This window comes from Duganella sp. GW821-FHT01E12, from assembly GCF_059422325.1.
This window is the reverse complement of sequence record NZ_JBWKWR010000003.1, coordinates 127714-243056: the sequence shown is the minus strand read 5'-3', so window position 1 is coordinate 243056 and position 115343 is coordinate 127714. Positions and strand designations below refer to the sequence as shown.

95 protein-coding genes and 1 pseudogene (1 of these 96 running past the window's edge) are annotated in these 115343 nt (G+C 66.3%); 50 read left to right on the top strand and 46 right to left on the bottom strand.

The window, feature by feature from the left end; all coding sequences use genetic code 11:
• Both AC07WS_RS11050 and AC07WS_RS11045 read right to left on the bottom strand, forming a co-directional pair.
• A protein-coding gene (locus tag AC07WS_RS11050) for a nitrate reductase subunit alpha (RefSeq protein ID WP_494729106.1) crosses the window boundary here: on the bottom strand, positions 1-3623 show its 5' portion. 85 nt of this gene lie to the left of the window's left edge; only the first 3623 of its 3708 coding nucleotides appear in the window; the start codon lies at positions 3621-3623; the stop codon falls past the left edge of the window.
• A gap of 170 nt (positions 3624-3793) precedes the next feature.
• The gene (locus AC07WS_RS11045; protein WP_494729105.1) at positions 3794-4240 is read right to left on the bottom strand and encodes a hypothetical protein; all 447 of its coding nucleotides are present in this window, start codon (positions 4238-4240) and stop codon (positions 3794-3796) included.
• A 200-nt stretch (positions 4241-4440) separates the two neighbouring features.
• Between AC07WS_RS11045 and AC07WS_RS11040 the strand changes: the two genes are divergently transcribed.
• Positions 4441-4827, top strand: coding sequence for a hypothetical protein (locus AC07WS_RS11040; protein WP_494729104.1), 387 nt, complete (start codon positions 4441-4443; stop codon positions 4825-4827).
• A gap of 1 nt (position 4828) precedes the next feature.
• Complete coding sequence (locus AC07WS_RS11035) at positions 4829-5047, top strand: DUF3079 domain-containing protein (protein WP_494729103.1); 219 nt, start codon at positions 4829-4831, stop codon at positions 5045-5047.
• 372 nt (positions 5048-5419) lie between these two features.
• Here the strand turns inward: AC07WS_RS11035 and AC07WS_RS11030 are convergent, their stop codons facing one another.
• Genes AC07WS_RS11030 through AC07WS_RS11010 form a run of 5 tightly spaced genes read right to left on the bottom strand, consistent with a single transcriptional unit; the run spans position 5420 to position 10895 of the window.
• Entirely contained in the window at positions 5420-6082 is a 663-nt protein-coding gene (locus AC07WS_RS11030) for a carbonic anhydrase (RefSeq protein WP_494729102.1), read from the bottom strand.
• 9 nt (positions 6083-6091) lie between these two features.
• Positions 6092-6772 carry a Crp/Fnr family transcriptional regulator gene (locus AC07WS_RS11025; RefSeq protein WP_494729101.1) on the bottom strand — a complete coding sequence of 227 codons (681 nt, stop codon included), beginning with the start codon at positions 6770-6772 and terminating at the stop codon, positions 6092-6094.
• Between the two features lie 11 nt (positions 6773-6783).
• Positions 6784-8202, bottom strand: coding sequence for an oxygen-independent coproporphyrinogen III oxidase (hemN, locus tag AC07WS_RS11020; RefSeq protein WP_494729100.1), 1419 nt, complete (start codon positions 8200-8202; stop codon positions 6784-6786).
• 13 nt (positions 8203-8215) lie between these two features.
• Complete coding sequence (locus AC07WS_RS11015) at positions 8216-9601, bottom strand: NarK family nitrate/nitrite MFS transporter (RefSeq protein ID WP_494729099.1); 1386 nt, start codon at positions 9599-9601, stop codon at positions 8216-8218.
• Between the two features lie 25 nt (positions 9602-9626).
• The gene (locus AC07WS_RS11010) at positions 9627-10895 is read right to left on the bottom strand and encodes an MFS transporter (protein WP_494729098.1); all 1269 of its coding nucleotides are present in this window, start codon (positions 10893-10895) and stop codon (positions 9627-9629) included.
• 309 nt (positions 10896-11204) lie between these two features.
• Between AC07WS_RS11010 and AC07WS_RS11005 the strand changes: the two genes are divergently transcribed.
• Together AC07WS_RS11005 and AC07WS_RS11000 are read left to right on the top strand one after the other, a co-directional pair.
• Positions 11205-11669, top strand: coding sequence for a ricin-type beta-trefoil lectin domain protein (locus AC07WS_RS11005; protein ID WP_494729097.1), 465 nt, complete (start codon positions 11205-11207; stop codon positions 11667-11669).
• 37 nt (positions 11670-11706) lie between these two features.
• Positions 11707-12600 carry a S1 family peptidase gene (locus tag AC07WS_RS11000; RefSeq protein WP_494729096.1) on the top strand — a complete coding sequence of 298 codons (894 nt, stop codon included), beginning with the start codon at positions 11707-11709 and terminating at the stop codon, positions 12598-12600.
• Here AC07WS_RS11000 and AC07WS_RS10995 read toward each other — a convergent pair.
• Complete coding sequence (locus AC07WS_RS10995) at positions 12492-12950, bottom strand: RrF2 family transcriptional regulator (protein ID WP_494729095.1); 459 nt, start codon at positions 12948-12950, stop codon at positions 12492-12494. The two genes, AC07WS_RS11000 and AC07WS_RS10995, sit on opposite strands and share 109 nt — an antisense overlap.
• 184 nt (positions 12951-13134) lie before the next feature.
• Here AC07WS_RS10995 and AC07WS_RS10990 point away from each other — a divergent pair, with 184 nt between their 5' ends.
• The 6 genes from AC07WS_RS10990 to AC07WS_RS10965 all read left to right on the top strand — a co-directional run bounded on the left by AC07WS_RS10990 (position 13135) and on the right by AC07WS_RS10965 (position 20766).
• Positions 13135-15405 (top strand): nitric-oxide reductase large subunit, encoded by a 2271-nt coding sequence (locus tag AC07WS_RS10990; protein ID WP_494729094.1) that lies wholly within the window; start codon positions 13135-13137, stop codon positions 15403-15405.
• Between the two features lie 65 nt (positions 15406-15470).
• Positions 15471-15737 carry a DUF2249 domain-containing protein gene (locus AC07WS_RS10985; RefSeq protein ID WP_117011069.1) on the top strand — a complete coding sequence of 89 codons (267 nt, stop codon included), beginning with the start codon at positions 15471-15473 and terminating at the stop codon, positions 15735-15737.
• A 131-nt stretch (positions 15738-15868) separates the two neighbouring features.
• Entirely contained in the window at positions 15869-17287 is a 1419-nt protein-coding gene (gene nirK, locus AC07WS_RS10980) for a copper-containing nitrite reductase (RefSeq protein ID WP_494729093.1), read from the top strand.
• Positions 17284-18090: a formylglycine-generating enzyme family protein gene (locus AC07WS_RS10975; RefSeq protein WP_494729092.1), complete on the top strand. Its 807-nt coding sequence runs from the start codon at positions 17284-17286 to the stop codon at positions 18088-18090. Before nirK ends, AC07WS_RS10975 begins: the two co-directional genes overlap by 4 nt.
• Positions 18087-18665: an SCO family protein gene (locus tag AC07WS_RS10970; RefSeq protein ID WP_494729091.1), complete on the top strand. Its 579-nt coding sequence runs from the start codon at positions 18087-18089 to the stop codon at positions 18663-18665. The genes AC07WS_RS10975 and AC07WS_RS10970 overlap by 4 nt, the downstream gene beginning before the upstream one ends.
• A gap of 73 nt (positions 18666-18738) precedes the next feature.
• The gene (locus AC07WS_RS10965; protein WP_494729090.1) at positions 18739-20766 is read left to right on the top strand and encodes a M13 family metallopeptidase; all 2028 of its coding nucleotides are present in this window, start codon (positions 18739-18741) and stop codon (positions 20764-20766) included.
• A 102-nt stretch (positions 20767-20868) separates the two neighbouring features.
• Here AC07WS_RS10965 and AC07WS_RS10960 read toward each other — a convergent pair whose 3' ends face one another.
• The 3 genes from AC07WS_RS10960 to AC07WS_RS10950 all read right to left on the bottom strand — a co-directional run bounded on the left by AC07WS_RS10960 (position 20869) and on the right by AC07WS_RS10950 (position 22550).
• Positions 20869-21336 carry a DUF4188 domain-containing protein gene (locus AC07WS_RS10960; RefSeq protein ID WP_494729089.1) on the bottom strand — a complete coding sequence of 156 codons (468 nt, stop codon included), beginning with the start codon at positions 21334-21336 and terminating at the stop codon, positions 20869-20871.
• Positions 21337-21381: 45 nt separating this feature from the next.
• Positions 21382-21615, bottom strand: a complete 234-nt coding sequence (locus AC07WS_RS10955) for a DUF6429 family protein (RefSeq protein ID WP_494729088.1) — start codon at positions 21613-21615, stop codon at positions 21382-21384.
• Positions 21616-21695: 80 nt separating this feature from the next.
• Positions 21696-22550 (bottom strand): GNAT family N-acetyltransferase, encoded by an 855-nt coding sequence (locus AC07WS_RS10950; RefSeq protein WP_494729087.1) that lies wholly within the window; start codon positions 22548-22550, stop codon positions 21696-21698.
• Between the two features lie 208 nt (positions 22551-22758).
• Between AC07WS_RS10950 and AC07WS_RS10945 the strand changes: the two are divergent.
• Positions 22759-24975, top strand: a pseudogene (locus AC07WS_RS10945) (ribonucleoside triphosphate reductase).
• A 1-nt stretch (position 24976) separates the two neighbouring features.
• Complete coding sequence (locus tag AC07WS_RS10940; protein WP_494729086.1) at positions 24977-25684, top strand: anaerobic ribonucleoside-triphosphate reductase activating protein; 708 nt, start codon at positions 24977-24979, stop codon at positions 25682-25684.
• Between the two features lie 31 nt (positions 25685-25715).
• Here the strand turns inward: AC07WS_RS10940 and AC07WS_RS10935 are convergent, their stop codons facing one another.
• The 5 genes from AC07WS_RS10935 to ubiU form a co-directional block, all read right to left on the bottom strand.
• Complete coding sequence (locus AC07WS_RS10935) at positions 25716-25997, bottom strand: type II toxin-antitoxin system RelE/ParE family toxin (RefSeq protein ID WP_494729085.1); 282 nt, start codon at positions 25995-25997, stop codon at positions 25716-25718.
• Positions 25987-26241 carry a CopG family ribbon-helix-helix protein gene (locus AC07WS_RS10930; RefSeq protein WP_494729084.1) on the bottom strand — a complete coding sequence of 85 codons (255 nt, stop codon included), beginning with the start codon at positions 26239-26241 and terminating at the stop codon, positions 25987-25989. The genes AC07WS_RS10935 and AC07WS_RS10930 overlap by 11 nt, the downstream gene beginning before the upstream one ends.
• Before the next feature lie 81 nt (positions 26242-26322).
• The gene (gene ubiT, locus AC07WS_RS10925; RefSeq protein ID WP_494729083.1) at positions 26323-26820 is read right to left on the bottom strand and encodes a ubiquinone anaerobic biosynthesis accessory factor UbiT; all 498 of its coding nucleotides are present in this window, start codon (positions 26818-26820) and stop codon (positions 26323-26325) included.
• A complete protein-coding gene (gene ubiV, locus AC07WS_RS10920) occupies positions 26817-27716 on the bottom strand; it encodes a ubiquinone anaerobic biosynthesis protein UbiV (RefSeq protein ID WP_494729512.1) in 900 nt (299 codons plus the stop codon). The genes ubiT and ubiV overlap by 4 nt, the downstream gene beginning before the upstream one ends.
• A 16-nt stretch (positions 27717-27732) precedes the next feature.
• Positions 27733-28770: a ubiquinone anaerobic biosynthesis protein UbiU gene (gene ubiU, locus AC07WS_RS10915; protein ID WP_494729082.1), complete on the bottom strand. Its 1038-nt coding sequence runs from the start codon at positions 28768-28770 to the stop codon at positions 27733-27735.
• Between the two features lie 147 nt (positions 28771-28917).
• Between ubiU and AC07WS_RS10910 the strand changes: the two genes are divergently transcribed.
• Genes AC07WS_RS10910 through AC07WS_RS10890 form a run of 5 tightly spaced genes read left to right on the top strand, consistent with a single transcriptional unit; the run spans position 28918 to position 32133 of the window.
• Positions 28918-29379, top strand: coding sequence for a hemerythrin domain-containing protein (locus AC07WS_RS10910; protein ID WP_494729081.1), 462 nt, complete (start codon positions 28918-28920; stop codon positions 29377-29379).
• Entirely contained in the window at positions 29376-29636 is a 261-nt protein-coding gene (locus AC07WS_RS10905; protein ID WP_494729080.1) for a DUF2249 domain-containing protein, read from the top strand. The genes AC07WS_RS10910 and AC07WS_RS10905 overlap by 4 nt, the downstream gene beginning before the upstream one ends.
• Positions 29633-30967: a permease gene (locus AC07WS_RS10900; RefSeq protein WP_494729079.1), complete on the top strand. Its 1335-nt coding sequence runs from the start codon at positions 29633-29635 to the stop codon at positions 30965-30967. Before AC07WS_RS10905 ends, AC07WS_RS10900 begins: the two co-directional genes overlap by 4 nt.
• Complete coding sequence (locus AC07WS_RS10895) at positions 30964-31893, top strand: PaaX family transcriptional regulator C-terminal domain-containing protein (RefSeq protein ID WP_494729078.1); 930 nt, start codon at positions 30964-30966, stop codon at positions 31891-31893. The genes AC07WS_RS10900 and AC07WS_RS10895 overlap by 4 nt, the downstream gene beginning before the upstream one ends.
• A gap of 24 nt (positions 31894-31917) precedes the next feature.
• Positions 31918-32133, top strand: coding sequence for a hypothetical protein (locus AC07WS_RS10890; RefSeq protein ID WP_494729077.1), 216 nt, complete (start codon positions 31918-31920; stop codon positions 32131-32133).
• A 5-nt stretch (positions 32134-32138) separates the two neighbouring features.
• Here the strand turns inward: AC07WS_RS10890 and AC07WS_RS10885 are convergent, their stop codons facing one another.
• Positions 32139-33305 (bottom strand): 4-hydroxybenzoate 3-monooxygenase, encoded by a 1167-nt coding sequence (locus AC07WS_RS10885; protein ID WP_494729076.1) that lies wholly within the window; start codon positions 33303-33305, stop codon positions 32139-32141.
• A 125-nt stretch (positions 33306-33430) separates the two neighbouring features.
• Between AC07WS_RS10885 and AC07WS_RS10880 the strand changes: the two genes are divergently transcribed.
• Positions 33431-34321, top strand: coding sequence for a helix-turn-helix domain-containing protein (locus AC07WS_RS10880; RefSeq protein ID WP_494729075.1), 891 nt, complete (start codon positions 33431-33433; stop codon positions 34319-34321).
• Between the two features lies 1 nt (position 34322).
• On the opposite strand, the gene AC07WS_RS10875 is transcribed toward AC07WS_RS10880, so the two are convergent.
• Together AC07WS_RS10875 and AC07WS_RS10870 are read right to left on the bottom strand one after the other, a co-directional pair.
• Positions 34323-37205, bottom strand: coding sequence for a diguanylate cyclase (locus tag AC07WS_RS10875; RefSeq protein ID WP_494729074.1), 2883 nt, complete (start codon positions 37203-37205; stop codon positions 34323-34325).
• Between the two features lie 112 nt (positions 37206-37317).
• The gene (locus tag AC07WS_RS10870; RefSeq protein WP_494729073.1) at positions 37318-38091 is read right to left on the bottom strand and encodes an IclR family transcriptional regulator domain-containing protein; all 774 of its coding nucleotides are present in this window, start codon (positions 38089-38091) and stop codon (positions 37318-37320) included.
• A gap of 144 nt (positions 38092-38235) precedes the next feature.
• Here AC07WS_RS10870 and pcaH point away from each other — a divergent pair, with 144 nt between their 5' ends.
• From pcaH to pcaCD, 4 genes are read left to right on the top strand one after another with little or no spacing between them, the layout of a single operon-like run.
• Entirely contained in the window at positions 38236-38928 is a 693-nt protein-coding gene (pcaH, locus tag AC07WS_RS10865; RefSeq protein WP_494729072.1) for a protocatechuate 3,4-dioxygenase subunit beta, read from the top strand.
• Between the two features lie 12 nt (positions 38929-38940).
• Complete coding sequence (locus AC07WS_RS10860; RefSeq protein ID WP_494729071.1) at positions 38941-39474, top strand: peptidase associated/transthyretin-like domain-containing protein; 534 nt, start codon at positions 38941-38943, stop codon at positions 39472-39474.
• Between the two features lie 18 nt (positions 39475-39492).
• Entirely contained in the window at positions 39493-40896 is a 1404-nt protein-coding gene (gene pcaB / locus AC07WS_RS10855) for a 3-carboxy-cis,cis-muconate cycloisomerase (protein WP_494729070.1), read from the top strand.
• Positions 40893-42155, top strand: a complete 1263-nt coding sequence (pcaCD, locus tag AC07WS_RS10850; RefSeq protein WP_494729069.1) for a bifunctional 4-carboxymuconolactone decarboxylase/3-oxoadipate enol-lactonase PcaCD — start codon at positions 40893-40895, stop codon at positions 42153-42155. Before pcaB ends, pcaCD begins: the two co-directional genes overlap by 4 nt.
• Before the next feature lie 5 nt (positions 42156-42160).
• On the opposite strand, the gene AC07WS_RS10845 is transcribed toward pcaCD, so the two are convergent.
• The 3 genes from AC07WS_RS10845 to AC07WS_RS10835 are packed head-to-tail and all read right to left on the bottom strand — an operon-like array spanning position 42161 to position 45353.
• A complete protein-coding gene (locus tag AC07WS_RS10845) occupies positions 42161-43345 on the bottom strand; it encodes an ABC transporter substrate-binding protein (RefSeq protein ID WP_494729068.1) in 1185 nt (394 codons plus the stop codon).
• A 14-nt stretch (positions 43346-43359) separates the two neighbouring features.
• Positions 43360-44325 (bottom strand): PDR/VanB family oxidoreductase, encoded by a 966-nt coding sequence (locus AC07WS_RS10840; protein WP_494729067.1) that lies wholly within the window; start codon positions 44323-44325, stop codon positions 43360-43362.
• Positions 44322-45353, bottom strand: coding sequence for an aromatic ring-hydroxylating dioxygenase subunit alpha (locus tag AC07WS_RS10835; RefSeq protein WP_494729066.1), 1032 nt, complete (start codon positions 45351-45353; stop codon positions 44322-44324). The genes AC07WS_RS10840 and AC07WS_RS10835 overlap by 4 nt, the downstream gene beginning before the upstream one ends.
• 109 nt (positions 45354-45462) lie before the next feature.
• Between AC07WS_RS10835 and AC07WS_RS10830 the strand changes: the two genes are divergently transcribed.
• Positions 45463-45957 carry a MarR family winged helix-turn-helix transcriptional regulator gene (locus tag AC07WS_RS10830; RefSeq protein ID WP_494729065.1) on the top strand — a complete coding sequence of 165 codons (495 nt, stop codon included), beginning with the start codon at positions 45463-45465 and terminating at the stop codon, positions 45955-45957.
• Positions 45958-46005: 48 nt separating this feature from the next.
• The gene (locus AC07WS_RS10825) at positions 46006-46467 is read left to right on the top strand and encodes a cache domain-containing protein (RefSeq protein WP_494729064.1); all 462 of its coding nucleotides are present in this window, start codon (positions 46006-46008) and stop codon (positions 46465-46467) included.
• 9 nt (positions 46468-46476) lie between these two features.
• Here AC07WS_RS10825 and AC07WS_RS10820 read toward each other — a convergent pair whose 3' ends face one another.
• The 7 genes from AC07WS_RS10820 to AC07WS_RS10790 form a co-directional block, all read right to left on the bottom strand.
• Positions 46477-47178: an ABC transporter ATP-binding protein gene (locus AC07WS_RS10820; protein ID WP_494729063.1), complete on the bottom strand. Its 702-nt coding sequence runs from the start codon at positions 47176-47178 to the stop codon at positions 46477-46479.
• Positions 47171-47929, bottom strand: a complete 759-nt coding sequence (locus tag AC07WS_RS10815) for an ABC transporter ATP-binding protein (RefSeq protein WP_494729062.1) — start codon at positions 47927-47929, stop codon at positions 47171-47173. The genes AC07WS_RS10820 and AC07WS_RS10815 overlap by 8 nt, the downstream gene beginning before the upstream one ends.
• The gene (locus AC07WS_RS10810; RefSeq protein WP_494729511.1) at positions 47926-48897 is read right to left on the bottom strand and encodes a branched-chain amino acid ABC transporter permease; all 972 of its coding nucleotides are present in this window, start codon (positions 48895-48897) and stop codon (positions 47926-47928) included. Before AC07WS_RS10810 ends, AC07WS_RS10815 begins: the two co-directional genes overlap by 4 nt.
• A 59-nt stretch (positions 48898-48956) precedes the next feature.
• Positions 48957-49823, bottom strand: coding sequence for a branched-chain amino acid ABC transporter permease (locus tag AC07WS_RS10805; protein ID WP_494729061.1), 867 nt, complete (start codon positions 49821-49823; stop codon positions 48957-48959).
• A gap of 69 nt (positions 49824-49892) precedes the next feature.
• On the bottom strand, positions 49893-51107 hold the full coding sequence (pcaF, locus tag AC07WS_RS10800; protein WP_494729060.1) for a 3-oxoadipyl-CoA thiolase: 1215 nt from the start codon (positions 51105-51107) through the stop codon (positions 49893-49895).
• A gap of 11 nt (positions 51108-51118) precedes the next feature.
• Positions 51119-51763, bottom strand: a complete 645-nt coding sequence (locus AC07WS_RS10795) for a CoA transferase subunit B (RefSeq protein ID WP_494729059.1) — start codon at positions 51761-51763, stop codon at positions 51119-51121.
• On the bottom strand, positions 51760-52425 hold the full coding sequence (locus AC07WS_RS10790) for a 3-oxoacid CoA-transferase subunit A (RefSeq protein WP_494729058.1): 666 nt from the start codon (positions 52423-52425) through the stop codon (positions 51760-51762). Before AC07WS_RS10790 ends, AC07WS_RS10795 begins: the two co-directional genes overlap by 4 nt.
• 135 nt (positions 52426-52560) lie before the next feature.
• On the opposite strand from AC07WS_RS10790, the gene AC07WS_RS10785 reads away from it, so the two are divergent.
• Positions 52561-53400, top strand: coding sequence for an IclR family transcriptional regulator domain-containing protein (locus AC07WS_RS10785; RefSeq protein ID WP_494729057.1), 840 nt, complete (start codon positions 52561-52563; stop codon positions 53398-53400).
• Here the strand turns inward: AC07WS_RS10785 and AC07WS_RS10780 are convergent.
• On the bottom strand, positions 53397-54488 hold the full coding sequence (locus AC07WS_RS10780) for a porin (protein ID WP_494729056.1): 1092 nt from the start codon (positions 54486-54488) through the stop codon (positions 53397-53399). The genes AC07WS_RS10785 and AC07WS_RS10780 overlap by 4 nt on opposite strands.
• A 206-nt stretch (positions 54489-54694) precedes the next feature.
• On the opposite strand from AC07WS_RS10780, the gene AC07WS_RS10775 reads away from it, so the two are divergent.
• Positions 54695-55870 (top strand): ABC transporter substrate-binding protein, encoded by a 1176-nt coding sequence (locus tag AC07WS_RS10775; RefSeq protein ID WP_494729055.1) that lies wholly within the window; start codon positions 54695-54697, stop codon positions 55868-55870.
• 13 nt (positions 55871-55883) lie between these two features.
• Here the strand turns inward: AC07WS_RS10775 and AC07WS_RS10770 are convergent, their stop codons facing one another.
• Together AC07WS_RS10770 and AC07WS_RS10765 are read right to left on the bottom strand one after the other, a co-directional pair.
• Entirely contained in the window at positions 55884-57611 is a 1728-nt protein-coding gene (locus AC07WS_RS10770; RefSeq protein WP_494729054.1) for a tannase/feruloyl esterase family alpha/beta hydrolase, read from the bottom strand.
• An 11-nt stretch (positions 57612-57622) separates the two neighbouring features.
• Entirely contained in the window at positions 57623-58783 is a 1161-nt protein-coding gene (locus AC07WS_RS10765; protein ID WP_494729053.1) for an ABC transporter substrate-binding protein, read from the bottom strand.
• Positions 58784-58911: 128 nt separating this feature from the next.
• Between AC07WS_RS10765 and AC07WS_RS10760 the strand changes: the two genes are divergently transcribed.
• Positions 58912-59403, top strand: a complete 492-nt coding sequence (locus AC07WS_RS10760) for a MarR family winged helix-turn-helix transcriptional regulator (RefSeq protein WP_494729052.1) — start codon at positions 58912-58914, stop codon at positions 59401-59403.
• A 7-nt stretch (positions 59404-59410) separates the two neighbouring features.
• Here AC07WS_RS10760 and AC07WS_RS10755 read toward each other — a convergent pair whose 3' ends face one another.
• Complete coding sequence (locus AC07WS_RS10755; protein WP_494729051.1) at positions 59411-61210, bottom strand: sigma 54-interacting transcriptional regulator; 1800 nt, start codon at positions 61208-61210, stop codon at positions 59411-59413.
• A 290-nt stretch (positions 61211-61500) separates the two neighbouring features.
• Here AC07WS_RS10755 and AC07WS_RS10750 point away from each other — a divergent pair, with 290 nt between their 5' ends.
• The 8 genes from AC07WS_RS10750 to AC07WS_RS10715 are packed head-to-tail and all read left to right on the top strand — an operon-like array spanning position 61501 to position 73835.
• Positions 61501-62970: a benzaldehyde dehydrogenase gene (locus tag AC07WS_RS10750; RefSeq protein WP_494729050.1), complete on the top strand. Its 1470-nt coding sequence runs from the start codon at positions 61501-61503 to the stop codon at positions 62968-62970.
• 18 nt (positions 62971-62988) lie between these two features.
• Positions 62989-63756 carry a coniferyl-alcohol dehydrogenase gene (locus AC07WS_RS10745; protein WP_494729049.1) on the top strand — a complete coding sequence of 256 codons (768 nt, stop codon included), beginning with the start codon at positions 62989-62991 and terminating at the stop codon, positions 63754-63756.
• Positions 63757-63815: 59 nt separating this feature from the next.
• Positions 63816-65519: a DUF1302 domain-containing protein gene (locus AC07WS_RS10740; RefSeq protein ID WP_494729048.1), complete on the top strand. Its 1704-nt coding sequence runs from the start codon at positions 63816-63818 to the stop codon at positions 65517-65519.
• 13 nt (positions 65520-65532) lie between these two features.
• Positions 65533-66888 (top strand): DUF1329 domain-containing protein, encoded by a 1356-nt coding sequence (locus tag AC07WS_RS10735; protein ID WP_494729047.1) that lies wholly within the window; start codon positions 65533-65535, stop codon positions 66886-66888.
• 15 nt (positions 66889-66903) lie between these two features.
• Positions 66904-68019 (top strand): YCF48-related protein, encoded by a 1116-nt coding sequence (locus AC07WS_RS10730; RefSeq protein WP_494729046.1) that lies wholly within the window; start codon positions 66904-66906, stop codon positions 68017-68019.
• 36 nt (positions 68020-68055) lie between these two features.
• Positions 68056-70485, top strand: coding sequence for an efflux RND transporter permease subunit (locus tag AC07WS_RS10725; RefSeq protein WP_494729045.1), 2430 nt, complete (start codon positions 68056-68058; stop codon positions 70483-70485).
• A gap of 4 nt (positions 70486-70489) precedes the next feature.
• Entirely contained in the window at positions 70490-71944 is a 1455-nt protein-coding gene (locus tag AC07WS_RS10720) for a methyl-accepting chemotaxis protein (RefSeq protein WP_494729044.1), read from the top strand.
• Positions 71937-73835 (top strand): carboxylesterase/lipase family protein, encoded by a 1899-nt coding sequence (locus AC07WS_RS10715; RefSeq protein ID WP_494729043.1) that lies wholly within the window; start codon positions 71937-71939, stop codon positions 73833-73835. Before AC07WS_RS10720 ends, AC07WS_RS10715 begins: the two co-directional genes overlap by 8 nt.
• Positions 73836-73858: 23 nt before the next feature.
• Here AC07WS_RS10715 and AC07WS_RS10710 read toward each other — a convergent pair whose 3' ends face one another.
• Positions 73859-74317 carry a MarR family winged helix-turn-helix transcriptional regulator gene (locus AC07WS_RS10710; RefSeq protein WP_494729042.1) on the bottom strand — a complete coding sequence of 153 codons (459 nt, stop codon included), beginning with the start codon at positions 74315-74317 and terminating at the stop codon, positions 73859-73861.
• Positions 74318-74435: 118 nt separating this feature from the next.
• Between AC07WS_RS10710 and AC07WS_RS10705 the strand changes: the two genes are divergently transcribed.
• From AC07WS_RS10705 to AC07WS_RS10695, 3 genes are read left to right on the top strand one after another with little or no spacing between them, the layout of a single operon-like run.
• On the top strand, positions 74436-75269 hold the full coding sequence (locus AC07WS_RS10705; protein WP_486065043.1) for a p-hydroxycinnamoyl CoA hydratase/lyase: 834 nt from the start codon (positions 74436-74438) through the stop codon (positions 75267-75269).
• A gap of 47 nt (positions 75270-75316) precedes the next feature.
• The gene (locus AC07WS_RS10700; RefSeq protein WP_494729041.1) at positions 75317-76771 is read left to right on the top strand and encodes an aldehyde dehydrogenase; all 1455 of its coding nucleotides are present in this window, start codon (positions 75317-75319) and stop codon (positions 76769-76771) included.
• Positions 76772-76785: 14 nt separating this feature from the next.
• The gene (locus tag AC07WS_RS10695; RefSeq protein WP_494729040.1) at positions 76786-78654 is read left to right on the top strand and encodes a feruloyl-CoA synthase; all 1869 of its coding nucleotides are present in this window, start codon (positions 76786-76788) and stop codon (positions 78652-78654) included.
• Positions 78655-78669: 15 nt separating this feature from the next.
• Here AC07WS_RS10695 and AC07WS_RS10690 read toward each other — a convergent pair whose 3' ends face one another.
• Positions 78670-79113: a cache domain-containing protein gene (locus tag AC07WS_RS10690; protein WP_494729039.1), complete on the bottom strand. Its 444-nt coding sequence runs from the start codon at positions 79111-79113 to the stop codon at positions 78670-78672.
• 268 nt (positions 79114-79381) lie between these two features.
• Here AC07WS_RS10690 and AC07WS_RS10685 point away from each other — a divergent pair, with 268 nt between their 5' ends.
• Positions 79382-81412: a glycoside hydrolase family 97 protein gene (locus tag AC07WS_RS10685; RefSeq protein WP_494729038.1), complete on the top strand. Its 2031-nt coding sequence runs from the start codon at positions 79382-79384 to the stop codon at positions 81410-81412.
• 31 nt (positions 81413-81443) lie between these two features.
• The gene (locus tag AC07WS_RS10680) at positions 81444-83867 is read left to right on the top strand and encodes a GH92 family glycosyl hydrolase (protein ID WP_494729037.1); all 2424 of its coding nucleotides are present in this window, start codon (positions 81444-81446) and stop codon (positions 83865-83867) included.
• Between the two features lie 30 nt (positions 83868-83897).
• Here AC07WS_RS10680 and AC07WS_RS10675 read toward each other — a convergent pair whose 3' ends face one another.
• The 8 genes from AC07WS_RS10675 to AC07WS_RS10640 are packed head-to-tail and all read right to left on the bottom strand — an operon-like array spanning position 83898 to position 90567.
• Positions 83898-84347: a GlcG/HbpS family heme-binding protein gene (locus AC07WS_RS10675; RefSeq protein ID WP_494729036.1), complete on the bottom strand. Its 450-nt coding sequence runs from the start codon at positions 84345-84347 to the stop codon at positions 83898-83900.
• A 10-nt stretch (positions 84348-84357) separates the two neighbouring features.
• Positions 84358-85746: an FAD-dependent oxidoreductase gene (locus AC07WS_RS10670; RefSeq protein ID WP_494729035.1), complete on the bottom strand. Its 1389-nt coding sequence runs from the start codon at positions 85744-85746 to the stop codon at positions 84358-84360.
• 12 nt (positions 85747-85758) lie between these two features.
• Positions 85759-86604, bottom strand: coding sequence for a tryptophan 2,3-dioxygenase (locus AC07WS_RS10665; protein ID WP_494729034.1), 846 nt, complete (start codon positions 86602-86604; stop codon positions 85759-85761).
• A 37-nt stretch (positions 86605-86641) separates the two neighbouring features.
• On the bottom strand, positions 86642-86914 hold the full coding sequence (locus AC07WS_RS10660; protein WP_494729033.1) for a MoaD/ThiS family protein: 273 nt from the start codon (positions 86912-86914) through the stop codon (positions 86642-86644).
• Between the two features lie 2 nt (positions 86915-86916).
• On the bottom strand, positions 86917-87378 hold the full coding sequence (locus AC07WS_RS10655) for a M67 family metallopeptidase (RefSeq protein WP_494729032.1): 462 nt from the start codon (positions 87376-87378) through the stop codon (positions 86917-86919).
• A gap of 11 nt (positions 87379-87389) precedes the next feature.
• Entirely contained in the window at positions 87390-88556 is a 1167-nt protein-coding gene (moeB, locus tag AC07WS_RS10650) for a molybdopterin-synthase adenylyltransferase MoeB (protein ID WP_494729031.1), read from the bottom strand.
• Positions 88557-88585: 29 nt separating this feature from the next.
• A complete protein-coding gene (locus tag AC07WS_RS10645) occupies positions 88586-89593 on the bottom strand; it encodes an aminotransferase class I/II-fold pyridoxal phosphate-dependent enzyme (RefSeq protein ID WP_494729030.1) in 1008 nt (335 codons plus the stop codon).
• Positions 89594-89634: 41 nt separating this feature from the next.
• Positions 89635-90567 carry a helix-turn-helix transcriptional regulator gene (locus tag AC07WS_RS10640; RefSeq protein WP_494729029.1) on the bottom strand — a complete coding sequence of 311 codons (933 nt, stop codon included), beginning with the start codon at positions 90565-90567 and terminating at the stop codon, positions 89635-89637.
• Positions 90568-90799: 232 nt separating this feature from the next.
• Here AC07WS_RS10640 and AC07WS_RS10635 point away from each other — a divergent pair, with 232 nt between their 5' ends.
• Genes AC07WS_RS10635 through AC07WS_RS10605 form a run of 7 tightly spaced genes read left to right on the top strand, consistent with a single transcriptional unit; the run spans position 90800 to position 104034 of the window.
• Positions 90800-95461: an AMP-binding protein gene (locus AC07WS_RS10635; protein ID WP_494729028.1), complete on the top strand. Its 4662-nt coding sequence runs from the start codon at positions 90800-90802 to the stop codon at positions 95459-95461.
• Positions 95462-95464: 3 nt separating this feature from the next.
• Positions 95465-97204 (top strand): ABC transporter ATP-binding protein/permease, encoded by a 1740-nt coding sequence (locus AC07WS_RS10630; RefSeq protein WP_494729027.1) that lies wholly within the window; start codon positions 95465-95467, stop codon positions 97202-97204.
• Entirely contained in the window at positions 97197-98957 is a 1761-nt protein-coding gene (locus AC07WS_RS10625; protein ID WP_494729026.1) for an ABC transporter ATP-binding protein, read from the top strand. The genes AC07WS_RS10630 and AC07WS_RS10625 overlap by 8 nt, the downstream gene beginning before the upstream one ends.
• A gap of 12 nt (positions 98958-98969) precedes the next feature.
• Complete coding sequence (locus AC07WS_RS10620) at positions 98970-101180, top strand: TonB-dependent receptor (RefSeq protein ID WP_494729025.1); 2211 nt, start codon at positions 98970-98972, stop codon at positions 101178-101180.
• Positions 101181-101193: 13 nt separating this feature from the next.
• On the top strand, positions 101194-102531 hold the full coding sequence (locus AC07WS_RS10615; protein WP_494729024.1) for an MFS transporter: 1338 nt from the start codon (positions 101194-101196) through the stop codon (positions 102529-102531).
• A 30-nt stretch (positions 102532-102561) separates the two neighbouring features.
• Entirely contained in the window at positions 102562-103134 is a 573-nt protein-coding gene (locus AC07WS_RS10610; RefSeq protein WP_494729023.1) for a TetR/AcrR family transcriptional regulator, read from the top strand.
• Positions 103135-103188: 54 nt separating this feature from the next.
• Positions 103189-104034: an SDR family oxidoreductase gene (locus AC07WS_RS10605; protein WP_494729022.1), complete on the top strand. Its 846-nt coding sequence runs from the start codon at positions 103189-103191 to the stop codon at positions 104032-104034.
• A gap of 28 nt (positions 104035-104062) precedes the next feature.
• Here AC07WS_RS10605 and AC07WS_RS10600 read toward each other — a convergent pair whose 3' ends face one another.
• Positions 104063-104803 (bottom strand): hypothetical protein, encoded by a 741-nt coding sequence (locus AC07WS_RS10600; protein WP_494729021.1) that lies wholly within the window; start codon positions 104801-104803, stop codon positions 104063-104065.
• A 214-nt stretch (positions 104804-105017) separates the two neighbouring features.
• On the opposite strand from AC07WS_RS10600, the gene AC07WS_RS10595 reads away from it, so the two are divergent.
• From AC07WS_RS10595 to AC07WS_RS10585, 3 genes are all read left to right on the top strand, one after another.
• Positions 105018-107714, top strand: a complete 2697-nt coding sequence (locus tag AC07WS_RS10595) for a TonB-dependent receptor (RefSeq protein ID WP_494729020.1) — start codon at positions 105018-105020, stop codon at positions 107712-107714.
• 245 nt (positions 107715-107959) lie between these two features.
• Entirely contained in the window at positions 107960-110287 is a 2328-nt protein-coding gene (locus tag AC07WS_RS10590) for a glycoside hydrolase family 31 protein (protein ID WP_494729019.1), read from the top strand.
• A gap of 171 nt (positions 110288-110458) precedes the next feature.
• The gene (locus AC07WS_RS10585) at positions 110459-112132 is read left to right on the top strand and encodes a sodium:solute symporter family transporter (protein ID WP_494729018.1); all 1674 of its coding nucleotides are present in this window, start codon (positions 110459-110461) and stop codon (positions 112130-112132) included.
• 160 nt (positions 112133-112292) lie between these two features.
• Here AC07WS_RS10585 and AC07WS_RS10580 read toward each other — a convergent pair whose 3' ends face one another.
• Complete coding sequence (locus AC07WS_RS10580) at positions 112293-112811, bottom strand: GNAT family N-acetyltransferase (protein ID WP_494729017.1); 519 nt, start codon at positions 112809-112811, stop codon at positions 112293-112295.
• 134 nt (positions 112812-112945) lie between these two features.
• On the bottom strand, positions 112946-115204 hold the full coding sequence (locus AC07WS_RS10575) for a glycoside hydrolase family 3 C-terminal domain-containing protein (protein ID WP_494729016.1): 2259 nt from the start codon (positions 115202-115204) through the stop codon (positions 112946-112948).
• Between the last annotated feature and the right edge of the window lie 139 nt (positions 115205-115343).

Here is a 115343-nt window from a genome sequence, read left to right as displayed (position 1 = left end):
CGGTTGGAGCCGACCGTGCCGTAGTAGTTGAAGCCCCACGACAGCTGGGCGTAACCACCGATCATATGGGTCGGCTTGGTGACGGCGCGCGTCACCGAGTTGTGGATGCCGCCCCGCTTGCCCGACATCTCCGCGCCAGGCACGTTGATGATCTTTTCCTGTGCGTGGTACATCAAGGTCATCCCCTCCGGCACCCGCTGGCTGACGATGGCGCGGGCGGTCAGCGTGCCGTTGACGTTGAACACCTCGATCCAGTCGTTGTCGACGATGCCGGCCGCCTTGGCGTCGGTCTCCGACAGCCACACGTGCGGGCCGCCGCGCGACAGCGTGAGCATGCGCAGGTTGTCCGAGTAGGTGGAGTGGATACCCCACTTCTGGTGCGGCGTGATGAAGTTCAGCGCGATCTCCTTGTTGCCGTTCGGCTGAGCGCCCAGCATGGCGGCCGTGGTCTTGGTGTTGATCGCCGGCTTGTACACGCACATGCCCTCGCCGAAATCGCGCATCCAGCGGTGATCCTGGTAGAACTGCTGGCGGCCGGTCAGAGTGCGCCAAGGGATCAGTTCGTGCACATTGGTGTAGCAGGCGTTGTAGCTGACCTCTTCCGACTCCAGGCCCGACCAGGTCGGCGAGGAGATGATTTTGCGCGGCTGGGCCTGCACGTCGCGGAAGCGGATGCTGTCGTGCTCGCGCGGCAGCGCCAGGTGGGTGTGGTCGCGTCCGGTGATCTTGGACAGCGCATCCCAGGCCTTGACCGCCACGTGGCCGTTGGTTTCCGGCGCCAGCGACAGGATCATCTCGGCCGCGTCGATGGCGGTGTCCAGGCGCGGCTGGCCGTGGCCGACGCCGGGCTCGGTCACCGTGCGGTTGATGCCGCGCAGGATGTCGACCTCATGGCCGGTCTTCCAGCTGATGCCCTTGCCGCCGTTGCCGATTTTCTCCAGCAGCGGGCCGATCGAGGTGAACTTCTGGTAAATCTTGGTGTAGTCGCGCTCGATCACGGTGAAGTTCGGCATGGTCTTGCCCGGAATCGGCTCGCATTCGCCGGCGCGCCAGTCCTTCGGATCGAACGGTTGGCCCAGTTCGCCCGGGGTGTCGTGCATCAGCGGGGTCAGCACCAGATCCTGCTGGGTGCCGAGGTAGGCGCCGCCGATTTCCTCGAACTTCTTGGCGATGCCCTTGTAGATTTCCCAGTCCGACTTCGACTGCCACAGCGGCTGCACGGCCTCCGACAGCGGATGAATAAACGGGTGCATGTCGGACGTGTTCAGGTCGTCCTTCTCGTACCAGGTGGCGGTCGGCAGCACGATGTCGCCGTACAGGCAGGTGGTGGACATGCGGAAGTCCAGCACCACCAGCAGGTCCAGCTTGCCTTCTGCGGCCGGACGCACCTTGACGTCGCGCGGCTTGATGCAGTGGTCCTCGTCGCTCATCAGCGCGTTCTGCGTGCCCAGCAGGTACTTCAGGAAGTATTCGTGGCCCTTGCCCGAGCTGCCCAGGATGTTGGAGCGCCACACGAACATATTGCGCGGGAAGTTGGCTGGATTGTCCGGATCGTCGCAGGAGAATTCCAGTTTCTTGTCCTTGATCTGGCCGACCGCGTAGTCGACCGCGCTCATGCCGGCGGCGGCCGCGGCACGCGTCACCTCCAGCGGATTGGTCTGCAGCTGCGGCGCCGATGGCAACCAGCCCAGGCGCTCGGCCTTGGCGTTGTAGTCCAGCAGCGTCATCGGTGCGACGTCGGGACCGGCGGTCGGCGAGGCGATTTCCTCGGTGTGCAGCTTTTCATGGCGCCACTGGCTGGTGTGGGCATAGAAGAACGAGGTGCCGTTCATCTGGCGCATCGGGCGGTTCCAGTCCTGGGCGAACGCCAGCGGGGTCCAGCCGGTTTGCGGACGCAGTTTTTCCTGGCCCACATAGTGCGCCCAGCCGCCGCCCGACTGGCCGACGCAGCCGCACATCATCAGCATGTTGATGATGCCGCGATAGGTCATGTCCATGTGGTACCAGTGGTTCAGCGCGGCGCCGACGATGACCATGCTCTTGCCACGGGTCTGGTCGGCGTTCTCGGCGAACTGGCGCGCCACGGTGATCACGTCGGCCGCCTTGACGCCGGTGTGCTTGACTTGCCAGGCCGGCGTGTACGGGACGTCGTCCTCGTAGCTGGTGGCGACGTTGCCGCCGCCCAGGCCACGGTCGATGCCGTAGTTGGCCAAGGTCAGGTCGAACACGGTGGCGACCAGCGCGGTGCTGCCGTCGGCCAGCGTCAGGCGCTTGACCGGGACGTTGCGCATCAGGACGTCGCTGCTGTCCTTGCCGCCGAAGTAAGGGAAGCCGACCGCCAGCACCTCGTCGCTCGAACCGATCAGCGACAGCTGCGGATCGACCGGCGCGTTGTTGCCGCCCTCTTTCATCTCCAGGTTCCACTTGCCGGACTCGCCCCAGCGGAAGCCGATCGAACCGGCAGGCGCGACGATGCGGCCGCTGGCCTCGTCGATGACCAGGGTTTTCCAGTCCGGGTTGTTGGTTTCGTCGAGGTTGTTGGCCAGATGGGAGGCGCGCAGGAAGTACTCGGGCGCCAGCGTGCCGTTCTGTTCCTTGAGCAGCACCAGCATCGGGAAGTCGGTGTACTGCTTGGCGTATTCCTTGAAGTAGGCCGACTGGTGATTGGCGTGGTATTCCTTCAGGATCACATGGCCCATGGCCATCGCCAGCGCGGCGTCGGTGCCCTGCTTGGGCGCCAGCCAGATGTCGCCGAACTTGGCCATCTCGCCGAAGTCGGACGACACCGCCACCGTCTTGGTGCCCTTGTAGCGCACTTCGGTGTAGAAGTGGGCGTCGGGGGTGCGGGTCATCGGCACGTTCGAACCCCACACCATCAGGTAGGTCGAGTTGTACCAGTCGGCCGATTCCGGCACGTCGGTCTGCTCGCCCCACACCTGCGGGCTCGCTGGCGGCAAGTCGCAGTACCAGTCGTAGAAGCTCAGGGCCACGCCGCCGATCAGCGACAAGTAGCGCGTGCCGGCCGCATAGCTGACCATGGACATGGCGGGAATCGGCGAGAAGCCGACGATGCGGTCAGGGCCGTATTTCTTGATCGTCAGCGCGTTGGCGGCGGCGATCATCTCGTTGCTCTCTTCCCAGGTGGCGCGCACGAAGCCGCCCAGGCCGCGCACCGACTTGTACAGCGCGGCGCGTTCGGGATTCTGGCTGATGTAGTCCCAGGCGGTGACCGGGTCCATGGTCTTGCGCGCTTCGCGCCACATTTCCATCAGGCGGCCGCGCACCATCGGGTACTTGACCCGCTGGGCCGAATACACATACCACGAATAGCTGGCGCCGCGCGGGCAGCCGCGCGGCTCGTGGTTGGGCAGGTCGGGACGGGTGCGTGGATAATCGGTTTGTTGCGTTTCCCAGGTGATCAGCCCGTTCTTCACATAGACTTTCCAGCTGCACGAGCCGGTGCAGTTGACGCCGTGCGTGGAGCGCACGATCTTGTCATGCTGCCAGCGTTGGCGATAGGCGTTTTCCCAGGTGCGATCCTCGTGCACGACGGCGCCGTGCCCGTCGGAAAAGGTCGATACCGTTTTATTGAAGAACTTCAGGCGATCCAGAAAGTGACTCATGCTGCCTCCTAACTTGCACCCGGCGGCAACCGGGCATGCGGTCTCATGCAACATGCATGGACTCGACGATGATTGCAGTCTAGGGAAGGCAACGCCTCGTGTGAATCGGCAAGAAGGTGGCTGCGGGGCGTGAGAAGGACTAGGGGTACTAGGCCTAAGTGACTAGTTCATCAAAAGCGGTAACAGTCGCCGCCGGCGCAGGTGGCCAGCAATTCGTGGTAGCTGAGCAGGCGGCCGTGCCCGGCCTCGGCGGCATTGTCGGTGTAGGCCAGCAACGAAGGGGCCGCGCCCTGCCCGCGGCGGCCATAGCGGGCGCCCGCGGCTGCCAGCCAGCGGCCGTCGGCGGCGCGCACGTAGACGCCGCGCACCATGCCCGGCTGCTCCATCGCGCCCAGCTGTGCAAACATGGCATCCAGACTACAGTAGCGCAGCACCAGGCCGCTGTCGTAGCGGATCTGCCCTTCGACGGCACGCGCCGCCGGCGCGTCGCACTGCGCGGCCGATGGCTGCGCCAGCGGCCCGGTATATGCGGGGCCGTAATGTTTCAGCAACAAGGCGGCGGGAATCAGCGCCAGCGCCAGCAGATATGCGGGGCGATCGATCAACCTTCTCATCATGGTCCTTTCAACGCGGCCGCACTACGGGCCACGCTTGCATTATTCGCCGCCGGCCGCGCGCCAGTCCTTAACCTGGGTCATGCAATATCGCCGCCGATCTACGGCAAAGGGACTAGCCGGACTAGTCATTCATGGCAATGGGCAGCTGGACCGGCGCGGGTTATACATACAACCTGGATCACCGACTACTTAGGAATCATATGAACATCGCCACATTTGAAGAATTGCTCGTTGCCGCAGCCCTGCAACCGGAGCCGCAGCGCCTGCTGCTGGCGTTCGCCGTCGCCGAGCGGGAGCCGGACCTGCCGCCCGGCGCGCCGGCCCGCAGCACGCTGGTGCCGGTCATGTGCGTGGACAAGCAGGTGGGCGAGCTTGATACGTTTGCCAATCTTGCCGAGGAAGCCCAGGCCATGGGCCAGCCATGGGATGTGCTGCTGATCACCACCCTGTCCGGCAAGCAGGGCCGCCTGCCCGATCCGCAACAGACCGACGCCGCGCTGAACAAGATGCTGGGCGCCATCCAGCAGGGGCAGATGGAGCGTTTCCTGGCGTTCGACCGCAGCGGCGAACTGATGAGCTACGCCTGACATGGCCAAGATTTTTCCGATACGTCCGGCCAAGCCCGAGCTGATCTGCTGGGGCTGCGATCGCTACTGCCCCGCAGACAACATGATCTGCGGGAACGGCTCGGATCGCACCCAGCATCCGGTGGAGCTGTTCGGCGAAGGCTGGGAGACCTTCGGCCTGAATGCACCGGAAGTACAGCCTGCCGACGAGCCAAAGCAACCACCTGCGGACAAGCCATAGCAACCCGCCGCTGAACTGGGACCGCAGCGTCTGGCATACGAGCCGAAGCAACCGATATACCTGCCCGTCGCGGTTTTTTTGGACCTTGAATTCCACCTAATGGATGCACGCCCAGGTGCCAGGCCGGAGACCTTTATTACGGAACTTGTGCAGCGCTGACCAGCAAAACCACAACGTCCAAGATGGTCTAATCTTCCGTGGGGGACGGTCTAACTCGGTCCCCGAGTTTCCTGCGAAAGGCGAGTTCAGTCTAAAAAATATGGCCTCACGGCGATTCTGAATGCTATTAGTCCGAACTCGCCCCGTTTCAGACAAATTAGACTGACTGTGAAAAATGAGCTCCCCCTGCGGGGTCCAAGCGAACGACAGCGCTCAGGCAGCCATCGCGTCGCGCGCGTTCAGCGGGCAGACCAGCGGCAGGAATTGCTGCCTGCGTGGCGAATAGGCCATCAGCGCGCCGCTCTGCAGGTCGAAGTACCAGCCGTGCAGCTTGAGCTTGCCCTCGTCGACGCGGCGCCGCAGCCACGGATAAGTCAGCAAATTGTCCAGCGATAGCAGGATGCTGGCTTGCTCGCAAGCCTGGTGCTGCTCGGCGCTGCCGCGATGGGCCAGGTCGCGCCGCACGCGCTGCGCCACCGGTTCCGCAATGCGCATCCACTGGCCGACAAAATCGGTCTCGCGCTGCGCCGGACGCGGCGCCAGCAGCGCGCGTATGCCGCCGCAACCGGCGTGCCCGAGCACGATCACCCGCTCCACCTCCAGCTCGCACACCGCGAACTCGATCGCCGAACTCACCCCGGCCGAAGCCGTCGGCGTGCACGGCGGCACCAGGTTGGCGATATTGCGCACGACGAAAATGTCGCCCGGATCGCTGCCGGTCAGCAGCACCGGATCGACCCGCGAATCGCAGCAGCCGATCAGCAGCGTGCGCGGGCGCTGCCCTGTGCGCAAGGTGCCGTACGGGCTGTCGCTGTTGTTGAAATACTGCTGCTGGAAGCGGCCAAAGCCGCTGATGAATTTTTCGATGTCTTCCATGATGGTCCTTCAGGCAGCGCAACGGCGCAGCGCCGGCACGTCGAGCACCTGGACCTTGCGGCCCTTGAAGGTGATCATCTGCTGCGTGCACAGATCGGCCAGGATGCGGGAGAAATGCTCGGGCGTGAGGTTCAGGCGCGAGGCCAGCACGGCCTTGGTGGCGGGCAGCGTCAGTTGTCCGCCGTCCTCCTCGGGCAGCTCCTTGAGCAGGTAGCCGGCCACGCGCTGGGTGCCGGAATGCAGCGAGAACGACTCCATATCGCACATCAGCCCGTGCATGCGCTGGCTCAGGCCGGCCAGCATCTTGCACGCGAACTCGGGGTCGTTGTGGATCTCGCGATAGATCGCCGGCTTGGCCACGTGCAGCAGCAGCGTGTCCTCGGTGGCCTGGGCGGACACGATGTAGGGACTGCCCATGAACATCAGCGCCTCGCCGAAACTCTGGCCGGGGCCGATCAATTCGATCACCTTCTCGCCGCCGGCCAACGAGGTGAACGCCAGCTTGACCTGGCCGTACACCACCTGATGGAAGCCGATGCACGCATCGCCGCGCTGGAAAATGGTGCCGCCGCGTTCCACCCGCACTTCCGTGGTGCCGAGCGCGATGCGCGCCAACTCTTCCGGCCCCATCGAGTTGAACAGCGGCACCCGTGCCAGGAAGGCTTGCACTTTGATCTTGTTCTTTTCCATAGCCGTTAGCCTCAAATGGTTCGCGAATACCGCAGCGGCTGCGGACCTTCGACAGGCGGCGCGTGCAGGTAGCGGTCGAAGGCCATGCAGATATTGCGTATCAACAGGCGACCGCGCATCTTCACGCGCAGGCCTTTGCTGCCGATGCACAGCAAACCTTCGTCCTCCAGGGGTTTCAGGCGTTCCAGCTCGGCGGCGAAATACTCGGCCGCGCTCACGCCTTCCGGCAGCGCCAGCGTGGCGTAGTCCAGCTCGAAATCGCACATCAGCTGGCCGATCACGGCGCGGCGCAGCATGTCGTCCCCGCTCAGCACGATGCCGCGCGCGATCGGCAGTTCGCCCCGGTCCAGCCGCTCGTAGTAGGCCGACAGCACCTTCTCGTTCTGGCTGTAGCTGGCGCCCACCGCGCTGATGGCCGACACGCCCAGCGCCACCATGGGCGCGTCGGCGTGGGTGGAATAGCCCTGGAAATTGCGCTGCAGCTTGCCTTCGCGCTGGCTGCGCGCCAGGTCGTCGTCCGGCAGCGCGAAGTGGTCCATGCCGATGTAGACATAGCCCGCTTCCGTCAGCCGCTCGATGCACAGGCCCAGCATGGCCAGCTTGGTTTCGGCGTCCGGCAGGTCGTCGCTGGCGATGAGGCGCTGCGACTTGAACAGCTGCGGCATGTGGGCGTAGTTGTAGACGGCGATGCGGTCGGGCCGGGCGGCCACGATCTTGTCCAGCGTCGGCCCGAAGCTGGCCACGCTTTGCAGCGGCAGGCCGTAGATCAGGTCCACGCTGATCGAGCGGAAGCCGCAGTCGCGCGCGGCCTGCAGCACTTCCATCGTCTGCTCGTAGGACTGGATGCGGTTGACCGCCTGCTGCACCGCCGGATCGAAGTCCTGGATGCCCAGGCTGACCCGGTTGAAGCCCTGGCGCCGCAAGGTGGCGATGCGCGCCGGCGTGACCGTGCGCGGATCGACCTCGATGGAAAACTCGCCCTCCTCGTCCGGCGCGAAATCGAAATGCCCGCGCAGCGTGGCCAGCAGGTCGCCCATCTGTTCATCGCTGAGGTAGGTCGGCGTGCCGCCGCCGAAGTGCAGCTGGTCCACCCGCCGGTGGCCGGACAACAGCCCGGCCTGCAGGGCGATCTCGCGGTACAGGTAGTCCAGGTACTCGACCGCCTTTTCCTTGTCCTGCGTGATGATCTTGTTGCAGCCGCAGTAGTAGCACAGCGACGCGCAGAACGGGATGTGCACGTACAGCGACATCGGCACGGCCGGATCGACGCTGGCGACGGCGGCGCGGTACTGCTCCGCGCCGAAGCCGCCGCCGAAGCGGTCGGCCGTCGGGTAGGAGGTGTAGCGCGGCCCCATCTGGTTCAACTTGCGCACCAGCGCGGCGTCGAATTCGACGGACGGGGTCAGCGCGATCACTCTGGCGGATGGCATGGTCAGGCTCCGCTCAGCAAGGCATGGCCGCGTTCTTGCGGGCGTAGCACCACCAGGTGATGGCGATGCAGCTGACGTAGAACGCGATGAAGCACCACAGCGCGGCGTCGGGGCCGCCGGTCATGGCGATCGAGGTGCCGTAGCTCTTGGGGATGAAGAAGGCGCCGTAGGCGGCGACCGCCGAGGTGAAGCCCAGCACGGCGGCGCCCTCCTTGTTGGCGTCGACGATGGCTTGCTGCTGCACGGCGGCGGGCTGGCCGGCGGTGGCGCGCTGACGTTCGGTCAGGAAGATCACCGGGATCATGCGGAAGGTCGAGGCGTTGCCGACGCCGGTGCCGGCGAACAGCAGCATGAACATCCAGAAGAAGCCGTTGAAGTTGCCGCCGGTGCCGCCGTGCGGCAGGAAGGTGATCACGCCGAACACGGCCGCGATCATGGCGCCAAAGGTCCAGACGGTGACGCGGGCGCCGCCCAGCTTGTCGGAGATGATGCCGCCGACCACGCGCGCCAGCGCGCCGACCAGAGGGCCGAGGAAGGCGTATTGCAGCGGATTGACATCAGGGAACTGGGTCTTGATCAGCAGCGGGAAGCCGGCCGAGTAGCCGATGAACGAGCCGAAGGTGCCGGTGTAGAGCCAGCACATCAGCCAGTTGTGCTTGCGCTTGAAGATCACGGCCTGGTCGGCGAAGGAAGCCTTGGCCGAGGCCAGGTCGTTCATGCCGAACCACGCCAGCAGGCTGCTGACGACGATGAACGGCACCCAGATGAAGCCAGCGTTCTGCAGCCACATGGTGGTGGTGTGGCCGGCCTTGGTGGCGGTCTGCGCGTCGCCGCCGATGCTGCCGAACACGCTGGCGGTGATCACCAGCGGCACGACGAACTGCACCGCCGACACGCCCAGGTTGCCCAGGCCGGCGTTCATGCCCAGCGCGTAGCCCTTCTGCGCCTTGGGGAAGAAGAAGCTGATGTTGGCCATCGACGAGGCGAAGTTGCCGCCGCCGAAGCCGCACAACAGCGCCAGCACCAGCATGGTCGGGTAGCCGGTGCTGACGTCCTGCACCGCGAAGCCGATGCCGATGGCCGGGATCAGCAGCGAGGCGGTGGAGATGGTGGTCCACTTGCGCCCGCCGAAGATCGGCACCATGAAGGAATAGAAAATCCGCAGCGTGGCGCCGGACAGGCCGGGCAAGGCCGTCAGCCAGAACAGCTGGTTGGTGCTGTACTGGAAGCCGATGGCCGGCAAGTTGACCACCACCACGCTCCACACCATCCACACCGCGAAGGCCAGCGCCAGCGCGGGTATCGAAATCCACAGGTTGCGGTTGGCGGTACTGCTGCCGCCGCTACCCCAGAACGTGGGGCTCTCCGGCTCCCACGTGTTGATCATATATTTGCTCATCATTTTCTCCTTGAATAATTGGGACTCAGGCGGCGGCCGCGCCGGCCAGCGCTGGTGGCGCCGCCGTGGGGCGGAACGAGTAATGCATCCATACCAGCGATACGCAGACGGTGCCGTACAACAGCATGAAGGCGCTCGAACGCACACCGGTCAGGTCCAGCAGCGCGCCGAACATGATCGGCAGCACGAAGCCGCCCAGGCCGCCGGCCAGGCCGACCACGCCGGACACGGCGCCGATGTTGTCGCTGAAGTCGTCGCCGATGAATTTGAAGACCGAGGCCTTGCCGATCGCCATCGCGGTGCCCACGATGAACAGCAGGCCGGTGAACATCCATGGCGACAGCGCCAGTTGCATCTGCAGGTCGCCGTGGGTGGTCTTGACGATCATGGCCGTGGGCGGATACGACAGCAGGAAGAAGCAAACCCAGCACACCCACATCACCCACCAGGTGACCTTGTAGGCGCCGTAGCGGTCGGATATCCAGCCGCCCAGCGCGCGCAGCACGCCGCCAGGCAGCGAGAAGCAGGCGGCCAGCAGCGCGGCAAGGCGCAGGTCGAAGCCGTATTCGCCGACGTAGTATTTGGTCATCCACAGCGCCAGGCCGACGTAGCCGCCGAACACCACCGAGTAATATTGGCAATAGCGCCATACGCGGCGGTCCTTGAGCACCTTGAGCTGCTCGGAGAACGGCACGCTGGCGCCGGTCTGGTGCGAGGGATCGGTGGCCGAGAACATCCAGAACAGCAGCGCCGTGACCAGCATGGCGATGGCGTACACGGTGGGCAGCGCTTGCCAGCCCCAGGCCGTGATGATGGCCGGCGCGACAAACTTGGTCAGCGCCGAGCCGGAATTGCCGGCGCCGAAGATGCCCATCGCCAGGCCGCGCCGCTCGCGCGAGAACCAGCGCGCCACGTAGGGCGTGCCGACCGAGAACGAGCCGCCGGCCAGGCCGATGAACAAGCCCAGCACCAGGAACTGCCAGTAGGCGGTGGCCAGCCCGACCAGGTAGATGGCCGGCACGGTGGACAGCATCAGCAGGAAGAACACGATGCGGCCGCCGTATTTGTCGCACCAGATGCCCAGCGGGACACGCACCAGCGAGCCGCTCAGCACAGGCATGGCGGCCAGCAGGCCGAACTCGGTTTCGTTCAGGCCGAGCATCTTCTTGATGGGGATGCCCAGCACGGCGAACATCATCCAGATCGCGAAGCAGATCGTGAACGACACGGTGCTGCTGACCAGCACCTGAACTGCTTTGTTGTTGGTAGACACTTTCAATCTCCTGACGGACATGGGGATGGCATCAGCGTAAGCGCTGCGGCGCGCGCCGACTATCGGCAGGACGGCTAGCGGCCGGAGGCAATCAGGCTAGCGCCCTAGTCCAAAAGAACTAGGTCTTTCGCGTGGATCTGTCCGCCGTGGCCCCGGGGCGGCATGGGCGCAGGCTTCCAGCGCCGACACCTAGCAAAATAATTCTCTCCAATTGTTGCAATTTTAATATTGTCGTGACTTTGGCAATATTTGGGACTAATGTTATGTAGGCAAGCTCGACATATCTCTTTGCCGCCTGGTTTTTTCTGTTCAACTGAAGGGAGACGAATCATGCAAGCTGGAACATTTGTCATTTTTTTGGGTACTGCGACCAAGACCAATCCCCTATGCCTGGGGCGTGCACAGCGCGCCGATGGCACTTACTACTGCGCCGTGCTGCCCTTCGACCCGGAGTCGTCGGAAACCAGCTGGGTCGTCGCCCCGGTTCCTGGCGCGGAAAAACTCGACGGTTTCTATCTGCAACATCTCGCCAGCGGGCTTAGCCCCCATTTCGCCGATCCCGACGCGATATCGCTCGATACGCTCGACCCCACCAGTTCGGAATTCTTCCTGAGAGCCGATGCGGTGGGAAACGGCTTCGTGGCCATCAACCGCTACGACGACAATCGCGTCATGGATGCGAGCGGCGACCTGCCACGCGCCGGGGCCAAGGTGATCTCACGCGAGTGGAACAAGGGAAATAATCAAAGATGGCGGTTCATCTCCACCATTATGTTCACCGGCATGATGCCGTAGACAAACTCAACTTCGCTCAGGTCGACGGGAGGCAACGATGCATAAGCGATTCACACGCGCTGCTTGCGCCATTGCGATGGCGCTGAGTTGCTGCCTGCCGGCGCTGGCTGTCCCGGAAACCGGGACGCCCGCGCCGGAGGTGGTCGGGGGCAGCACATTCAACAAGAAGTTTTACACTTTTGTGGTGGCGATCCGTGCGGTTCTGAACCATCAACCACTCTGCACCGGCATCGTGGTCGGTGACCGATGGGTACTGACGGCGCAGCACTGCCTGTTCTATAGCGGCGATATGCACGGTACTTCGATACCGATGACTGCGTACTATGTCAGGACCGGCATGATCGAAAACACAGGAGCGCGTTACGAGGTCATAGACCAATACCTGTATCCCGATCACCAGCATGACGTGGCATTGCTTTATCTTGATAGGAAAATCACGTCCGCTAACGTGACGACCGCGGTGGTCAGTCCGGCGCCTGCACCAGAGGCTGGAACCAAATTGACAGCGGTCGGTTGGGGCTTTACCAGCTTCAGCGAGAATCCCGAAAATTTCTCAAGGCAGATGACTAAGCTGGGTATGGTGCTGCTACCCCATTGCTCCAATATGGAACCCTGGCAGGATTTTCTGTGTACGGAAAACACCGAAAAGAAAGGAAAGGGCCTGAGTTTCGCGGACAGCGGCGCTCCTGTGATGTCAGGAACGATGAGCAAGCCCGTCGTGGTCGGATTGCTGTCAAAAGCGAGCCAGGTAGAGATGCAATTTGAGAAGGCGGAAGCCTTCTACAATTGGATGCAACAAGTAATGCAGCAATACCGGAATCCTCACGCCTCGCCAGTTGCCCCCTCCCCACATCCAGACTCAACCACGACCGCGACATCAGGCGGACAGGCCAGGTCGGCCAGCGTGACCGCGTCCAGCGCCGTCAGGTAGGCGCCCACGGCTTGGCCCAGCATGCCCTGCACGCAGCAGCGGCCCGCGTGCACGCAGGTGGCGCGGCGGGCGTCGAAGCAATCGGCCACGTGAAAGTCCGGCTCGCTGGCCCGCACCACCTCGCCGATGCGGATCGCCGCCGCCGGCCGCGCCAGCGTGATGCCGCCGTGCCGCCCGCGCACGGTGCGGATCACCCCGGTCAGGCCCAGCTGATAGACTACCTTGGTCAGGTGGTGCTTGGACATGCCGTGGCGTTCGGCGATTTCGGCGATGGTCACCAGCCGGTCGTGCTGGCCGGCCAGGTAGATCAGCGTGCGCAGGGTGTAGTCGGTAAAGGCGGTCAGGCGCATGGTCAGCTCCAGTGAAGACGGCAGCGCCATTATTCATGCATCCAAAATATTTGTTCATAACCTGGATCAAGAAAAACTGGAATCGAATATACATGTTTAAACGGCGCGCCTAGAATCGGCGCTGTCGATCCGGTTCATGCCGGTTCGCGCACCACTCCATCAAGCCAACTTAAGGAACCATGCCATGCACGCCACACGCAAGCTCTGGACCTGGCTCGCCGTCATCTGCGCCCTCTCCTTCGCCGTACTCGGCTGGGTGGGTGCGGAAATCTACCTGACCGCGCCGCCCATTCCCAAACACATCATCAGCGCGGACGGCAGCATGCTGTTCGACGAAGGCCAGGTCGACCGCGGCCAGCAAGCCTGGCTCTCTGCCGGCGGCCAGCAGCTGGGCACCGTCTGGGGCCACGGCAGCTATGTCGCCCCCGACTGGTCGGCCGACTGGCTGCACCGCGAGGCGCTGGCATTGCGCCAGATCTGGGCCAAGCGCGACTTCGGCGCCAACTTCGACGACCTGAGCAAATCCAACCAGGCGGCGCTGAACGCGCGGCTGAAGGAAGAAATGCGCCGCAACACCTACGATGCGGGCCGCGAGACCATCGTGCTGTCGGCCGACCGCGCCGCCGCCGTGCGCGAAGTGGCGCGCCACTACACCGACCTGTTCGGCGACAACCGCGCGCTGGACCATCTGCGCGAACAATATGCGATGAACGCCAATTCGCTGCCCGATCCGGACGACCTGAAGGCCTTGCCGGCCTTCGTGTTCTGGTCGGCCTGGGCCGCCGGCACCGACCGTCCCGGCGCCACGGACCTGAGCTACACCAGCAACTGGCCGCATGAGCCCCTGATCGACAACCGTCCCAGCGCCGGCGCCGGCATCTGGTCGATCGCCAGCGTCATCCTGATGATAGCCGCCATCGCCGCCATGGTGATGGTCCACTCGGCCGCCAAGGAAGAAGCCGATCCAGTGCCGCCCAAGACCGACCCGCTGTTCAACCTGAAGCCCACGCCATCGATGTTGGCGACCAAAAAATACTTCTTCGTCGTCATCGGCCTGATCCTGGCCCAGGTCGGCATGGGCGTGATCACCGCCCACTACGCGGTCGAAGGCCACAGCTTCTTCGGCTACCCGCTGGCGCAGATCCTGCCGTTCGTGGTCAGCCGCACCATCCACACCCAGTTCGCCGTGCTGTGGATCGCCACCGCCTGGCTGGCCACCGGCCTGTACATCGCGCCGGCCATCTCCGGCCACGAGCCCAAGTTCCAGAAGCTGGGCGTGAACCTGCTGTTCTACGCGCTGCTGTTCATCGTGGTCGGCTCGACCGCCATGGGCTGGCTCGGTTCGCTGCAACACAAGGGCACCGAGTTCGCCTTCTGGATCGGCAACCAGGGCCTGGAATTCACCAGCATGGGCCGCATCTGGCAGATCCTGCTGTTCATCGGCCTGCTCTTCTGGGTCACGCTGCTGGGCCGCGCGCTGTGGCCTGCGCTGGTCAAGAAATCGGAAAGCCGCGGCCTGATCGTCATGGTGTTCCTGGCCGCGCTGTGCATCGGCGGCTTCTACGCCACCTCGCTGACCTGGGGCCAGCACACCCACTACTCGATGATCGAATACTGGCGCTGGTGGCTGGTGCACCTGTGGGTCGAAGGCTTCTTTGAAGTGTTCGCCACCGCCGTCATCGCGCTGCTGTTCACCCGCCTGGGCCTGATCCGCGCCTCGACCGCCAATAGCGCCATCGTGCTGGAGACCATCGTGTTCCTGTTCGGCGGCATCCTGGGCACCCTACACCACCTGTACTTCACCGGCACGCCGACCTTCGTGATCGCCATCGGCGCCATGTTCTCGGCGCTGGAAGTGGTGCCGCTGTCGATGATCGGCGTCGAAGCCTGGCGCAACTACCAGCGCTCGAAGGCCGCGCCTTGGGTTGCCACCTACAAGTGGTCGATCCTGTGCTTCATCGCGGTCGGCTTCTGGAACACCGTCGGCGCCGGCCTGCTGGGCTTCTCGATCAACACCCCGATCGCGCTGTACTACATGCAGGGCCTGAACATGACGGCAGCCCACGGCCACGCCGCGCTGTTCGGCGTGTACGGCATGCTGGGCATCGGCCTGCTGCTGTTCTGCCTGCGCGGCCTGTGCGACCGCATGGCCTGGTCGGACTCGCTGCTCAAGGTTATGTTCTGGTGCCTGAACATCGGCCTGGCGATGATGGTGTTCATCTCGCTGGTGCCCGCCGGCCTGTACCAGGCCTGGGCCAGCGTCAGCACCGGCATGTGGTTCGCCCGTTCGCCTGAGGTCATCCACTCCAAGCTGATGGAGACCCTGGTCTGGATGCGCGTGCCGGGCGACGTGGTGTTCGCCATCGGCACGCTGTTCCTGGCGCTGTTCGCCTGGCGCCTGCTGACCGTTCGCGGCAAGGCCCGCCTGGCGGCCGTCGCCGCCGACCGCGCCTGATCGTGCCCCCACCCCGCTTGGCCAGGCGGGGTAATTCCCAGCATACCAACCCAAGGAGTTTCACCATGTCTCACGATTGTTCCCAGCCGACCATCCCCGACGGCATCTATCCCTTCGACGCCCGTGGCGTGGCCCGCCGCCTGCGCCACGCCGCCATCTTCGGCGCGCTCGACTCGCTCAACCCCGGCGAGATCATGCGCTTCTGTAACGACCACGATCCGCTGCCGCTGCTGGCGCAGATCCAGCACCGCTACGGCCCGCGCGTGCAGGCCGCCTACCTGGCGCGCGAGGCCGGCCACGTGGTCATCGACTTCCTAGTTACTACGCACTAGGCCCTCACTAGTCCCTTTGTCACGTTTCCTCAATTCCATAACCTAGGTCAAAGATTTTTCAGTTTCCTTCCCATAGCATGGGTTCGCACTCAGTCATGGGTGCGACCCACCAACTACAAGGCGACATAAAAATGAAAACGCAATTGAAACTGGTAGCGGCCGGCCTTGCCAGCGCCGTACTCGCCATGAGCCAGGTTGCAGCGGCCACCCCGTCCGAACCCGCTCTGCCGACCATCACCCAAGAACTGCTCGCCCCGCCGCTGCTGCCGCCGCCCATCACCCGCAAGACGCCGGCCAAGGTGGTGGTCAACCTGACCGTCGAGGAAGTCGAGCGCGAAATCGCCCCCGGCACCCGCTACACCTTCTGGACCTTCGGCGGCACCGTGCCCGGCAAGATGATCCGCGTGCGCGAAGGCGACACCGTCGAACTCCACCTGCTCAACCTGCCCGACAACAAGCTGCCCCACAATATCGACCTGCACGCGGTGACCGGCCCGGGCGGCGGCGCCGCGCAAACCCTGATCGCCCCCGGCAACGAAGCCAGCTTCACCTTCAAGGCGCTGGCGTCCGGCCTGTACGTGTACCACTGCGCCACCGCGCCGGTCGGCATGCACGTGGCCAACGGCATGTACGGCATGATCCTGGTCGAACCCAAGGAAGGCATGGCCCCGGTCGACCGCGAATACTACGTGATGCAGGGCGACTTCTACACCAGCGGCGCCTACCGCGCGCCGGGCCTGCAGGGCTTCGACATGCAGAAGGCCATCGACGAGAAACCGACCTACGTGGTCTTCAACGGCGCCGACGGCGCCCTGACCGGCGCCAACGCGCTGACCGCCAAGGCCAACGAGAAGGTGCGCATGTACTTCGGCGTCGGCGGCCCCAACATCACCTCCAGCTTCCACGTGATCGGCGCCATCTTCGACCGCGTCTACACCGAGGGCGGCACCCACTACCAGGAAAACGTGCAAACCACCATGGTGCCCGCCGGCGGCTCGACCATCGTCGAATTCACGCCGCGCGTGCCGGGCAACCTGACGCTGGTCGACCACTCGCTGACGCGCGCCTTCAACAAGGGCGCCATCGGCCTGCTGGCGGTCAGCGGCCCGGATCGGCCTGAAATCTACGGCAAGGGCACCAAGAAGCCGCTGCCCGGCGCCGCCGCCCCCGTGGCCGCCAAGCCCGCCGCCAAACCCGCTCCGGTGGTGGCCGACCGCGCCCAGCAACTGCGCGGCAAGGCCGTCTACGACAGTAACTGCTCGGCCTGCCACCAGCCCGACGGCAAGGGCGTGGCCGGCGTGTTCCCGCCGCTGGCCAATTCCGACTTCTTCCAGCAACGTCCGTATGAAATGGCGCACATCGTGCTCAACGGGCGCAATGGCGAGATCGTCGTCAATGGCGAGCACTACAACGGCGTGATGCCGCCGCAAGACCTCAGCGACGACGACATCGCCGCCGTGATCAACTACGTCGGTGTCGAGCTGAACAAGGGTACGCCTGCGGTCACGCCGGCCCAGGTGCGCGACATGCGCAAATCGCGCCAGCCATGAACGGGCGCGCCGCGATCCGCAGCGCCGTGCTGACGCTGGCCGTGCTGGCCGGCGACGGCATGGCCGGCGAGGCCGGCTACCGCGCCATCGCCGGCGGCACGCTGCGCAGCGTGCTGCCGGCCGACGGCGTGGCGGCGCCCGCGACCGTGGCGCCCTATCTGCTGCGCACCCGGCTGGTGACGAACGGGGAATTTGCCGCCTTCGTGCAACGCACGCCGGAATGGCAGCGCGGGCAAGTGCCCGAGCTGCTGGCCGCGCCCAGCTACCTGTCCGGCTGGCGCGGCGCCACCGATTACGCACCGCTGGCCGCCGACGCGCCGGTGGTGCACGTGGGCTGGTTCGCCGCGCAGGCCTATTGCGCCTCCGAGGGCGGGCGCCTGCCGCGCTGGTACGAATGGGAGTTCGCGGCGGCCGCCGACGACCACCGCGCCGACGCCCGCGACGACCCGGCCTGGCTGGCCCACATCCTGGGCTGGTACGCCGACGCCGGCAAGCAGCCGCCGCACAGCGTGGCCACCGGCACCGCCAATTACTACGGCATCCACGACCTGCACGGGCTGGTGTGGGAATGGGTCGAGGATTTCAGCGGCCTGTTCGTCAATGCCGACAGCCGCGCCAGCGGCGACCAGAAACTGCTCGACTACTGCGGCGGCGCCGCCCTGTCGCTGGCCGACCGCCGCAACTACGCCGTACTGATGCGCCTGGCCCTGCTGTCCGCGATGGACGCGCGGCAGGACGGCGCCAACCTGGGGTTCCGCTGCGTGCGCGAACCCGCCCCTCACGAACAAGGAACTCGACCATGAACCACCTCGCCACCCTGCGCCGCGCCGTCCTGGCCGCCGCGCTGCTGCTCCCCCTGTACGCCTGGCCGGCCGCCGCGCTGCCCGGCAATTCCGTCTACCGCCTCGACGCCACGCTGACCGACGCCGCCGGCCAGCACTTCGCGCTGCGCGACATGGCCGGCACGCCGGTGCTCATCACCATGTTCTACGGCGACTGCCACGCGGCCTGCCCGGTCATCATCGAAACACTCAAGCGCACCGTGGCCGCGCTGGGGCAGGACGGCAAGCGCGTGCGCGTGCTGATGATCAGCCTGGACCCCAAACACGACACGCCGGCCGCGTTGAGCAGCCTGCTGACGATGCACCAGCTCGACCCGGCCCAGTTCCGCCTGGTGGCCGCCGGCAGCGACAGTCAGACCCGCGCGCTGGCGGCCACGCTCAACATCAAGTACCGCGTGCTGGAAAATGGCGAGATCAACCACACCACCCGCATCGCGCTGCTCGACGCCAGCGGCGCCGTGCAGGTCGACACCACCCGGCTCGACGCCGATCCCGATCCGGCGTTCGTCAAGCAAGTGGCCGCGCTGATCAAGTAAAGTTGCTGACAGACGCGGGCTGAGCGGCAGGTATAATCCCGGCCACAGACCAACCCACGTCAAAGGAACCTACGTGAATCGTTCGCTAGTCAGCGCCGCCTGTTGCGCCTTGCTCGCCTTGTCCACCCCGTCGCTGCGCGCCCAACAGGCGTCCGGCATCGATCTGAAATCCCTGGACACGGCTATCCGTCCCCAGGATGATTTCTACGGCTACGTCAACGGCGTCTGGACCCGCAACACCGACATCCCGGCCGACAAGTCGACCTGGGGCACCTACATTGAACTGCGCGAAACCGCGCAAGGCCAGCTGCGCAAGCTGATCGAGGCCACGCTCAAGCACCCCGGCAAGGCGGGCAGCGACGCGCACAAGATCGCCGACCTGTACACCAGCTTCATGAACGACAAGGCGCGCGACGCCGCCGGCTTCAAGCCTCTGCACGCCGACCTGGCCCGCGTGGCCGCCCTCAAGGACAAGAAAGAGCTGCCGGCGCTGCTCGCCTACCTGCAGCGCAGCGGCATCCCGACGCCGTTCTCGGCCCACGTCGCGCCGGACGCGCAGGATCCCGAGCACTACGCCATCAACGTCAGCCAGTCCGGCCTGGGACTGCCCGACCGCGACTACTACCTCAAGGACGACGACGCCAAACTCAAGGCCGTGCGCGCCAAATACCTGACGCATATCGAAACCATGCTGGCCATGAGCGGCGACCAGCAAGCCGCCGCCCACGCCACGCAGATCCTCGACATCGAGACCCGCCTGGCCGCCGCGCAATGGACCCGCGTGCAGATGCGCGACCCGGTCAAATCGTACAACCGCGTCGACTTCGACAAGTTCGCCGCGCTGGCGCCGGCCTTCGACTGGCCAGCCTACTTCAGCGCGGCCGGCCTGGCGCCGAAGGCATCGTCGGCCGTGGTGCGCCAGCCCAGCTTCCTGAGCGGCTTCGCCGACGCCGTGGACAACGTGCCGCTGGAATCGTGGAAAAGCTACTTCAACTGGCGCATCATCGAAAGCTACGCAGCGTATCTGGACAGCGCCACCGTCAAGGAGCGCTTCGCGTTCGAAGGCACGGTGCTGCGCGGCGTGCCGCAAAGCGAACCGCAATGGCAACTGGCGCTGCGCTTTACCGACGGCGCGCTGGGCGACGCGGTGGGCAAGCTGTACGTGCAGATGTACCTGCCGCCCGAGACCAAGCCACGCGTCATGGCCATGTTCAACAACTTCGTCGCCTCGTTCAAGGACGGCATCGACAAGCTGGACTGGATGGGTCCGGAAACCAAGAAGGAAGCGCAGCTCAAGCTGGCGGCCTTGAAGCCGAACATCGCCTACCCGGAAAAATGGCGCGACTACAGCGCCATGAAGACCCAGAAGAACGACCTGATCGCCAACGTGCGCTCGGCGCGCGCATGGAGCCGGGCGCGCAATCTGGACAAGCTGGGCAAGACGGTGGACCGTGAGGAATGGTCGATGACGCCGCAGACCGTGAACGCCAGCTACAACCCGTCGCTGAACGCCATCACCATCCCGGCCGCGATCCTGCAGCCGCCGTTCTTCAACGTGAAGGCCGAGGACGCGGTCAACTACGGCCTGTTGGGCATCACCTTCGGCCACGAGATCAGCCACGCGTTCGACGACTCCGGCAGCCAGTACGACGCCAAAGGCCGCCTGCGCAACTGGTGGACGGTGGAAGACCGCGCCGCGTTCAAGGCCCGCGCAGCCGGGCTGGTCAAGCAATACGGCGCCTACAGCCCGGTACCGGGCTACTTCATCAACGGCGAGCTGACCCTGGGCGAGAACATCGGCGACAACTCCGGTCTGTCGATCACCTACAAGGCGTACCAGCGCTCGCTGGGCGGCAAGCCATCGCCGGTGCTGGACGGCCTGACGGGCGAACAGCGTCTGTACATCGGCTTCGCGATGAAATGGCGCGCCAAGCTGCGTCCCGAAGCGGCGATCGCGCAGATCAAGAGCGACCCGCACTCCCCCGGCGAATTCCGCGCCAAGGGAACGGTGATGAACCAGCCCGGCTTCTACGAAGCGTTCGACATCAAGCCCGGCGACCCGATGTACCTGCCGCCCGAACAGCGCGTCATCATGTGGTAAACAAATTGGGGTCAAGTCTGACATTCGGACACGGCCTCTACTGTAAAGCAGTGTTACAGCAGAGATCGTGTCCGAATGTCAGACTTGACCCCATTGTGCTTTTTAGAAGCCTTTTAAGCGGTCTCTGGCGCTGGAGCGCTTGCCGGTAGCGGGCAGCAGTGTGCCCGCCTTGCCCAGACCGAAGGGCGGCATATTCGCGTACAAGTTCTCGAATGAGCCCGGCGAAATTTTATAGGTCTCATGCCAGATGCCGACATCGCCGGACGTGCCAACGGACTGGTTAAATTCCTTCCAGGCCGGGAAGTGCTCGGCGTCCTTGTTGGTCGCATAGGCGAGCAACTGTTCGGACGAGCGCCAGTATTGAACCATGATGGTCGTTCGGCCTAACCACGATTCGTAGGACAGCAGTCCCGAATCCGGCGTACTCATGAGTTCACGCAGCATCCTTGGCATGGCCAGCACGACCGGCAGCCACTTGTGAATCTTCCAGGGCTTGTTGATCCGCATGCCGATCAGGAAGACCACATAGTCCCCGTCCATTTGCGCCGTCAGCCGTTCGGAACGAATCATCTAAACCCTTTCAGTTGTACGCGGTCAGGGCGGCTTTTGTTCCCGCTACTTTACATCAGCCCCAAAAAGATCATCAAATAGCCGGCTCGATTCCGCCATGCCTTGCTCAGTCAACAGGACCGACTTCGCCATACCAACTGGGTTCGAGATCAAGCCCTTTGCGTGGAGGCGATTCATCACGTCCCAATCAAACGTCTTCCAGGCACGGTTTCCGTCGTGAAGTCCCAGCTGTAACAGGGCCAGCACTGCGTCGTCAATTTTATTCGGATCGAGTGTCATAGTGATCTCCACAAGTTAGCCTGCATTACCGGCATTGTCCAACTTTCTGCTCTCCACATTTTATGTCATTCTTAATTTGGTTAGCCTTTGGCGGACGTACCGTTTGCAAGCACTTCGCTGGCCCGCCCCAGTCCGCTGTTCGGCCCAGCCACCATCCGCCAAGGCGGTTCGCTGGTACAGCCGAGTCCTAACTGTCCGAAGGCCCGGATCGCGCGTTCGCTGGAGGCGAGGACGCCTGCATGGATAGGTACGGTGCTGCCAGGCGCCGCCAACGCTTCTAGCAATGCTTCCGGCCTCTCGACGTGCGGTGCCGCGCACCACGGCCCTATCCACAGCTTATCGCCTCGGCGACGAGCCAGCACGTAACCCTGAATCACGCCATCTTCCTCCAGCACGTGGCAAACGTCCCCATGAAGATGCCAGCGCCGGGTAAGAAAGAAACTCCGATCCGCTCCCCACCAGCGACGATCAAGCTCGCACACCATGGCCAGATCATCGGCGCGCATCAGGCGTACCTGCGGATGATGTTCGCCGCGTACCTCGCCAGCATAGCGCAGCGATGGTTGATCCTTGCAAAAGCCATGACGTTCATAGAGCGGCGCCCCCGCCTTGGTCGCGTCCAGATACACGTTGCGAACGCCCATGCCTCGCAGGTAGGTCAGCAGGGAGTCGACTATCTGGTTGCCTATGCCGCGCCCCCGAAATTCGTGGGCAATAACAATTTGTCCCAGGAAACCGACGTCATGATAGGCCGTAGCAACGCCCATGCCGACCCGCTGTCCATCCCGCTCCGCAATCACGCAACCGGCGGGGTCGTGTGAATAGAACCCCTCGAACTCTTCCAGCGTTTCGCTGTGCCATTTTTCAATCTGAGTCAGCGAAGCGGCGAACTTCAGGTCGCTGGCCTTCATTCGACGCAAAGTCAATGCGCTCATGTTTCTCCTTCAATCAGCTTTTCATCGCTTACATCAAGTGACGCGGCCACGACAGTATCGCGTATCAGTACACGATACAAGTTTATCGATCCACGCTCAGAGGCAATCCATATCAAGGAATTTCAAAATCCCGCTGACTTTGATTGACGGCACCATATCTAGTGCCTAACCTATCGAAACCAACTAGATATGGGATAAGGGAGTAAGCATGCAAGCATTGTTTCATACGCAGATCACCAAACGCGACGGCAGTGAGCAAGTCTTCGCGCTGGAGAAGATCGAAGCCGCGCTGCTCAAGGCCGGCCGCGCCAGCGGCGAGTTCGACGCCCCCGAAGCGAGCTATCTGGCCGACTGCACGCTGTTGCATCTGTCCTCGACGCGCGTCCAGGACCGCCTGTCGGTCGAGCTGATACAAGACACCGTCGAACGCGTCCTCTACGACGCCGGCTACCGCAAAACCCTGCGCAGCTACGTGGTCTACCGCGAGCAGCACGCCAAGCTGCGCCAGGACCGCCACTCGCTGGTCGACGTGGCCGCCTCCATCAATGAATACCTGGACCGCCAGGACTGGCGCGTCAACGCCAACGCCAACCAGGGCTATTCCCTGGGCGGCCTGATCCTCAACGTCTCGGGCAAGGTGATCGCCAACTACTGGCTCAACCACGTCTATCCGCCCGAGGTCGGCCAGGCCCACCGCGAGGCCGACCTGCACATCCACGACCTCGACATGCTGGCCGGCTATTGCGCCGGCTGGTCGCTGCGCACCCTGCTCAACGAGGGCCTGAACGGCGTGCCCGGCAAGGTCGAATCGAGCCCGCCGCGCCACATGTCCAGCGCCATCGGCCAGATCGTCAACTTCCTCGGCACGCTGCAGAACGAGTGGGCCGGCGCGCAGGCGTTCAGCTCCTTCGACACCTACATGGCCCCGTTCATCCGCAAGGACAGCCTGAGCTACGCCGACGTCAAGCAGTACATGCAGGAGCTGATCTACAACCTCAACGTGCCGTCGCGCTGGGGCACCCAGACGCCCTTCACCAACCTGACCTTCGACTGGGTCTGCCCGGAAGACCTGCGCGAGCAGATCCCCCACATCGCCGGCGTGGAAATGCCGTTCGCCTACGGCGACCTGCAGGCCGAGATGGACATGATCAACCAGGCCTACATCGAGATCATGATGGCCGGCGACGCCAAGGGCCGCGCCTTCACCTTCCCCATCCCGACCTACAACATCACCGAGGACTTCGTGTGGGACAGCCCGAACGCCGAGCGTCTGTTCGAGATGACGGCCCGCTACGGCCTGCCCTACTTCCAGAACTTCATCAATTCCGAGCTCAAACCGAACATGATCCGCTCGATGTGCTGCCGCCTGCAGCTGGACCTGCGCGAGCTGCTCAAGCGCGGCAACGGTCTGTTCGGCTCGGCCGAGCAGACCGGCTCGCTGGGCGTGGTGACCATCAACTGCGCCCGCCTGGGCTATCTGCACCGGGGCGACGAGCCCGGCCTGCTGGCCGCGCTGGACCGCCTGCTGGAGCTGGGCCGCGACAGCCTGGAGATCAAGCGCAAGGTGATCCAGCGCCACATGGACAACGGCCTGTTCCCGTACACCAAGCGCTACCTGGGCACGCTGCGCAACCACTTCTCCACGCTGGGCGTGAACGGCATCAACGAGATGGTGCGCAACTTCGATGCTAGCGGCGAGCACGACATCACCAGCGAGTGGGGCCGCGCGCTGGCGCTGCGCCTGCTGGACCACGTGCGCGCGCGCATGGTCGAGTTCCAGGCCGAGACCGGCCACATGTACAACCTGGAGGCCACCCCGGCCGAGGGCACGACCTACCGCTTCGCCAAGGAGGACCGCAAGCGCTATCCGGCCATCCGCCAGGCGGGCACGGCGGAGATGCCCTACTACACCAACTCGTCGCAGCTGCCGGTCGGCTACACGGACGATCCGTTCGAGGCGCTGGAGCAGCAGGACGCGCTGCAGCGCAAGTACACCGGCGGCACCGTGCTGCACCTGTACATGACCGAGGCGCTGTCGAGCGCGGATGCCTGCCGCTCGCTGGTGCGGCGTGCACTGAGCCGCTTCGGCCTGCCGTACATCACCGTCACGCCGACGTTCTCGATCTGCCCCAAGCATGGCTACCTGAACGGCAGCCACCCGTTCTGCCCCAAGTGCGACGCCGAGCTGCTGGCGCGCAAACAAGCCGCCACCGCCTGATCTTTTCAACCCAACCAAGGAAACGACATGAACAATCTGCCACAAGCCACCATCGCCGAACTCGACAACGCCGAACGCCAGCCGTGCGAAATCTGGACCCGCGTGATGGGCTACCACCGTCCGCTGGCCTCGTTCAACATCGGCAAGCAGGGGGAATTCCACGAGCGTAAATTCTTCAGCGAAGCCGTCGCCAGCGCAGGCCGCTGACATGGGCCGCGCCACGCTCAAGGTGGGCGGCTACACGCCGTTCAGCGCCACCGAATATCCCGGCCTGCTGTCGGCCGTGATCTTCGTGCAGGGTTGCCCGTGGCGCTGCGGCTATTGCCACAATCCGCACCTGCAGCCGCGCACCGGCGACAGTCCGCTGCCGTGGGAGGGCATCCTGTCCACGCTGCAGCGGCGCGTGGGCTTGCTCGACGCGGTGGTGTTCTGCGGCGGCGAGGCCACCATGGACCCGGCGTTGGGCGAGGCCATCGCCGACGTGCGCGCGCTGGGCTTCCGCATCGGCCTGGAGACGGCCGGCATCTATCCCGACCGGCTGGCCAGCGTGCTGCCGTTGGTCGATTGGGTGGGGCTGGACGTCAAGGCGCCGTTCTCGCTGTATCCCGTGGTGACGGGCGTGTCCGGCAGCGGCGATCCGGTGCGGACCAGCATCGCGGCCGTGCAGGCCAGCGGGGTCGAATATGAGTGCCGCACCACCGTGCATCCGGCGCAGCTGCCGCCCACGCAGCTGGTGGCGCTGGCGCGGGCCTTGTCGGCGCTCGGTGTCGGACATTATGTGCTGCAGGAGTTCCGCGCTACCGGCTGCCAGGACCAGGCGTTGTTGACCAGCGCGGTCGCCGGCTATCCGGGGGAGGAGCTGCTGGAACGTATCAAGCCGCTGTTCCCCCGCTTCAGCGTGCGCCGCAGCCACTAGGCCGCTACGCCACCCTGGCCTGGCATTCGGTTCAAAGCCGCCGGGGCCAGCGCCGGGCCACATGTTGCACCCGCAGGATTTCCACTACGTCCTCACGTACTCTGTACGGAATAATATAGTTGGGGTGAATGACCAACTCGCGCGTACCAGCCACTCGACCGGGCCGCCCCATGTTGGGGAACTCAGTCAGGCTGTTTGTTTTCGTCTGTATTTCCAGCACAAACGATTTTGCCCGCTCGGCGTTATCCTGCTCAATGTACTCCACGATGGCAACGAGGTTGGCCAGCGCAGTTTTGGTCCACTTAACCGCCATATTTTCCGAAAAAGGAATTTACTTCGCTAGCACTCGCGAACTCTCCGCGATCCGCCTCCGCAATACCCTCCTCTATGTCCTGGATTTGCCAGGACTCGGCCTTGAGGTAATGACGGAGCGCGTCCACGGTGATCGCGCTCTTGCCTCGGCCGGTTGCCTGAATCAGCTTATCAAGCTGACCGGCCAGGTCTGCCGGGAGGCGGACAGTCATTGCCTTGTCACTGCTTGGTTTCTTGATTTTCATCGGAATAACGTGAACATGTAAGACGTAATCGGTGTACGTATTATAGTCACAAAGTCAATGCAGCAACCGACGCGATCCGGACTAGGCCCGCGTACGCCGGCCTGGCAGGCTGTCGAACAGCCGGGTCAGGGCTTGCTTGCCCAGTTCCGTCATCGGCAACGCGATCGCGTCCATCGTGTTCTTGACCAGCAATCCCAGCTCCGTATCGCCCTGCATCGACAAACGGCGCGAGAAGAACAGCGTGTCCGGGTCCTGCTCGCGGCGGGCCAACGCGATGAAATCGCGGGTGCAGGCGCCGATGTCCAGGTCCGGCACGCCTTCCGCGCGCAGCGGCGCGAAGCCCTGGTCGCGCCAGGTGAAATCGAACGACACGCCGGCGTCGCTGACGCTCACGCGCATGTGCTTGCCGCGCAGGCTGGCGCGCACGTCGTCCGGCAGGTGCGGACGCAACACCAGGTTCAGCGCCGCCACGCACAGCATCGCGCCCGGATAGGCCGGCAGCAGCCGGCCGAACGCCGCCAGCGGCGCCGGCAGGGGCTGCGCGCCGCCTTGCCGCGGATTGGTTACGGTATTGATCATGCTGCGTTCTCCATGCGATATTCAAGTCCGGGTTTGCCGTACCAGTAGCCGTTGCAGGCCGCGGCCGGCAGCAGCGCCTCCATGGCCTGCGCGCTCGGCGCGGCTTGCGAGGCGCCGCCGCGCGCGGCGTCGAAGGCCGCGATAATCTGCGGCATGTGCTGCGATTGCGGACTCAGGCGCGCGACGTCGACGCCCATCGCGCTCATCTCGTCCATTTCGCCGATCAGGTTGTACACCAGCGCGGACTGGCTCTGGATGCCGTTCAGCACCAGGAACTCCTGCTTCTCGCGGGTGCGCATCATCAGGCCGTCGGGATGGTCGATGCAGCTGAAGCGGCAATCGTCCTTGGGCAGATTGCGGTTGCGCGCCGTGAAGCAGCGCGCCGAGAACGCCAGCGGCATGCGGCCGAACGCGAACACCTCGGTCTCCATGCCGGCCGGACGCCCGTTCTGCATGTGGCCCAGGCCGGTGCGCCCCATCTCCAGCGGCATCACCCAGCGCCGCGCGCCCAACTCGTGCATCAGCGACAAGGTTGGCGGGTTGTAAATGTTGAGGTGCGGCCCGGCGATAAAGCCGCCCTGCCCAGACAGCAGCTGCACCGCGCCCATGTCGTTGGCCTCGACCTGGTAGTGGCCGTTGGCGGCCAGCCGGCGCTGCGCCGTGAAGTCGGCGCTGGACTCGATCAGCGCCAGCGAGGACAGCACCACCTCCTTGCCACGCTCTGCCAGCATGGCGGCCACGGCCAGCCAGTCGGCGGCGCGCAGCTCGTGGCGGCGCGAGCACACCGTCTCGCCGAGGTAGACGATATCGACCGGCGTGTCGGCGATCTGTTCGTAAAATTCCATCACTTGGGCGCGCGGCCAGTAGTAGAGCAACGGCCCCAGGGCTAGTTTCATCATGGTGACTCCCGTTTCATTTCCACGAGCGGTGGTAGGCGCCCAGCGTGTGCTGCTGCCCTTCCGCCAAGGTGTTCAGTTCCGACATCCAGCCCGGCTTGACCGAGTAGCGCGCGGCGTTGGCCAGGCACTGGTCGAGCGCTTCGCGCCACACGCGCGTGACCTGCGCCACGTAGGCCGGGCTGCGCTGGCGCCCTTCGATCTTGACCGCGCGCACACCCATCTCCAGCAGCTGCGGCAGCAGTTCCAGCGTGTTCAGACTGGTCGGCTCCTCGACCGCGTAATAGGTCTCGTCGTCGACCTCGAAGCGGCCCTTGCACAGTGTGGGATAGCTGGCGTTCTCGGTCGGCGTGTAGCGGTCGATCATCACGCCGTTCAGGCGCGACTCCAGGCCGTTGGCGTTCTGCTGCCAGCGCACCGCCTTGGCCGGCGAGCACACGCCGTGGGTGTTGGGCGATTCGCCCGTCACGTAGGACGACAGCGCGCAGCGCCCCTCGACCATCACGCACAGGCTGCCGAAACCGAACACCTCGATCTCGACCTCCGTGTTCTTGACGACATGCTCCACCTGGGACAGCGATAGCACGCGAGGCAGCACCGCGCGGGCGATGCCGAAATTCTTGTGGTAGAAGTTGATGGCCTCGGCGTTGGTGGCCGAGCCCTGCACCGACAGGTGCAGGCGCAGCGACGGATGGTGGTCGCAGGCGTAGCGCATCAGGCCGGGGTCGGCCAGGATCACGGCGTCGACGCCGGCCGCGGCGGCGCGGTCGATGGCGGTGCGCCACAAGTCGGTGGCGTCGGGCTGCGGATACGTGTTCAGCGCCAGCAGCACCTTGCAGCCGCGCTCGTGCGCGTAGGCGATGCCGGTGGCGATGGCGGCGTCGTCGAAATTGAGGCCGGCGAAGTTGCGCGCGTTGGTGGCGTCGCGGAATCCCAGGTAGACGCAGTCGGCGCCCAGGTCGACCGCCGACTTGAGCGCCGGCAGGCTGCCGGCTGGGCACACCAGCTCGATGGGCCGCGTGGGGGTGGAAACGGAAGAGTCGGTTCGATTCATGTGATGTAACGGCACGGGTAATTGATCATGGCCAAACGGCGAACGAACTGTATCCCGCCGTCAACCCGGAAATCCTTGATGTGAATCAAAGAAATTCAGCTTGCTCGAATGGGACAATGCTTCACAGCACATAACCAAGGACTCGAGATGCACAAGATCGCCACCTATCTGGATCGTGAACACCGCCGCTGCGACGAGCAGTACGCCGTGGCCGAAGCGGCCATCGCCCGCAAGGACTGGAACATGGCAGCGGACGATTTCGCCGCCTTCCTGCAGATGTTCGACCGCCATCTGGACAAGGAAGAGCGCGTCCTGTTCCCGCGCCTGGACCGCGCCATGGGCAACGCCTACGGCCCGACCGCCGTCATGCGCGCCGAGCACGGCCACCTGCGCGAGACGCTGCAGGACATGCGCGCCGCCATCGCCCGCCGCGACGGCGAGGACTTTTTCGACAACGCCGACACGCTGCGCGTGCTGATGCACCAGCACAACCTGAAAGAGGAAGGCATCCTGTACCCGCACGCCGACCGCGCGTTGGCGGACCAGGCCGACGCCATCATCGCCAGCATGGATAGCCTGGCGCTGGCCGAAGCCGGGAGTCCGGCATGAGCGCCGCGCTGGAGCAGCAAGGCAGCTCGCGCCTGCTGGACGTGGGCGGCATGGAGCCGCCGGAGCCGATGGTGCGCATCCTCGACGCGCTCGACACGCTGGGACCGGACGAACGCCTGCGCGTGCTGATCGACCGCAATCCGATCCCGCTGTACCGCGTGCTGCAGCGCTACGGCTACGACTACCGCACCACGCAGCTGGAAGACCTGCGCTTCGAAGTGCTGATCTGGCTCGTGCCGGACGCGCCCTCCGCATGAAACCCGCCGACGCCCCGCGCCACGCGCTGTCGTTCGACGACAATCCACCGTTGTCGCTGCCGCTGCGCTACTTCCTCAGCGCCCCGCTGTTCGCGGCGCTGGCGGCGGCGCTGCTGGCGTGGCAGGGACAGGACGCGCTGTTGAGCCGCTGGTCGCCGCACACCTTGGCGCTGACGCACCTGATGGTGCTCGGCTGCCTGAGCATGACGATGATCGGTGCGCTGATGCAGATGCTGCCGGTGGTGGCCGGGATCACCGTGCCGCGCGCCGGCGCGGTCGGCGCCACGGTGCACGCGGGCCTGTGCCTGGGCACCCTGCTGCTGGCCGCGGCCTTCTGGCTGGAGCAAACCTGGTTGTTTCGCGGCGCGATGGCGCTGCTGTTGTCCGCGCTGCTGCTGTTCCTGGGCGCCTGCACGGTCGGCATGTGGCGCCAGCACGCGCCCGGCTCGGGCGCGGTGATGGCCGGCATCCGCCTCGCGCTGGCCGCGTTGACCGTGACCATGGTGCTGGGCGGCCTGCTGGCGGGCGCCTTCGCCTGGCCCGGCGCCACCGGCTGGCCGCTGGCGCGCCTGACCGACCTGCACGCCATGTGGGGCTTGCAGGGGTGGGTCGGCCTGCTGGTGATCGCCATCGCCTTCCAGGTGGTGCCGATGTTCATGGTGACGCCGCCGTATCCCGCGCTGCTCACCGGCGGCTACACCACCGTCATGTTCCTGCTGCTGACGGCGGCCTCGCTGTCGAGCGGCCTGCAAGGGCCGGCCCGCGTCTTCCACGATGCCTGCGCCACGCTGCTGGGCATGGGCTACGGCGTCTTCGGCGCCTGCACGCTGTACCTGCTGGCACGCCGCACGCGCCCGAGCGCCGATCCCACCACGCTGTACTGGCGCGCCGCGATGGTCTGCCTGTTGGCCGCGCTGGCGGTGTGGCTGTGGCCCGCCGGCCAGGCCTCCAACGTGCGCCCGCTGCTGCTGGGCGTATTGCTGGTGGCCGGCGTCGCGCAATCGGCCATCCACGGCATGCTGTACAAGATCGTGCCCTTCCTGACCTGGTATCACCTGCGCGAGGAAGCGCCCGGCCCCGGACACAAACTCCCCGGCATCAACAAGATCATTCCCGAGTCCCGCGCCAAATGGCAGTTCTGGACCCAGGTGGCGGCCCTGCTGTTGCTGGTGGCCGCCTGCTTCCGCCCCGACCTGCTGGCCCGGCCGGCCGCCGCCCTGATGTGCGCGGCCTGCCTCTGGCTCTGGTACAACCTGGCCACGGCGGCGCGCCTGTACTGGCGGCTGCGTCCCGCGTCCGGCACACCCCTATCCGTTACGGCACCAACATGAGCACCGAAAGCTATCTCGAAGACTGCCTGCAGCAAGCCAGGCCGCGCCTGAACACCATGCTGGTATTGATGTTCAGCGAAGCCCAGTTATTCGGGCAAAAGAGCCAATGGCTGGCCAGCGCCATCACCCTGATGCAGCCGCTGGGCTTCCAGGAAAGGGCGATCCGCACTGCGCTGTTCCGGCTGACCGAACACCAGGCCATCCGCGTGGAACGCCATGGCCGCCGCAGCCTGTGCATGCTGGCCCCGGCCACGGCGGCCGCCGTGCGCGCCGCGCGCCACCGGCTCGACATCCCGCCGGCGCGCAGCTTCGCCGAGGACTGGACCATCCTGGTCAACAGCGGCGGCATCAGCGCGGCGCGCTACACCGCCGCGCGCAAACGCCTGCTGGCACTGGACTACTGCCCGCTGGCGCACAATCTGCTGGCAAGGCCGGCGTCATACTGCGCTGGCATCGACGGCTCGGCCACGTCGGAAGACCACGGTCTGGCCTCGTTCGACGTCAGCGGCGCGCAACTGGCGGCGGCGATGCGCCAGCCGCTGTTCGGCCGCAGCGAATGGGATCTGGACGCGGCCGACGAGCTGTACCGCGAATTCCAGCAGCGCTTCCAACCCTTGCGCAAACTGCTCGACCAGCACGGCGCCATCAGCGACGCGCAGGCCTTCGCGATACGCCTGCTGGTGAGCCACGGCTACCAGCACTGCCGCCGCGCCGACCCACTGCTGCCGCAGGAACTGCTGCCGGCAACGTGGCCGGCGATGGCGGCCTACCAGACCTACGTGGCGCTGTACTGCCGCTGCGCCGGCCAGGCGCGCCGTCATGTCCAGACGGTGACCGCCGCCGCAGCAGCGGCGACCAGCCCGGCCCCCGGCGTCGCGCGGATACGCCGCCCGCTACTCACATCCGGCCATCTGCTTACGGCGTAAAGCCCAAACATTCAGGAGAAAACCATGGAATCCATCATCGAGACCTTCTACAACGGTCCCACCTTGAGCGTCACCATCAGCCGCGAAGGCAGCCGCATACACCGCCTGATCGACGACATCTGCCAGCCGCTGCGCGCCAACAAGACCGTGGTGCGGCGCGACCCGATGGTCGAAGCGTTGTTCGGCGCGGCCATTCCACGCCGGCCCGCCGTGGCGGCGGCAAGCGGCAGGAAGCGCTGACGCGGTCAGAACGCGCCGACGTAGTTTTCCGCCAGTGCGGTCGACATCGCGCGTGAGCTGACCACGCATTCCAGTTCCGCGCGCTGCACCTCGCGCTGGAACGGCGTGGCGTCGGCGAAGGTGTGCAGCAGGCTGGTCATCCACCACGAGAAGTACTCGGCACGCCAGATGCGCTTCAACGCGGCTTGCGTGTAGCCTTGCAGGCGGTCGTCGCGTCCTTGACGGTAGAACTGCTCCAGCCCTTGCGCCAGCAGGTTCACGTCAGATACCGCCAGGTTCATGCCCTTGGCGCCCGTTGGCGGCACGATGTGCGCCGCATCGCCAGCAAGGAACAGGCGTCCCGCCTGCATCGGCGTCGAGACGAAGCTGCGCATGCCGATGATCCCTTTCTGGAAGATGCGGCCCTCGTTGACGCGCCAGCCGTCGTCGTTCTCCAGCCGCGCATGCAGCTCGGCCCAGATGCGGTCGTCCGACCAGTTGTCGACATGGTCGGCGGGATCGCACTGGAAGTACAGCCGCTGCACCGTCGGCGTGCGCGTGCTGACCAGCGCGAAGCCGCGGTCGTGCCGCGCGTAGATCAGTTCATCGGACGACGGCGCCGATTCCACCAGGATGCCGAACCACCCGAAACCGTAGTTGCGGGTGAAGTCTTCGCGCCCCTGCGCCGGCATGGCCGGCCGCGTCACGCCGTGGTAGCCGTCGCAGCCGATGACGAAATCGGCTTCGATGCGGGCCGCCTCGCCGCCATGCACAAAACTGACCGACGGCGTGGTGGTGTCGACGCCATGCAGCTCCACGCCGCCGACTTCGAACAGCAGCTGTCCCTGCGCGGCCAGCCGTGCCGCCACCAGATCCTTGATCACCTCATGCTGCGGATAGACGGTGATAGCCTTGCCGGTCAGTTCCGTCAGGTCGATGCGGTGGCGTCGGCCGCCGAAGGCCAGCTCTATTCCATGGTGCAGCGCGCCCTCGGCCTTCATGCGGGCGCCCACGCCGGCGTTGGTGAGGATGTCCATCGTGCCCTGTTCCAGCACGCCGGCGCGGATGGTGGCCTCGATGTCGGCGCGGCTTCGCGACTCCAGCACGACCGATTCGATGCCGCTCAGATGCAGCAGATGGGATAGCAGCAGGCCCGCTGGGCCGGCGCCGATAATGGCTACCTGGGTACGCATGATGTCTCCGTTATGGTGTTAGTGTGCCGCCATCGTAGCGCCAGGCCGCCGCAAAAAAAATGGATGAAACGGCATAAAACTTGTACTATTTCGACACCCATCCACTTCCATCGGCGCCCGCCTCCATGACACGCAACGCGAAACCGCCACCGCCCGACGTCCCGCAGTTCGCCCTGTACGGCGAGCAAACACGGGTAGAAAACGCCGAATTCGTGCATATCGAGCTGATAGAAACCCGCAGCCGGGTGCACCACTGGCACATCGAAAAGCATACCCACGCCGGCCTGTTTCAGGTACTTTTCCTCTACGGCGGCGAAGTGCGCGCCAGCGTCGACGGCGCCGTCTGGGAGTGCCGCGCGCCGGCCGTCATCACGCTGCACCCGTCGGTGGTGCACGGCTTCGACTTCTCCGCCGAGGCGCATGGCTATGTGCTGACGGTGGACCAGAACGTGGTATTCGCGGTGGCGGAGAACCACGGCGACCTGTATTCATCGTTGTTCGTCGAACCGCTGGCGATCGACCTGTCCGGCCAGCCGGAGCTGCGCGCGCGTCTGGAATCGCTGCTGCAAAACCTGCTGACGGAAGCGGCCTGGCCGCAATACGGCCACACGCTGATGCTGGAATGGCTGGCGCGCAGCGCCTTGCTGCTGCTGGTGCGCCTGCAAGCGGAGCGGCGCCTGGCAGACCAATCGGGCCGCAGCGACTTCGAGTTGTTCAGCCGCTTCCGCGCCGAGGTGGAGCGGCGCTACAAGGAACAATGGCAAATCGGCCAGTACGCCGAAGCGCTAAGGGCCACGCCGACGCGGCTCAATCGCCTGTGCCTCAAGCTGTCCGGAAAATCGGCGTTCGACATCACGCAGGACCGGTTGATGCTGGAAGCCTGCCGCAAGCTGACCTATCTGCCGTCCAGCATCGCCAGCATCGCCTACGAGCTGGGGTTCCAGGACCCGGCCTACTTCAGCCGCCTGTTCAAGAAACGCATGGGCCGGACGCCGAAGGAGTTCCGCGCCGGTTGATTCAAGCTTCGCCGCCGTCGAACACCACGCGGTTGCGGCCCTGCGCCTTGGCGCGGTACAACGCCTCGTCGGCGCGGCCGATCAGCTCCAACGGCGCCAGCGGACTGGCCGGATCGAACTCCTTCACGCCGAAACTGGCGGTGACATCGATGGCCTGCCCACCATCTATCGGCACCGGCGCCGCCTCGATCACGCGGCGCAGGCGCTCAAGCTGCGCCGTGCCGCGCACCCGGTCCAGCTCCGGCAACAGCAGCAGGAACTCCTCGCCGCCATAGCGTCCCACCAGATCGCTGGAGCGCACGGCGCCGCCCAGGCGTGCCACCACCTCGCGCAGCACACAGTCGCCGGCCAGGTGGCCGTAGGAGTCGTTGATGCGCTTGAAATGATCCAGATCCAGCAACACCAGCAGGAAGGGACGCCGCAACTCGCTGGAGCGCAGCACTTCCTGTTCAAGGTATTCCATCATCGCCGCGCGGTTCCATGCCTTGGTCAGGCCGTCCTGCATGGCGCGCAGGCGCAGCGCGTCCTGAGACTTTTCCAGCTCCCGCGTGCGCTCACTCACCAGTTCCCGCACCAGTTTCTCCATGCGCGCTGTCCTGCGGGTCAGCGCCCGTATGCGGTAGCGGTGGAAGGCGACAACCGCGCCGGCCATGGCTAACGCGCACAGCACGTAGAACGCCGTGGTCCGCCACCACGGTGGAGTGATGGTGAAGCCGATTTCGCGCAAAGCGGGCGTGGCTCCCGTCTCCACGTCCGTCACGCCGAACCGCAGGCGGTAGCGTCCAGGCGCCAGCGAGGCGTAGCGGATATCGGGCGATGTCGACTGCGACCATCCCTGCTCCAGCCCTTCCAGCCGGTAGCGGAAGCGCAGGCCGCTGCGGTGCTGGTACGTCAGGCTGGCCAGGCTGAAGTTGAGGGCTTCGTCGCTCCAATCCAAGGACGCTCCGTCCCGCAAGCCGATCCGCCGGCCGCCGCGCATGACGTTTTCCAGCATCGCATCCACCGCCGGCAGCGGGAACAGGCGCTCCGGGTGCAGGATGTGCGAGACGCCGTTGCTGGTGGCGATCCACATCGAGCCGTCGGCGTCCTCGTAAAATCCCCGCCCGTTCACGTCGGCCCAGACCAGTCCATCGTCCTGGTCCAGGTGCCGCGACTGCTCGCCGTTGCGCACCATGACGCCGGCGTCGGTGCCTATCCACAGCCATCCGCGCCGGTCCAGATGCAGCGCCATGCCGGTAAGTCCATGCAAGCTCGCCGCCGGCTGCAGCTCCATCCCATGCTTGCCTACCTTCGCCCGCCATATGCCGGTGCCCGAGCTGCCGATCCAGAACACACCGTCGGAGGCGCAGGCGATCGTCGTGAAAGCGTCGGTGCCGTCGGCCTCCAGCAGCTTGTGGCGCTCCCACCGCCGACCGTCATAATGCAGCATCAGATGCTCGCTGAGGAACCACAAGTCGCCGTTGGCGCTTTGGCAGCTGCCGTTGATGGATTCATCGGTCAAATCAGCCACGGCGGACAGGCCCGGCGCCGGGCGGGGTTGACCACCCAACTCCGGATGCTCAAGCAGATACAAGCCGTTGCCGGTGCCTATCCACAGCGCGCCGCTGCGGTCCACGCGCAGATGCAGGATGGGCGGCAGCGTCGCCACCTGGACCTCGGTTCCGGTGGCGGGATCGTGGCGAAACAGCAGGCCAAGGTAGGTTCCCGCCCACAGCTGCCCGCTGCGGTCCACCGCCTGGTCCGCCCACTGGTGATCGGCATGCGCGGCGATCGGACGCAGCGCGCCCTGTTCCAATAAGGCAGGCCCGGATCGCGAACCCACGTGCATGCGTCCCTGGCCATCGCGCGCGAACGACAGGACGACGTCATCCTGCAGGCCCTGGGCAGAGCTCCAGTTTTCCCACTGGCCGTAGCCTCGCCACTGCACCAGGCCACGGCCGCGCGTGCCCAGCCAAAGGCCACCGTCGCGGTCCACCAGCATGGCCGTGACTCCGCCCGCGCTTTGCAAGCCGTTACGTGGGCCGAACTGTTCCCAGCGGCCGTCGCGCCAGCGCGCCAGCCCGGTGTCGATATTGGTAAGCACCGCCTGCGCGCCATCTGTACCCAGCGCCGACAACTGGGAAGCCTTGTGTATCATGTCACCCGGCGGCGCGCGGTCGGCGAACCGCGCAGCGCCGGGCGCCAAGGCGATGAGCCGATGTTCGCTCCGGCTCCAGAGCGTGCCGTCGGCGGCTGGCAGTAGCGCCCACCAGTCGTCGAGAGGTACGCCCTCCGCCTCGCCCCATACCGTGACGCCGGCGCCTGTGACGCGGCACAGCGATCCGCCGCAACCCAGCCAGAGGCCACCGCCGTCCATGCTGACGCTGGTGATCTTTCCCAGTTTGGGCTGGCCCTTGATCTGCTGCTCCGAAAAATACGGTTCGATGACCGAGCCACCCGGTTTGTCCGTGAGCCGGTACAGGTGCTGGGCACTGGCGAACAGCAATGCGCCGTCGCGCCCCTGCGCGATCATCTGTCCGGGCCAGATCGACAAGTGTTTGCCCTGGTACTGCTGCGGCACCAGGCGTTCGCCCACCAGCCGGTACAGGCCTTCGCTGGTTCCCACCCACAGCTGGTCGCCTTGCGTGAGCAGCCCTGTGATCCCGGTTTGCAGCAGTCCCTGGTCCCGCCCGTAGCGCTCGAACCGCGCGCCGTTATAGCGGAACAGGCCATTTTCCGTCCCGAGCCAAAGGTGGCCCGAACGGTCCTGCGCCAACGCCATCACGCTCAGGTTCCCCAGCCCGTCCTGCTGGGTGAAGTACCGCAGCGGCAATTGCTGCGCGCGCGCCGCGCCCGCGCACAGCACGCAGGCCGCCAGCAGGAGGACCAGCGTCCGCGCCAGCATACGGGGAATCCGGAGGTTCACTATCATTTCGCTACAAGTTGGCTCTATCGAGGATGCTAACCAAGCCAGTATTGCCGATCTGCAATGACGACGCAACCGCAAGCGCACCGCTTTACAACAGCGCGTTCAGCTCCACCTGCATCTTGATCAGCGCCGGCAGGCAGCGCTCCACCATCTGCTCGCGCGGCATGCGCCCGGCATGGACGCTGATGTTCATCGCCGCCACCACCTCGCCGCGGAAGTTCTTGAGCGGGACGGCGATGGTGCGCAGGCCCAGCTCCAGCTCCTGGTCCACCAGCGCGTAGCCCTGCGCGCGGGCGCGCGCGATCTCCAGCGCCAGGCGCTCCTTGCTGACGATGGTGTGCTCGGTGATGCGCTCGGGCTGCGCGCGTTCCAGGAAAGCGTCGATCTGCGGCTGCGGCAGGTGCGCCAGCAGCACGCGGCCGTTGGCGGTGCAGTAGGCCGGCACGCGCGTGCCCGGCTGCAGCGTGACCGACACCAGCTGCCCTGCGCTGACGGCGGCCACGCACACCAGCTGGTCGTGATCGAGCACGCCGGCCGATGCCGCCTCGCCCAGCGCGTAGGCCAGCCGGTACAGCAAGGGCTGGACGATGCGCGGCAGCCGCGCCGAATGCAGGTACGATTGCCCCAGCCGCAGCACCATCGGCGTGAGCGCGAACAGCTTGTTCTCGTGCCGCATATAGCCAAGGTGGGTCAGCGTGATCAGGTAGCGGCGCGCGGCGGCGCGCGTCAGGCCGGTGCGCTCGGCCACCTCGGCGATGCTCAAGCGGCTGCGTTCCTGATCGAAGGCGGCGATCACCAGCAGGCCTTTTTCAAGGCCGGCCACCATGTCGCGCGCGGCGGGTGCGTCGTGTTCAACGGTCATAAGCGAGAAAATTGGCGATTTGTGCGAGTATCGCACAAAATGGGCGCATAGCGAATTCCACCCGACGGCGGCGTATTGTGGCGCCACGGCGCTTTCCCTAACATGGTCGCCACACAAACCATAACAACCGACAGGAGGCCCGTCTTGAGATTCGATGCCATTCCGTCCGGCGTCTACCCGGAACTGATCTACCCTTCGTACAAGTCCACGCTCAAGCGCGGCCCCGCCCAGCCGCTGCTGCGCATCCGCGCCGACCAGCCGGTGACGGACAACCTGATTCCCTCGCCGCGCATCCTGCTGCCCAACGATATGGACCTGACCGCGCACGGCGCCGGCGCGCCGCTGGGCGAGAAGATCGTCGTCACCGGCCGCGTGGTCGACGAAGACGGCAAGCCTGTACGCAATTCGCTGCTGGAGGTCTGGCAGTGCAACGCGGCGGGCCGCTACTGGCACAAGAAGGACCAGCACGACGCGCCGCTCGATCCCAACTTCTACGGTATCGGCAAGATGATGACCGACGACGATGGCCGCTACCGCTTCGTCACCATCAAGCCCGGCCCCTACCCTTGGGGTAATCACGACAAGGCCTGGCGCCCGGCGCACATCCACTTCTCCTTGTTCGGCAATGTGTACGCGCAGCGCCTGGTCACGCAGATGTACTTCCCCAACGATCCGCTGTTCGCTTACGACCCTATCTTCCAGAGCATCCCGGACCTGGCCGCGCGCCAGCGCCTGATTTCCCGTTTCAGCCTGGAGTACACCGACAGCGACAAGATGCTGGGCTATGAATTCGATATCGTGCTGCGCGGCCGCGACGCCACGCCGATGGGCATTTAAAGGAGCTACCGCATGAATCACATCGACACTTCGATCACCACCTCGCAAACCATCGGCCCATTTTCGCACGCAGCCTGGCAGTGGGCGGTAGACGCCAGCGCCGCCGGCACGCTGGAAACCACCGCGGCCACCATCACCATCAACGGCACGATCTACGACGGCGACGGCACGCCGATCAACGACGCGCAGATCGAAGCCTGGCAGCCGGAATCGGCCGGCGCAGAAGCGGCCCAGGCGCTGCCTGGCTTCCGTCGTGTGCCCAGCGGAGAAAAAGGAGAATTCAGCCTGCGGCTGTCGCAATGCGCGGCACCGGTGGACGGCGCGCCGGCGACCTTCGTCACCGTGTTCGCGCGCGGCCTGGTCAAGCACCAGTTCACCGCCGTGTTCCTGGACGACGACAGCGGCCTGGCGCAATCGGCGATACTGCGGCAGGTGCCGGCCGAACGCCGCCCCACCCTGGTCGCCCGCAAGACCGCGCCGGGGGTCTATCATTGGGACATCTGGATGCAGTCCGACAAAGAGACCGCATTCTTCGACTATGTCTGACCTGCCAGCGGAGTTCAATTGAGCGCATCCATCTTCGACAGTTTCCTCACCACGCCGGACATGATCGCCGTCTTCGACGACGCGGCGATCGTGCAGGCCATGCTGCGCTTCGAGCAGGCGCTGGCCGAGGCGCAGGCCAGGCAAGGTATGCTGCCGGCGCAAACGGCGCGCGCCATCGCCGGCGTGTGCAACGCGCAGCTGTACGACATCCCTGCCATCGTCAGCGCCGGGCGCCGCGCCGGCAGCCTGGCAATTCCTCTGGTGCGCGAGCTGACGCGAACCGTGGCGCTATACGACGCCGAAGCGGCCGCCCGCGTCCACTGGGGCAGCACCAGCCAGGACGTGATCGACACCGCCATGGTGCTGACCACGCGCGATGCCCTGCAGCTGCTGGACGACGGCCTGCACGACCTGACCGGCCATCTGCTGCAGCTGGCCGACCGGCATGTGGCCACGCCCGTGCTGGCGCGCACGCTGATGCAGCCGGCGCAGGTGAGCAGTTTCGGATTCAAGGTGGCCGGCTGGCTCGCGCCGCTGGTGCGGGCCCGCACGCGTCTGCGCGAATGCGCCGCCCGCGCGCTGCAGCTGCAACTGGGCGGCGCGGTCGGCACCTTGTCCGTGATGGGCGAGCATGGCGCGGCGGTGACGGCACTGGTGGCGGCGGACTTGGGCCTGAAGGTGGCGGATGCGGCCTGGCACACGCAGCGCGACGAGTGGGTGCGCCTGGGATTGGAAGTGGCGGTCCTTACCGGAAGCCTGGGCAAGATCGCCACCGATATCAGCCTGATGGCGCAAGGAGAAATCGCCGAACTGGCCGAGCCCTCCGGCAATGGACGCGGCGGTTCTTCCGCCATGCCGCACAAGCGCAATCCGGTATCGGCCATGATTGCGCTGGCCGCCGCCACCCGCACGCCGCAGCACGCCGCCGCGCTGCTGGCCGCCATGGGACAGCAGCATGAACGTGGCCTGGGCAATTGGCAGGCCGAACTCGCCGAGTGGCCCACGCTGTTCCTCAGCGCGCACGGCGCGGTGCAGGCGCTCAACGACGCCTTCGCCGGCCTGCAAGTCGATCCGGCGCGCATGCTGCGCAATATCGACGCCTTGCAAGGGCTGGTGTTCGCCGAGGCGGCATCGGCCTGGCTGGCCGCCAGCATCGGCCGCCCGGCGGCCCACAGCCTGCTGGAAGCCATGAGCGCCGAGGCGCTGGCCAGCGGACGCAATCTGGCCGACGTGCTGACCGATGTGGTGCGCGCCGACCAGCAACTACGCAAGCAGGTCGACCCGGCCGCGCTGGCGCCGCTGTTCGATCCCGCCGCCGCAACGCTGCCGGCCCGGCGCCTGGCGCAGCATCAGCTGCAAAGCCTGCGTGTACAGATCGCGACACTGAACTCCACCCCATTCCATCACAGGACGCCCGCATGAGCTTCGACCCCATCGACCACGACTTCGAACGTGGTCTGAACAACCGCCGCGCCATCCTCGGCGACGCCTGGGTGGACAAATCCCTCGCCAACGCCAACAGCTTCAACGCCGAGTTCCAGAACATGATCACGCGCTTTGCGTGGAACGATATCTGGGGCCGCCCAGGCCTGGATCAGAAGACCCGGCGCGCCATGGTCCTCGCCACCACCATCGCGCTGGGACGCTGGGAGGAATTCGAGCTGCACGTGCGCGCCGCGCTGCTGGGCGACGCGGCCAACCGCCTGTCGCCGGACGAATTGAAGGAAGTGCTGATGCAGTCGGCGATCTACGCCGGCGTCCCCGCGGCCAACACCGCCTTCGTGCACGCGATGGCGATCCTGCGCGAAGTCGGGCCGCAGATCGGCTACGCGCTGGAGCCGATGGCGCCGGCCGCCGCCAGCCATCCCGGCATCGGCCGCGAGGGCCGCAGCGCCGGCCATCCCTCGCTGCATTACACGGTGCGCGAACCACGCAGCGGCAAGGCGCCGCGCCACACGGTGGTGCTGAGCCACGCCCTCGGTTGCGACCTGACGATGTGGGACAGCCTGGCCAACCAGTTGGCCGCCGACTACCGCGTGATCGCCTACGACCATCGCGGCCACGGCGCCTCGTCCGCCCCTGAAGGCCTGTACACCATGGCCGACCTGGCCGACGATGCCGCCGCCCTGCTGCGCGAACTCGATACCGGCCCGGTAGTCTGGATAGGCTTGTCGATGGGCGGCATGGCCGGCCAGGAGCTGGCGCTGCGGCACCCAACGCTGGTGCGCGCACTGGTGCTGGGCAACACCACTTCCCGCTATCCCGAAGCGGCGCGCGAGGCATGGCAGCAACGCATCGCCACCGTGCGCGAACAAGGCATCGCCGTGATCGCGGACGCGGTGATGGGCCGCTACTTCCACGACGCCTTCCGCGCCGAACACGCAGCCACGGTGGCTCGCTTCCGCCGCCGCCTGCTCAGCACAGACAGCACCGGCTACATCGGCTGCTGCAACGCGGTAGGCACCGTGGACACGACCGAGCGGCTGGGCGCCATCGCCGTCCCCACGCTGCTGATCGCCGGTGAGCTGGACCAGGGTACGCCGGTCGCCATGTCGCAGATCGTGCAGCAAGCCATACCCGGCGCGGCGCTGGTCGTGCTGCCGGAGGCGTCGCACCTGGGCGCGGTGGAACAGCCGGCGCTGTTCGCGGCGGCTGTCACGGGCTTCCTCGCCGGTTTGTAGGCGCGCTACACGCCCGGATCGCGCACCTTGTCGGTCTGGTCAAACTCGATGTTGAAGTAGGATCCCGCGCTGGCTTCGGCCTTGCGGATGTAGACCGTCTGCACGATGTCGCGCGTGGCGGCGTCGATGCTGACCGGGCCACGCACGCTGGTCCACGCCATGCCCTTCATCGCTGCCAGCAGCTTGTCGCCGTCGCTGTCGCCGTTGGTCTGTTTGAGCGCCTGGTACAGCAGGTGCATGCCGTCGTAGGCGCCGACCGAGTGGAAGTTGGGCCGCATGCCCGGATTGGCCTTGCCGAAGGCTTCCACGTATGCTTTGTTCTCCGCCGACGGATGCGCCGCCGAATAATGGTGGCTGCTGACCACACCGGCGGCGGCCTGGCCGATGCCGGCCATCAGGTCGTCGTCCAGCACATCGCCGGTGCAGATCAGCCGTATGCCGGCGGCGGCCAGCCCGCGCTCGGTGAACTGCTTGAGCACCGCAGCGCCCTCGCCCGACGGCACGAACACAAACAGCGCATCCGGCTTCAAGTCCCGCACGCGCGCCAGGAACGGTGCGTAGTCCGGGTTGCGCAGCGGTGCGCGCAGGCTGTCGGCCACCTTGCCGCCGCCTTCGAGCAAGCCTTTGACGAATACCTTTTCCGCATCCAACCCCGGTCCATAATCGCTGACCAGCGTCACCGCGTTCCTGATCTTGTTCTTGGATGCCCACTGCGCCATCGGCGCCGTCACCTGCGCCAGCGTGAAACCGGTGCGCACGATGTACGGGGAGCGCTGCGGCACCGCCGACGCGGCGGCGGCCATCACGATCATCGGCACCTTGGCCTGGGTGGCGACCGGTGCGGCGGCAAAGGCCAACGGCGTGAGGCCGAAGCCGGCCAGCACCTGCGCCTTGTCGCGCGAGACCAGTTCCTGCGCCAGGCGTTTGGTCACGTCCGGGGCCACGCCGCCGTCGTCCTTGAGGATGATCTCGATCGGGCGGCCAGCCACGCTGACGCCGTTCTGCCGCATGTACAGCTTGACCGCCGCCTCGATCTGGCGGCCGGTGGAGGCGAACGGCCCGGACATCGGCACGATCAGACCGACCTTCAGCGGCTCGGCGGCGCGCGCGAACGCGGGCAGCGCGCCCGCGGACAAGGCGGCGGCGCCCAACAGCAGGTGGCGGCGTTGGTGGTTGATACGGTCTGGCATGGTGTCTCCTTTTTTTATAGGTCCAACAACAGCGTGGGGGTCTTGGAACGGGAACAGCAAGGGGTGAACTGGTCGTTGGCGGCCTGCTCCGACTCTTCGAGGTACAGATCGCGGTGGTCCGGCACACCGGCCAGCACGCGCGTGAGGCAGGTGCCGCACACACCCTGCTCGCAGGAGGCGGGAATGAACACGCCGGCGTCGTTCAACACGCGCAGCACGGTGCTGCCGGCCGGGATGGCATACACCTTGCCGCTGGAGGCCAGCTTCACCTCGAACGGCTGGTCGCCGCCCGCTGCCGGCACGGCGGAGGCGCCGAAGTATTCGAGGTGAAGCTGGTCCTGCGGCCAGTCCTGCGCTTGGGCCGTGGCCTTCACGTAGTCGATGAATCCGGCCGGGCCGCACAGGTAGATGTGGGTCTTGCGGTCCAGTTGCGCCAGCAGCGCGGACAGGTCCAGCTTTTGCGCGGCGTCGCCGCTGTCGTAGTGGAAGTGTACCTGCGCCGCAAACGGCGCGGCGGCGATGCGTTCGCGGAATGCGGCGCGTTCGGGCGAGCGTACGCAGTAGTGCATCTGGAACGCCGCGCCACGGGCCGACAGCGCTTCGGCCATCGCCAGGATGGGCGTGACACCGATGCCGCCCGCCAGAAGCAGGCTTTGTTCGGCATCGACCAGCGGAAAGTGATTCTTCGGTGCGCTGATCTGCAGCGTGGCGCCGGCCTGCACGTCGCTGTGCATGGCCTGCGAACCGCCGCGCGACGAAGGATCGCGCAACACGCCGATCAGGTAGCGGTGGCGCTCGTGCGGCGGATTGCACAGCGAGTACTGCCGCACCAGGCCAGGGCCGACATGAACGTCGATATGTGCGCCGGCCGTGAAAGCCGGCAGCTCGGCGCCGTCGGCGCTGACCAGTTCATAGCTGCAGATATCTTCGGCCTCCGCATGCCGGCGCCCCACCCGAACTTGCAGCAAGCCCGCGCTCATGCGCCTTGCTCCTTCTCCATCCACTGGTCCAGCACGCGGCGCGACTGCACGCCGCCGGCGTCGATATTCAGCATCAGCAGCTTGCGCTCCGGATGCCGCAGGATGTTGGCCTGCTGGAGCTCCAGCATCTCGCGGTCCTCGCCGAAGATCTTGCCCTGGCCGGTGCGGATGGTATCGGTCAGCTCCTTGTCGTCTGGCTTGAAGTTGCGGGCCATGCCCCAGAAGTACCAATGCGAAGTCTCGGTTTCCGGCGTGATGAAATCGACCACGATGCTGGACGCCTTGTGCTCCGGCGCCGCGTCGTAGCCGCCCTTGCCCGCGTGGGCGACGCCCACCTCGATCATCACATGGCTCGGCGGCGTGAAGCGGCATATCTGCCAGCGGTCCACCGGCACGTCGTCCGCCAGGCCATTGCCGCGCAAAGCGGCGCGCCAGAACGGCGGCGCCATGATGTTCTCCATGTACCGGCTGGTGATCACCTGCTCCCCCTCGACCTTGGTGTTGACCGGTGCCTCGTCGATCTCCTTCTGGCCGATGCTCGACGCATGCACATACGTTTCGTGCGTGAGGTCCATCAGGTTGTCGATCATCAGGCGGTATTCGCAGTTGATGTGATACAGGCCGCCACCGTAGGCCCAAGCCGGATTGTCCGCCCATTCCAGATGATGGATCAAGCTTGGATCGGCCAGTTCACGGTCGCCGGTCCAGACCCAGATAAAGCCGTAGCGCTCCTCCACCGGATAGCTGCGGATGCACGGGAAGCCGCGCACGCGCTGGCCCGGCATGCTGATCACCTTTCCGTCGCAGCCCATCTCCAGACCGTGGTAGCCGCACACCAGCTGGCCGTCGCGCACAAAGCCCAGCGACAGCGGCGCTCCGCGGTGCGGGCAGAAGTCCTCGACCGCCGCGACCTTGCCTTCGGCGCCGCGATAGAACACGATCTTCTCGCCGCAGATCTGGCGCCCCAGCGGTTTGGATTCGATTTCGTCCGGGGTACAAGCCACATACCAGGTATTTTTTGGGTACATCGCATCTCCTTTTTTTGGTTATCATTCAGTGCACTGAATGTTGTAAAGTATAGTCCGTAAACCGGCGATGTAAACAGCCCGGACGAATTCTTTTTGCAGAGACCACGCCATGCCAAAGACAGAGAGTCAATTGACCAGCCTATTCGAACATCCAGGCCACTTGCTGCGGCGCGCGCAGCAAATCTCGGTATCGATTTTTTACGACGAAATGGGCAGCGAACTGACGCCGGTGCAGTACGCAATGCTGCGCAATCTGGAAAGCCACGCTGGCATCGACCAGGTGTCGCTGTCGGCCATCAGCGGCATCGACACCTCGACCGGCGCCACCGTCTGCGCGCGTCTGGAGGAAAAAGGCCTGCTGACGCGCACCGTCATTCCAACCAACCGCCGCCAGCGCGCCCTCACCATCACCGGCGCCGGCGAGCAGCTGCTGAGCGATTTGATCCCCGGTTCGCAGCGGTTGCGGCGCCGCTTGCTGGCGCCATTAACCAGCGCGGAACAGCTACAATTCATGGCGCTGTTGACCAAGCTTGTGCAGGAAAACAACGAGCAAAGCCGGGCGCCGCTTACCGATGGCGCGCCGGCCGTACGCGCTGTAAGCTGATGCTGGCATTTCGCAAGTGCCTTAATTAAAACAGACAGGAGACCTTCAATGAATCGCTACGCTATCGCCGGACTGACCGTCATGCTGCTTGCCCCTTCCCTGCCCGTGCTGGCGCAAACCGCCGGCAAGGCCGACGCCATCGCGCTGGTGGACAAGGCCGTGGCCAACATCCAGAAAAAAGGCATAGAACAGGCGTGCAAGGACTTCGCCGATCCGAAGGGCGGCTTTATGCAGGGCGACTTGTACGTGTTCGTCCAGGATGCACAAATGATGATGGTCTGCCACGCGGCCACGCCCAAGATGAACGGCAAGGACATGTCGCAGCTGAAGGACGCCAACGGCAAGAAGTTCGTGCAGGAGATGCGGGATATCGCCCAATCGAAGAAGCCCGGCTGGGTCGATTACGTCTGGGTCAATCCCGTCACCAAGGCGCTGGAGGACAAGACCTCCTACATTCGCCAGGCCGACGATAAGTACACCGTCGGCGCCGGCATCTACAAACCCAAATAAGCCGATAGCTCAGGCCACGGCGACCAGGCGATCCAGCTTGTCGCCGTCGGCCAGCAGGCTGGCGCTGTCCGAGTCGTGCACGATGCGGCCACGATCGAGCACGATGGCGCGCTGCGTCAGCGACAACGCCAGCCGCGCATGCTGTTCCACCACGATCACCGACATCCCCTCATCCTTCACCAGCCGCCGTATCACCCGCACCAGTTCCTGCACGATGATGGGCGCCAGGCCCTCCATCGGCTCGTCCAGCAGCAGGATGCGCGGATTGGTCATCAGCGCGCGCGCTATCGCCACCATCTGCTGCTCGCCGCCGGACAGCTGGTTGCCCATGTTGGCGCGGCGTTCCGCCAGACGCGGGAATATCTCGTAGACCTTCTGCAGGTTCCAGCGGCCGGGCCGCGCCACCACGGTCAGATGCTCCTCCACCGTCAGCGACGGGAACATATGCCGTTCCTGCGGCACCCAGCCCAGGCCCGCGCGCGAGCGCCGGTGCGTGGGCATGCGCGCGATGTCGCTGCCGGCCCAGCGGATGCCGCCGCCGTGCAGCCGCGTCAATCCCATCAACGTCACCAGCAGGCTGGTTTTGCCGACGCCATTGCGGCCCAACAGCGCCAGGCTGTCGCCTTCATTCAGCGTGAACGACACATCTTCCAGCACGATGGACTCGCCGTAACCGGCGGTGACTTTATCGAGCACCAGCAATTCAGCCATGTTCGGCCTCCCCCAGATAGACTTCCTTGACGCGCGGGTCGGCCGCGATCTCCGCCGGCGTGCCCTCGGTCAGCACCTTGCCGCCCACCAGCACCGTGATGCGGTCGGCGAAGCGGAACACCAGTCCCATATCGTGTTCGATGAACAGCACCGTCACATCGCGTGGCAGCTGCGCCAGCACTTCGAACAGCTCCTTGCTCTCCGCCTGCGGAATGCCGGCCGCCGGTTCGTCCAGCAGCAGAATGCGCGGCTTGGTCGCCAGCGCCAGTGCGATTTCCACCAGCCGCTGCTTACCGTAAGCCATGCTGCGCGTGACGCTGTTGGCCTGGTCGGTGAGCTTGAGCGTGGCCAGCAAGGCCATCGCCTCATCGATCACGTCGGCGTGTTTGGCGACCGTCTTGTACCACACCGACTGCAGGCCGCGCCGCTCGCACACCGCCAGCGCCACCGATTCCAGCACCGTCATGCCGGCGAACAGGGTGTTGAGCTGGAAGGTGCGCGTCATGCCGCGCCGCACACGCTGGTGCTGCGGAAGGTGCGTGATGTCCTCGCCGCCCATATACACCTTGCCGCTGCTGGGCATAAAGCCGCCCGTCAGCAGGTTGATGAAGGTGGTCTTGCCGGCGCCATTGGGTCCGATCAGCGCATGGCGCGCGCCCGGCTCGAAGGTCAGGCTTACGTCGCTGTTGGCGACGAACGGCCCCCAGCGCTTGGTCAAGCCTTCCGTGCGCAGTGTGATGTCCTGGCTCATGCCTGCTCCTTCCGTTTGAAACGCGACGCCAATTTCTCCAGGCCGCCCAGGATGCCGCCGCGCGCGAACAGCACGATCACCATCAACAGCAGGCCGATATAAAACTGCCAGTAGGCCGGATTGAGGCCCGCGATGTAGTCCTGCGCCAGCATGAAGACGGCGGCGCCGATCAAAGCGCCATACAACCGGCCGGTCCCTCCCAGCACCAGCATGATCAGCAGCTCGGCCGAACGCGGGAAGCCCAGCGAATCGAGGCCGACGAACTGCGTGGTCTGCGCCAGCAGCGCGCCGGCCAGGCCGGCCACCGTCGCGGCCAGCGTGAACACGGCCACCAGGCGGCGGTTGACGTCCACGCCCAGCGCCGGCATGCGCCGCACGCCTTCGCGGATGCCGACCAGGCTCAGACCGAACGGCGACTTCACCACCCGGCGCAGCACCACGAACACGATGAACAGCACGGCGAAGCTGTAGCAGTAGGCCACGTTGCCGTTCAAATCGAATTCGAAGGCGCCGAACAGCTTACCGACCACCATGCCGGACAAGCCGTCCACGCCGCCGGTGAGGAAGGAAGCCTTGTTGGCCGCCTCGAACAGCATCAGGCCTATGCCCAGCGTGACCATCAGGCGCGTCAAGTCCTGGCCGCGCACCACCAGGAAAGAGACGATAAATCCGAACAGCCCCGCCACCACGGCGCCGGCCAGCAGGCCACTGAATGGTTCGCTCCAGCCGTGCATCGACAGCAGCCCGGCGGTGTAGGCGCCCAGTCCGAAGAAGGCCGCGTGGCCCAGCGAGACGATGCCGGCATAGCCCAGCATCAGGTCGAGCGACAATGCGAACAGGCCGACGATCATGATCTGGCTGATCAACACCAGATAACCGGGGAAGGCGAAATACGCGGCCACCGGCAGCAGCCAGAAGGCGATTTCCAGCGGCGACCAGCGGTCATGCGGCAAACGGAGTCGGCTCATGCTCTGCACCTTGTTGACGGCGGCGGGCGCCGGTTTGACTTCGACTTCGGCGAAGGCGTTCATGCTTTCCTCCTGATCAGGCCAGCGGGGAACAGGATCAGCAGCACCACCATCAAGCCGTAGATGACGAAGGCCCCGACCTGCGGCACGTAGTATTTTCCGGCCACGTCGAACACGCCAAGGATCACGGCCGCCAGCAACGGCCCCTTGATGGTGCCGGCGCCGCCCACCGCGACCACAAGCAGGAAGTAGACCATGTATTTGATCGGGAAGGTCGGATCGAGGCCCAGCACGTCGATGCCCAAGCCGCCGCCCAGGCCCGCCAGGCCGGAGCCCAGCGCGAAGGTCAGGCTGAACACAAGTCCCACGTTGATGCCCAAGCCTGCGGATGCGGTCTGGTTGTCCACCGAGGCCCGAATCTGCGCGCCGAAGCGGGTACGCTCGATCAGCAGGCCCAGTGCCACCGTGACCAGCACCACCACGCCGATCAGGAACAGACGATAGGCGCCCACCTCAAGACCGAACAGCGGCACCTGGCCGCGCAGCCAGTCCGGCAGCGTCACCGGCTGCTGCGAAGGGCCGAACAGCCAGGTCGCACCGGCCACCGACATGAAAGTCAGGCCGATCGAAAACAACACCTGGTCCAGATGGCTGGCGCGGTACAGCCGGCGGTACAGCAGCCGCTCCAGCACCAGCCCCGCTGCGGCGGAGGCCAGGAAGGCCAGCGGCAGCGAGGCCAGGAACGGCACGCCGAGCCGCGACAGCACCGTCACGCTGACGTAACCGCCCAACATGGCAAAGGCGCCGTGGGCCAGGTTTATGAAGTTCATCATACCCATCGTGACCGACAGGCCGACACTGATGAGGAAAAGCAGGCTGCCGTAGGCGACGCCGTCGAACAGCACACCGGCGAAATTGGCTAGCATATCCGTCTCCTCGTTTGAATTGTTTTATACATTTTTTGTCTCCACTACTTCTCTACAAACCACATTGAATCACACTCTTTCGATGATCATCGCAATGCCCTGCCCCACGCCGATGCACATCGTGCACAGCGCATACCGGCCGCCGCTGCGATGCAGCTGGTAAGTCGCCGTGGCGACCAGGCGCGCACCGCTCATGCCCAGCGGATGGCCCAGCGCGATGGCGCCGCCGTTGGGATTGACGCGCGCGTCGTCGTCGCGCAGGCCTAGCTGGCGCAGCACGGCCAATCCCTGCGCGGCGAAGGCTTCATTCAGTTCGATCACGTCCATCTGCTCCAGCGTCAGGCCGGTCTGGCGCAGCAGTTTTTGCACGGCCGGCACCGGGCCTATGCCCATCACACGCGGCGCCACGCCGGCCGTCGCCATGCCGACGATGCGCGCCAACCGCTTCAGGCCGTGGCGTCCGACCGCTTCGCCGCTGGCGATCAGCAGCGCGCAGGCGCCGTCATTGATGCCGGAGGCGTTGCCGGCGGTGACGCTGCCTTCGGGGCGCACCACGCCTTTTAGCTTGGCCAGCGCTTCGATGGTGGTGGCGCGCGGATGTTCGTCCTGCTTGAACAGCAGCGGCTCCGCGTCCGCCGCACGGCGGCTCTGTCGCAGCGCCACCGGCACGATCTCGCGCTCGAAGATGCCTTCGGCGATGGCGATCGCGGTCTTGTTCTGGCTCGTCAGCGCAAACGCATCCTGGTCGGCGCGGCTGATGCCATAATCCTGGGCGACGTTTTCCGCCGTCTCCGGCATGGTCTCCACGCCGTAGGCTTCCTTCAGCGCCTTGTTGATGAAGCGCCAGCCCATGGTGGTGTCCTGCAGCGAGGCGTTGCGGCTGAACGCCGCGTCGGCCTTGCCCATGACGAAGGGCGCGCGCGTCATCGACTCCACGCCGCCGGCGATCATCAGGCAGGCGTCGCCGGCCTGGATGGCACGGGCAGCAGTGCCGATGGCGTCCATGCCCGAGCCGCACAGGCGGTTGACCGTGGAACCCGGAACGTCCTGCGGCAGCCCGGCCAGCAGCGCCGACATGCGCGCCACGTTGCGATTGTCCTCGCCGGCCTGGTTGGCGCAGCCGTAGATCACGTCGTCCACCTGGTCCCACTGCACGCCCGGATTGCGGCGCATCAGTTCACGCAGCGGCACGGCGCCCAGGTCGTCGGCGCGCACGTCCTTCAGGGCGCCGCCGTAGCGGCCGATCGGGGTGCGCACCGCATCGCAGATATATGCTTCGTTCATGTCGTCCTCTCTTATTTCGACCGCAGCAAAGGCGCGCCGGTGGCGGCCTGCAGCTCTTCAAAACTCAAACCCGGCGCCATCTCGCGCACGGCCAGGCCTTCCGGCGTCACGTCCAGCACGGCCAGGTCGGTGTAGATGCGGTTGACGCAGGCCACCCCGGTCAGCGGATAGCTGCACTGGCTGACGATCTTGCTGTCGCCGTTCTTGGTCTGGTGCTCCATCATCACGAACACCTGCTTGGCGCCTATCGCCAGGTCCATGGCGCCGCCGACGGCCGGTATCGCATCCGGCGCGCCGGTGTGCCAGTTGGCCAGGTCGCCGTTGGCCGCCACCTGGAAGGCGCCCAGCACGCAGACGTCCAGATGCCCGCCGCGCATCATGGCGAAGGAATCGCCGTGATGGAAATAGGCGCCGCCCGTCAGCAACGTGACCGGCTGCTTGCCGGCGTTGATCAGGTCTTCGTCCTCCTCGCCCGGCGCCGGCGCGGGGCCCATGCCGAGCAGACCGTTCTCGCTGTGCAGGAAGACTTCGCGTTCGGCCGGCAGATGGTCGGCCACCTTGGTCGGCAGGCCGATGCCCAGGTTGACGTAGGCGCCTTCGGGAATGTCCTGCGCCACGCGGGCGGCCATCTGGTCACGGGTGTATTTGCTGGTCATGCCGATTCCTTCACTACGCGCTGGACAAAAATGCCGGGGGTGACGATTACTTCGGGATCTAGCTCGCCCAGCGCCACCACATGCTGCACCTGCGCGATGGTGGTCTTGGCGGCCATCGCCATGATGGGACCGAAGTTGCGCGCGGTCTTACGGTACACCAGGTTGCCCCAACGGTCGCCGCGCAGCGCCTTGATCAGCGCGAAGTCGGCGTGGATGGGCGACTCCAGCACGTAGTGGCGGCCGTCGATCAGGCGCGTCTCCTTGCCCTCGGCCAGCAGCGTGCCGTAGCCGGTGGGCGAGAAAAAGCCGCCGATGCCGGCGCCGGCTGCGCGTATGCGTTCGGCCAGGTTGCCCTGCGGGGTCAGTTCCAGTTCGATCTCGCCGGCGCGGTATAGCGCATCGAAGTGATGGGAGTCGGTCTGACGCGGGAAGGAGCAGATGATCTTGCGCACCCGCCTGGCCTTGAGCAGAGCGGCCAGCCCGGTTTCGCCGTTGCCGGCGTTGTTGTTGACGATGGTGAGCTCGCGCGCGCCCTGCGCGATCAGCGCGTCGATCAGCGCGGACGGCATGCCGGCGTTGCCGAAGCCGCCGATCATGACCGTCGCGCCGTCGTGGATGTCGGCCACGGCGTGCTCCAGTGATGCAAATGTTTTGTCGATCATATGCCTGCCTTTTCGTTTCGATGTGCGATAATCGAACTAATGATTGATTACCGCACACTCAGTGTAGCAACGTAAACGCAGCACGGTCAACAAAAAAACACCTATCGAACGAGCCGCCTGCATTAAAATCACGCCATGTCCAAGACCACCAAACCCAAAACCCGCGTCGCCGAGGCCGAGCCGGAGCGCGAACCCACCATCTCCGAGCAGATCGACGCGCTGACCGATCCCAGTTTCATGACCTCGCTGGCGCGCGGCCTGGCCGTGGTGCGCGCCTTCAGCGATTCGCGCAAGCCGCAGACCATCGCCAACATCAGCCAGAAAACCGGCATTCCGCGCGCGGCAGTGCGGCGCTGCCTGCACACGCTGCGCGAGCTGGGATATGTGGATGCGGAGTTGAACAATTTTTCGCTGCGTCCCAAGGTGCTCACGCTGGGCTACTCCTACCTGTCGTCGACGCCGTTGACGGTGTCGGCCCAGCCCTACCTGAACAACATCAGCCGCGCCCTGAACGAATCGAGTTCGCTGGCGGTGCTGGACGACGACGAAGTGCTTTACGTGGCGCGTGCCGCCACGTCGCGTGTGATGTCGGTGGCACTGAACACCGGCAGCCGCCTGCCCGCTTACTGCACCTCGCTGGGCCGCGTGATGCTGGCGCACCTGCCGCCGGCGGAGCTGGACCAGTACCTGGCCCGCACCGCGCTCAAGCCGATGACGGAAAACACGGTGGTCAACCAGAAGCGCCTGCGCGAGATCCTGGCCGGTGTGCGCCAGGCCGGCTACGCCATCAACGACGAGGAACTGGAGCTGGGCTTGCGCTCCATCGCCGTACCGGTGCGCGGTGCTTCCGGCACGGTGCTGGCGGCGCTCAACGTGGGCGCGCAGGCTTCGCGCGTCAGCGTCAAGCAGTTGGAAAAAGAGTTCCTGCCCGTGCTGCTGCGCGGAGCCCAGGAACTCTCGATACTGCTGCCTTAGAAGCTGTGGCGCAGGCCGGCCATCACGCCGTTCTGCGTCAAGCCCGCACCCACCGTGCCGCCGGCATCCAGCGCCACGGCCGACGTGCCGGAGTTCTTCATGCGGCCCAAGGCGCCATACACGGCGGTGCGCTTGGACAGGTAGTAGGTCAAGCGGGCCACCACCATGTCGACGTCGGAGCTGCTGTTCTTGGTGTCGCGGCGCGCCACCTGCACATCCAGCGTGGACAGCGGCGTGACCGGATAACTCACGCCCAGGAAGTACAGGTCCGACTCGGTCAGGCCGGTGGCGGCGCGCGTGGTGCGGTCGACGATGCCGGCGCCGATCTTGGCCGCACCCACCTTGGCATAGCCGTTGACGGTGATGCGCTTGTCGCTGTTGTCGCTGCTGGTCAAACCACCAGCCGCACCGACATTGCCGTACATGATGTCGTAGGAGGTATTCAGGCCGTATTCCGGAGTCTCGTAGCCAAACAGGCCGGTGATCTGGCGGCAGGCCTTGGAATTGCCGGCCACCTCCCCGGGGCAGCCCGTCGCTGCGGGGCCGCCGGCGGCCGACGCATCGCGCCCGGTGCTGTAGGTGGCGCCGACCACGAAGTTGTTGAAGTTACCCAGGTAGCCGATGGCGTTGTCGCTGCGGGCGTTCGGCAGATACGGATCGATGCTGCCGATCGCGAACAGGTTCGGGCCCAGCACGTCGGCCTTGAGTCCCGCGATATAGGTCATGTTGATCTGGCGGCCCAGCGTCACCGTGCCGAACGCCCCCTTCAATCCCACCGACGCCTGGCGGCCAAACAGGCGATTGCCCTGCCCCATAGTGCCGGTATCCATCGACAGCCCCATCTCCAGCGTGAACACCGCCTGCAGGCCGTCGCCCAGGTCCTCGCTGCCCCGGAAGCCCAGGCGCGACGGGAAGGAACCCGTCAGCGAAGGCATCTTGGTGATGCTGGCGCCGGCGGCGTTAACGTTGGTGGTATAAACCAGCCCAGTATCTACAAGGCCGTACACCGTGACGCTGCTTTGCGCCATGGCGCCGGATGCGCTGACCCCAGCCAGCAGCGCCGCAGCGCATCGGATTGCGTTCTTCATTCCAGTCTCCTGTTATCTGACAGTCGTTATTTTTAAGATGTGCGATAATCGAACAATAGGTTGTTAATCGCACATAGATTGGATACTATGCAGTAAGCGCTGCGCTGTCAACAAACGCCGCGTGGCAGAATTGAGCCCGTCGCTGCAGCCATGCGCGGCACCGGGCCATTCTTCATAGAGAAAACAGAACCACACTGGAGACCAGCATGACGATCAAAAAATTTGTAGCAATTGCGACACTCGCCACCACCGCATGGTCCGCGGCCTCGCTGGCGCAAGCGCAGGACACCATCAAGGTCGGCGTCATCGCCGCCTTCTCCGGCCCCTTCGCCGATTACGGCAAGCAGATGGAAGGCGGCATCAAGGCGTGGATGGCGCAGAACGGCGCCACCGTCGCCGGAAAGAAGATCGAAATCATCTACAAGGACACCACCGGCCCTTCGCCCGAAATCGCCAAGCGGCTGGCGCAGGAGCTGGTGGTGCGCGACAAGGTGGACTTCCTGGCCGGCTTCGGCCTGACGCCGGAAGCGCTGGCGGTGGCCCCCATCGCCGAGCAGGCGAAGAAGCCGATGATCATCATGAACGCCGCCACCTCGGTCATCACCACCAAGTCCAACTACATCGCGCGCTTTTCGATGACGCTGCCGCAGGTATCCGCGCCGATGGCCACATGGGCGGCGAAGAACAACATCAAGAAGGTGGTGACGCTGGTAGCGGACTACGGCCCCGGCATCGACGCCGAAACGGCGTTCAAGACTGAACTGGTCAAAGGCGGCGGCACGGTGACGGAAGCGATCCGCGTCCCGCTGCGCAATCCGGAATTCGCGCCCTACATCCAGCGCATCAAGGACGCCAAGCCGGACGCGGTGTTCATCTTCGTTCCGGCCGGCGAACAAAGCATCGCCTTCATGAAAGGCTACCGCGAACGCGGCCTGGCCGCGGCGGGCGTGAAGGTCATCGCCACCGGCGACCTGACCGACGACCACGTGATGCCGGCCATGGGCGACGCAACGCAAGGCGTGATCACTACCTTCCACTATTCGGCCGCGCACAAGTCGCCGGAGAACGCCGCCTTCCTGAAAAGCTTTGCGGCGGCCAACCCCGGCGCGGGGCGTCCGAACTTCATGGCCGTGGCGGCGTATGACGGCATGGCGGCGATCTACGAGGTCTCGCGCAAATTGAACGGCAAGATCGACGGCGACCAGGCCATGGCCATCCTGAAAACCATACAGCTCAACAGCCCGCGCGGCCCGATCAGCATCGATCCGCAAACCCGCGACATCGTGCAGACGGTCTACGTGCGCAAGGTCGAAAAGGTCGGCAGCGAATTCTACAACGTCGAATTCGACCAGTTCTCCAACCAAAAGGACCCAGGCAAATAAGCCGTCCACCCTTTTATTTGCAGCTGAAGTTGACGGCGTCCTCGATGCTGCCGGTGCCGTTGTACTTCGCCACCTGCGGGTAGGGGCACAGCGGCCGGGTGCGCGTGGCGGACCAAGATGCCGGCACGTCGGCATTGGCGCCGCCGGCGTTGCCCGGTCCACGCGCGCTGGCCACCACGCGCTCCGGCGCCTGCCCCTTCTCCACCCAGTTCACCAATGGCGTCAGCATGTCGAATTGGTCGGTGGCCGGGCCGCCGGAACAATGGTTCATGCCAGGTACGCGGTAGAAGCGCGCGAAGGCGGATGCGTCGCCGCCGTTCGCGGTGCGCAGATTGTCGTACCATGCGGTGGTGTCGTCGCTGGAGAAGATAGGATCGCTGGTGCCGTGGTACAGCATCATCTTGGCGCCACGGTTCTTCACGGTGCTGTAGTCGCTCAGGTGCGGCGGCAGCATGAAGGACATCGCGCTTTCCGTGTAAGTGCCGTCGGTCGCCGCGACCTGCGCCAGCAGCGTGTCGATGTTGGACGTCAGCGCGAATGTGGCACCGTTGAAGGTCGCAGGGTTCACCGGTGGCACCTTCCAGATCATCGCCACCGCGCCGGAATCCAGCTGCAATGGACTGAAGAACTTCCAGAAGGCCCAATTGCCGGTACCCAGGCCCGAGTCGAACGGGAAGCTCGAATAGAACTTGGTCTTGCTGCTCGTGACAGCGCCCGCGAACAGCTGCCCGATCGACGTCTTCTGGGCAACACTGAGACAGGTGCCGTCGCGGCCTTGCGCGCCGCAGGACGGCACGTCGCGATCCAGGTTGAAGGCGGCCTGGCAGGCGCCGGTGTCCTGCACCAGACCATCCTTGGCGCCGTCGAGCGCATCGCACTTGTCCAGCACCGCGTTCGATACCAGCGCGCGTTCGGCAGCAGTGAAGCCGGTCGACAGGTCGCCGGGCGTGCGCGCCAGCGCCGCGTATGTCTGGCCGCCGGCAATGTTGGCGATGGCCGCCAGCGGCAGGCGGAAACCCGGATCGCCGACCAGATAGCCGTCGAACTGCTCGCCGTAGCGCGCCGCCGCCACCATCGTGTGACGGCCGCCATTGGAGCAGCCGCCGAAGTAGGAGCGGTCGGGCCCTTTGCCGTACGCGGTCTGGATCACGCTCTTCGCCATCGGCGCCAGCTTGCCCGAGGCCTGGTAGCCGTAATCCAGCCGCGCCTGCGGATCGAGCCCGAACAGCGGCGTCGCCGCGCCGTGGCCTGCGTCGGAGCTGATCACGGCGAAGCCCTGGTTCAGCGCATTGTCCAACTGTCCGCCGCCGCCCACATCGCCGGTCGCCGTGACGACAGAACCATCAAGGCCGCCGTTGGCCTGATAGAAGAAGCGGCCGTTCCAGTCCACCGGCAGCCGCATCTCGAAGCCGATCGCGTAGCTTTGGCCATCGACCGGACCTGTGCGCTGGAACATCGAGCCCTTCACCAGGCAGTGCGCCGGCACTGGTTTGCCGGCCACCGTCAGCACGCCGGCGGCCACGGAGACGGCGCTGGCGATGGTCGTGTTGGGATAAGAGATGCGGCTGGCCAGGTCGGTACAGGAACCCAGCTTGCCGGCGGTCGCCGCGGCCAACTGCGGCAGCGCCACAGCGCCACTGCTACCGCTATTGCTATCGCCGCCGCAGGCGTTCAACGCCACAACGGACAGGCAAAGCGCCGCCAGCGGCGCGCCCTTCAAGACACGTCGTTCGATCTTCATAGGGTATCTCCTTAGTTGGGGCTGACGTCACGCAGCGTTGCGATCGGCTCGTTCACCAGTTTGCCGTTGACCTTCTTCACTTCACGGATGTACATGTTCTGCACGATGTCGCGGGTGGCGGGGTCGATGCTGATCGGCCCACGCGGGCTGTCGCGCTTCATCCCGGCCAGCACCTGCATGGCCTTGTCGCCGGTGACGGTGCCGCCAAGTTTGCGGACAGTTTCGTAGATCATGCCCATGGTGTCGTAAGCCGCCACGGTGACGAAGGTGGCAGGCGGCCGGTTCGGATTGGCTTGCGCGTAGGCTTTCAGGAAGCCCTTGTTGACGTCATTGTCCAGCGTGGGCGCGTAGTTCAGCACCGTCACCGCGCCCAGCGCGCGGTCTCCCAGCGCTTCCAGCGTCGGGGTTTCGCTGGTCATGTCGCCTACGCCGAGGAACTTGATGCCCGCCTTGTCCAGCCCCTTGTCGCTGAAGGCTTTCAGCAGGCCGATGCCGTCCTCCACGCCGGGCGCGAAGAAGAACAGCGCATCCGGTTTTTCATCCTTGATGCGCTGGATGAAGGGAGAATAATCCGGATTGGCCAGCGGCGCGCGCGCCGAACCCACCACCTTGCCGCCGCCGGCGCTGAACTCCTTGGTGAAGCGCGCCTCCGCATCCAGCCCGGTGCTGTAGTCGCTGACCAGCGTGTAGACCTTGCCGATCTTGTTCTTCGCCGTCCAGGCGCCGAACGGCCCGGTCATCTGGTGCATCGTCATACTGGTGCGCAGCATGTACGGCGACTTGGAGGTGATGCCGTTGGTGACGGCGTTCATTACAATCATCGGCATCTTGGCCTGGGTGGCGATGGGCGCCACCGCCATGGCGCTCGGCGTCAGCGAAAAGCCGATCAGGAAGCTCACATGTTCCCGCGTGATCAGCTCCTGCGCCGCCCGTTTGGACTGGTCGACATTGGTGCCGCCGTCGTCGCGGTAGATGATTTCGATCTTCCGGCCGGCCACCTGGTCGCCATACTGCTGCATATAGGTCTTGATGCCGTCCTCGAACGGCTTGCCGGTGTTGGCGAACGGCCCGGTGAGCGCGGCGATGACGCCGACGCGGATCGGTTCCTGGGCCTGAACGCCGCCTGCTGCTAATGCGGTGAACAGTACGGCGGTAAGTACGCTGCGTTTCATCGTGTCTCCTCGATGGATGGTGTTGAGATAATTAGTTATGTTTTATAATGATTATAGACTATACGCATTTTCGGGACATTGCAAGCATCAGGATGGCCCGGACAGCGCTTCTTTGCTAGAATCCGGACATGACAACCCAGCCCAAGAAAAAGAAGATTGAACTCATCGATGCCGTCCAGGAGGCGGCCGAGCAGCCGCTGGACCAGAGCACCCTGCAGGCACTGGTGGGCTATAACTGCCGTCGCGCCTACATCAACATCCTGCCGCTGTTCGAGAAGCGGATGGCGAAGTACGAGTTGCGGCCGGTGGATTTCAGCGTACTGAGTCTGCTCAAGGCGAATCCCAACATCAACCAGAAGCGGTTGTCGGATGCGGTGAACGTATCACCGCCCAACCTCGCCATCCTGCTCGACAGGCTGCAGGACCGGGGGTTGCTGCTGCGCCAGCGTAGCCCGCTGGACCGGCGCTCGCAGACGTTGGCGCTCACGCCGGCGGGCCTGGCCATGTGCACCAAGGCGGAAAAGACCGCCAGCGAACTGGAAACGGATGCGACGTCGGCGCTGACCGACGCCGAGCGCGCGCAGCTCATCAAGCTGCTGCAGAAAATCTACCTGGACTGACCGCGCGTCAGCCCCGCTGGAGCTTCTTCATGCGGTAGGAAAGCTGCGGCCGCGTGAGCCCCAGCATGCGGGCCGCCGCCGACAGGTTGCCGTCCGCGCGCTTGACCGCCGCCAGTATCAGCGTACTTTCCAGATTATCCAGCGACCAGTCCTGGCCCTGGTCCGAGGCTTGCCGCAGCATGTCGGGCAGTACGTCCAGCAAGGCGCCCGATGGCGCCGCCGGCGCTTCATGGCTGGTCAGGCGCCCGGTCTGGGCCAGCGAAAAGTATGAAGTCTGCGACTCCTCGCCGCTGGTGAACAGATGCGGCAAATCGATAGGCCCGTCCTCGTCGGCATAGATCACGCCCCGCTCCACCAGGTTTTGCAGCTCGCGGATATTCCCCGGGAAGTGGTAGTTAAGCAGCGCATCGACCGCGCGCGCCGTGAAGCCGGTCACGCGGCGCTGGTGCTTTTGCCCGTAGTGGCGCATGAAGTAGCCCATCAGCAGCGGGATGTCGTCGCGCCGGTCGCGCAGCGGCGGCAGGCGGATGGGGAACACGTTCAGGCGGAAGAACAGGTCTTCGCGGAAGCGCCCCTGCCGGATCTCCTCGCGCAAATCGACATTGGTGGCCGCCACCAGCCGCACGTCCACCTTCACGCTGCGCACGCCCCCTACCCGCTCGATCTCGCCCTCCTGCAGGGCGCGCAGCAGCTTCCCCTGCGCCACCAGGCTAAGCGTGCCTATCTCGTCGAGGAACAGCGTGCCGCCGGAGGCGCGCTCGAAGCGGCCGGGCCGCGACTGGCTGGCGCCGGTGAAGGCGCCGCGCTCCACGCCAAACAGTTCGGATTCGATCAGCGTCTCGGGAATCGCCGCGCAGTTCACCGCCACGAAGGGCTGCTCCTTGCGGGCGCCGATCTGGTGCAGCATGTACGCGAACAGCTCCTTGCCCACGCCCGATTCGCCGGTGAACAGCACCGTGGCGGCGGTCGGCGCCACGCGCTTGAGCATGTGGCAGGCCGCGTTGAAGGCCGACGACACGCCCACCATTTCCTTCTCGCCGTATGCGCGTCCGTCGTCGCCGGGCAGCGGCGCCGCCTGCTGGTGCTGGCCCGGCCCGCCGTAGGCCGTGGTGCTGACGAACGATTCAGCGTTCAGGAAGCGCAGGTCTTCTTCCACGTTGTCCCATTCGTCGGCCGGCTTGCCGATCAGACGGCAGTGCTTGTGGCCCATCGACGTGCATTCGATTTCGCGGTAGATGGTCAATCGTCCGATCATCGCGCTGGTGTAGCCGATGGCGTAGCCGGTCTGCATCCAGCAGGCCGGCTCGGTGCCGATGCCGAAATCGGCCGCGTGCACCTCGGCCTCGCTGGAGTGGTGCCACAGGAATTCGCCATGGTAGGTGCCGCGTTCGAAGTCGAATTCGAAATGCAGCGGCTCGACCTTGACCGCCCCCTCAAGCGAATGCATGCGCGGCCCGGCGGCGAACAGTGAACCCGGCTCCGCGTCCGGCCAGCGTTCGCGCAGCAGCTGCGCGTCGCGCGCGCCGGCCGAATAGCCCACCCGCGTGAGCAGCCCGCGCGTGCGTTCCGGGCCTATGCTCTCCAGCAGTTCGCGCCGCAGCGCGCCGAGCGACGTCAGATGCAGCAGCTGCATCCGCTGGCCGTTGAGCCAGATGCGGCCATCGCCGGGCGAGAAGTGCAGGCTTTGCGTCAGGTCGTCCAGGGTTGGCGCGGCGCCGGCCTTCAGGTGCTGGCTGTCTCCGTGCTGCAGCATCTTGCCGCTGACGCGTGACATCTCTGCCAGCGATACGCGAGGGGGTTTGCTCATGTCTCCACTTTCATCGTCTTTTACCAAATCATACATCGGCAGTTCTCCCATTTGATCATTTCATCAATCGCCGGCGCCTCTTCTTTTTTGCTGCACTGCGCTGCGCGAGGCCTGTGCGCACAGGCGCTACGCCCAGCACGGGCGTCGCATGGTGCGCCGCAATAGCGACACCGTGCAACGAGCTGGCACACAACTTGTAATAGCTAAGGCAAGAGCGGCAAGCAGACCTTCATGCAACTAGCGTGCAAGGAGGCTGACTTCCCCACCACCCATCATTCAAAGGAGACAGCATGACCAACGCGAATGCGCTTTTACGTCCATCGATCTGGCAAGGCCGCATCTTCACCGGCGACTGGATCGCGGCCCACGGCGGCGTCCACACCTTCACCGAACCCGCAACGGGCGAACAACTGGGCCGCATCGGCCTGGCCGACGCCGACGACGTGGCCCGTTCCGCCACGCTGGCCCGCGCCGCGCAAGCCGCGTGGGCCGCCAGCGACTACAAAGAACGCGCAGCCATCTTCCGCCGGGCGGCGGCCGTCATCGCCGAACACCACGACGAACTGGCGACGTGGATCGTTCGCGAAACGGGCGCCATCCGCCCCAAGGCCGACCTGGAACTGCGCGAAGCCAGCGCCCACCTGCAGGAAGCCGCCTCCATGCTCACCCAGCCCAAGGGCCAGCTGCTGGCCTCCGCCAGCGGCCAGATGAGCATCGCCCGGCGCATGCCGCACGGCGTGGTCGGCGTGATCTCGCCGTTCAACTTCCCGCTGATCCTGTCGATCCGCTCGATCGCACCGGCGCTGGCCACCGGGAACGCCGTGGTCCACAAGCCGGATCTGCAAACTCCGGTCAGCGGCGGCGTGCTGATCGCCCGCATCTTCGAGGAGGCCGGCCTGCCCAAAGGCGTGCTGCACGTGCTGCCCGGCGCCGCCGAAGCGGGACAGGCGATGTGCAGCCATCCCGACATCGCCATGATCGCCTTCACCGGTTCGACCGCCGTGGGCCGCAGCGTCGGCGAACTGGCCGGCCGCAACCTGAAGAAGATGTCGCTGGAACTGGGCGGTAAGAACTCGCTGATCATCCTCGACGACGCCGACCCCGACATCGCCGCCGCCAACGTGGCCTGGGGCGCCTACCTGCACCAGGGCCAGATCTGCATGGCCTCGGGCCGCATCCTGCTCCAGCGCGGCATCGCCGCCGCCGTCATCGAACGCCTGGTGGCAAAGGCCGGCCAGCTACCGGTGGGCGATCCGATGAGCGGCAAGGTGGCGCTTGGGCCGCTGATCAACGCCCGGCAGGTGCAGCGCGTACACGCCATCGTGCAGGACAGCGTGGCGGCAGGCGCCACCCTACTGGCCGGCGGCACCTACGAAAACCAGTTCTACCAGCCCACCGTGCTGACCGGCGTGCGCCCCGGCATGCGCTGCTTCGAGGAAGAGCTGTTCGGCCCCGTGGCCTCGGTCACCGTATTCGACACCGACCAGGAAGCCATCGCGTTGGCCTCCGCCACCACCGGCAGCCTGGCGTTGGGCGTGATCACGCCGACGCTGGCGCGCGCCATGTTCATCGTCGACCGCGTACCGGCCGGCCACGCCCACATCAACGATCAGACGGTGCTGGCCGAAGCGCACGCGCCGTTCGGCGGCGGCGGCACCTCGGGCAACGGCGGCCGCCACGGCGGCAGCGCCGACTGGGACGAGTTCACCCAATGGCAGTGGCTCACGGTGAAGACCGAAGCGCCGCGCTATCCCTTCTAACGACAACAAGGAGACCATATGAAGTTACGTAACAAGACCATCGTCGTCACCGGCGCCGCATCCGGCATCGGCGCCGAAGTGGCGCGCCTGGCGCGCTTCGAAGGCGCCACCGTGATCGGCATGGACCGCACCGAGCCAGGCCTGACGCTGGACGGCTTTATCTCCGTCGACCTGGGCCAGACCGCCAGCATCGACGCCGCCGTCGCCCAGCTGCCGCGGCGTGTGGATGCGCTGTGCAATATCGCCGGCGTACCCGGCACCGCCGATCCTGCGCTGCTGGCGCGGGTCAATTACCTCGGCCTGCGCCACCTGACCGAGGCCGTGCTGCCGCGCATGCCGGCCGGCGGCTCCATCGTCAACGTCGCCTCCATCCTGGGCGCGGAATGGGCGGAGCGGCTGGACCTGCACAAGCAGCTTGCCGCCGTACGGGGCTTCACCGAAGGCCGGGCATGGCTGGACGCGCATCCTGTGCCGGCCGACACCTGCTACCAGTACTTCAAGGAGGCGCTGATCGTCTGGAGCTACGTCCAATCGCAGAAATGGTTCATGCAGCATTCGGTGCGCATGAACTGCGTGGCGCCAGGCCCGGTCTTCACGCCCATCCTGGGCGACTTCGTCTCCATGCTGGGCGAGGAGCGCGTGCAGCGTGACGCCCACCGCATGAAGCGCCCCGCCTACGCCGACGAAGTGGCAGCCGTTATCGCTTTCCTGTGCAGCGACGAATCGCGCTGGATCAGCGGCATCAACCTGCCCGTGGATGGAGGACTGGCTTCGACCTTTATCTGATGTAGTCATCCGCCCGGCCGCGCGTGAGCGGCCATAAAACTAAAACGAGGAGACAAACCATGCAAGCGAACAAACGCCTGAGTCCAACCCTGTTGGCATTGGCCGTGGCGGCCGCGCTGCCGGCCGCCCACGCATACGAGTTCGAGACCGCCAATCCCGAACTCAAGATCAGCTGGAACAACACCTTCAAGTACAGCGGCGCCTATCGCCTCAAGGACGCCGACGCGCGCCTGCTGGCGGGCGGCTATCCATCGTCCGGCCCCGCCGACTTCACCGGCTATAACATCGACGACGGCAACCAGAACTTCCGCCGCAAGGGCATCGTCTCCAGCCGCATCGACTGGCTGTCCGAGTTCGACGCCGGCACCCGCAACCTGGGCATGCGCATCAGCGCCGCCGCCTGGTACGACGCATCCTACAACCGCAGCAACGACAACGCCTCCTACTCCAGCAACGCCGCCACGCTGACCGGCAAGGCCGGCAACGAGTTCGCCGACGGCACCCGCTTGCTCCACGGCCGCAACGCCGAGCTGCTGGACGCTTTCGTCTTCGCCAAGGGATCGCTGGGCGAGCTGCCGGGCACCGTGCGCGTGGGCCGCCACACGCTGCAATACGGCGAGAGCCTGTTCTTCGGTGCCAACGGCATCGCCAACGCGCAGGGACCGGTCGACCTGGTCAAGCTGCTCAGCGTTCCGGGCGCGCAGTTCAAGGAGATCCTGCGGCCGGTCAACCAGGTTTCGGGCCAGCTGCAGGTGCTGCCCAACGTGTCGATCGGCGGCTACTACCAGTTCGAATGGCGTCCAACGCAGATTCCCGGCGTCGGCAGCTACCTCAGTTCCTACGACGCGGCGGGTGCCGGCAGCAGCGCCTTCCTTGTCGCGCCGACCAACAGCGGAGCGCCGGCCTTCTACACCCAGCCGGACATGAAGGCCAAGAACTCCGGCCAGGGCGGCCTGCAAGTCAAGTTCTCGCCGGCCGGCTCGGACGTCGAATACGGCTTCTACGCCGCGCGCTACCACGACAAGACGCCCTACTTCTACCTGGGCTTCGCGCCCGGCTTCCCGCCCGGCGCGCCATCCACCGTGCGGGCCGTGTACGCGGAAGGCATCCGCACCTTTGGCGCCAGCGCCAGCACCGTGCTGCTGGGCGCGAACGTGGCGGCCGAGGTTTCGGTACGCCGCAACACGCCGTTGGTCAGCGATCCAACTCCCAACTTCCTGTCGCGCGCCGGCACCGGCGTCTTTGCCGACAACAGCGGAAATCCGGCCTACGCCGTCGGCAATACGGCCCACGTCAACCTGTCGGCGATCTATGTGATGCCAACCAATCCGTTCTTCCAGGGCGCCTCGCTCTTGGGCGAGTTGGCGTGGAACCGCGCCACCAGCGTCACCTGGCAAGGCTCGCTCGATCCCAACACCACGCGCGACGCCACCTCGGCGCGCGTGATCTTCGAGCCGGCCTACTACCAGGTGATCGACGGCCTGGACCTGTCGATCCCCGTCGGCGTCGGCTACAACATCGACGGCCGCTCGCGCGCCGTATTCAACTTCAACGGCGGCAGCTCGCACGGCGGCGACTTCAATATCGGCGTCAACGCCACCTACCACCAGGATTGGAAGTTCGGCATCAGCTACGTGCGCTTCCTCGGCGGCACCGGCATCTTCCTGAAGAATAATCCGGCCACCAACACGCCCATCCTGAGCTTCGCCCAGTCGCTGGCAGACCGCGATTACATCTCGTTCAACATCAAACGCGCATTCTAAGGAAAAAACTATAATGAAGACGACCCTGACTTTCGCCGCCGCGCTGGCGCTGGCCTTCGCCCTGCCGCACGCCGGCGCCGCCGTCACCGCCGACGAAGCGGCCAAGCTGCACTCCACCCTGACCCCGCTGGGCGCCGAAAAGGCCGGCAACAAGGACGGCACGATCCCGGCCTGGGACGGCGTCTACGCCAAGGTGCCGGCCGGCTTCAAGCCCGGCGACTTCCGCGCCGATCCCTTCGCCGCCGAGAAGCCGACGCTGGCCATCACTGGCAAGAACGTCGACCAGTACGCGGCCAAGCTGTCCGCCGCCACCGTGGCGTTGCTGAAGAAGTATCCAACCTACCGCATCGACATCTACCCGACCCACCGCACCGGCGGCGCGCCGGCCTGGGTGTATGAGAACACCTTCAAGAACGCCACCCGCGCCAAGTCCATCGACGGCGGTTTCGGCGTGGAAGGCGCGTTCGGCGGCATCCCGTTCCCGATTCCGAAGACCGGCTACGAAGCCATGATGAACCACCGCCTGGCGTGGACCGGCGAGACCACCGTGTTCCCGCTGCGGACCACCATCGTCACGCCGGACGGCAAGCGCGCCACCGCCACCGAGGCCGAACAGACCATCATGCGGCCCTACTACTTCAAGGACGGCAGCCTGGAAAAATTCGACGGCATCTACCAGTTCGGCCGTTTGATCACGCGCGCGCCGGCGTCCAAGGCCGGCGAAGGCATCCTGGTCCACGACGGCATCAGCGACGCGCAGCCGCGCGCGATCTGGCAGTACCTGGTGGGCCAGCGCCGGGTGCGGCGCGCACCGTCGGTCTCCTACGACACGCCGGACTCGGTCACTTCCGGCATCGGCCTGTTCGACGAAGCGTTCATGCTGTTCGGCCCCATCGACCACCACGAGTTAAAACTGGTCGGCAAGAAGGAGATGTACATCCCGTACAACAACAACCGTGCCGCAGCCGCCAAGATCAGCGACCTGGTTGGCCCGCAGTTCCTCAATCCCGATCTGGTGCGGTGGGAGCTGCATCGCGTGTGGGAAGTGGAAGCGAGCCTCATGCCGGGCAAGCGCCACGTCGTCACCAAACGCCGCTACTACCTGGACGAAGACACCTGGCAGATCATCATGGTTGATGGCTATGACGCACAGGGCCAGATCTGGCGCGGCAATTACACACTGACGCTGCTGGCGCCGGACGTACCGGCCGTGGTGGGCAACGTCATGTGGGGCACGTACAACGTGCAGACCGGCGCCTATCTGCTGAACGAGGCGTCCAACGACCTCGCCACGCAGTACAAGACCATCGCGCGGCTGCCGGCCAGCTATTTCGGCCCCGAGGAACTGGCCAACCAGGGCTCGCGCTAAGTGAAGGGGCGTTCGATGAACATTCTGAATCCAAGCACGGCCCGCCGCACGGCGCTGGCGGCGTTGCTTGCCTCGACGTGCGCACTGGTGCCGGCAGCCCACGCCGATGGCGCCACCGGAGCGGCAACAGCTCCTCTGGCGCTGACGCAGCCGGCCCTGGTCACGCCCAAGGCGCTGAACGCGGCCATGCTGTCCATCGCCGCCGCCGGCCAGCGGCTGGTGGCGGCCGGTGAACGCGGCATCATCCTGTATTCGGACGATGCCGGCGTCACCTGGCGCCAGGCCAGCGTTCCGGTCGGCGTCAGCTTGACGGCATTGCAGTTCATCGACTCCAAACAAGGATGGGCGGTCGGCCATCAAGGCGTAGTGCTGCACAGCGCCGACGGCGGCACCACATGGAGCAAGCAGCTGGACGGCATCCAGGCCGCCGCGCTGGCGCTGCGGGCGGCGGCCGAGGTCACCGGGCCGGAACAGGCACGCGCGCTGGCAGACGCCCAGCATCTGGTGGACGACGGCCCGGACAAGCCCTTCCTCGACCTGTACTTCGACAGCCCGCGCAACGGCTACGTGCTGGGCGCCTACAGCCTGCTGTTCAAGACCGGCGACGGCGGCGCGACCTGGCAGCCGTGGGAGCGGCATGTCGCCAACCCCAAGGGCCTGCACCTGTACGGCATGCGCGGCGCCGGCGGCGCGCTTTATCTGGTTGGCGAACAAGGGCTGCTGCTGCGCTCCACCGACCAGGGAGCCAGCTTCAGCGCGCTCGCCACGCCGTACAAAGGCAGCTATTTCGGACTGCTGGCTGCACGCGGCGGCACGCTGCTGGCCTACGGCTTGCGCGGCAACGCCTACTGGTCCGGCGACCAGGGCGCCAGCTGGAGCAAGGTCGAAACCGGCATCCAGGCTTCGCTGGCCGGCGGCGCCGAGCTGGCCGACGGCACGCTGGTGCTGGTCAGCCAAGGCGGCGACGTGCTGCTCAGCCGCGACCAGGGCCGCAGCTTCGCCACGCAAGCCGGTGGCGCGCTGCCGCCCGCCCTGCCGCTGGCCGCCGTCGCGCAGGCACGCGACGGCGCACTGGTCGTGGCCGGGCTGCGCGGCCTGCGCCGGGTCGCGCCGCCGGCAGCGGCGCGCTAACGCCCTTCCCCTACATACGAATATGGCTGGAACATCATGCACACAGATCAAGACTTAGAACAACAGCCGGTGGTAAAGCGGCTACAGGATTTCGACACCGGCTCGGGCAACCTGGGCGAACGCGCGCTGTTCAACCACCGGCCGCTGGTCATTCTGCTTTGCCTGCTGGCGACCATCCTGCTGGGTTACCAGGCCACGCGCATCAAGCTCAATGCCAGCTTCGAGAAGATGATCCCCAGCGCCCATCCCTACGTGGTGAACTACCTGGCCAACAAGGCCGACCTGAATGGACTGGGCAACTCGGTGCGCATCGCCGTCGAAGCGGGCGGCGGCACCATCTACGACCGCGCCTACCTCGACACCCTGCAACGCCTGAACGATGAACTGTTCCTGCTGCCGGGCGTGGACCGCCCCTTTATGAAATCGCTGTGGACGCCCAGCACGCGCTGGGCCGCCGTCACCGAGGAAGGCCTGGACGGCGGCACCGTCATCCCCGACGGCTACGACGGCTCCTCCGCCAGCCTGGCGCAGTTGCGCGCCAACGTCGCCCGCTCCGGCGAGATAGGCCAGCTGGTGGCGGCGGATTTCAAGTCCAGCATCGTCTTCGTACCGCTGCTGGATCAGAATCCGCAGACCGGCCAGGCGCTCGACTACGGCGCGCTGTCGGAACGGCTGGAACAGATCCGCGCCAAGTACCAGAAGGAAGGCGTGCGCATACACATCACCGGTTTCGCCAAGATCGTCGGTGACCTGATCGAAGGCCTGCAGCAGGTGCTGATGTTCTTCCTGCTGGCGATCGCCATCGCCGGCGGGGTGCTGTTCTGGTACACGCGCTGCTGGCGCAGCACCACGCTGGTGGTGGTCTGCTCGCTGGTGGCGGTGCTGTGGCAGTGCGGTCTGCTGGCGACACTGCATTACGAGCTCGATCCCTATTCGGTGCTGGTGCCCTTCCTGGTGTTCGCAATCGGCATGAGCCACGGCGCCCAGAAGATGAACGGCATCATGCAGGATGTGGGGCGCGGCACGCACCGCGTGGTGGCGGCACGCTACACCTTCCGCAGGCTGTTCGCCGCCGGACTCACCGCGCTGCTGTGCGACGCGGTCGGCTTCGCGGTGCTGGTCAGCATCCGCATCAAGGTGATCCAGGATCTCGCCATCATCGCCAGCATCGGCGTGGCGGTGCTGATCTTCACCAACCTGGTGCTGCTGCCGGTGCTGCTGTCCTACACCGGCGTGAGCGCCAAAGCCGCCGCGCGCAGCCTGCAGGCCGACAGCGCCGGCGACGGCGCGCAACCATGGCTGTGGACCTTCCTCGACCGCTTCACCCAGCGCCGCTGGGCCGCCACCACGGTGGCCGCCAGCGTGCTGCTGGGCGGCCTGGGCTACCTGTACAGCCTTAACCTGAAGGTGGGCGACCTCGATCCCGGCGCGCCGGAACTGCGCGCCGATTCCCGCTACAACCGCGACAACGGCTTCATGGTCGCCAACTACGCGGCCAGCTCCGACATCCTGGTGGTGATGATCAGGACCGCGCCCGACCAGTGCACCCGTTACGCCACGCTGGCCAGCGTGGACACGCTGGCGTGGCAGCTGGAGCAGCTGCCCGGCGTAGACTCGACCAACTCGATGGCCGCGCTGAGCAAACTCGCCACCACCGGCTACAACGAAGGCAACTTCAAATGGTATGACCTGATCCCCAACGCCGGCGCGCTGGGCGCGGTGCAGACACGCGCGCCTCGCGAGCTGTTCAACCAGAGCTGTTCGCTGCTGTCGCTGTACGTCTACCTGAAGGACCACAAGGCCGCCACGCTCACCCGCGTGATCGACGCGGTCGAAGCCTACGCCGCCGCCAACAACACGCCGGAGGTGCAGTTCCAGCTGGCCGCCGGCAGCGCCGGCATCGAAGCCGCCACCAACATCGTCGTCAAGCAGGCCATGCACGACATGCTGTTCTGGGTCTACGGCGCGGTGATCCTGCTGTGCTACGCCACCTTCCGCAACTGGCGCGCCGTGGTGGTGGCCATCCTGCCGCTGGTGCTCACGTCCATCCTGTGCGAGGTGCTGATGGTGGTGCTGGGCATGGGCGTCAAGGTCGCCACACTGCCGGTGATCGCGCTCGGCGTGGGCATCGGCGTGGACTACGCGCTGTATGTGCTCAGCGTGATGCTGACCCGCATGCGCGCTGGCGATAGCCTGTCCGACGCCTACCTGCACGCGCTGCGCTTCACCGGCCGCGTGGTGATCCTGACCGGCGTAACGCTGGCCGTGGCGGTGGCCACGTGGCTATTCTCGCCGATCAAATTCCAGGCCGACATGGGCATCCTGCTGGCCTTCATGTTCCTTTGGAATATGGTGGGCGCGCTGGTACTGGTGCCGGCGCTGGCGCACTTCCTGATGCCGGGGAAAACCCCGCGCCACGCAGCAGCAACGCCGGTGCGGGAACGCGCCGTGGCAGGAAGCCACTGACGCCATGAATATCTCCGACATGAGCATCGGTGCCCGCCTGCGATTGGGCTTTGGCCTGATCCTGGCGCTGCTGGCCACCGTCATCGCGCTTGGATTGGGCAATATGGCGCAGATGCGCCAGCGCACCGACCAGATAACCCAGGTCGGCAACGTCAAGACCCGGCTCGCCACGCAAATGCGCGACACGGTGTACGAACGCATGATCGCGCTGCGTAACATGGCGCTGATCGGTTCCCTGTCCTACCTGCAGCCGGAGGCGCTGCGCATCCAGGACCAGGCCAAACGTTATGCCGCCGCCGAACACCAGCTGCGCCAATTGCTCGCCACCTCCGAGGAAACCGCGCTGCTGGCGCAAATCGGCCAGCAAAATGCGGCGGCCCAGACGCCCATCGCACAGGCCATCGAACTGGCGATGGGCAGCGAGTCCGACCAGATCTACCAGTTGCTGGTGGACCGGCTGCTGCCGGTCCAGACGCGCCGCCAGCTGGGCGGCGAGCCTGCGTACGCCGTCAGCATCGCCGGCCGCACCGCCGCCGGCGACCTGGCCGGCGACGTCACGCTGCGAAGCGGCGACGCCGGCAGCCTCCTGTACGCGATGCACACCATGCGCACCGACCTGTCCAATATGGTCGGCAAGGTACGTCGCGGCACCGACCGGATCGCCGGAGCGGCCGTCGCCATCGCCGGCGGCCATCAGCACCTCGCCGCGCGCAGCACCGGCCAGCGCGCCTCCTTGCGCGCCACTGCGGGCTGCATGGAACAGCTGGCGGACGCCGTCCGCGACAACGCCGGCCACGCACAGCGAGCCACCGAAATGGCGGCCAACGCCAGCACGGTGGCACGCGATGGCGGCAAGGTGGCGGCGGAAGTGATCCGGACGATGGACTCCATCACCGGCTCCGCCCATCGCATCGGCGAAATCATCGGCGTCATCGACGGCATCGCGTTCCAGACCAATATCCTGGCGCTGAACGCGGCGGTGGAAGCGGCACGCGCCGGCGAACAGGGACGAGGCTTCGCGGTCGTCGCCGGCGAGGTGCGCAACCTGGCCCACCGCTCCGCCACCGCCGCGCGCGAAATCCGCACCTTGATCGGCCACTCGGTGACGCAGGTCGAAGCCGGCAACCGGCTGGTAGCCCGCGCCGGGGCAACCATGAACGAAGTGGTCGACAGTGTGCGGCAGGTCAGCATCATCATCGGCCACATCGCCACCGTCAGCGTCCAGCAGCAGGCCGGCATCGAACAGGCCGGCGCCGCATTGCAGGCGATGGAACAGGCCACGCAACAGAACGCGGACCTGGTCGAACAAACCACCGAAGCCGCCGCCGGCATGCGCCAACAGGCCGCGGAGCTGGCGCGCCTGGTGCACGCCTTCAAACTGGACGATCCGGCAGCTCATCCTGCGCCGTCCCTTCCGCAGCCGACACGTTCACACCACGAGGAGCCACAACATGCCTGACATCCTGCTATTTGCCGCAATCGCGGCGGCGCTGGCCGCCGCCCTGCTCTGGCGCCGCCGCGTCACGGCAGCGGCACGCGCCGAAGCCGGACCCGCAGTCGCCGTGATGCCTGCCCCTGAATCCCTGCGCCACACCGCCTTGGGCCACGTGGTGGGCCTGGAGGACCGCCACCAGACCCACGCCTGGCTGGGCATCCCTTTCGCCCAGCCGCCCCTTGGTCCCTTGCGCTGGAAGGCGCCGCGCCCACCGCAAGCCTGGGATGGCGTACGCGAAGCGCTGGCCTTCGGACGCCCGGCGCTGCAACTGGGCGGCCCCACGCTGGAACTGCCGCCGGCGGTATGGGGCCAGGTGGCCGGCTCCGAGGACTGTCTGACGCTGAACGTGTTCGCGCCGCGGTTGACGCCCGAACAAGCGCGCAACGCCGCACTGCCGGTGATGTTCTGGATCCACGGCGGCGCCAACACCGCCGGCACCTCCGCCACCTACACCACGCTGCGCAACCTGGCCGGCCAGGATCAAGTGATCGTGGTGTCGGCCAACTACCGCCTCGGCATCCTCGGCTGGTTCAGCCTCGAAGAGCTGGCGCAGGACGACGACGAACCCGCCGACCGCTCCGGCAATTTCGGCACACTGGACCTGGTCGCGGCGCTGCAATGGGTGCGCGAGCACATCGCGGCTTTCGGCGGCGATCCCGATAACGTCACGGTGTTCGGCGAATCGGCCGGTGGCCTGAATGCATACACGCTGCTGGCCAGCCCCCTGGCCAAGGGTCTGTTCCACCGCGCCATCCTGCAGTCGCCGCTGGCGGTCAGCTACTCGCCGGCGCAGGCCCGCAACTACACGGACGACACCCAGCCCGGCCACGCCCTCAGCTCGCGCGAGCTGCTGTGTCTATGGCTGCAGCGCGATGGCCGCGCCGCAGACCGCGCCGCCGCCAAGGCCCTGATTGCATCCATGCCGGACGCCGACATCGCCGCTTACGTGCGCGGCCTGCCCGCCGCCGCGCTACTGGCGCCCATCACGCCCGGTGCGCTCAGCTTCTACGACGCGCCCTGCGTGATCCAGGACGGCCACGTGCTGCCGGCCATGCCGCTGGCCGAAGTATTCGCCGACCGCGCCCGCTACAACGCGGTGCCGGTCATCATCGGCACCAACCGCGACGAATACAAGCTGTTCATGTCGAACAATCCCGACTACGTGCGCATGCTGTTCGGCAGCATCCCGCTGATGCGCGACCGCGCCCGCTACCAGCGCCACGCCGCCTACATGTCCGCGCTGTGGCAGGCCGCCGGCGCGCTGGAACCGGCCGACGCCATGTTGGCGTCGGGCCACCGCGACGTCTGGACCTACCGTTTCGACTGGGATGAACAACCCGCCGTGCCTTTCATAGCGCCACGCGTGCTGCTGGGCGCCGCGCACGTGCTGGACGTAGCCTTCGTATTCCGCGATCTCGATGGAGAGTTCGATCCGTTCCGTTCCTTCACCGCCGCCAACCTGCCCGGCCGCAAAGAAGTCTCCGACGCCATGGCCGGCTACTGGACCCACTTCGCCCGCCACGGCGAACCGGCCAGCGGCCCGGCCGGCGCGTTGCCGGCGTGGCAGCGCTGGAGCGCCGACGCCGGCGCTCCGCGCCTGATGGTGTTCGACACCAGCGCCGATGGCGGCACCCGCATGGTGGTCCACGAAAACAGCCTGGCCAAGCTGAAGGCCGCGCTGGAACGCGATCCGGCGCTGCGCGGCGATCCGCGCGAACGCTGCGAACTGTATGGCCGCATGTTCCTGTGGTCGATCTTCGGCGGTTACGAAACCCCGCACGCGCTGGAGGCCTACGCCCGTGTCCACGGCTACACCGGCCCAACCGGCCAGCTGCGGCCCAGCTACTGGCCGTGAACATGGGGCCAGGCCGGTGGCATTTACAGCACGATGGCGCTCAATGAACGCAGCAGCAGCCGCAGTTGCGCATGCAGCTCGCCGCGCTGGTCCGGCCCCAGTTCGGCCAGCATGGCGCGCTCCAGTTCCGCCACCGCGGCATCGCCCTGGCGCAGCAAGGCGCTGCCCTCGGCGCTCAGGCGCAGATGGATTATGCGGCCATGATTGGCGTCGGCCTGGCGCACGATCCAGCCGCGCGCCTCCATCGCCTTGACCATCTCGTTGGCCGACTGCGGCGAGATCATCGAGCGCTCGGCCAGCTGCGCGTTCGACAGCTGCTGCTGCGTGTCCAGCACCGACAGCGCCGTGTACTGGGCCGCCGTCATGCCCAGCACTCCAAGGCTGTCGCGCAGGCGCCGGCTCAACACATGGTCGATGCGGCCGATCAGGTAGGCGATGCCGCTGGGTTTATCGTGCGCGGCGGCGGGTGCTTGTTTTTTCATCGTGATCCGGAAGTTCAAAAAAGCGTTCGAAAAGCGCTTGCATTACAGGCCAAGCAGCATATATTATAAGACACGTATCAGGCAACCTGATATTAACCTAACATAGAGTGAGACCAAAATGAGCCAATACGACAAGCGCTGGACCACCGTCAAAGTAGACATCACCGGCGGCATCGCCTGGGTGACGCTGAACCGCCCGGAAAAGCGCAACGCCATGAGCCCCACGCTGAACCGCGAAATGATCGACGTGCTGGAGACGCTGGAGCAGGATCCGGAAGCCGAAGTGCTGGTGCTGACCGGCGCCGGCGACAGCTGGACCGCCGGCATGGACCTGAAGGAGTACTTCCGCGAGAACGACGGCAAGCCGGAGATCTACCAGGAGAAGCTGCGCCGCGACTGCTCGCAGTGGCAGTGGAAGCTGCTGCGCATGTACAGCAAGCCGACCATCGCCATGGTCAACGGCTGGTGCTTCGGCGGCGCGTTCTCGCCGCTGGTGGCCTGCGACCTGGCCATCTCCGCCGACGAAGCCGTGTACGGCCTGTCGGAGATCAACTGGGGCATCCCGCCCGGTAACCTGGTGAGCAAGGCGGTCGCCGACACCATGGGCCACCGTCAGGCGCTACACTACATCATGACTGGCGACACCTTCACCGGCAAGGAAGCGGCGGCCATGGGCCTGGTGAACAAGAGCGTGCCGCTGGCGCAGCTGCGCGAAGCCACCATCGAACTGGCCGAGAAGCTGCTGGCCAAGTCGCCGACGGTGCTGCGCATCGCCAAGAACGGTTTCAAGCGCTGCCGCGAACTGACCTGGGAGCAGAACGAGGACTACCTGTACGCCAAAGTCGATCAGTCCAACTACCGCGACCCGGAGAAAGGCCGCGCCCAGGGCCTCAAGCAGTTCCTGGACGATAAGACCATCAAACCAGGCCTGCAGACCTACAAGCGCGCATAAGACGCGCAACGCAGCCCGACGCCACAAAACAACACAGGAGATACGCCATGCTTGAAGCCCGTTTGCTGATCGGAGGCCTGGACCAGGCCTCATCCACCGGCGCCACCTACCAGCGCCTCAACCCGGCCACCGGCGACACCGCCTCGGTGGCCGCCGCCGCCACGCTGGACGACGCCGACGCCGCCGTCGCCGCCGCGCAGGCGGCCTTCCCCGGCTGGTCCGCCACCGCGCCCAACGAACGCCGCCGCCTGCTGCTCAAGGCGGCCGACTGCCTGCAGGCGCGCGCCCCCGAGTTCATCGCGGCCGGCGTGGCCGAAGCGGGCGGCGTGGCCGGCTGGTACGGCTTCAATGTGATGTTGGCCTCCTCCATGCTGCGCGAGGCGGCCTCGCTCACCACCCAGATCGCCGGCGAGGTGATTCCGTCCGACGTGCCGGGCCTGATGGCCATGGGCATGCGCCAGGCCTGCGGCGTGGTGCTCGGCATCGCGCCGTGGAACGCGCCGGTGATCCTCGGCACGCGCGCCATCGCCACGCCTCTGGCGTGCGGCAACACGGTGGTGCTCAAGTCGTCCGAGATCTGCCCCGCCGTGCACCGCCTGATCGGCAAGGTGTTCGAGGACGCCGGCTTCCCTGCCGGCGTGGTCAACGTGATCAGCAACGCGCCGCAGGACGCCGCCGCCGTGGTGGCGCGCCTGATCGCCCATCCGGCCGTCAAGCGCATCAACTTCACCGGCTCCACCAAGGTGGGCCGCATCATCGCCCAGCAGGCGGCCCAGCATCTGAAGCCGGTGGTGCTGGAATTGGGCGGCAAGAATCCGCTGCTGGTGCTGGACGACGCCGACCTCGATGAGGCGGTGCAGGCGGCGGCCTTCGGCTCCTTCTTCAACCAGGGCCAGATCTGCATGTCCACCGACCGCATCATCGTCGACAACAAGGTGGCCGACGCCTTCGTCGAAAAACTGCGCGTCAAGACAGCAGGCCTGCGCGCCGGCAAACCTGGCGCGGAAGGCGCGGTGTTGGGCGGCATGGTCGACGCCTCGGCCGCCGGCCGCGTGGCCGGCATGATCGCCGACGCCGAAGCCAAGGGCGCGAAGCTGGTCTGCGGCAGCGCGGATCGCGACGGCAACGTGCTGCAGCCGGCCATCATCGACCACATCGCGCCGGACATGGCGGTGTACCAGGAAGAGTCGTTCGGCCCCATCGTCGGCATCATCCGGGTCGACGGCGACGAGGCGGCGCTGGCCGAGGCCAACGCCAGCGAATACGGCCTGTCCGCCGCCATCTTCAGCCGCGACATCGGCCGCGCCATGGCGCTGGCGCGCCGCGTCGAATCGGGCATCTGCCACATCAACAGCTCCACCGTGGCCGACGAGGCGCAGATGCCGTTCGGCGGCGTCAAGGCCAGCGGTTACGGGCGTTTCGGCGGCAAGGCCGGCATCGCCGAATTCACCGATCTGCGCTGGATCACCATCCAGAGTGGCCACCGCCACTACCCGGTGTGATGGGGGAGCACGCAATGACGCAGCTCCCCACCACCGCCACGGCGCTGGACCTGTCGCGCTATCGCCCGGTGCGCGTCGGCAGCGCGCCGGTGCGGGTCGAGGCGGGCGCCGACGGCGCCTGGCGCCTGGCGTCCCAGGAAGCGCTGGGTCCCTACCCCGACCGCATCACCGATTGCCTGGTGCGCGGCGCCGAACACCATCCCGAACGCACGCTGGCCGCGCAGCGCGGTGCCGACGGCGCCTGGCAGCGCATCAGCTACCGCGAGATGCTGGAACGGGCGCGCGCGGTCGGCCAGGCGCTGCTCGACCGCGGCCTGTCGGCCGAACGGCCGCTGATGATCCTGTCCGGGAACGACCTGCAGCACCTGCAGCTGGCGCTGGGCGCGCTGTACGCCGGCATACCGTATTGCCCGGTGTCGCCCGCCGCCTCCGGCCCCAACGCCGACTTCACCAAGCTGACCCACTTCGTGCGCCACCTGACGCCCGGCATGGTGTACACCTCCGACGCCGGCGCCTGCGCGGCGGCACTGGCGGCCACGGTGCCGGATGACGTGGAGATCGTCACCAGCAGGGGCGACGCCGGCCGCGCCAGCACGCCGCTGGCGCAGCTGCTGGCGACCGCGCCGCGCACGGTGGACGCGGCCAACGCCGCCATCGGCCCGCACAGCATCGCCAAGTTCCTGTTCACCTCCGGCTCGACCAGGCTGCCCAAGGCCGTCACCACCACCCAGCGCATGTTGTGCGCCAACCAGCAGATGCTGCTGCAAAGCTTCCCGGCCTTCGGCGACAAGCCACCGGTGCTGCTGGACTGGCTGCCGTGGAGCCACACCTTCGGCGGCAGCCATAACGTCGGCATCGCGCTGTACAACGGCGGCAGCTACTACATCGACGACGGCAAGCCCACCGCGCGCGACTTCGCCGCCACGGTGCGCAACCTGAAGGAGATCGCGCCGACGGTGTTCTTCAACGTGCCCAAGGGCTGGGAGCTGCTCACCGCCGCGCTGGAGCAAGACCCGGAGCTGTGCCGCCACTTCTTCTCGCAGATGGAGCTGTTTTTCTTCGCCGGCGCCGGCCTGTCGCAGGCGGCGTGGGACGCGCTGGAGCGGGTCAGCGAAAACCGCTACGGCCAGCGCATCCGCATCATGGCCGGCCTGGGCATGACGGAGACCGCGCCGTCGTGCACCTTCACCACCGGCCCGGTGATGATGGCCGGCTATGTCGGGCTGCCGGCGCCGGCCTGCGAGGTCAAGCTGGTGCAGGTGGACGGCAAGTACGAGGCGCGCTTCCGCGGCCCGCACGTCATGCCCGGCTACTGGCGCGCGCAGCAGGCCACCGCCGACGCGTTCGACGAGGAAGGCTACTACCGCAGCGGCGACGCGGTGCGCTTTGTGGACCCGGCGCGGCCGGAACTGGGCTTGATGTTCGACGGCCGCATCGCCGAGGACTTTAAACTGAGCAGCGGCACCTTCGTCAGCGTGGGACCGCTGCGGGCACGGGTCATCAGCACCGGCGCGCCCTACATCCAGGACGTGGTGGTGGCCGGCATCGACCGCGACGCCATAGGTTTGCTGGTGTTCCCGCGCATGGACCAGTGCCAGCGGCTGTCCGGGCTGGGCGAGGACGCCGATGCCGCCGCCATCCTGTCCAGCGCCCCGGTGCGGCGCCGCTTCCAGCAGTTGCTGGCGCAGTTGAACGCCGTGGCTACCGGCTCGGCCTCGCGCGTCGAACGCCTGCTGCTGCTGGAGGAAGCGCCGTCGGTGACGGCCGGCGAGCAGACCGACAAGGGCTCGATCAACCAGCGCGTGGTGCTGGAGCGCCGCGCCGCGCTGGTCGCGGCCCTGTACGCGGGCGCCGATCCGTCGGTGCTGGTCGCCCCGGCCTGAGCGCGCCCGGCAAGGCTATTTGCCCTTGTAGATGCCGGCTTCGAGGATGATGTCGCCCTGCTTGACGAAGTAGGTCGACTTCTTCTCGATCTCGCCGGTGTTCGGGTTGTTGTAGCGGTAGTCCACCCAGCCCTTGCCTTTGGCCTTGGCCTGGTCGATGATCTCCTTGCGGAACAGCTTGCCGTCCGCGTCGGGCAGCACCACCATGTTCTTGCCGACCAGCTTGGGGTTGGTGGGATGGGCCAGCTGGGTGCCGTCCAGCGCCCGCACCGTCAGGTAGGTGGTGTCGTTGATGAACTCGGGGTTCTTGTTGTTGACTTCCTTGATCAGGGCGTCCTTGCCGTTCTTCTGCAAATAGGCGGCGCCCTTGTCCACCATGGCGACGGCGGCGGCGGACGTGTCGGCGGCCAGCGCCGGCACGGAGCTTAGCGCGGTGGCTGCCAGCAACACCGCTAGCATGGTATTTTTCATAATCTTGCCCAGTCTCCGAAATTAGTCGATCGCCGCTGCATTGGCGGCAACCCAACTATAGCAGTTCGATGCCCTCCGCCGGAGGCCGCCAGGCTACGTGATTTCCCTTATTGGAACGGGCTGCGGGGTTGCGTAACAGCCGCTTGTTTAGTGAAACAAAGGAAACTGGGCCTGCTCCGGCGCCTCGCCCTGCCCCTGCCGCGCCCGGCGTGATTAAATCTGAAACTTCGCCAAACTGATCGTCAGGAACCGCCGTATGCACACCTCCACCGTTCTGCTGCTCGCGCTGGCCGCGCCGCTCGCCTGCGCCACCGACCTGAGCGTGCGCTCGCCCGACGGCGCCGTCGTCGTCACCGTCAGCGACAACCGCGCCCATCCCAGCTACCGGGTCAGCTATCGCGGCAAGGACATCATCAACAATTCCCGCCTGGGCCTGGTGTTCAAGGACCAGCCGTCCTTCGGCGACGGCTACCATATCGTCGCCAGCGCGCCGGCCGCCGCCGACACCGAATGGACCCAGCCGTGGGGCGAGCGCAAGCTGGTGCGCGACAAGCACAACGAGCTGCGGGTCGATTTCGCCGCCAGGGACGCCGCGGCCGGCCGCTACACCGTGCGCTTCCGCGTGTTCGACGACGGCATCGGCTTCCGCTACGAGTCGCCGAAGCAGGCCGGCATGGAGCAGGCGGAGATCGTCGACGAGTCCACCGAATTCGCCCTGCCCGACGTCGACGCCACCCGCGCCTGGTGGATCCCGGCGCGCGCCTGGCGCAGCCTGGAATACCTGTACCGCAGCACCCCGCTGCGCGAGGCGGCGCACGTCGAGACGCCGTTCACGATGCGCCTGGCCTCGGGCGTCCACCTGAGCATCCACGAGGCCGCGCTGACCGACTACGCCTCGATGACGCTGGCCCAGCAGCGCGACGGCGTCTTCAAGGCCGACCTGACGCCGTGGTACGACGGCGTCAAGGTCAAGACCCACGGCGAGTTCAAGTCGCCCTGGCGCACCGTGCAGATATCGCCCGACGCGCCCGGCCTGCTCAACTCCGACCTGATCCTCAACCTGAACGAGCCGAACAAGCTGGGCGACGTCTCCTGGGTCAAGCCGGGCAAGTACATCGGCATCTGGTGGGCCATGCACCTGTGGCAGAAGACCTGGTCGTCCGGCCCCAAGCACGGCGCCACCACCGAGGAGACCAAGCGCTACATGGACTTCGCCGCCAAGTACGGCTTCTCCGGCGTGCTAGTCGAGGGCTGGAACGTGGGCTGGGACGGCGAATGGCCGGACAACGGCGACCTGTTCAAGTTCACCCAGCCCTATCCCGACTTCGACATGAACGCGGTGGCCGCCTACGCCAAAAAGACCGGCGTGCAGCTGATCGGCCACCACGAGACCTCAGGCGCGGTCAGCCACTACGCCAGCCAGATGGACGCCGCCTACGACTACTACCGCGACCACGGCGTGACCCAGGTCAAGACCGGCTACGTGGCCGACAACGCCCGGATCAAGCGCATCGACGCGCAGGGCCGCGTGCGCTACGAATGGCACGACGGCCAGTACATGGTCGGCGAATACCTGCGCTCGGTCGAGCAGGCGGCCAAGCGCCACATCAGCATCGACACCCACGAGCCGGTCAAGGACACCGGCCTGCGCCGCACCTACCCGAACTGGATCACCCGCGAAGGCGCGCGCGGCCAGGAGTACAACGCCTGGGGCTTCCCGCCCAATCCGCCCGAGCACACCGCCATCCTGCCGTTCACGCGCATGCTGTCCGGGCCGTTCGACTACACGCCGGGCATCTTCAACCTGAAGCCGAACGGCGAGCAGTCCGAGAACCGCGTGCGCTCGACGCTGGCCAAGGAACTGGCGCTGTACGTGGTACTGTACAGCCCGATCCAGATGGCGGCCGACCTGCCGGAAAACTACGAGGCGCGGCGCGACGCCTTCCAGTTCATCGTCGACGTGCCCACCGACTGGGAGCAGAGCCGCGCCATCGCCGGCGAGGTCGGCCAGTACGTGGCGATGGCGCGCCAGCAGCGCGGCGGCGCCGACTGGTTCCTCGGCACGCTCAGCAACGAGAAGGCGCGCTCGCTCGACCTCAAGCTGGACTTCCTGGCGCCGCACAAGCGCTACCAGGCGCAGATCTACCGCGACGGCGCCAAGGCGGACTGGGAGACCAACCCCTACGACATCGTCATCGAACAGCGCGAGGTCGGCCGCGACGACGTGCTGCCGCTGTGGCTGGCGCCGGGCGGCGGCGCGGCGGTGCGCTTCAAGGCGCTCGACTGACCACACATAACAATATTTTTTGGAGACACGCATGAAAAAACAGTTTTACGGCATCCTCGCCGGCGCGGCCTTGTGCCTGTGCGCCCAGGCCATCGCGGCGGCCACGCCCGCGCCGGTCAACACCTTCATCGGCACCCAGGACGACGGCAACACCTTCCCCGGCGCGTCGGCGCCGTTCGGCATGCTGCAGGTGAGCCCGATCGGCGAGCACTACGCCGGCTGGCACTACACCGATCCCAAGATCCGCGGCTTCGGCCACTTCTTCCTGTCCGGCGCAGGCTGCTGGGAACAGGGCGGCCAACTGTCGGTGCTGCCGGTCACCGGCAGCATCGGCCCCGGCGGCGCCTTCGACACCGCCAAGCCCGGCAGCTTCGACCACAAGCGCTACGCCGCCGACTACACCCACGACGGCGAGGTGGGCGACGCCGGCTACTTCAAGGTCAGGCTGACCAGCTACGGCGGCATCACCGCCGAAACCACCGCGCTGACCCGTGCCGCCGCCGAGCGCTACACCTTCGCGCCAGGCACGGCGCAGGGCCACATCCTGGTCAACCTGGGCCAGGCCAACGAGCGCCACTCGGTGGTCGGCAGCAGCCTGCGCGTGGTCGACGACCACAGCGTGGAAGGCAAGATCGTCACCCGCAGCTTCTGCGGCGGCGCGCAGTACGCCACCTGGTTCCGCATGGAGTTCGACCGTCCCTTCAGCGCGCACGGCGTCTGGAACGAGAACGGCGGCACGCCCGGCTCGCGCCAGCCCAGCCTGCAGGGCGACAGCCGCCCACACGGCGCCTGGTTCACCTTCGACGTCAAGGACAAGCAGGCGGTGACGGCCATCAGCGCCATCTCGCACGTGGACGCCGACGGCGCGCGCCGCAACCTGCGCGCCGACGCCTACGCGCAAGGCGCGCCGCGCAGCTTCGACAGCATGCGCGAACAGGCGCAGCAGGCGTGGCAGCAGGAACTCAAGTCGGTCGATATCGAGGGCGCCGACCAGAACCAGCGCACCGTGTTCTACACCGCGCTGTACCACGCCCTGCTGCAACCGCTGACCGGCAACGACATCGACGGCCGCTACCGCGGCTATGACGACCGCATCCACTCGGCCGGCGCCGCCACCTACTACGAATTCTTCTCGCTGTGGGACACCTACCGCGCGCAGAACCAGCTGATCGCCCTGCTGCGCCCCGAGCGCGCGCGCGACATCGCCGATTCGGTGCTGAAGATCCGCGAGCAAGGCGGCTGGCTGCCGCGCTGGGGCTACGCCAACTTCGAATCGAACGTGATGACCGGCGACCCGGTCACGCCCTTCCTGGTCGACCTGTGGCGCTACGGCGCGCTCAAGGGCCGCGAGCAGCAAGCCTACGCGGCGCTGCGCGAAAACGCCTTCGGCGTGCCGCCGTTCGGCAGCCGCAGCGAAGGCCGCGCCGGCAACCCCAGCTATCTGAGCAAGGGCTATGTGCAGTACGACCTGTCGTTCCGCGCCAAGGGCATGGACGTCGATCCGCACCACGGCGGCTCGGCCACGATGGAATACGCGCAGGCCGACGGCGCGCTGGCCTTCATGGCCGAGGCGCTGGGCAAGAAGGCCGACGCCGCGCTGCTGCGCCAGCGCGCCGGCAACTGGCGCAACGTGTGGGACAGCACGGCGCAGGACCAGCAACTGGGCTTCCAGGGCTTCCCGCGCGCCAAGACCGCCGACGGCCAGTGGTACACCGAGCTCGATGGCAGCTACACGCCGCGCGCCGAGCACGGCTTCCACGAGGGCACGGCCTGGCAATACCAGTGGCTGGTGCAGCAGGACGTGGGCGGCATGGTCAAGGCCATGGGCGGACGCGAGCAGACCGCGCGCCGGCTCGACGCCTTCTTCGCCTACGACGCGCTGCGCGCCGATCCCTACCAGGCGGTGCGCAAGGAATGGGTGATGGGCGCATACAACTACTACAACCAGTTCCGCTACAACCCGAACAACGAGCCGGACCTGCACGCGCCGTGGATGTACACGCTGGTCGGCCAGCCGTGGAAGACCAGCGCCGTGCTGCGCGCCGCCGAAACCCTGTTCAGCAACGCGCCCAACGGCGTCACCGGCAACGACGACCTGGGCACGATGTCGGCCTGGTATGTGTTCAGCGCGCTGGGCATCTATCCGTCCACGCCGGGCAGCGGCCGCTTCCTGCTGCATGAGCCGAAGTTCGCCAAGGCGCAGATCGACCTGGGCAACGGCCGCCAGCTGCGGATCGAAAAAGATGCGCCGGCTACGGCGGCGGCCGGCGAGCCGGTCTTCATCCAGCAACTGAGCTGGAACGCCAAGCCGCACGACAAGGTCTGGCTGGACTGGGAACAATTGCAGCGCGGCGGCCAGCTGCGCATGCAACTGTCGGCCGACCCGGCCGCCCAGCACTGGGGCAGCAGCCCGGCCAGCGTGCCGCCGGAACCTGGCGCCGGCGCGCCGCAATAAGCGCGGCGCTATAACGCCTGGCCCTCGCGGTCAGGCGCGCGCCCGCTCCTTGGCCACCCAGGCGAGGAAGGCTCCCAGCGCCAGCTCGGCCAGCTCGCCGTCTTCGGCCGAACTGGCGCCGGAGACGCCGATGCCGCCCAGCACCGCGTCGTCCAGCACAATCGGCACCCCGCCCTCCAGCGGACTGACGTGGGCGTTGCCCAGCATGCGCAAGCCGCTGCCGCCGGCCGTGATCATGTCCTCGAAAAATTTCGAGGGGCGCTTGAAGTTGACCGCCGTCCTGGCCTTCTCCAACGCAAAGCCCAGGCTGCCGTAGTTGGCATGCTCCATCCTGTGCACCAGCACGATCTGCGCGGCGCTGTCGAGCACCGTCACCACCAGTCTCAGGCCACGTTCGCGGGCCGCGCTTTCCGCCGCCGCCGCGATGTGCTGCGCGGCGGCCAGCGTGACGGGTTGGCCGTAATTCAAAGTCTTGCTCATCTGCTGCATCCTATGTGGAGAGGTTGAACGTCGCCGGCATGCGGGGGATGCGCTCCCGCAGATGCTCGGCGACCCAGGTCAGGTCGATTTCCTCGAAGCTGCGGCGGCCCTGCGTCGCCTGGCGCAGCAGGTCGGCCTGCAGCTTGCCGCGCTCCAGCGCGACCAGGTAGGGCATGCGGCTGAACGTCACCATGCGGTAGCGCGAGACGAAACGCTCGGGATAGCGCCGCTCCAGCCAGCTGGACAACTGCCGCTCCAGCACGTACTCCGCGCTGCTCACGCGCTGGCTCATCTCGGTGTAGTTTTCCAGCGCCATGGTCTGGATCGCGCCGGCGTTGGGCCGGCACTCGGCCTGGTAGGCGGCCAGCGCGGCGGGCAGCGATGCGCCCTCCAGCAGATGCCTGGTCAGCGCGACCGCGTCCTCCAGCGCGCAGTTCATGCCCTGGCCGTGGAACGGCACCATCGGATGCGCCGCATCGCCCAGCAGCACGACGTTGCCGAATCCATGCCACTGCTGCAGCGACAGGGTGCCCAGCTTGCCGACCGGATGGGTGTCGTAGTCGTTGACGAAATTGGGCATCAGCGCGTGCAGCTCGGGGAACGCCGCCGCGAACCAGCGCTGCGCGTCGGCGGCCTTGCCCAGCGCGGCGAAGTTCGGCGTGTCGGGCTGATCGCTTTGCAGATGCAGGAACAGCGTGGCCGTGAAGCTGCCGTCGATGTTCGGCAGCGCGATGCACATGTGTCCGCCGCGCGGCCAGATGTGCAGCGCGTCGCAGTTCAGGCGGAAGCCGCCAGCCTCCGCCGCCGGAATTTCCAGTTCCTTGTAGCCGTGTTCCTGGAACTCGCAGGTCTGCCCCAGGTCGACCTGCTTGCCCAGCGCCTTGCGCACGGCCGAGTCGGCGCCGTCCGCGCCCACCAGCAACTGGTAGTCCAGCGCTTCGCCGCCCTGCTCCAGCGTGATGCGGCGCATGGCGAAATCGATGTCGGCCACCGCCGCGTCGAAGCGCAGGCGCGCGCCGGCCCGCTCGGCCGCGTCCAGCAGCAGCCCGTTCAGCCGGGCGCGTTGCAGCGACCAGATCGCCTCGCTGTCGGACAGGCCGTAGGCGTGGAATTCGCTCGGCTTTCCGGGCGCATGCACTTGCCGGCCGCGCATCGGCAGCGCGATCGCCATCACCTGTTCCTCCAGCCCGGCCTGGCGCAGCGCGTAGCGGCCGCGTTCGGCCAGCGCCAGGTTGATCGAGCGGCCGGCGGCGCCGGTGCTGCGGCGCGGATCACCCATGCGCTCCAGCACCTGCACCGCGTAGCCGCGTTGCGCCAGCAGGCAGGCCAGCAAGCTGCCGGCCAGACCCGCTCCCGCTATCGTGACGGAGACGCCACGCGTTCCTTGATCATCACTCATGATGCCTGCTCCTTAGAGGGTGCTGCGTATGCGCCATAAATCGGGAAAGAGCACAAAGTCCATGGTCTTGGCCAGGTAGGACACGCCGGCACTGCCGCCGGTGCCGCCCCGGCGGCCGATGATGCGGTCGACCGTGGTCATGTGCCGGAAGCGCCACTGGCGGAAGCTGTCCTCCAGGTCGACTAGCTGCTCGCCCAGGTCGTGCAGGTCGGCGTGGTCCTCCGGTGCGCGGTAGATCGTCATCCACGCCGACTCGACCGACTCGTCGGGCCGGGTCGCCTGCTGGTCCGCCACCGACAGCAGGCGCGCCGGGTTGATGTCGAAGCCGCGCGCGGCCAGCAGGCGGACCACCTCGTCGTAGATCGACGGCGCGGCCAGGCGCTGGCGCAGGATCTGCAGCGAGGCCGGGCAATGCGCATGGCTCTCCATCATGCCCCGGTTCTTATTCCCGAGCAGGAATTCGATTTCCCTGAACTGGCAGGACTGGTAGCCCGACGAGGAACCCAGATAGGGCCGCATCGCCAGGAAATCCTGCGGCTCCAGCGTGGCCAGCACGCCCCAGGAATTGACCATGTGGTCGACGATGCGCCGGCTGCGCGCCAGCAGCCGGCTGGCCTTGGAGATGCGGCGCGCGCGTATCAGCTGGCCGGCCTGGGTCAGCTCGTGCAACAGTAGTTTCATCCACAACTCCGCACTCTGGTGCTGGATGATGAAGAGCATTTCGTCGGGCACGGGCGACAGCGTTTCCTGCCCGCCCAAAATCGTCCGCAGATTCAGGTAGTCGCCATACTTCATGGCGTGCGGCGGTGGGCTGGGCGCCTCGGCCGCGGGTCGATGCGCGAAGGGACATTCTTGCATGGTGAACCTCGTTGGATGTCGATGAAGGGAGCGTCGCTCAGCCGCCGGCGACCGCCGGCAGGATGGTGATCGCGTCGCCGGACTTGACGGGCGAGGCCAGTCCCTGCTGGAAGCGGATGTCGTCGTCGTTGAGGTAGATGTTCACAAAGCGGTGCAGCTGGCCGCCCTGCATCAGGCGGTTCTGCATGCCGGGATATTTGCGTTCCAGTGCGTGTATCACTTCCTGGATCGAGGTACCGCTGACGACGACCGTTTTCTGGTCTTCGGTCAGCGTGCGCATGATGGTGGGGAGATGGACTTGTACGGACATGATTAACCTTCAACGTATGGGGTGAACAATGCGATGGGGGTGACGGCGCCGTCCGCGCCGAGCACGGCGACCGGCTCCTCGCAGACGCGGCCGTCGATGATGCGGTAGCTGCGCAGCGGCGGCTGGAAGCGCGGATCGGTGCCGACGATCAGGTGGTGGACCTCGGGATAGGCGGCCGCGTGCGCGATGTCGCTGCGGCTGGGATAGGCGGCCGAACGGGTGTGCGAGTGGTAGAACACCAGCGGCACCTCGCCCGCCGCGTCCATGCCGCGCCAGGCCGCCAGCTGCTCCAGCGGCGCGAATTCGAAATAGTCCTCGGATTGCGCCATGTTGCGCATCGGGATCAGGCGGTACGGCGGGCGCGCCTCGGGCTTGCTGGCGACGATCCCGCAGCACTCCAGCGGGTGGCAGGCTTCGGCGTGTGCCAGGATCGCGGTGGCGATCCCGCTAGGCAGGGTCAACATGGGCGGCTCCGTCAATACAGGCTCTGGCCGGGATCGACCGCGCGTATCCAGGCCAGGATGCCGCCGTCCAGATTGCGCGCGCCCATGAAGCCGGCCTGGCGCATGGCGCGCACCACGTCGCGCGAGCGGGTGCCGCCCTTGCAGTAGACGACGAACTGGCCCGACTTGTCGAGCCCGTCCATGCCCTCGTCCAGCATGCGCCGCTTAGGGATCAGCTGCGCGCCTTCGATGCGGCAGATCTCCCATTCGTTCGGCTCGCGCACGTCGATCAGGGTCAAGGGCTGGCCGCCCAGCAGCACCTCCCGCAGCGCGTGCGGATCGATGCCGGGCACGTCCAGCTCGGCAAGCACGGCCGCCCGGTGGCCGCAGAACGCCGGGTAGTCGATCAGCGCGGTGATCGGCTGGCGATCCGGCGCGCGGCGCAGCGGCAGGAAGCGGTAAGTCATCTCCAGCGCGTCGTACACCGCCAGCCGGCCCAGCAGCGAGGTGCCGCAACCGGTGATCAGCTTGATCGCCTCGGTCGCCATGATGGAGGCGATGGCCGCGCACAGCACGCCCAGCACGCCGCCCTCGGCGCAGGACGGCGCCAGTTCCGGCGGCGGCGGCTCCGGATACAGGTCGCGGTAGTTGCGTCCCAGGTCGCCGGGCGCGTTTTCCCAGAACACGCTGGCCTGGCCTTCGAAACGGTAGATCGAGCCCCATACATAGGGCTTGTCGGCCAGGACGCAGGCGTCGTTGACCAGGTAGCGGGTGGCGAAGTTGTCCGTGCCGTCGACCACCAGGTCGTACTGGGCGACCAGCTCCAGCGCGTTCTCGCTGGTCAGGCCCTGTTCGTGCAGGCGCACTTCCACGTGCGGGTTCAGGTCCTGTATGGCGCGCCTGGCGCTGGCGGTCTTCGCCTCGCCGACCGAGCTCACGCGGTGGATGACCTGGCGCTGCAGATTGCTGACGTCGACCACGTCGAAGTCGGCGATGCCCAGCACGCCGACGCCCGCCGCCGCCAGGTACAGCAGCGCGGGCGAGCCCAGCCCGCCGGCGCCGATCACCAGCACCCGGGCCGCCTTCAGCCGTTGTTGGCCGCGCAGTCCGATCTCGGGCAAGAGAATGTGGCGGCTGTAGCGCGTCATTTCGGACTGGTCCAGCGCCAGTCCTTCCGTGACGAGAGGAGGTAGTTTCATCGTGCGGTTTCCTATCGAGGTTTAAGAATTCAGGCGCCGACGGCGTCGGCGAACAGCGTCGATTCCAGCGCCGCCTGCAGGGCGTCCATCTCTTCGTGCAGGCCTATCGTCACGCGCACCCAGTCCGGCGCTTCCGGCCAGCTGCGGCCGATGTGGATGTTGTGGCGCTGCGCCAGCTCGCGCGCCAGCTGGTTGCCGTCGCGGCCGATCTGCAACATCATGCAATTGGCCTCGGAAGCGGTGTAGGCGATGCCGCGCCGGTCCAGCCAGGCCATGAAGGCCTCGCGCACGCGGCGGGTGCTGGCCTTGCGCTCGGCCAGCGCGTCGTTTTGCTTCAGGCTGGCCAGCGCGGCCGCCGCGCCCGGCACCGAGATGTCGTGCGGCGGCACCGTATGGATCAGCGACAGCGAGGCCGGCTGGGCGATCGCGTAGCCCACCCGCAAGCCGGCCATGCCGTGGATCTTGGAAAACGTGCGGGTGACGATCAGGCTGGCGTCGCCGGCCACCTGGTCGATCAGCGACGGCTGGTCGCAGAATTCCAGGTAGGCCTCGTCCAGCAGCAGCGTGGTCAGCGGATTTTTCTTGCGCAGCAGCTGGAGCAAGTCCCGCTGCGGCGTCACGCTGCCGGTCGGATTGTTGGGGTTGGCCACGTAGATCAAGCCGCCGGCCGGCGCCGCCGCGCACATCGCCTCGACGTCGTGGGCGCCATCGGCGCGCAGCGGCACCTTGCGCACCGCTCGCCCGGCCAGGCGCGCCGCCTGCTCGCACACCGCGTAGCCGGGGCTGGCCACCACCAGCGGCGCCGTGGCCGAGGTGAACGCCAGCGTCGCATAATGCAGCACCCGGTTCGAGCCCGGATACAGCGACACCCAGGCCAGCGGCACCCCGTGCCAGGCGGCGATTTCCTCGCGCAACTGCTCGGCCAGCACGAACTGGTAGCGGCCGGCCTGGCCCACCGCCAGGCGGGCCGCGCTGGCGGCCTCCGGCAGCAAGCCGAAGGGCGATTCGTTAAAATTCAACAGCACATCGCGTGACATGGTGACTTCCTTTACTTAGGTTGGGTAACTATCCGCCCGCTTCAGCACCGCACGGCCTTGGGCGGCTTGCCGAAGTAGCGCGTAAACGCCGCGCTGAAATTGCTCGGATGCTGGTAGCCGACCTGGTAGGCCGCCTGCGCAACCTGCTGTCCCCGCTCCAGCAATTCCAGCGCCCGCTGCATCCGCAATTCCAGCAGCCGTTGTCCGGGGCTCACGCCATAGGCCTTGCGGAAGGCATCCTTGAGCTTGTATTCGCTCAAGCCGGTCTGCGCGCACAACGACGCCATGCTCAACAGCTGGTCGAGATTGGCACGCATGAACGTGTCGAGCCCGGCCAGCCTGTCCATCTCTTCCGATCGCAACTGCCCCGACTGGCGCGTCGACGGCGTCAGCAGGCGCAACTGCTCGGCCAGCAGACTCAGCGCCTGAATCCGCAAGCCCAGATCGTTTTGCTGCCCCAGCAAACGCGCGTCGGACAAGGCGCGCAAATGCATGCTGGCCGCCGTGGCGCCGAAACTGAGCTGGCTGGTGCCTTCGCTGCGCGCCAGCGCGGGACGCAACAGACGCCAGCCCAGTTCCGGTCCCACATAGCGCAGCAAGGCGCTTTCGCTCACGATCAGGCGCAACTGGCGCACCGGGCGCTGGCCCGGATGGCAGCGCTCGCCGCGCCCCTTCAGGTACGACGACACCGTCGTGTAGCCGGCGCGGAAGTACAAATTGTCTCCGCTCCGGTCGCGAAATTCCGAGTCGCCCTCCAGGCCAAACGTCAGCACCAGGTTGCGCTCGCTCCCTTCGTATTCGCAGGCTTGCATCTGATCCTGGCCGCTCCGCACGCTGGAACTGACGACGGAAAAGCCCGCTTCACAATCGAAACGCCTGACTTCGTTTGCCGGCAGCTGGCCTGCTTCGATCACCCAGGCCGACTTCGATACCTCGCCCGCGCTGGCGGTATCGGGCGCTAACAACGTACGCATCGTTGGAAATCCTCCGGTTGCATTAGAGAAAAGACAATCCAAATTGATAACGTTAGACGCAGCCTAACGAAAAGTCGCTGCGCTGCGCATAGCCTTCCGCGATTCGCATACGAAATCATCCGGATTGAATACGTAATAGTAATGACACTCATTCTCATTTTCATTTATATTTACAAAATGTGCAATATATGCAACTTTACTCCGCTTTTTCACCGTGTATAAGGGTCGCAGCATGGTTCATACAAGCCTGCAGTTTGCGGATAAAACCGTCGCGCCAAACTGCCTTCCGTTGACGGGAATACGGCTGCGCCTGGGCGCCGCCGGGGACGACCTGCAGCCCTTGCAGGACGCTTTGCGCCGCCGCGCCGCCATCCTCGGCGCCCAGGTGATGGTGGCGCCGGATCAAGTCCAGCCGGGCGCCCTGCTGGCCACCCTGGCCGACGCCAGCGGCGCCAGCGCGCAGCTGTGCCTGCGCGCCTGGCCCCGGCCGGCGGCGGGCGGAGCCGCCCTGCTGGAAGCGGCCAGCGGCATGACGGCCTGGCACCAGCGCGCTGCGGGCCTATACCTGCCGCTGGGCATCGACTACCTGGCTACGCTGGGGGCTTCACTGGCGCTGGGTGCCGGCGTGGCGACACTGCTTTCGCTGCGCAAGCACGCCGGCCACGCAGGCCTGAACCTTAACCTAGCTGAATGCGCGCTGTTTGCGATGAATCAATATTTATCAATGGACAACTCCGGGCAGATTGCGCTAGGCCGCGGCGCCGAGGACGACCGCAGTCCGCCGTTTGCCAGCGGCGACGGCGTCCGCTTCGAGCTGGAAGCCTTGAGCGCGGAAAGCTGGCGCGCGTTCTGGCAGGCGGCCGGGGCCACGCCCGACGACATCCGGCGCGGCTGGGCGCCGTTCATGCAGCGCTACACGCAGGCCAGGGCGTTTTTGCCGGCCGGCTTGTTCGGCTGCGCCGCAACGCAGCCGTTCGCGGCCCTGCAAGCCATGGCGGCGGACGCCGGCGCCACCGTGTGCGCGCTGCGCCACGCCGCCACGGCGGGCGACGATCCCGCCTGCGCGCACTGGATGCACGGCGGCCCGTGGCAGTTCGTGCCGGCCGGCGCGGCCTCCCCCGCCATCGCCACCGTCGCGGCCGAACGCTGCGGCGGCACGCCGGAACGGCCGCTGGCCGGCATGAGCGTGCTGGAATCGTGCCGCCTGATCCAGGGGCCGCTGGCCGCCCATCTGCTGCAGCGGCTGGGCGCCGATATCGTCAAGGTCGAGATGCCGGGCGGCGACCCGATGCGCGCGCTGCCTCCGCTGGCGGGCAATATCTCCGCCCATTTCGCCGCCATCAACCGCGGCAAGACCAGCGTCGAGCTCGACCTCAAGACGGCCGACGGCCGCCAGCGCCTGCTGGACCTGGCCGCCAGCGCGGACGTATTCCTGCACAACTGGGCGCCGGGCCGGGCCGCGCAACTGGGCTTGACCGGCGCCGACCTGGCGCGCACCTGCCCGTCGCTGATCTACGCCAGCGCCTCCGGCACCGGGCAGTCGCCGCTGCCGGACGATCCGGTCGGCACCGACTTCATGATCCAGGCCCACAGCGGCGTGGCCAGCCTGCTGCGCACCGGCGCCGGCCAGCCGCAGTCCGGCACGCTGTTGACCATCATCGACGTGCTTGGCGGCGCGGCGGCGGCGGAAGGCGTCATCGCCGCCCTGTATGCGCGCGCCAGCCGGGGCCAGGTGCTGCATCTGGACTCGGCCATGGCGGGCGCGGCCGGCCTGCTGGTGGCGGCGCAGGCGGCCCGTCCCGCGTGGCGCGGCTGCAGCGACGCCGGCGCCGTCAACCGACTGCTGTCGCTGCCAAGCGCCTACGCCACCAGCGACGGCTGGCTGATGATCGACCGCATCGCCGACCAGGACGCCGCCAGCTACGCCAGGCGCCTGGCCGCGCAGGCGCCGGACGCCGGTTTCGCCGACGCGTTCGCGCACGCGCTCACAGCCCGCACCAGCGCCGCCAACCGGCAGGAGCTGCGCCGGCACGGCATCCAGGCCGAAGCCATCGCAACGAGCGCAGCCGAGGTCATCGGCCACGCCCAGTTCGCCGGTCTGGCGCGCGTGCAGCATGGTTTATTGCAGTTCCAAAATCCCTGGACCATCGCGTCCAGTCCCATCACCTCACTCCTCTATTCCGCCATGACTAACCACTACATCACGCCGTCCGCCCCCGCCAACAGCGCCTCGCCACTTGTGGCCACCGACCTGGTCGACGCCAAACAGAGGCAGGCCTGGGCCAGCGCCGGCATCTACCAGAACCTGGACCTGTACGCCGCGTTCCAGCAGCACTGCAAGGCGCGGCCGCAGGCCGTCGCCGTGTGCGACCAGGACGAAAGCCTGAGCTACGCCGCCCTGCAGGCGCGCAGCCTGAGCCTGGCCACCGCGCTGGCCCGCCTGAACGTGGGCGCCGGCGACGTGGTGGCGGTCAATCTGCCCAACGGCTGGCGCGGCTGCGCGGCCGACATGGCCGCCGCCGCGCTGGGCGCCATCGTGCTGCCGTTCCCGCTGGGACGCAAAGCCCACGAGAGCCGTTTGATCCTCAAGAAATCCGGCGCCAAGGTCCTGATCTGCCAACGCCAGGTCGGCGACAGCGACTACGCCGCGCTGATCGACGGCATCCGCGCCGACCTGCCCGCGCTGCAGGCGGTGCTGGTGCACGGCGAGCAGTACGGCGACTGGGGCGACCTCGACGCCTGCTGGCAGCTGCCCGCCCACGACTACCGCGCCGGCGCCATAGACCCGAACGGCGCGGCCCGCCTGATCGCCTCGTCCGGCTCCGAGTCCGAGCCCAAGCTGGTCGCCTATTCGCACAACAGCCTGCTTGGCGGCCAGGCCAACTACCTCACCAGCCTGGGCGCGCGGCCGGCCGACATGCGCGCGCTGTTCTGCGTGCCGCTGGCGTCGCCCTTCGGTTCGCTGGGCACGTCGTGCGCGCTGGCGGCCTTCGGCGGCACGCTGATCAATTGCGAACGCTTCCAGCCCGAACAGGTGCTGCAACTGGCGGCGCAGCGCGAAGTCACCCACCTGTTCGCCGGTCCCAACATGGTGGACATGCTGTTGAATTGCCCGCTGCTGCAAGCGGATCAGTCCTTCCGCCTGCCCGCGCTCAAGGCCATCGTCAGCGGCGGCTCGGCGCTCAGCGCGGAGACGGCGCGGCGCGTGCGCGCCCAGCTCGGCTGCGCGCTGATCCAATCCTACGGCTCGGCCGACGGCGTCGCCTGCCACACCGCGCTGGAGGACGACATCGACACCACCGTCCACACCGTCGGCATCCCCGACAGCAGCGTGGTGACGGTGCGCATCGTGGACGAACAGGGCCAGACGCTGCCGCAGGGACGGGAAGGCGAGATCTGGGCGCGCGGCCCGATGACGCCGATGTGCTACTTCGGCGCGCCGGAGCTGGACCGCCGCTACCGCACCGCGGACGGCTGGGTGAAAACCGGCGACCGTGGCAGCCTGGACGACCAGGGCCGCCTGCGCATCGTGGGCCGCCGCGCGGACACGGTGGTGCGCGCCGGCATCAAGCTGAACCTGCCCGAGATCGAGAACCTGCTGCACGGCCACGCGGCCATCGCCGACGCCGTCCTGCTGCCGATGGCCACCTCGGCCGACCTGCGCCTGCACGCCTGCCTGGTGCTGCGCGGCGGCGCCAGCGCGCCGGACATGACGGCGCTGAACCACTATCTGCTCAACGACCTGGGGCTGGAACGATATAAATCGTTGGACTCCATCAGCTACCACGAGCAGTTCCCCATCGCCCCGTCCGGCAAGGTGGACAAGTCCGCCCTGCTCAAGCAGCTGCAGGACGCGCCCACGGCCAGCCCGGCGGGCGAATTGTCGGCCCAGGGCATCCTCGAGATTCTGACCGGCGTCGAACGCGCCGGGGTGCTGCGCGCCGCCATCCAGCTGGGCGTGTTCGACCTGCTGGCGGCCGGACCCAAGAGCGCCTCGCAGCTGGCGCGGGAATGCGGCGCCAACGCGCGCGGCATGCGGGTGCTGCTGGACGCGCTGGCCGGGCTGAAATTGCTGGCCGCCGCCTCGCCCGCCATCGACTACGCGCTGACGCCGCAATCGCAGCGCTTCCTGCTGCGCGATTCGGCCTACTACGTGGGCGGCCTGTCGCAGGTCTACACCGACGACCTGATGTGGGAAACCTTCCGCGACTTCAAGGCCGCCGTGGTGGCCGGCCGCAGCGTGCTGCCGTCCAGCCTGGAGACGGCCAACCATCCGTACTGGGAACAGTACGCGGCCGGCATCCAGAACACCAGCCGCACCACGGCCGCCCGCGTGGCCGGCCTGCTGCGCGACTGGCGCCCCGGCGAGAAACAACTCGCCATCCTCGACCTGGCGTGCAGCAGCGGCATCTACGGCTTCACCGTGGCGCTGCAGTTCGACAACGCCAGCGTGTGCGGCGTCGACTGGCCGGCGTCCCGCTCGAAGTTCGAGCAGCAGGCGCAGGAGTTCGGCCTGGCGCAGCGCTCGCGCTTCGTCGCCGCCGACCTGTTCGAACTATCGCTGCCGGAACGCTACGACCTGGTCATCATGAGCCAGATCCTGCACCACTTCGACGCCGACCATTGCCGCGAACTGCTGGCCCGCGCCCGCAACTGCCTCAAGCCCGGCGGCCGGCTGGTGCTGTGCGACTTCATGCTGAGCGAAGCCGCACCGCACACCGAGACCATGCAGCGCTTGTTCGGCGCGCAGATGCTGGGCCTGACCAACGCCGGCGAGTGCTATCGGGCCGACTTCCTGCAGGGCATGCTGCGCGAGCAAGGCTTCCAGGCGCCGCAGCTGCGGGCGCTCAAGGGCCTGCCCGTGCATTGCATCCTGGCCGACCTGGAGAAATAGACCATGAACCTCCCCTTGTGGCGCCTGGCCCGGCGCTTCCTCGCCGCCATCCTCGCCTGCATCGGCAGCAACCTGCTGGTGACGGCGAGCTACGTGGCCCAGGCGCTGTGCTTGGCGCTGGTGGTGCGCGCCCTGTACCAGCGCGAGCCCGACTGGCAGACCTGGCTGGCCGCCTACGCCGTGCTGGCCCTGGTGCGCACGCTGCTGATGTGGCTCAGCGAGCGCGCCGCGCAACGGGCCGCCGCGACGGTCAAGTTCCGCCTGCGCGCCGAGCTGCTCGAACCGGCGCTGCGGGCGCCGGCCGGCGTCAACGAGGCGGAGCTGCAAAACACGCTGATCAACGGCGTGCAGGCGCTGGAGACGTACTACAGCCGCTACATCCCGGCGCTGTTCGGCGCGCTGCTCGGCTGCGGCGCGATCATCGCGTACCTGGCCTGGCTGGACCCGGCGTCGGCGCTGGTGCTGGCAGTGTGCGCGCTGGCGCTGCCCGTGTCGGACAGGCTGTGGCTGCGCTGGCGCCGCCCGCAGGCCACCGGCCTGTTCGGCAGCATGGGGCGTTTCGCCGCCTATCTGCAGGACAGCCTGCAGGGCGTGGAAACGCTGAAGGCCTGCGGCGCCAGCGCCGCACGGCGCCGCGTGCTGGTCGACCATGCGCGCGCGCTGCGCCAGCAGGCGATGTCGGTGCTGTACCTGGTGCTGATGCGCAACGGCTTGACCGGCTTGTTCGGCCTGGGCGCGATCGCGCTGGTGCTGGGCATGAACGTGGTGCGCAGCGTGAACGGCAGCCTTGGACTGGAAAGCCTGCTCGTCATCCTGTTCCTGGCGCGTGAAAGCTTCCGTCCGCTCGACAGCCTGGACAAGGGCTTCCACACCGCCTGGGGCGCCGCCAGCGCGATCAAGCCGGTCGGCGCGTTGCTGGACGCGCAGAATTCGCCGCCAGCGCAATGGCAGCCGCAATCGCAGCCGCTGCCGGTGAAGGCGCCCGCCTCCTACGCGCTGCGCTTCGAGGACGTGCATTTCAGCTGGCCCGGCAACGCCGAGTCGGCCGTGAGCGACATCAGCTTCACCATCGGCGAGCGGGAATTCGTCGCCGTGGTCGGCGCCTCGGGCGCGGGCAAGTCGACGCTGGCCGCGCTGGCGCTCGGCTTCGCGGCGCCGCTGCGGGGCCAGATCACGCTGGGCGACCAGCCGATGAGCCGCCACTCGCAGGAACAATGGCGCGCGCACTTCAGCGCGGTGCTGCAGGACAGCACGCTCTTCGCCGGCACCATCACCGCCAACCTGCTGATGGCCGATCCGCAGGCCAGCATCGAGGCCATGCACGAAGCGACCCGCCTGGCCGGCCTGCACGACGAGATCCTGCGCATGCCGGAAGGCTACGCGACCGAGGTCGGCGAGCGCGGCAACGCGCTGTCAGGCGGACAGCGCCAACGCCTGGCGCTGGCGCGGGCCTGGCTGAAGGACGCGCCCATCCTGGTGCTCGACGAAGCCACCGCTCACGTCGACGCGGCCAGCGAACAAGCGATCGCCGCGGCCATCGCCCGCTGTGCCGGGCGGCGCAGCCTGCTGGTCATCGCCCACCGCCTCGACACGCTGCAACGCGCCGACCGCATCCTGGTGATGGAGCGCGGCCGCATCGTCGAACAAGGCACCCACCAGCAACTGATGGCGCGGAACGCGGCCTACGCGCGCCTGTACGCCGCCCAGCAAACCACCGAAACGACAGGAGCCGATCATGGATGAGGTCTTGGGCATCTCCCCGCAATTGCGCCACGGCGGCCGGCCCGCATGGCGCGAACGCATCGCCGCCTACGTGGCGCTGGTGCAGCTGGCGCGCACGCAAGGCCGCCTGCTCGGCCTGACGCTGTGCGCCAGCGTGCTGTCCCAGGCCGGCATCATCGGCAGCCTGGCGCTGGGCGCGTGGCTGACCGGACTTGCCTGCGCCGGCCAGGCGCCCGATCCCGCCTGGCTGGCGGCGCTGGCGGCCACGGTGCTGGCCGGCGCGCTGGCGCGCTGGTGGCAGGCCGACGTCTCGCACCGGCTGGCGTTCGCGCTGATCGAGACGCTGCAGGTCGGCATCTACGCCGGCCTGGAACGGGCCGCGCCGCTGCCCGGCACCCGCAGCGGCGACCTGGCCAGCATCGCCACCCAGGACGCGCAGACGATGGAACACTTCTTCGCCCACTTCCTCGGCGACCTGCTGGCCGCCGTGCTGCTGCCGCTGTTCGCGCTGGTGCTGCTGACGTGGATCGATCCGCTGCTGGCATTGGCCTGGCTGCCGCTGCTGCCCTTGCTGGCCTCGGTGCCGCTGTGGCTGGGCTGGCGCGCCGAAGTCCAGGGGCGGCAGTTGATGGCGGTGCAGTCCCGCCTCAACGCCGACGTGGCCGAGGGTTTGCAGGGCCGGAAGGAATTCGCAGTGTTCGGGCAGGAGGACCGCTGGCTGCACAAGCTGGCGACCAATATGCAGGGCTTGCAGACTGCGCAAAGAAAGTACGCGGCCCGCGCCGGCCTTGAACAGGCGGCCATCGAATTGCTGCAGGCTGGCGCGGTGGTGCTGGTGGCCTTGGCTGCCGGACATCTGGTGCTCAACCTCGCCGTACCGCCCGCCCTGCTGCCGCTGGTGCTGGTGCTGGCGGCGACGGCGGCGGTGCCGCTGGCCGAGCTGGCCCAAAGCGCGCGCAAGCTGGGCGAACTAAAGGCCGCCGCGCAGCGCATCCTGCATGTGCTGCAACTGCCCGAGCGCATACCGGACAAGGGCCATGCCGTGCCGCACGACGCGACGCTGAACTTTCGCCAGGTGGGGTTCGGCTATGCGGAGCGCCAGGTCCTGCAAGGCATCGATTTCCAGTTGCGGCCGGGAGAGATCGTCGCCCTGGTCGGCGCCTCCGGCGTCGGCAAGAGCACCTGCGGCAAGTTGATGCTGCGTTTCTTCGACGTGCAGGCCGGACAGATCTGCATCGGCGACACGGATATCCGCGACCTGTCGCTGGCCGCGCTGCGCCAGACGGTGGCCTTTGTGCCGCAGGACGTGTATCTGTTCGAGGACAGCGTGGCCAACAACATCCGCCTCGCCCGTCCCGACGCCAGCATGGCCGACGTCGAACGGGTCGCCCGCATGGCGCAGGCGCACGACTTCATCAGCCGTCTGCCGCAGGGGTACGACACGCCCTGCGGCGTGCGTGCCAGCCGCCTGTCGGGCGGCCAGGCGCAGCGCATCGCCATCGCGCGCGCCTTGCTGCAGCAGGCGCCCATCCTGGTGCTGGACGAAGCCACGTCCCACATCGACACCGTGGGCGAACTGGCCTTGCACAAGGCGCTCGACACCCTGCGCGCCGGGCACGGCGTTTTGCTGATCGCGCACCGGCCGTCCACGATACGCCAGGCCGACCGCATTCTCGTGCTGGAGCACGGACGTATCGTCGAACAAGGCAGCCACGCTGAATTGCTGGCGCGCCAGGGCGCATACGCGCGCCTGCTTTCCAATGAATCCACATAAGGACTAAACCGTATGAGTGTAGAAAGTTGGCAGCATCCGTTGTCGTCCCGTAGTCCGTTTCGCCTGGCCGGTCCTTGCCTCTTCGGCATCGGCCTGGCCATGATCCAGCCAGCAAGGGCCGACGACCCGCCGCCAGCATCAAACGCTCAACCCACGCAACTGGAAACCATCCGCGTCAGCGCCGCGCGGCCTGGCGATGCCGATTACTCGGCGCCGTCCAGTAAGCAAGTCCTCACAGGCGAAGAGCTGGCCTGGCGCATCAGCGCCGGCCAGAGCAACGCCAGCCTGGCGCGCAGCGTACCCAATCTCAGCTTCGTCGATCTGGGCGCGACCTACAGCAATGTGTTCACCATACGCGGCGTGGGTTCCTTCATGCCGCTATCGAGCGACGACAGCTCGGTCGTGGTGTACGTGAACGATGTGCCGCGCGCCGCAACCGGCGCCGCCCCCAGCCTGCTGGATGTGGAACGGGTCGACGTTCTGCGCGGGCCGCAGGGCACGCAGTTCGGCCGCAACACGCAGGGCGGCGCGATCCAGATCATCCCCAACGCGCCGCAGTTCCGGCGCAGCCTCGGCACCGCGCTGGAGGTGGGCGAGCACGGGCACGTGTCCACCGACGTGGTGGCGAACACGCCGCTGTCGGACAAGCTGGCCGTGCGCCTGGCGCTGCGCTATGCCGACCAGGACGGCCGGATACCGAACCTGTCGACCGGCGCGAACGACGGCGCGGTGCGCGTGGGTGCGGCACGCGCATCGCTGTTGTGGGGACTGGACGCGCAGACGCTGGTGAGCGCGATGGTCTTCCAGGACCAGACACGCAGCAGCGCGCCGCGCTTCGTCTGGCGCGAAAACCCCGCCTACGCGCAAGTCGCGCAGGACACGCCGACGCTCGGTCAATGGCGCGACAGCGGCGCCAGCGTGCGGCTGGAGCGCGATTTCCCGCAAATGAAACTGACGGCGATCGCCAGCTACCAGGACGCCGACAACCGCCAAGTCTTCGACCTGAGCGACGCGCTGATCGGCGCCGCGACGACGCACCGTCCGCAAGCCTGGTTCAACGTGCCGGGCGCCGACATGAGCGCGATGAACCTGCACGAACGCACCTACCTGCAGGAGCTGCGCCTGGGAGCACCTGAAGGCAGCGCGTTGCAGTGGACCGCCGGCTTGAACCACTTCCGCTCCGACTTCGACAACACCACCGTGGCGCGGGCGTCGCCGGCGGCCTTCAGTTTCGTCAGCACGCAGAACGGCAGGCAGTACAACCGCACGCGCAGCGGCAGCACCGCGCTGTTCGGCGAGGCGAACGTGCCGCTGTCCGATTACGTGAGCGGCATCGCCGGCCTGCGCTACACGTCCGAGCACAAAAGCGCGAGCTATCTGTTCGACGGTAACGGCAATCCGATGGTCGTGCCGTACTTCGACGGCAAGGCGGAACTGGACTCCCGGCTGGTGACCGGACGACTGGGACTGTCACACGACGACCGCGCCGGAACGCTGTTCTACGCCACGGCGGCGCGCGGGGCTTCCGCCGCCGGCTACTCCGCGCTGTCCACCAGCAGCCCGCGCGGCAAGCTGGAGCCGGCCTTCCCCGAATCGAGCAACTGGACCTACGAGGCGGGCTTCAAATCCCGTGCGCTGGCGGCCGGCCTGGGCGTGCGCGCGGCGGTGTTCTACAACGACGTGAGGAACGGCCACCTGGTCGTGTTCGATCCCACGCAGGCTCTGCTGCGCCCGGTCTCGCTCGACTACCGCAGCCAGGGCGCGGAGCTGGAACTGGAAGCCCAGCCCAGCCCGCGCCTGCACCTGCGCGCCGGCCTGGGCTACACCGACGGCAAGCTGGCCCACGTGCCGCCGCAACATCTGTCGGGTGCCAGGAGCGGCGCGCCGTTGCCCAACGTGCCCAAGTACAGCATCGACCTGGAAGCCAGCCACACCGCCGACGCCCGCCTGTTCGGCCGCGCCGGCCAGCTCAAGACCAACGTCGGCTGGCAATTCGTGGCCCGGCGCAGCGCCGACATCAAGCAGAGCTTCGACCTGCCCGGCTACGCCCTGCTGAACGCCCGCCTGAGCTGGCAGCACCGCGACTGGAACCTCTATACCTACGCCAACAACCTGGCCAACCGGGCCTACGCCATGACCGGACAAGCCTGGTCGGCCGGCGTCAACTCAGTCCGTCCGGGCCAGGGGCGCGAGCTCGGTCTCGGCGTGATCAAACAATTTTAAGGAAGGAACCGCCATGCTTGGCATCATTACAGACAACGCCGTCAAGGCGCCGCCCGCGCGTCCGGTCAGTACCTGGCCCATTCTCGGCGCGATCGTCGTGATCTATTTGGCGCTGGGCGCCATCATGGGCTTCGTGCAGGGCCTGGGGCCGGTCCTGCGCAGCCAGGGGCTCTCCCTGAGCGACATGCGCGGACTGTTCCTGGTCCTGATTCCCTTCGGCCTGGCCTTCCTGTGGGCGCCGTGGGTGGACCGCCTGCGCTGGCCGTGGCTGCGGCATCGCAGCGGCTGGATGCTGAGCATGCAAACGCTGGCGCTGTTGGCCATCGTCGCCATGGCCGGCATGCCCATGCCCACCGCCGGCACGTCCTGGTGGCCGACGCTGATCCTGGCCTGCATCGCCACGGCGGCCGTGGCCACCACCGATTTGGCGGTCGACGCCTTCTGCGTCGAGCACGTCACCCCCGCACACCGGGCGCGCGCGGCGGCGGCCAAGATGGGCGGCATCTCCGTCGGCGTCTTCGTGGGCGGCGGCGTCATCGTCGGCGAGTACGCGCGCCTGCAATGGCAAGGCAGCCTGCTGTGCATCGCCGCGATCCTGGCGCTGGCCTGCGTGCCGGTGCGCGGCCTGTCGGCGCGCGAGCCCGCCGGCCGAACGGCACCTCGGCAGGCCGGCGTGACCGGGGTGGCCCGTCCGTCCCGAGCGGCCGGTGGAATCGGCGTCGTCGGTGCAGCCGGTACGGCCGGTGTCGCCAGCGTGGCCGCCGCCTCCAGCTTGCGCGCCGCCTTGCGCGACCGCGTCCTGCGGCAGCGGCTGCTGCGCGTGACGCTGGCCACCTGCAGCCTGCTGGCACTGTTCAGTTTCAATCGCCTGCTGTTGACGGACATGGGCGTGCCGCTGAGGCGCATCGCGTGGCTGCTGGGCACCATCACGCCGCTGGCGAACGCCATGGCCTGCCTGCTCACGCCCTGGCTGTGCCGGCGCTGGGCGCTGCGTGTGGTGGCCTGGTGGGCGGCCGGGTTCGGCGTCTGCGCGACCTTGCTGCTGGCCGCCGCGTATTGGCGCGGGCTGCACGACCTGGCCATCGCGGCGGCGATCGGCACCAGCGCCATCGCCGCCGCGCTGTATGTGGTGCTGGCCAGCCTGATCCTGGGCTGGGCCGACCAACGCCGCGCCGCCACCGACTACGCGCTCCTGTACGGACTGGGCCGCCTGTTCGCCACCATCACGCTGATGCTGATGCCGGCCTGGATCGCCCATATCGGCTGGGTGCGCTTCCTGATGGCGGATGCCGGCGTGTTCCTCGTCGCGCTGACGCTGCTGCTGCGCTTGCCATCGAAAGAAGAAAAATAAGCGAATTTAAATTCGAGTATAATCGCATCCATGAAACCAAAGGATGCCAAGAAGATCGAAGCCATCGCCGCCGCCGTGTACCGGCTCGCGGCGCGGCGCGGGCTTGCGGCCATCACCCTGGCGGACATCGCGCGCGAAGCCGGCGTGGGCACCAGCACGCTCTACGTCTACTACCCGTCGCGCGAGGAGTTGCTGGACGACGTGTATCAAAAAGCCAAGACCGCGACCTTCCTGCGCTACGGCCGCAACGACGATCCGGGCGCCTCGCTGAAGGCCAGGATACGGCAGATCTGGGCCAACCTGGTCGACAACCGCATTGAAAACAGCGACCAGGTGGCTTTCCTGGAACAGTACTTCCACTCGGATTTCATCACCGAGCCAAGCCGGGCGCTGAGCCAGAACCTGTCGGCGCCATTTTACGAACTGCTCGCGGGCGGCCAGCGCAGCGAGCAGCTGAAGCCGGTCCCGGTGGTCTTGCTGGCGGCAACAATTATGGGCCTGGCGAAGGAAACCGCGATGCTGGTCGCCAGCGGCCGCATGGCCAACGACGAGCACACGCGCGCACATGGCTTCCAGCTCTGCTGGGATGCCATACGGGCCTGAGGTCCGTTTTTTTTGAACTTTAACCGAATATTTATTCGCTCAAGGAGAAATACGATGCAAAGCCCTGCCCCAAGCAAAACCGTTCTGATCACCGGCTGCTCCAGCGGCATCGGCCGCGCCACCGCACTGCGCTTCGCCCGCGCCGGCTGGCAAGTGGCGGCCACGATGCGCGACACCGGCAACGCCGGCGAACTGGCCACGCTGCCCAATGTCATGGTCCACGCGCTCGACGTCACCGACCAGCAATCGGCCGCGGCGGCGGTCGATGCGACGCTGGCGCGCTTCGGCCGCATCGACGTGCTGGTCAACAACGCCGGCTTCGGCCTGTTCGGCCCGTTCGAGACGGCCAGCGACGCGGTCATCGAACGCCAGTTCGACACCAACGTCTTCGGCGTCTTCAACCTGGTGCGCGCCGTGCTGCCGGCCCTGCGCGCGCAAGGCGACGGCGTCATCATCAACGTGGCATCGATCGGCGGCCTGACCACGCTGCCGTTCAATTCGATTTATCACGCGACCAAGTATGCCGTGGTCGGCTACACCGAAGGGCTCAACCATGAGCTGGCGCAGTTCGGCGTCCGCGCCAAATACGTGGCGCCGGGCGGCGTCGCCACCGACTTCGCCGGCCGTTCGCTGGCCGTCACCTTCGACAACGACCAGCATCCGTACGCGGACAGCGTGGCCAGGGCGGTCGCGGCCTGGGGCGCGCGGCGCGGCGGCCATTCCACGCCCGAGCAGGTGGCCGAAACCATCCTGACCGCCGCGACCGACGGCAGCCGCCAGGTGCGCTACCTGTCCGGCACCGACGCCGAGGCCTTGCTGGCCGCGCGCGCGAACCTGGACGATGCCGGCTATCTGGACCTGATGCAGCAAACCTTCGGCCTGGCGCCCGCCCAGCCGTAACGGCGCTGACGACACGGCTCTCGCATGCCTACTGCTGTGGGCATGTGCTGTAGCCGTGGTCGTCCTGGAAAACGCAGCTCTTTTGCACGTACTTCGTATCGACCAGGTTCAGGATGCGCGTGGTTCTGCCGTCGATCTTCGAGGCCTGCTCGACCAGCACCGTCTTGCCGCCGGCCTTGGCATCCACCGCGTACAGGCCGTAGGAAGCCCAGTCCGCAAAGGACAGCTTGAAGCCCCCTTTCGGTTCCGACAGCATCACAAAAAACACGGAGGACTGGTTGGCCGACAAGCTCTGGCAATAATAGCGGTCGGAGATGATGTAGTCCTTCACGCCATCGCCGTTCAGGTCGAGGCGCCCGGCCGTCAGCGCCTGCCCCACCGACTTCCTGCCGTAGCCATGCTGCTTGAAGCATGCGGACTCGGCGTCCGGGCCGTTGGCGTCCTGGCATGCGGACTTGGCGCCGAGCTGCATCGACGCTATGCGGCCGGAACAATAGTTCAGCGCTTCGGCAAGCTCCGTCCCGGTCTTCGGCCATTGCCTGAGTTGGGCCAACATGGACTGCGCCACCGGCTCGGAAACATAGTCCGCCTCATTGGGTTTGACCGGCCGCACCTTGTCTTGTTCCCGGTTGGCGCCGCTGGCCAGCGGCTCCAGGTTCGCGATCCGGATATCTTCCGCGGCGACCTGCGGTGTGCCCGGCGTACACGCGAGCAGCAGCAAGGAGCTTGCAAGGCCCAGGAAAATGGCAGGAGTGCCGTACTGTGTCATTCGAAGTTTCCTGTCTTGAATAGTCGGCGCACGCTCGCGGCGCCTGTTTTGTGGCAAAAAAGAGATTTAGTAAACAGTTAACCAAAATAACATTGTTTTTCTTTTGGCAAAATTGCCCCCTCTATGTGAAACTAATGTTTCCTTGCAACTGAGAACCAGTTGCCGGGGCTGAGCCGTCAATAACGACCGCCTTTACAAATGAGAGAGCATACAAATGAAGTTAGAAGAAAAGCAAGTAGTCCTTTCCGTCCGCCTCGCGTTGAGCGCGTTGGCCGGTGCCACGCTGTTGGCGAGCACCGCGCATGCGCAAATCGCGACCAGCGGCAACAACAACGCTGAGCCGACCAAGGTCATCGTCACCGGTTCCAACATCGCCCGCATCGCCGGCGAAGGTGCAACCCCAGTGGCCATCGTCAGCCGCGCCCAGATCGACCGCAGCGGCGCCACCACCGTGGTCGAGCTGCTCAGCAAGCTGCCATCGATCGGCGTTCAGCTTGACGGCAACAGCAAGAGCTCCTTCGCCGGCGGCGCCGCCTCCGTCGGACTGCGCGGCCTCGACCCCAAATACACCCTGATCCTGCTCAATGGCCGCCGCCTGGCCAACTACGGCTTTGCCGACGGCGCGGAAAACAGCTTCGTCGACCTGAACACCCTGCCGCTGGCGGCACTGGAATCGGTCGAGATCCTGCGCGACGGCGCCTCCGCCATCTACGGTTCGGATGCGGTGGCCGGCGTAATCAACTTCAAGACCCGCAACAACTACCAGGGCCTGGAAGTGGCGGGCAAGCTGGGCGCCAACGTCAAGGGCGACGGCTCGACCGGCAACATCAGCGCGACCAAGGGCTGGGGCGACATCGACCAGGACGGCTACAACGTCCTGATGTCGCTCGACGCGCTCAAACGCAACTCCCTGCGCAGCAGCAAGCACTCGGCAGTGGCCGTGCCCGACTACCGCAAATACGGCGGCACCGACAAACGTCCAACCACCGCGTTCCAGGGCTGGGTGCGCGACTACGACAACGGCGAACCGGGCTACGCCATTCCAGGCTGCCAGGGATCGGTCGGCATCGCCGACACCGGCGACCAGGTCTGCTTTACCAACCCCGACAGCATACTGACGCCCTCCATTTCCCGCATCGGCGTCTCGACCATCGTCACCAAGCGCCTGGGCGGCGGCGACGAGTTGTTTGCCGAGCTGGGTTTGAATCGCAACAAATCGACCTACCAACAGGGCTATCCGCGCTTCAGCAGCCAGTTCCTGGCGCCGACCGACGGCACCACCAATCCCGGCGTGCTGGGTCTGCCCGGCCCGACCGACTCCACCAACGGTTTCACGCCGGGCGACCGCCTGCAGGTGTTCCACGACATTACCGAAGTGGGCCACAGCGTCCAGACCATCACCAACACCACCGCGCGCGTGGTCGCCGGCTGGCGCGGCCAGGTACACGGCTGGGACAGCGAATTCGCCGTCAACCTGAACCAGAGCAAGCTGGATGACGACACCACCAACGGCGTGCTGAAGGATGTATCGAACAACCTGCTGGGCAAAGGCATCATGGGCACCGGCGGTTACAACCCGTTCAATCCGGCCAATTCGCTCAGCCTGGTGCAGTCGATGATGCACACCATCCATCACGCCGCCACCTCGCGTCTGGGCACGGCCGAATGGAAGATGAGCACGCCTGAACTGTTCAAGCTGCAGGACCGTCCGGTCGGCTTCGCATGGGGCGCACAGGCCAGCCATGAATCGATCGACGATATCCCGGATTCGCAAACGCTGGCGGGCAACATCGTCGACTATGGCACCACCGGCAGCGTGGCGTCGCGCAATCTGTACTCGGTCTACGGCGAACTGGCGGTACCGCTGATGGCCAACCTGGAAGCGCAAGTTGCCGCACGCGCCGACCATTACAGCGACTTCGGCAACTCCTACAACCCCAAGCTGGCGCTGGCGTGGCGTCCGACCGAGAAGATCCTGGTCCGTGGTTCGGCCACCACTTCGTTCAAGGCGCCTACCCTGCCGGAAATCGGCGCCACCACCACCGCCTACGCCACCGTGGCCGACTGGGCCCGCTGCGGCCCGCTGGGCTACGTGGGCGCACAGTGCTCCTACGGCCCGCGCCAGTACCTGAAAGGCAATCCGGATCTGAAGCCTGAAAAGGCCAAGAACTATTCGGCCGGCATCGTACTGCAGCCGACGAAGGAACTGGTGATGTCGCTCGACTGGTACGGCATCGATCAGCGCGACACGATTCAAGCGCTGGACGCGCAATACGTGCTGGACCACGAAGACAGCATTCCCGGCTACGCCGCGCTGGTCGGCCGCGACCCGCGCAATCTGGAACTGGAAAAGAAACATCCAGGCTTGAACAAGGGTCGTATCAACAACATCACCACGCCCTACAGCAACGTCGGCAAGACCAAGATTTCCGGTTTCGACCTGGACCTGAAATACGACCTGCTGCTGGGCGCGTACGGCAAGCTGCGCTTCAACGAGACGCTCAACCGCACGCTGAAGTTCGACCAGAGCATCACGCCGAACGATGCGCCGGTCAGCCGCCTGGACAGCGTCTATCACCCACGCTGGGCCAATTCCTTCAGCACCTCGTACGAGTACGGCATCCACTTGGCGACGCTGACGGCACGCACCGCCGCCGACACGCTCAACATCGACGATCCTACACACGTCCAGGACCCGGCCGTCACCAACGCGCGCATCCCTTCGTACACCGTATGGGATCTGAACTACAGCGTGAAGGCCAGCCCCAAGCTGACCGTGAACGTCGGCGTCAACAACGTGTTCGACAAGGCCCTGGTGTATGCCAACACGCCTAACGTGAACGAGCGCGTGCAGTCCCTGAACGATGTCGTCGGCCGTTATGTCTACGTGAACGCCCGTTACACCTTCTGATGTAGCACGCTGATGTAGCAGGCAGTTCCACCGGATCGGCGCCGCGCCACGCGCGCCGGCGATCCGCGTCCCCCATCAAAAACCCCTTCCGTTCCGGCGTTGCGTCGCACGCGCCGCGCAGCCTCCCCGGCTGTGAAATCATTCACCGCCTCGGTGATTTTCGTAATTGCGGTCCCTGGCTGACTCTGCAATCATTGAGCGCCCAAAATGCGGGCATCAAAAGAATATCTAAGGAGAACAACACCATGCGATCACCGATACTGGCCTTGCTGTTCCTGGCCTCGGCTGCTGCGACGGCCCAGGCCGCGCCTATCGCCACGCTCGACCGCAACGGCGCCTGGGTCTCGGTCGAGGCCTATGGACCGAACGTGGTCCGCATCACGCTGGCCGCCGACAAGGCCGAGACGCTCAAAGGCGCCGGCTACGGCATCCTGGCCAGCGGCATCGACAACGCCGCCTTCCGCCACAGCGGCGGCAAGGATGGCGACACCTTCAGCTCGCCCGCACTGAGCCTGCATGTGGCGCCGGCGCCCGCGCCCCACGTGCCGAGCATGAGCGAAAAGTATTTTGCCTCGACACTCGCCCCCGTCGCGCTGCAGGTGAAAAACGCCAAAGGCGAAGTGGTGCTCGACATGACCGGCTGGGACCTGGCGCCGCAGACCGTCAACACCGAGAAGACCTACCAAGCCAGCGCCTCGTTCAGCGCGCCGGCGGACGAGCACTACTACGGCATGGGCCAGAACCAGGAATCGATGGGCCCGCTGGACCTGCGCGGCCGCGTCATCGACTGCAAGCACTGGTACGACGCGCCGGCTGGCGAGACGGTGTGCGTGCCGTTCATGGTGTCGTCCAAGGGCTACGGCATCGTCTGGGACAACCCGTCCGCGACGCGCTTCATCGGCGGCATCAATGGCCGCACGACGTTCCAGTCCAGCGTGGGCGAGCGCGTCAGCTTCTTCGTCATCACCGGCGCCACGCCGGAAGAACTGTATTCCGGCTATGCGCGCGTGACCGGCCGGACGCCGATCCCGCCCAAGGCCGCCTTCGGCCTGATCCAGTCCAAGGCGCGCTACGAGAGCCAGCAGGAAGTGCTGCGCGTGGCCAACACCTACCGCCAGAAGAAGTACCCGCTCGACATCATGGTGGTGGACTGGTTCTACTGGACCCGCATGGGCCAGCTGGACATCGACCCGGCGCAGTTCCCCGACCCGGACGCCATGAACAAGGAGCTGCACGCGCTGGGCATGCAGTCCATCATTTCGTTCTGGCCGCGCTTCGAGAGCTCGGGCCGCTACTTCAACGAGCTCGATACCAAGGGCTACTTCCTCAAGGACAAGGACGGCAAGACCGTCGATGGCCTGCCGTCGCGCTCCGACCGCACCGGCGCGCTGATCGACTCGACCAACCCGGCGGCCAGCAAATGGTACTGGGAGCATGCACGCGACAACGTACTGTCGCATGGCTTCGACTACCCATGGCTGGATGAGACCGAACCCGACCTGGTACCGGACGGCTACTTCTATGCGATCGGCTCCGGCGACCGCTACCACAACGTCTACCCGCTGCTGCACGTCGAAGGCTTTGCCGCGAACATGCGTGCGTGGAAGCCGAACAAGCGCGCGCTGATCCTGTCGCGCGCCGCCTACCTCGGCTCGCAGCGCACCGGCGCTCTGTTCTGGTCGTCCGACATCCACCCCTCGTGGGAAGCGCTGACGCGCCAGATCCCGACCGGCCTGAACATGACCGCCTCCGGCATCGCCTACTGGGGCAACGACATTGGCGGCTGGCAGTGGCTGCCGCAGTCCACCAAGGCCACCAAGGCGCCGCTGCTCGATCCGGCCGGCGCCGCCGACACCGTCGGCCAGAACCACGACTATCCGGAACTGTTCACGCGCTGGTTCCAGTACGGCACCTTCCTGCCGACCTTGCGCGTGCACGGCGACCGCAAGCACACGGAACTGTGGGAATTCGGCAGCCAGGCCGAAGCCATCCTGGCCCGCTACGACCGCCTGCGCTACCAGCTGCTGCCCTATCTCTACAGCCAGGCCAAGGCCACCTACGACAGCGGCGCGCCCTTCATGCGGCCCTTGTGGATGGACTTCCCGAACGACCCGCAGGTGGCCGACATCGGCACGCAATACATGTTCGGGCCGGCGTTCCTGGTCGCGCCCGTGACCGAGCAGGGCCAGACGCAGAAGGACGTCTACCTGCCGGCCGGCAGCGACTGGTACAACTTCTGGACCAACGAAAAGCTGGCGGGCGGCCGCTGGGTCAAGGTGGCGGCGCCGATCGACCAGATCCCCGTGTTCGTGCGGGCCGGCGCCATCGTGCCGCTGGGCGTGGAGATACAGTCGACCGCCACCCGCCAAGCGGTGGCCGAAATCCGCGTCTATCCCGGCAAGGACGGCGAGTTCGCGCTGTACGACGACGACGGCGTGTCCTACGACTACGAAAAGGGCAAGGGCACACTGACCCGGCTGCACTGGAACGACGCCGCCGGCCGCCTGAGCGCCAGCGGCGACGGCGAACTGGCCCGCAAGGCGCCGGGACTGGTCAAACTTGCAGGAAAATAAGCACCAAACCGATGCTGCCCCCACCCAAACAGTATAGCTGCATGCAAAAGTGGTATTGGAAATTATAGGTGGAAATCGCCTAAGATCATCCATTGGCAGATTCATCAAAAAAAGGGCACGGCCGCAGCAAGGCCGTCAATCCGGAGACAATCTTTTTATCGCGAGTATCGCATGAGCACTTTTTCCACCCTGGACGTCACCGTCTTTCTTGTTTATTTCGTACTTGTGGCCGGCTATGGCATCTGGGTCTACCGGCGCAAGCAGGCCGGCTCCGGCCTCGCCTCGCATGACTACTTCCTGGCCGAAGGGTCGCTGACCTGGTGGGCCATCGGCGCCTCGCTGATCGCCTCCAACATCTCGGCCGAGCAGTTCATCGGCATGAGCGGCTCCGGCTTCCGCATCGGCATGGCCATCGCGGTCTACGAGCTGATGGCCGCCGCCACGTTGGTGATCGTGGCCGTGTTCTTCATGCCGGTCTACCTGAAGAACCGCATCTACACCATGCCGCAGTTCCTCGAACAGCGCTACGGCAAGGCGGTCGCCACCACCATGGCGCTGTTCTGGCTGGGCCTGTACGTGGTGGTCAACCTGACCTCCATCCTGTACCTGGGCGCGCTGGCGATCAGCAGCCTGTCCGGCATCGCCCTGCTGCCCTGCATGCTGTTCCTGGCCGTGTTCGCCGCCATCATCACCTTGGGCGGCATGAAGGTGATCGGCTACACCGACGTGGTGCAGGTCACCTGCCTGGTGGTCGGCGGCCTGGTCACGACCTGGCTGGCGCTCGACATGGTCGCCGCGCTGGGCAACAAGCACGGCGCACTGCAAGGCTTCTCCGAGCTGTACAACCACGCCCGCGGCCACTTCGACATGGTGCTCAAGCGCGACAATCCGAACTATATGGACCTGCCGGGCCTGTCGGTGCTGCTGGGCGGCATGTGGATCGTCAACCTGAACTACTGGGGCTGCAACCAGTACATCACCCAGCGCGCGCTGGGCGCCGACCTGCCGACCGCACGCAAGGGCCTGCTGTTCGCGGCCTTCCTCAAGCTGCTGATGCCGGTCATCGTGGTGCTGCCTGGTATCGCCGCCTATGCGCTGGACAAGTCCGGCGCGCTGGGTGACGCCATGAAGGTCGGCGGTGAAGTCAATCCCGACCGCGCCTACCCTATCCTGCTGGGCTTGCTGCCATCGGGTTTGAAGGGCATCGCCTTCGCCGCGCTGACCGCCGCCGTGGTCGCTTCGCTGGCGGGCAAGGCCAACAGCATCGCCACCATCTTCACGCTCGACATCTACAAGAAAGCCTTCAACAAGGAAGCCACCGAGCAGCGCATGGTGTGGATCGGCCGCGTGAGCGTGGTGGTGGCGATGGCGCTGGCCGTGCTGATCGCGCCGATGTTGGGCATCGACAAGAAAGGCGGCTTCCAGTACATCCAGGAATACACCGGCTTTGTTTCGCCCGGCATCCTGGCCATGTTCCTGATGGGCTTCTTCTGGAAAAAGACCACGTCCGGCGCGGCCATGTTCGCCACCCTGGGCGGCTTGGCCGGCTCCATCCTGTTGAAATTCCTGCCGACGATGATGGACCTGTCCTTCCTGGCGCCGATCGGCTTCTCCAAGGACAACGGCAGCGGCGTGTTCGAGATTCCCTTCCTCGACCGCATGTTCATCGTGTTCTGGGTGGTCATCGCCGGCATGGTCGTAATGAGCAAGATGGCAGACGCCAGGCGCGACAACGTCAAGCACATGCACATCGACACCTCGCTGTTCCGCGTCGATGGCGCCTTCGCGCTGGGTTCGGCGGTTATCGGCATCGCACTGACGACGATCTACAGCCTCTGGTGGTAACGACGAGTCGACTTTGTGGATACATTGTATAGACATTGAGCTTGATAAGGCCTAATGCTCGAATCTACGATGTATCCACATAAGGAGGCTTTATGGAACTATCGATTCAAAAATGGGGCAATAGCGCAGCAGTGAATCGCCACAACCGACAGTAACCGATTCACGTGCGCTCACGCATGTAACTACCGATTACCTTACCGTTCAACTCAGTCTCCATTTCGTAGGTCATGCCCAAGCGCTCGGCGACGCGGCGCGATGATTCATTGCCGGAACTGACAAGAGCCCTGACTTTCAGTTCGCCTCGAACCTCGAACACATAATTCAAGACCGCCGAAGCCGCCTCATTCGCAATTCCCTTCCCCCAGAATGCTCGATAAGTATTCCATCCCATCTCCATCACAGTTGATTGTTCGCGAAAAAAAGCTCCCACACTGCCTACGAGCTGGCCAGTCTGCTTATCCTCTATAGCCCACCAGCCAGCTCCGTGGACGAGCCATAATCCAGCATGTGAAGTGAAGATTCGCCAAGCCGCCTGACGGTCGGATGAACCCAAGTGAGCTGAACTTTCCGGATGCCCCAAATGGTCTGCAAATAAGTCGAAGTCGGCGCGCCGATATTCGCGAAGCATAAGTCGTTCTGTCTGAAGGAGAGGAACGGAAGCGGTGAACACGTGATTCATCGGTAATGTATCCTTTAATGTGGGCTTATCAGAACTCTAACTCATCTGGCAGTCCATGTCTGGTCCGAGCTTGTACAAATAAAAAGGGCGGGCGCTGCATTTGCAGCGCCCGCCCTCCTTTGTCGCCCAGCGTTTTAGCGGGTCGGCTTGCCGTTCACATCGTAGACGGCGGCCTCCAGATGCACCACCGTGCTGAGAGCCTTGCTATCGGCCGCGCTGGCCGCCAGGGTCAGCTTGTAGTCGCCCTTGGCGACCTTCCAGGTCTTCGATGCCGAATCGTACATTGCCAGCAAGCGCGGATCGACGGTCACGGAGGCCTGCACGCCGGCGCCCGCTTGCACCTCGACCTTCTGGAAGCCGGCCAGACGCTTCGGCGCTTCCCAGCGGGCCGTCAGCGGCGAGACATAGACCTGCGCCACTTGCTTGCCCGCGACCTTGCCGGTGTTCTTCACCGTGAACGAGGCGCGCACGACGCCGCCCTTGACGCTGGCGGCCAGGTCCGAGAAGGCGAACTCGGTGTAGGACAAGCCATGGCCGAACGGGAACAGCGGCGTGAGCCCCTTCAGGTCGAACCACTTGTAGCCGACCGCGGCGCCTTCGCTGTAGTTGACGTCGAAGCGGCGGTCGGCCACCTCCGGGAAGCCGTCCAGCGCGGGACGCGGCAACTGTGATTCCGACGCCGGGAATGTGGCCGGCAAACGGCCCGACGGATTGACCTCGCCGAACAACACGCCGGCAATCGCCTCGCCGCCGCTGCTGCCGGGATACCACGCTTCCAGCACGGCCGACACCTTCGGCAGCCACGGCATGGTCACCGGGCCGCCGGTTTCCAGCACCACGACGGTGTTGGCGTTGGCCGCGGCCACGGTCGCGATCAGCTCGTCCTGCTTGTCCGGCAGCGACAGGTTGGGCATGTCGAAGCCCTCGCCCGTCCACTGCGTGGCGAACACCAGCACCACGTCGCTCTCGCGCGCCAGCTTGGCGGCGGCGGCGCGGTCGCTGCCGTCGTTGTAGGCCACGCTTGCCGACGGCAACCGCGCCTGTATGGCCTTCAACGGCGACGACGGATACACCATCACCGGGCCCGGCCAGGTCTTAGGCATCAGCTCCGGCGCCGCGTTGCCGCCGGCCGGATACACTAGCGACGAACCGCCGCCGGCCAGCACGCCGCGGTCGGCATAGCCGCCGATCACCGCGATCTTTTTGGCCGAGCGGCTCAGCGGCAAGGCGCCGGCGCTGTTCTTCAGCAGCACCATGCCCTCCTGCGCATCCTTGCGCGACACGGCCGCGTGCGCGCCGAAGTCGATCGATTGCGGCGCCGGCGCCACCGGATGGTCCACCACGCCGTGCGCAAACATCGCGTGCAGGATGCGGCGCACCATGTCGTCCAGGCGCGACTGCGGCACCCAGCCGTTCAGCACGGCCTCCTTCAGCGGCGGGCCGAAGTAGTCGGCCAGGTCGAACGGCATGCCCGATTGCTGGTCCAGCCCGGCGTTGGCGGCCGGCACCGTGCTGTGCGCCGCGCCCCAGTCCGACATCACCCAGCCCTTGAAGCCCCAGTCCTTTTTCAGCACCTCGTTCAGCAGATAGCTGCTCTCGCACGCATACACGCCGTTGACGCGGTTGTACGAGCACATGACCGCGCCCGGATTGCCCTCCTCGTTCGCGATCTGCAAGGCCAGCAGGTCCGACATGCGGGCCGAACGGTCGTCGATCTTGACGTTGAGCGTGGTGCGGTTGGTTTCCTGGTCGTTCAGCGCGTAGTGCTTGAGCGTGGACACGATGCGGTTCGACTGGATGCCCTTGATCTGCTGGCCGACGATTTTGCCGGCCAGCAGAGGATCCTCGCCGGCATATTCGAAGTTGCGGCCGTTGCGCGGCTCGCGCATCAGGTTGACGCCGCCGGCCAGCAGCACGTTGAAGCCGTAGGCGCGCGCCTCCGCGCCTATCATGGCGCCGCCCGCGTAGGCGGTGTTCAGGTCCCAGGTGGCGGCCGTGTTCAGGCCCGACGGCAGCGCCGTGCCGGGCCGCGCATCCGGGCCGGCCTGGCTGGCCACGCCCACGCCCGCGTCGGTTTCCCACAGATGCGGGATGCCCAGGCGCGGCACGCCGTAGATGAAGCCGGCCGATTGCTTGTGCGACGGCGCCGGCCGCGTGGTTTTCTTCGATTCCATGTCGGCGCCGAGGTAGCCGTAGACCAGCTTGAGCTTCTCGTCCAAGGTCATCGCCGCGACCGCCAGGCGGGCGCGCTCCTCCGCGCCGAGCTGGGCATTCGTCCACGGCGTGGCCGCCGGTGCCGCAAGCTCCCCGGCCGCGCCGGTCTGCGCGCCGACACTACCGCAGCACAGCGCCACGGCAGCCGACAGCAGGCTGATTTTTGTCTTCAATTTCATTGGGTCTCCATCACTTTCTTAACGGTTTGCCGGCGATTGTGCCTGCGGGGCGCAGGCCGGGCAATTATGAAAATGACGAATCTCCGGAACGATATTCCGCAGCGGCGGGGGGGGGGGGGGGGGGGGGGGGGGGGGGGAA

Bases quoted from the DNA above. Each gene is read 5' to 3' on its own strand.
- AC07WS_RS11045 (WP_494729105.1), bottom strand. From the start codon at position 4,240: ATGATGAGAAGGTTGATCGATCGCCCCGCATATCTGCTGGCGCTGGCG.
- AC07WS_RS11040 (WP_494729104.1), top strand. From the start codon at position 4,441: ATGAACATCGCCACATTTGAAGAATTGCTCGTTGCCGCAGCCCTGCAA.
- AC07WS_RS11035 (WP_494729103.1), top strand. From the start codon at position 4,829: ATGGCCAAGATTTTTCCGATACGTCCGGCCAAGCCCGAGCTGATCTGC.
- AC07WS_RS11030 (WP_494729102.1), bottom strand. From the start codon at position 6,082: ATGGAAGACATCGAAAAATTCATCAGCGGCTTTGGCCGCTTCCAGCAG.
- AC07WS_RS11025 (WP_494729101.1), bottom strand. From the start codon at position 6,772: ATGGAAAAGAACAAGATCAAAGTGCAAGCCTTCCTGGCACGGGTGCCG.
- hemN (WP_494729100.1), bottom strand. From the start codon at position 8,202: ATGCCATCCGCCAGAGTGATCGCGCTGACCCCGTCCGTCGAATTCGAC.
- AC07WS_RS11015 (WP_494729099.1), bottom strand. From the start codon at position 9,601: ATGAGCAAATATATGATCAACACGTGGGAGCCGGAGAGCCCCACGTTC.
- AC07WS_RS11010 (WP_494729098.1), bottom strand. From the start codon at position 10,895: ATGTCCGTCAGGAGATTGAAAGTGTCTACCAACAACAAAGCAGTTCAG.
- AC07WS_RS11005 (WP_494729097.1), top strand. From the start codon at position 11,205: ATGCAAGCTGGAACATTTGTCATTTTTTTGGGTACTGCGACCAAGACC.
- AC07WS_RS11000 (WP_494729096.1), top strand. From the start codon at position 11,707: ATGCATAAGCGATTCACACGCGCTGCTTGCGCCATTGCGATGGCGCTG.
- AC07WS_RS10995 (WP_494729095.1), bottom strand. From the start codon at position 12,950: ATGCGCCTGACCGCCTTTACCGACTACACCCTGCGCACGCTGATCTAC.
- AC07WS_RS10990 (WP_494729094.1), top strand. From the start codon at position 13,135: ATGCACGCCACACGCAAGCTCTGGACCTGGCTCGCCGTCATCTGCGCC.
- AC07WS_RS10985 (WP_117011069.1), top strand. From the start codon at position 15,471: ATGTCTCACGATTGTTCCCAGCCGACCATCCCCGACGGCATCTATCCC.
- nirK (WP_494729093.1), top strand. From the start codon at position 15,869: ATGAAAACGCAATTGAAACTGGTAGCGGCCGGCCTTGCCAGCGCCGTA.
- AC07WS_RS10975 (WP_494729092.1), top strand. From the start codon at position 17,284: ATGAACGGGCGCGCCGCGATCCGCAGCGCCGTGCTGACGCTGGCCGTG.
- AC07WS_RS10970 (WP_494729091.1), top strand. From the start codon at position 18,087: ATGAACCACCTCGCCACCCTGCGCCGCGCCGTCCTGGCCGCCGCGCTG.
- AC07WS_RS10960 (WP_494729089.1), bottom strand. From the start codon at position 21,336: ATGATTCGTTCCGAACGGCTGACGGCGCAAATGGACGGGGACTATGTG.
- AC07WS_RS10955 (WP_494729088.1), bottom strand. From the start codon at position 21,615: ATGACACTCGATCCGAATAAAATTGACGACGCAGTGCTGGCCCTGTTA.
- AC07WS_RS10950 (WP_494729087.1), bottom strand. From the start codon at position 22,550: ATGAGCGCATTGACTTTGCGTCGAATGAAGGCCAGCGACCTGAAGTTC.
- AC07WS_RS10940 (WP_494729086.1), top strand. From the start codon at position 24,977: ATGGGCCGCGCCACGCTCAAGGTGGGCGGCTACACGCCGTTCAGCGCC.
- AC07WS_RS10935 (WP_494729085.1), bottom strand. From the start codon at position 25,997: ATGGCGGTTAAGTGGACCAAAACTGCGCTGGCCAACCTCGTTGCCATC.
- AC07WS_RS10930 (WP_494729084.1), bottom strand. From the start codon at position 26,241: ATGAAAATCAAGAAACCAAGCAGTGACAAGGCAATGACTGTCCGCCTC.
- ubiT (WP_494729083.1), bottom strand. From the start codon at position 26,820: ATGATCAATACCGTAACCAATCCGCGGCAAGGCGGCGCGCAGCCCCTG.
- ubiV (WP_494729512.1), bottom strand. From the start codon at position 27,716: ATGAAACTAGCCCTGGGGCCGTTGCTCTACTACTGGCCGCGCGCCCAA.
- ubiU (WP_494729082.1), bottom strand. From the start codon at position 28,770: ATGAATCGAACCGACTCTTCCGTTTCCACCCCCACGCGGCCCATCGAG.
- AC07WS_RS10910 (WP_494729081.1), top strand. From the start codon at position 28,918: ATGCACAAGATCGCCACCTATCTGGATCGTGAACACCGCCGCTGCGAC.
- AC07WS_RS10905 (WP_494729080.1), top strand. From the start codon at position 29,376: ATGAGCGCCGCGCTGGAGCAGCAAGGCAGCTCGCGCCTGCTGGACGTG.
- AC07WS_RS10900 (WP_494729079.1), top strand. From the start codon at position 29,633: ATGAAACCCGCCGACGCCCCGCGCCACGCGCTGTCGTTCGACGACAAT.
- AC07WS_RS10895 (WP_494729078.1), top strand. From the start codon at position 30,964: ATGAGCACCGAAAGCTATCTCGAAGACTGCCTGCAGCAAGCCAGGCCG.
- AC07WS_RS10890 (WP_494729077.1), top strand. From the start codon at position 31,918: ATGGAATCCATCATCGAGACCTTCTACAACGGTCCCACCTTGAGCGTC.
- AC07WS_RS10885 (WP_494729076.1), bottom strand. From the start codon at position 33,305: ATGCGTACCCAGGTAGCCATTATCGGCGCCGGCCCAGCGGGCCTGCTG.
- AC07WS_RS10880 (WP_494729075.1), top strand. From the start codon at position 33,431: ATGACACGCAACGCGAAACCGCCACCGCCCGACGTCCCGCAGTTCGCC.
- AC07WS_RS10875 (WP_494729074.1), bottom strand. From the start codon at position 37,205: ATGCTGGCGCGGACGCTGGTCCTCCTGCTGGCGGCCTGCGTGCTGTGC.
- AC07WS_RS10870 (WP_494729073.1), bottom strand. From the start codon at position 38,091: ATGACCGTTGAACACGACGCACCCGCCGCGCGCGACATGGTGGCCGGC.
- AC07WS_RS10860 (WP_494729071.1), top strand. From the start codon at position 38,941: ATGAATCACATCGACACTTCGATCACCACCTCGCAAACCATCGGCCCA.
- pcaCD (WP_494729069.1), top strand. From the start codon at position 40,893: ATGAGCTTCGACCCCATCGACCACGACTTCGAACGTGGTCTGAACAAC.
- AC07WS_RS10845 (WP_494729068.1), bottom strand. From the start codon at position 43,345: ATGCCAGACCGTATCAACCACCAACGCCGCCACCTGCTGTTGGGCGCC.
- AC07WS_RS10840 (WP_494729067.1), bottom strand. From the start codon at position 44,325: ATGAGCGCGGGCTTGCTGCAAGTTCGGGTGGGGCGCCGGCATGCGGAG.
- AC07WS_RS10835 (WP_494729066.1), bottom strand. From the start codon at position 45,353: ATGTACCCAAAAAATACCTGGTATGTGGCTTGTACCCCGGACGAAATC.
- AC07WS_RS10830 (WP_494729065.1), top strand. From the start codon at position 45,463: ATGCCAAAGACAGAGAGTCAATTGACCAGCCTATTCGAACATCCAGGC.
- AC07WS_RS10825 (WP_494729064.1), top strand. From the start codon at position 46,006: ATGAATCGCTACGCTATCGCCGGACTGACCGTCATGCTGCTTGCCCCT.
- AC07WS_RS10820 (WP_494729063.1), bottom strand. From the start codon at position 47,178: ATGGCTGAATTGCTGGTGCTCGATAAAGTCACCGCCGGTTACGGCGAG.
- AC07WS_RS10815 (WP_494729062.1), bottom strand. From the start codon at position 47,929: ATGAGCCAGGACATCACACTGCGCACGGAAGGCTTGACCAAGCGCTGG.
- AC07WS_RS10810 (WP_494729511.1), bottom strand. From the start codon at position 48,897: ATGAGCCGACTCCGTTTGCCGCATGACCGCTGGTCGCCGCTGGAAATC.
- AC07WS_RS10805 (WP_494729061.1), bottom strand. From the start codon at position 49,823: ATGCTAGCCAATTTCGCCGGTGTGCTGTTCGACGGCGTCGCCTACGGC.
- pcaF (WP_494729060.1), bottom strand. From the start codon at position 51,107: ATGAACGAAGCATATATCTGCGATGCGGTGCGCACCCCGATCGGCCGC.
- AC07WS_RS10795 (WP_494729059.1), bottom strand. From the start codon at position 51,763: ATGACCAGCAAATACACCCGTGACCAGATGGCCGCCCGCGTGGCGCAG.
- AC07WS_RS10790 (WP_494729058.1), bottom strand. From the start codon at position 52,425: ATGATCGACAAAACATTTGCATCACTGGAGCACGCCGTGGCCGACATC.
- AC07WS_RS10785 (WP_494729057.1), top strand. From the start codon at position 52,561: ATGTCCAAGACCACCAAACCCAAAACCCGCGTCGCCGAGGCCGAGCCG.
- AC07WS_RS10780 (WP_494729056.1), bottom strand. From the start codon at position 54,488: ATGAAGAACGCAATCCGATGCGCTGCGGCGCTGCTGGCTGGGGTCAGC.
- AC07WS_RS10775 (WP_494729055.1), top strand. From the start codon at position 54,695: ATGACGATCAAAAAATTTGTAGCAATTGCGACACTCGCCACCACCGCA.
- AC07WS_RS10770 (WP_494729054.1), bottom strand. From the start codon at position 57,611: ATGAAGATCGAACGACGTGTCTTGAAGGGCGCGCCGCTGGCGGCGCTT.
- AC07WS_RS10765 (WP_494729053.1), bottom strand. From the start codon at position 58,783: ATGAAACGCAGCGTACTTACCGCCGTACTGTTCACCGCATTAGCAGCA.
- AC07WS_RS10760 (WP_494729052.1), top strand. From the start codon at position 58,912: ATGACAACCCAGCCCAAGAAAAAGAAGATTGAACTCATCGATGCCGTC.
- AC07WS_RS10755 (WP_494729051.1), bottom strand. From the start codon at position 61,210: ATGAGCAAACCCCCTCGCGTATCGCTGGCAGAGATGTCACGCGTCAGC.
- AC07WS_RS10750 (WP_494729050.1), top strand. From the start codon at position 61,501: ATGACCAACGCGAATGCGCTTTTACGTCCATCGATCTGGCAAGGCCGC.
- AC07WS_RS10745 (WP_494729049.1), top strand. From the start codon at position 62,989: ATGAAGTTACGTAACAAGACCATCGTCGTCACCGGCGCCGCATCCGGC.
- AC07WS_RS10740 (WP_494729048.1), top strand. From the start codon at position 63,816: ATGCAAGCGAACAAACGCCTGAGTCCAACCCTGTTGGCATTGGCCGTG.
- AC07WS_RS10735 (WP_494729047.1), top strand. From the start codon at position 65,533: ATGAAGACGACCCTGACTTTCGCCGCCGCGCTGGCGCTGGCCTTCGCC.
- AC07WS_RS10730 (WP_494729046.1), top strand. From the start codon at position 66,904: ATGAACATTCTGAATCCAAGCACGGCCCGCCGCACGGCGCTGGCGGCG.
- AC07WS_RS10725 (WP_494729045.1), top strand. From the start codon at position 68,056: ATGCACACAGATCAAGACTTAGAACAACAGCCGGTGGTAAAGCGGCTA.
- AC07WS_RS10720 (WP_494729044.1), top strand. From the start codon at position 70,490: ATGAATATCTCCGACATGAGCATCGGTGCCCGCCTGCGATTGGGCTTT.
- AC07WS_RS10715 (WP_494729043.1), top strand. From the start codon at position 71,937: ATGCCTGACATCCTGCTATTTGCCGCAATCGCGGCGGCGCTGGCCGCC.
- AC07WS_RS10710 (WP_494729042.1), bottom strand. From the start codon at position 74,317: ATGAAAAAACAAGCACCCGCCGCCGCGCACGATAAACCCAGCGGCATC.
- AC07WS_RS10705 (WP_486065043.1), top strand. From the start codon at position 74,436: ATGAGCCAATACGACAAGCGCTGGACCACCGTCAAAGTAGACATCACC.
- AC07WS_RS10700 (WP_494729041.1), top strand. From the start codon at position 75,317: ATGCTTGAAGCCCGTTTGCTGATCGGAGGCCTGGACCAGGCCTCATCC.
- AC07WS_RS10695 (WP_494729040.1), top strand. From the start codon at position 76,786: ATGACGCAGCTCCCCACCACCGCCACGGCGCTGGACCTGTCGCGCTAT.
- AC07WS_RS10690 (WP_494729039.1), bottom strand. From the start codon at position 79,113: ATGCTAGCGGTGTTGCTGGCAGCCACCGCGCTAAGCTCCGTGCCGGCG.
- AC07WS_RS10685 (WP_494729038.1), top strand. From the start codon at position 79,382: ATGCACACCTCCACCGTTCTGCTGCTCGCGCTGGCCGCGCCGCTCGCC.
- AC07WS_RS10680 (WP_494729037.1), top strand. From the start codon at position 81,444: ATGAAAAAACAGTTTTACGGCATCCTCGCCGGCGCGGCCTTGTGCCTG.
- AC07WS_RS10675 (WP_494729036.1), bottom strand. From the start codon at position 84,347: ATGAGCAAGACTTTGAATTACGGCCAACCCGTCACGCTGGCCGCCGCG.
- AC07WS_RS10670 (WP_494729035.1), bottom strand. From the start codon at position 85,746: ATGAGTGATGATCAAGGAACGCGTGGCGTCTCCGTCACGATAGCGGGA.
- AC07WS_RS10665 (WP_494729034.1), bottom strand. From the start codon at position 86,604: ATGCAAGAATGTCCCTTCGCGCATCGACCCGCGGCCGAGGCGCCCAGC.
- AC07WS_RS10660 (WP_494729033.1), bottom strand. From the start codon at position 86,914: ATGTCCGTACAAGTCCATCTCCCCACCATCATGCGCACGCTGACCGAA.
- AC07WS_RS10655 (WP_494729032.1), bottom strand. From the start codon at position 87,378: ATGTTGACCCTGCCTAGCGGGATCGCCACCGCGATCCTGGCACACGCC.
- moeB (WP_494729031.1), bottom strand. From the start codon at position 88,556: ATGAAACTACCTCCTCTCGTCACGGAAGGACTGGCGCTGGACCAGTCC.
- AC07WS_RS10645 (WP_494729030.1), bottom strand. From the start codon at position 89,593: ATGTCACGCGATGTGCTGTTGAATTTTAACGAATCGCCCTTCGGCTTG.
- AC07WS_RS10640 (WP_494729029.1), bottom strand. From the start codon at position 90,567: ATGCGTACGTTGTTAGCGCCCGATACCGCCAGCGCGGGCGAGGTATCG.
- AC07WS_RS10635 (WP_494729028.1), top strand. From the start codon at position 90,800: ATGGTTCATACAAGCCTGCAGTTTGCGGATAAAACCGTCGCGCCAAAC.
- AC07WS_RS10630 (WP_494729027.1), top strand. From the start codon at position 95,465: ATGAACCTCCCCTTGTGGCGCCTGGCCCGGCGCTTCCTCGCCGCCATC.
- AC07WS_RS10625 (WP_494729026.1), top strand. From the start codon at position 97,197: ATGGATGAGGTCTTGGGCATCTCCCCGCAATTGCGCCACGGCGGCCGG.
- AC07WS_RS10620 (WP_494729025.1), top strand. From the start codon at position 98,970: ATGAGTGTAGAAAGTTGGCAGCATCCGTTGTCGTCCCGTAGTCCGTTT.
- AC07WS_RS10615 (WP_494729024.1), top strand. From the start codon at position 101,194: ATGCTTGGCATCATTACAGACAACGCCGTCAAGGCGCCGCCCGCGCGT.
- AC07WS_RS10610 (WP_494729023.1), top strand. From the start codon at position 102,562: ATGAAACCAAAGGATGCCAAGAAGATCGAAGCCATCGCCGCCGCCGTG.
- AC07WS_RS10605 (WP_494729022.1), top strand. From the start codon at position 103,189: ATGCAAAGCCCTGCCCCAAGCAAAACCGTTCTGATCACCGGCTGCTCC.
- AC07WS_RS10600 (WP_494729021.1), bottom strand. From the start codon at position 104,803: ATGACACAGTACGGCACTCCTGCCATTTTCCTGGGCCTTGCAAGCTCC.
- AC07WS_RS10595 (WP_494729020.1), top strand. From the start codon at position 105,018: ATGAAGTTAGAAGAAAAGCAAGTAGTCCTTTCCGTCCGCCTCGCGTTG.
- AC07WS_RS10590 (WP_494729019.1), top strand. From the start codon at position 107,960: ATGCGATCACCGATACTGGCCTTGCTGTTCCTGGCCTCGGCTGCTGCG.
- AC07WS_RS10585 (WP_494729018.1), top strand. From the start codon at position 110,459: ATGAGCACTTTTTCCACCCTGGACGTCACCGTCTTTCTTGTTTATTTC.
- AC07WS_RS10580 (WP_494729017.1), bottom strand. From the start codon at position 112,811: ATGAATCACGTGTTCACCGCTTCCGTTCCTCTCCTTCAGACAGAACGA.
- AC07WS_RS10575 (WP_494729016.1), bottom strand. From the start codon at position 115,204: ATGAAATTGAAGACAAAAATCAGCCTGCTGTCGGCTGCCGTGGCGCTG.